At 70.7% G+C, this 112,224-nt stretch carries 106 protein-coding genes and 2 pseudogenes (1 of these 108 only partly in view); 43 read left to right on the top strand and 65 right to left on the bottom strand.

All coding sequences use genetic code 11. The features are described from left to right. Nucleotides 1-249: the 3' portion of an ATP-binding protein gene (locus ACIP6U_RS28450; RefSeq protein WP_401723354.1), read on the top strand. The gene continues 1,827 nt to the left of window position 1, outside the view; the window shows 249 of its 2,076 coding nt (coding positions 1,828-2,076); its start codon lies off the left edge, out of view; the stop codon is at nt 247-249. A 262-nt stretch (nt 250-511) separates the two neighbouring features. On the opposite strand, the gene ACIP6U_RS28445 is transcribed toward ACIP6U_RS28450, so the two are convergent. Next, nucleotides 512-1,243, bottom strand: a complete 732-nt coding sequence (locus ACIP6U_RS28445; RefSeq protein ID WP_401723351.1) for a class I SAM-dependent methyltransferase — start codon at nt 1,241-1,243, stop codon at nt 512-514. A gap of 101 nt (nt 1,244-1,344) precedes the next feature. On the opposite strand from ACIP6U_RS28445, the gene ACIP6U_RS28440 reads away from it, so the two are divergent. Continuing rightward, nucleotides 1,345-1,743 carry a nuclear transport factor 2 family protein gene (locus ACIP6U_RS28440; protein ID WP_401723349.1) on the top strand — a complete coding sequence of 133 codons (399 nt, stop codon included), beginning with the start codon at nt 1,345-1,347 and terminating at the stop codon, nt 1,741-1,743. A 22-nt stretch (nt 1,744-1,765) separates the two neighbouring features. Here ACIP6U_RS28440 and ACIP6U_RS28435 read toward each other — a convergent pair whose 3' ends face one another. The 5 genes from ACIP6U_RS28435 to ACIP6U_RS28415 all read right to left on the bottom strand — a co-directional run bounded on the left by ACIP6U_RS28435 (nt 1,766) and on the right by ACIP6U_RS28415 (nt 7,983). Next, nucleotides 1,766-3,673, bottom strand: coding sequence for a hypothetical protein (locus ACIP6U_RS28435; RefSeq protein WP_401723346.1), 1,908 nt, complete (start codon nt 3,671-3,673; stop codon nt 1,766-1,768). 302 nt (nt 3,674-3,975) lie between these two features. Further along, entirely contained in the window at nt 3,976-4,746 is a 771-nt protein-coding gene (locus ACIP6U_RS28430; protein WP_401723343.1) for an SDR family NAD(P)-dependent oxidoreductase, read from the bottom strand. Continuing rightward, nucleotides 4,743-6,044 (bottom strand): histidinol dehydrogenase, encoded by a 1,302-nt coding sequence (gene hisD, locus ACIP6U_RS28425; RefSeq protein WP_401723341.1) that lies wholly within the window; start codon nt 6,042-6,044, stop codon nt 4,743-4,745. Before hisD ends, ACIP6U_RS28430 begins: the two co-directional genes overlap by 4 nt. Before the next feature lie 29 nt (nt 6,045-6,073). Further along, nucleotides 6,074-7,009, bottom strand: coding sequence for a VOC family protein (locus tag ACIP6U_RS28420; RefSeq protein ID WP_401723338.1), 936 nt, complete (start codon nt 7,007-7,009; stop codon nt 6,074-6,076). Next, nucleotides 7,006-7,983, bottom strand: a complete 978-nt coding sequence (locus ACIP6U_RS28415) for a fumarylacetoacetate hydrolase family protein (RefSeq protein ID WP_401723335.1) — start codon at nt 7,981-7,983, stop codon at nt 7,006-7,008. The genes ACIP6U_RS28420 and ACIP6U_RS28415 overlap by 4 nt, the downstream gene beginning before the upstream one ends. 227 nt (nt 7,984-8,210) lie before the next feature. On the opposite strand from ACIP6U_RS28415, the gene ACIP6U_RS28410 reads away from it, so the two are divergent. The 8 genes and pseudogenes from ACIP6U_RS28410 (at nt 8,211) to ACIP6U_RS28375 (ending at nt 15,973) form a co-directional block, all read left to right on the top strand. Continuing rightward, the gene (locus ACIP6U_RS28410; RefSeq protein ID WP_401723332.1) at nt 8,211-8,516 is read left to right on the top strand and encodes an antibiotic biosynthesis monooxygenase family protein; all 306 of its coding nucleotides are present in this window, start codon (nt 8,211-8,213) and stop codon (nt 8,514-8,516) included. Between the two features lie 28 nt (nt 8,517-8,544). Further along, nucleotides 8,545-9,675: pseudogene (locus ACIP6U_RS28405) on the top strand (FAD-dependent monooxygenase); the annotation flags it as partial. Next, nucleotides 9,672-10,679 (top strand): amidohydrolase family protein, encoded by a 1,008-nt coding sequence (locus ACIP6U_RS28400; RefSeq protein WP_401723329.1) that lies wholly within the window; start codon nt 9,672-9,674, stop codon nt 10,677-10,679. The pseudogene ACIP6U_RS28405 and the gene ACIP6U_RS28400, both read left to right, overlap by 4 nt. After that, nucleotides 10,676-11,644 carry a cyclase family protein gene (locus ACIP6U_RS28395; RefSeq protein ID WP_401723326.1) on the top strand — a complete coding sequence of 323 codons (969 nt, stop codon included), beginning with the start codon at nt 10,676-10,678 and terminating at the stop codon, nt 11,642-11,644. The genes ACIP6U_RS28400 and ACIP6U_RS28395 overlap by 4 nt, the downstream gene beginning before the upstream one ends. A 2-nt stretch (nt 11,645-11,646) precedes the next feature. Beyond that, complete coding sequence (locus ACIP6U_RS28390; RefSeq protein WP_401723324.1) at nt 11,647-13,017, top strand: FAD-binding oxidoreductase; 1,371 nt, start codon at nt 11,647-11,649, stop codon at nt 13,015-13,017. A gap of 4 nt (nt 13,018-13,021) precedes the next feature. Then, nucleotides 13,022-13,978, top strand: a complete 957-nt coding sequence (locus ACIP6U_RS28385) for a fumarylacetoacetate hydrolase family protein (protein WP_401723321.1) — start codon at nt 13,022-13,024, stop codon at nt 13,976-13,978. Nucleotides 13,979-14,120: 142 nt separating this feature from the next. Further along, complete coding sequence (locus tag ACIP6U_RS28380) at nt 14,121-15,152, top strand: LysR family transcriptional regulator (protein WP_401723320.1); 1,032 nt, start codon at nt 14,121-14,123, stop codon at nt 15,150-15,152. 41 nt (nt 15,153-15,193) lie between these two features. Continuing rightward, nucleotides 15,194-15,973 carry an SDR family NAD(P)-dependent oxidoreductase gene (locus tag ACIP6U_RS28375; RefSeq protein WP_401723318.1) on the top strand — a complete coding sequence of 260 codons (780 nt, stop codon included), beginning with the start codon at nt 15,194-15,196 and terminating at the stop codon, nt 15,971-15,973. A 66-nt stretch (nt 15,974-16,039) separates the two neighbouring features. Here the strand turns inward: ACIP6U_RS28375 and ACIP6U_RS28370 are convergent, their stop codons facing one another. From ACIP6U_RS28370 to ACIP6U_RS28360, 3 genes are read right to left on the bottom strand one after another with little or no spacing between them, the layout of a single operon-like run. After that, the gene (locus tag ACIP6U_RS28370; protein WP_401723880.1) at nt 16,040-17,317 is read right to left on the bottom strand and encodes an RNA polymerase sigma factor; all 1,278 of its coding nucleotides are present in this window, start codon (nt 17,315-17,317) and stop codon (nt 16,040-16,042) included. 30 nt (nt 17,318-17,347) lie between these two features. Further along, a complete protein-coding gene (locus ACIP6U_RS28365; RefSeq protein WP_401723315.1) occupies nt 17,348-17,626 on the bottom strand; it encodes a YciI family protein in 279 nt (92 codons plus the stop codon). After that, a complete protein-coding gene (locus ACIP6U_RS28360) occupies nt 17,623-18,351 on the bottom strand; it encodes an SgcJ/EcaC family oxidoreductase (protein ID WP_401723314.1) in 729 nt (242 codons plus the stop codon). The genes ACIP6U_RS28365 and ACIP6U_RS28360 overlap by 4 nt, the downstream gene beginning before the upstream one ends. Nucleotides 18,352-18,600: 249 nt before the next feature. Between ACIP6U_RS28360 and ACIP6U_RS28355 the strand changes: the two genes are divergently transcribed. Next, complete coding sequence (locus ACIP6U_RS28355) at nt 18,601-19,467, top strand: oxidoreductase (protein WP_401723878.1); 867 nt, start codon at nt 18,601-18,603, stop codon at nt 19,465-19,467. 64 nt (nt 19,468-19,531) lie between these two features. On the opposite strand, the gene ACIP6U_RS28350 is transcribed toward ACIP6U_RS28355, so the two are convergent. Then, on the bottom strand, nt 19,532-20,590 hold the full coding sequence (locus ACIP6U_RS28350; RefSeq protein WP_401723312.1) for an LLM class flavin-dependent oxidoreductase: 1,059 nt from the start codon (nt 20,588-20,590) through the stop codon (nt 19,532-19,534). Beyond that, nucleotides 20,590-21,099 (bottom strand): SRPBCC family protein, encoded by a 510-nt coding sequence (locus ACIP6U_RS28345; protein ID WP_401723309.1) that lies wholly within the window; start codon nt 21,097-21,099, stop codon nt 20,590-20,592. The genes ACIP6U_RS28350 and ACIP6U_RS28345 overlap by 1 nt, the downstream gene beginning before the upstream one ends. 273 nt (nt 21,100-21,372) lie before the next feature. Here ACIP6U_RS28345 and ACIP6U_RS28340 point away from each other — a divergent pair, with 273 nt between their 5' ends. Together ACIP6U_RS28340 and ACIP6U_RS28335 are read left to right on the top strand one after the other, a co-directional pair. Continuing rightward, complete coding sequence (locus tag ACIP6U_RS28340; RefSeq protein WP_401723876.1) at nt 21,373-22,434, top strand: glycoside hydrolase family 19 protein; 1,062 nt, start codon at nt 21,373-21,375, stop codon at nt 22,432-22,434. Nucleotides 22,435-22,461: 27 nt separating this feature from the next. Then, on the top strand, nt 22,462-23,229 hold the full coding sequence (locus tag ACIP6U_RS28335; protein WP_401723307.1) for an NPP1 family protein: 768 nt from the start codon (nt 22,462-22,464) through the stop codon (nt 23,227-23,229). Between the two features lie 72 nt (nt 23,230-23,301). Here the strand turns inward: ACIP6U_RS28335 and ACIP6U_RS28330 are convergent, their stop codons facing one another. The 3 genes from ACIP6U_RS28330 to ACIP6U_RS28320 are packed head-to-tail and all read right to left on the bottom strand — an operon-like array spanning nt 23,302 to nt 26,053. Beyond that, entirely contained in the window at nt 23,302-24,834 is a 1,533-nt protein-coding gene (locus ACIP6U_RS28330; RefSeq protein WP_401723304.1) for an MFS transporter, read from the bottom strand. Nucleotides 24,835-24,844: 10 nt separating this feature from the next. After that, a complete protein-coding gene (locus tag ACIP6U_RS28325) occupies nt 24,845-25,276 on the bottom strand; it encodes a VOC family protein (RefSeq protein ID WP_401723301.1) in 432 nt (143 codons plus the stop codon). Nucleotides 25,277-25,282: 6 nt separating this feature from the next. Next, entirely contained in the window at nt 25,283-26,053 is a 771-nt protein-coding gene (locus ACIP6U_RS28320; RefSeq protein ID WP_401723300.1) for an SDR family NAD(P)-dependent oxidoreductase, read from the bottom strand. Nucleotides 26,054-26,211: 158 nt separating this feature from the next. Here ACIP6U_RS28320 and ACIP6U_RS28315 point away from each other — a divergent pair, with 158 nt between their 5' ends. The 3 genes and pseudogenes from ACIP6U_RS28315 to ACIP6U_RS28305 form a co-directional block, all read left to right on the top strand. Beyond that, complete coding sequence (locus ACIP6U_RS28315; protein ID WP_401723298.1) at nt 26,212-27,039, top strand: class I SAM-dependent methyltransferase; 828 nt, start codon at nt 26,212-26,214, stop codon at nt 27,037-27,039. A gap of 277 nt (nt 27,040-27,316) precedes the next feature. Beyond that, entirely contained in the window at nt 27,317-28,456 is a 1,140-nt protein-coding gene (gene rho / locus ACIP6U_RS28310; RefSeq protein WP_401723296.1) for a transcription termination factor Rho, read from the top strand. Nucleotides 28,457-28,581: 125 nt separating this feature from the next. Beyond that, nucleotides 28,582-29,412 (top strand): annotated as a pseudogene (locus ACIP6U_RS28305) (D-alanyl-D-alanine carboxypeptidase family protein); the annotation flags it as partial. An 83-nt stretch (nt 29,413-29,495) separates the two neighbouring features. On the opposite strand, the gene ACIP6U_RS28300 reads toward ACIP6U_RS28305, so the two are convergent. Together ACIP6U_RS28300 and mptB are read right to left on the bottom strand one after the other, a co-directional pair. Beyond that, a complete protein-coding gene (locus tag ACIP6U_RS28300) occupies nt 29,496-30,878 on the bottom strand; it encodes a glycosyltransferase 87 family protein (RefSeq protein ID WP_401723294.1) in 1,383 nt (460 codons plus the stop codon). Next, nucleotides 30,875-32,269: a polyprenol phosphomannose-dependent alpha 1,6 mannosyltransferase MptB gene (gene mptB, locus ACIP6U_RS28295; RefSeq protein ID WP_401723292.1), complete on the bottom strand. Its 1,395-nt coding sequence runs from the start codon at nt 32,267-32,269 to the stop codon at nt 30,875-30,877. The genes ACIP6U_RS28300 and mptB overlap by 4 nt, the downstream gene beginning before the upstream one ends. A 170-nt stretch (nt 32,270-32,439) precedes the next feature. Between mptB and ACIP6U_RS28290 the strand changes: the two genes are divergently transcribed. After that, nucleotides 32,440-33,216, top strand: coding sequence for an alpha/beta fold hydrolase (locus ACIP6U_RS28290; RefSeq protein ID WP_401723289.1), 777 nt, complete (start codon nt 32,440-32,442; stop codon nt 33,214-33,216). 34 nt (nt 33,217-33,250) lie between these two features. Here the strand turns inward: ACIP6U_RS28290 and ACIP6U_RS28285 are convergent, their stop codons facing one another. The 13 genes from ACIP6U_RS28285 to ACIP6U_RS28225 all read right to left on the bottom strand — a co-directional run bounded on the left by ACIP6U_RS28285 (nt 33,251) and on the right by ACIP6U_RS28225 (nt 46,673). Further along, complete coding sequence (locus ACIP6U_RS28285) at nt 33,251-34,183, bottom strand: glutaminase (protein WP_401723287.1); 933 nt, start codon at nt 34,181-34,183, stop codon at nt 33,251-33,253. Between the two features lie 36 nt (nt 34,184-34,219). Next, a complete protein-coding gene (aspA, locus tag ACIP6U_RS28280; protein WP_401723286.1) occupies nt 34,220-35,635 on the bottom strand; it encodes an aspartate ammonia-lyase in 1,416 nt (471 codons plus the stop codon). Between the two features lie 109 nt (nt 35,636-35,744). Beyond that, nucleotides 35,745-36,764 (bottom strand): asparaginase, encoded by a 1,020-nt coding sequence (locus ACIP6U_RS28275; protein WP_401723283.1) that lies wholly within the window; start codon nt 36,762-36,764, stop codon nt 35,745-35,747. A 32-nt stretch (nt 36,765-36,796) separates the two neighbouring features. Next, nucleotides 36,797-38,239, bottom strand: coding sequence for an amino acid permease (locus ACIP6U_RS28270; RefSeq protein ID WP_401723875.1), 1,443 nt, complete (start codon nt 38,237-38,239; stop codon nt 36,797-36,799). An 11-nt stretch (nt 38,240-38,250) separates the two neighbouring features. Further along, entirely contained in the window at nt 38,251-38,928 is a 678-nt protein-coding gene (locus ACIP6U_RS28265) for a FadR/GntR family transcriptional regulator (protein ID WP_401723874.1), read from the bottom strand. A 227-nt stretch (nt 38,929-39,155) separates the two neighbouring features. Next, nucleotides 39,156-39,992 (bottom strand): undecaprenyl-diphosphate phosphatase, encoded by an 837-nt coding sequence (locus ACIP6U_RS28260; RefSeq protein ID WP_401723280.1) that lies wholly within the window; start codon nt 39,990-39,992, stop codon nt 39,156-39,158. A gap of 71 nt (nt 39,993-40,063) precedes the next feature. Further along, nucleotides 40,064-40,438 carry a fluoride efflux transporter CrcB gene (gene crcB, locus ACIP6U_RS28255; protein ID WP_401723278.1) on the bottom strand — a complete coding sequence of 125 codons (375 nt, stop codon included), beginning with the start codon at nt 40,436-40,438 and terminating at the stop codon, nt 40,064-40,066. After that, the gene (locus ACIP6U_RS28250) at nt 40,435-40,815 is read right to left on the bottom strand and encodes a DUF190 domain-containing protein (RefSeq protein WP_401723275.1); all 381 of its coding nucleotides are present in this window, start codon (nt 40,813-40,815) and stop codon (nt 40,435-40,437) included. Before ACIP6U_RS28250 ends, crcB (ACIP6U_RS28255) begins: the two co-directional genes overlap by 4 nt. Next, nucleotides 40,812-41,273, bottom strand: a complete 462-nt coding sequence (gene crcB, locus ACIP6U_RS28245) for a fluoride efflux transporter CrcB (RefSeq protein WP_401723273.1) — start codon at nt 41,271-41,273, stop codon at nt 40,812-40,814. Before crcB (ACIP6U_RS28245) ends, ACIP6U_RS28250 begins: the two co-directional genes overlap by 4 nt. 169 nt (nt 41,274-41,442) lie before the next feature. Further along, complete coding sequence (locus ACIP6U_RS28240; RefSeq protein ID WP_401723270.1) at nt 41,443-42,405, bottom strand: SMP-30/gluconolactonase/LRE family protein; 963 nt, start codon at nt 42,403-42,405, stop codon at nt 41,443-41,445. 69 nt (nt 42,406-42,474) lie between these two features. Then, a complete protein-coding gene (locus ACIP6U_RS28235; protein ID WP_401723268.1) occupies nt 42,475-42,762 on the bottom strand; it encodes an ArsR family transcriptional regulator in 288 nt (95 codons plus the stop codon). Nucleotides 42,763-42,959: 197 nt separating this feature from the next. Continuing rightward, nucleotides 42,960-44,519 carry a glycosyl hydrolase 53 family protein gene (locus ACIP6U_RS28230; protein ID WP_401723266.1) on the bottom strand — a complete coding sequence of 520 codons (1,560 nt, stop codon included), beginning with the start codon at nt 44,517-44,519 and terminating at the stop codon, nt 42,960-42,962. A gap of 132 nt (nt 44,520-44,651) precedes the next feature. Next, complete coding sequence (locus tag ACIP6U_RS28225; protein WP_401723264.1) at nt 44,652-46,673, bottom strand: beta-galactosidase; 2,022 nt, start codon at nt 46,671-46,673, stop codon at nt 44,652-44,654. A 199-nt stretch (nt 46,674-46,872) separates the two neighbouring features. On the opposite strand from ACIP6U_RS28225, the gene ACIP6U_RS28220 reads away from it, so the two are divergent. The 3 genes from ACIP6U_RS28220 (at nt 46,873) to ACIP6U_RS28210 (ending at nt 48,894) form a co-directional block, all read left to right on the top strand. Next, nucleotides 46,873-47,904 carry a LacI family DNA-binding transcriptional regulator gene (locus tag ACIP6U_RS28220; protein WP_401723263.1) on the top strand — a complete coding sequence of 344 codons (1,032 nt, stop codon included), beginning with the start codon at nt 46,873-46,875 and terminating at the stop codon, nt 47,902-47,904. A gap of 149 nt (nt 47,905-48,053) precedes the next feature. After that, nucleotides 48,054-48,404, top strand: a complete 351-nt coding sequence (locus ACIP6U_RS28215) for a VOC family protein (protein WP_401723262.1) — start codon at nt 48,054-48,056, stop codon at nt 48,402-48,404. A gap of 82 nt (nt 48,405-48,486) precedes the next feature. Next, nucleotides 48,487-48,894: a MarR family winged helix-turn-helix transcriptional regulator gene (locus ACIP6U_RS28210; protein WP_401723260.1), complete on the top strand. Its 408-nt coding sequence runs from the start codon at nt 48,487-48,489 to the stop codon at nt 48,892-48,894. Nucleotides 48,895-48,934: 40 nt separating this feature from the next. Here ACIP6U_RS28210 and ACIP6U_RS28205 read toward each other — a convergent pair whose 3' ends face one another. Further along, nucleotides 48,935-49,543: a TetR/AcrR family transcriptional regulator gene (locus ACIP6U_RS28205; protein WP_401723258.1), complete on the bottom strand. Its 609-nt coding sequence runs from the start codon at nt 49,541-49,543 to the stop codon at nt 48,935-48,937. 118 nt (nt 49,544-49,661) lie between these two features. Here ACIP6U_RS28205 and ACIP6U_RS28200 point away from each other — a divergent pair, with 118 nt between their 5' ends. Further along, a complete protein-coding gene (locus ACIP6U_RS28200) occupies nt 49,662-50,579 on the top strand; it encodes an oxidoreductase (protein WP_401723257.1) in 918 nt (305 codons plus the stop codon). Nucleotides 50,580-50,598: 19 nt separating this feature from the next. On the opposite strand, the gene ACIP6U_RS28195 is transcribed toward ACIP6U_RS28200, so the two are convergent. Together ACIP6U_RS28195 and ACIP6U_RS28190 are read right to left on the bottom strand one after the other, a co-directional pair. Beyond that, nucleotides 50,599-51,012, bottom strand: coding sequence for a nitroreductase family deazaflavin-dependent oxidoreductase (locus ACIP6U_RS28195; RefSeq protein WP_401723256.1), 414 nt, complete (start codon nt 51,010-51,012; stop codon nt 50,599-50,601). A gap of 88 nt (nt 51,013-51,100) precedes the next feature. Further along, the gene (locus ACIP6U_RS28190; protein ID WP_401723254.1) at nt 51,101-51,367 is read right to left on the bottom strand and encodes a hypothetical protein; all 267 of its coding nucleotides are present in this window, start codon (nt 51,365-51,367) and stop codon (nt 51,101-51,103) included. Here ACIP6U_RS28190 and ACIP6U_RS28185 point away from each other — a divergent pair. Both ACIP6U_RS28185 and ACIP6U_RS28180 read left to right on the top strand, forming a co-directional pair. After that, the gene (locus tag ACIP6U_RS28185) at nt 51,357-51,869 is read left to right on the top strand and encodes an FAD-linked oxidase C-terminal domain-containing protein (protein WP_401723253.1); all 513 of its coding nucleotides are present in this window, start codon (nt 51,357-51,359) and stop codon (nt 51,867-51,869) included. The genes ACIP6U_RS28190 and ACIP6U_RS28185 overlap by 11 nt on opposite strands. 69 nt (nt 51,870-51,938) lie before the next feature. Continuing rightward, on the top strand, nt 51,939-52,922 hold the full coding sequence (locus ACIP6U_RS28180) for an AraC family transcriptional regulator (RefSeq protein ID WP_401723250.1): 984 nt from the start codon (nt 51,939-51,941) through the stop codon (nt 52,920-52,922). 250 nt (nt 52,923-53,172) lie between these two features. Here the strand turns inward: ACIP6U_RS28180 and ACIP6U_RS28175 are convergent, their stop codons facing one another. The 7 genes from ACIP6U_RS28175 to gndA all read right to left on the bottom strand — a co-directional run bounded on the left by ACIP6U_RS28175 (nt 53,173) and on the right by gndA (nt 59,336). After that, a complete protein-coding gene (locus tag ACIP6U_RS28175; protein WP_401723247.1) occupies nt 53,173-53,574 on the bottom strand; it encodes an SseB family protein in 402 nt (133 codons plus the stop codon). A 108-nt stretch (nt 53,575-53,682) separates the two neighbouring features. Then, entirely contained in the window at nt 53,683-54,399 is a 717-nt protein-coding gene (locus tag ACIP6U_RS28170) for a Type 1 glutamine amidotransferase-like domain-containing protein (RefSeq protein WP_401723245.1), read from the bottom strand. A gap of 48 nt (nt 54,400-54,447) precedes the next feature. After that, entirely contained in the window at nt 54,448-55,155 is a 708-nt protein-coding gene (locus ACIP6U_RS28165) for a GntR family transcriptional regulator (protein WP_401723243.1), read from the bottom strand. Beyond that, nucleotides 55,152-55,709, bottom strand: coding sequence for a cysteine hydrolase family protein (locus ACIP6U_RS28160; RefSeq protein WP_401723242.1), 558 nt, complete (start codon nt 55,707-55,709; stop codon nt 55,152-55,154). Before ACIP6U_RS28160 ends, ACIP6U_RS28165 begins: the two co-directional genes overlap by 4 nt. Then, the gene (locus tag ACIP6U_RS28155; protein WP_401723240.1) at nt 55,706-57,211 is read right to left on the bottom strand and encodes a purine-cytosine permease family protein; all 1,506 of its coding nucleotides are present in this window, start codon (nt 57,209-57,211) and stop codon (nt 55,706-55,708) included. The genes ACIP6U_RS28160 and ACIP6U_RS28155 overlap by 4 nt, the downstream gene beginning before the upstream one ends. A 98-nt stretch (nt 57,212-57,309) precedes the next feature. Then, nucleotides 57,310-57,792: a hypothetical protein gene (locus tag ACIP6U_RS28150; protein WP_401723238.1), complete on the bottom strand. Its 483-nt coding sequence runs from the start codon at nt 57,790-57,792 to the stop codon at nt 57,310-57,312. A gap of 104 nt (nt 57,793-57,896) precedes the next feature. Next, entirely contained in the window at nt 57,897-59,336 is a 1,440-nt protein-coding gene (gndA, locus tag ACIP6U_RS28145) for an NADP-dependent phosphogluconate dehydrogenase (protein ID WP_401723235.1), read from the bottom strand. Nucleotides 59,337-59,507: 171 nt separating this feature from the next. On the opposite strand from gndA, the gene ACIP6U_RS28140 reads away from it, so the two are divergent. Beyond that, complete coding sequence (locus tag ACIP6U_RS28140) at nt 59,508-60,962, top strand: glyceraldehyde-3-phosphate dehydrogenase (RefSeq protein WP_401723233.1); 1,455 nt, start codon at nt 59,508-59,510, stop codon at nt 60,960-60,962. Between the two features lie 114 nt (nt 60,963-61,076). Further along, on the top strand, nt 61,077-62,528 hold the full coding sequence (locus ACIP6U_RS28135; RefSeq protein WP_401723230.1) for a purine-cytosine permease family protein: 1,452 nt from the start codon (nt 61,077-61,079) through the stop codon (nt 62,526-62,528). Nucleotides 62,529-62,531: 3 nt separating this feature from the next. Here the strand turns inward: ACIP6U_RS28135 and ACIP6U_RS28130 are convergent, their stop codons facing one another. Together ACIP6U_RS28130 and ACIP6U_RS28125 are read right to left on the bottom strand one after the other, a co-directional pair. Beyond that, on the bottom strand, nt 62,532-62,855 hold the full coding sequence (locus ACIP6U_RS28130) for an Lrp/AsnC ligand binding domain-containing protein (protein ID WP_401723228.1): 324 nt from the start codon (nt 62,853-62,855) through the stop codon (nt 62,532-62,534). Nucleotides 62,856-62,864: 9 nt separating this feature from the next. Then, nucleotides 62,865-63,605, bottom strand: a complete 741-nt coding sequence (locus ACIP6U_RS28125; RefSeq protein WP_401723227.1) for an AsnC family transcriptional regulator — start codon at nt 63,603-63,605, stop codon at nt 62,865-62,867. A 129-nt stretch (nt 63,606-63,734) separates the two neighbouring features. Between ACIP6U_RS28125 and ACIP6U_RS28120 the strand changes: the two genes are divergently transcribed. The 5 genes from ACIP6U_RS28120 to ACIP6U_RS28100 all read left to right on the top strand — a co-directional run bounded on the left by ACIP6U_RS28120 (nt 63,735) and on the right by ACIP6U_RS28100 (nt 71,471). Continuing rightward, nucleotides 63,735-65,018, top strand: coding sequence for an amidohydrolase family protein (locus ACIP6U_RS28120; protein ID WP_401723226.1), 1,284 nt, complete (start codon nt 63,735-63,737; stop codon nt 65,016-65,018). 5 nt (nt 65,019-65,023) lie between these two features. Beyond that, nucleotides 65,024-66,595, top strand: a complete 1,572-nt coding sequence (locus ACIP6U_RS28115; protein ID WP_401723223.1) for an AbgT family transporter — start codon at nt 65,024-65,026, stop codon at nt 66,593-66,595. Between the two features lie 103 nt (nt 66,596-66,698). Continuing rightward, the gene (locus tag ACIP6U_RS28110; RefSeq protein WP_401723220.1) at nt 66,699-67,589 is read left to right on the top strand and encodes a helix-turn-helix domain-containing protein; all 891 of its coding nucleotides are present in this window, start codon (nt 66,699-66,701) and stop codon (nt 67,587-67,589) included. 124 nt (nt 67,590-67,713) lie between these two features. Beyond that, the gene (locus tag ACIP6U_RS28105) at nt 67,714-69,657 is read left to right on the top strand and encodes a maleylacetate reductase and hydroxyquinol 1,2-dioxygenase domain-containing protein (protein ID WP_401723218.1); all 1,944 of its coding nucleotides are present in this window, start codon (nt 67,714-67,716) and stop codon (nt 69,655-69,657) included. Between the two features lie 50 nt (nt 69,658-69,707). Then, nucleotides 69,708-71,471 carry an FAD-dependent oxidoreductase gene (locus tag ACIP6U_RS28100; RefSeq protein WP_401723216.1) on the top strand — a complete coding sequence of 588 codons (1,764 nt, stop codon included), beginning with the start codon at nt 69,708-69,710 and terminating at the stop codon, nt 71,469-71,471. Between the two features lie 113 nt (nt 71,472-71,584). Here ACIP6U_RS28100 and katG read toward each other — a convergent pair whose 3' ends face one another. Both katG and ACIP6U_RS28090 read right to left on the bottom strand, forming a co-directional pair. Continuing rightward, nucleotides 71,585-73,795, bottom strand: coding sequence for a catalase/peroxidase HPI (katG, locus tag ACIP6U_RS28095; protein WP_401723213.1), 2,211 nt, complete (start codon nt 73,793-73,795; stop codon nt 71,585-71,587). 33 nt (nt 73,796-73,828) lie between these two features. Beyond that, a complete protein-coding gene (locus ACIP6U_RS28090) occupies nt 73,829-74,266 on the bottom strand; it encodes a Fur family transcriptional regulator (protein WP_124001165.1) in 438 nt (145 codons plus the stop codon). Between the two features lie 215 nt (nt 74,267-74,481). Here ACIP6U_RS28090 and ACIP6U_RS28085 point away from each other — a divergent pair, with 215 nt between their 5' ends. Continuing rightward, nucleotides 74,482-75,348, top strand: a complete 867-nt coding sequence (locus ACIP6U_RS28085; RefSeq protein WP_401723210.1) for a LysR family transcriptional regulator — start codon at nt 74,482-74,484, stop codon at nt 75,346-75,348. 44 nt (nt 75,349-75,392) lie between these two features. Here the strand turns inward: ACIP6U_RS28085 and ACIP6U_RS28080 are convergent, their stop codons facing one another. After that, nucleotides 75,393-76,031: an HD domain-containing protein gene (locus ACIP6U_RS28080; protein WP_401723208.1), complete on the bottom strand. Its 639-nt coding sequence runs from the start codon at nt 76,029-76,031 to the stop codon at nt 75,393-75,395. 104 nt (nt 76,032-76,135) lie between these two features. On the opposite strand from ACIP6U_RS28080, the gene ACIP6U_RS28075 reads away from it, so the two are divergent. Beyond that, entirely contained in the window at nt 76,136-77,098 is a 963-nt protein-coding gene (locus tag ACIP6U_RS28075; protein ID WP_401723205.1) for a GlxA family transcriptional regulator, read from the top strand. Nucleotides 77,099-77,130: 32 nt separating this feature from the next. Here ACIP6U_RS28075 and ACIP6U_RS28070 read toward each other — a convergent pair whose 3' ends face one another. Beyond that, nucleotides 77,131-77,610: an NUDIX hydrolase gene (locus ACIP6U_RS28070; protein ID WP_401723202.1), complete on the bottom strand. Its 480-nt coding sequence runs from the start codon at nt 77,608-77,610 to the stop codon at nt 77,131-77,133. Between the two features lie 68 nt (nt 77,611-77,678). Beyond that, nucleotides 77,679-79,289: an apolipoprotein N-acyltransferase gene (lnt, locus tag ACIP6U_RS28065; protein ID WP_401723200.1), complete on the bottom strand. Its 1,611-nt coding sequence runs from the start codon at nt 79,287-79,289 to the stop codon at nt 77,679-77,681. Nucleotides 79,290-79,518: 229 nt separating this feature from the next. Here lnt and ACIP6U_RS28060 point away from each other — a divergent pair, with 229 nt between their 5' ends. Beyond that, entirely contained in the window at nt 79,519-80,589 is a 1,071-nt protein-coding gene (locus ACIP6U_RS28060; RefSeq protein WP_401723198.1) for an O-antigen ligase family protein, read from the top strand. Nucleotides 80,590-80,612: 23 nt separating this feature from the next. On the opposite strand, the gene ACIP6U_RS28055 is transcribed toward ACIP6U_RS28060, so the two are convergent. Together ACIP6U_RS28055 and ACIP6U_RS28050 are read right to left on the bottom strand one after the other, a co-directional pair. After that, nucleotides 80,613-81,149 (bottom strand): hypothetical protein, encoded by a 537-nt coding sequence (locus ACIP6U_RS28055; RefSeq protein WP_401723195.1) that lies wholly within the window; start codon nt 81,147-81,149, stop codon nt 80,613-80,615. Nucleotides 81,150-81,285: 136 nt separating this feature from the next. Next, on the bottom strand, nt 81,286-82,071 hold the full coding sequence (locus ACIP6U_RS28050) for a glutamate racemase (protein WP_401723193.1): 786 nt from the start codon (nt 82,069-82,071) through the stop codon (nt 81,286-81,288). Nucleotides 82,072-82,128: 57 nt separating this feature from the next. Between ACIP6U_RS28050 and ACIP6U_RS28045 the strand changes: the two genes are divergently transcribed. Further along, nucleotides 82,129-83,310 (top strand): glycosyltransferase, encoded by a 1,182-nt coding sequence (locus ACIP6U_RS28045; RefSeq protein ID WP_401723190.1) that lies wholly within the window; start codon nt 82,129-82,131, stop codon nt 83,308-83,310. A gap of 16 nt (nt 83,311-83,326) precedes the next feature. Here ACIP6U_RS28045 and ACIP6U_RS28040 read toward each other — a convergent pair whose 3' ends face one another. Further along, nucleotides 83,327-84,634: a TerD family protein gene (locus ACIP6U_RS28040; protein ID WP_401723871.1), complete on the bottom strand. Its 1,308-nt coding sequence runs from the start codon at nt 84,632-84,634 to the stop codon at nt 83,327-83,329. Between the two features lie 301 nt (nt 84,635-84,935). Here ACIP6U_RS28040 and ACIP6U_RS28035 point away from each other — a divergent pair, with 301 nt between their 5' ends. The 4 genes from ACIP6U_RS28035 (at nt 84,936) to ACIP6U_RS28020 (ending at nt 89,567) form a co-directional block, all read left to right on the top strand. Beyond that, complete coding sequence (locus ACIP6U_RS28035; RefSeq protein ID WP_401723187.1) at nt 84,936-85,364, top strand: DUF6643 family protein; 429 nt, start codon at nt 84,936-84,938, stop codon at nt 85,362-85,364. Between the two features lie 42 nt (nt 85,365-85,406). Then, a complete protein-coding gene (locus ACIP6U_RS28030) occupies nt 85,407-86,231 on the top strand; it encodes an MOSC domain-containing protein (RefSeq protein ID WP_401723186.1) in 825 nt (274 codons plus the stop codon). Nucleotides 86,232-86,429: 198 nt separating this feature from the next. Next, nucleotides 86,430-87,035 carry a hypothetical protein gene (locus tag ACIP6U_RS28025; RefSeq protein ID WP_401723183.1) on the top strand — a complete coding sequence of 202 codons (606 nt, stop codon included), beginning with the start codon at nt 86,430-86,432 and terminating at the stop codon, nt 87,033-87,035. A 108-nt stretch (nt 87,036-87,143) separates the two neighbouring features. Continuing rightward, nucleotides 87,144-89,567 (top strand): right-handed parallel beta-helix repeat-containing protein, encoded by a 2,424-nt coding sequence (locus tag ACIP6U_RS28020; RefSeq protein ID WP_401723181.1) that lies wholly within the window; start codon nt 87,144-87,146, stop codon nt 89,565-89,567. Here the strand turns inward: ACIP6U_RS28020 and ACIP6U_RS28015 are convergent. Further along, on the bottom strand, nt 89,537-91,915 hold the full coding sequence (locus ACIP6U_RS28015; RefSeq protein ID WP_401723179.1) for a hypothetical protein: 2,379 nt from the start codon (nt 91,913-91,915) through the stop codon (nt 89,537-89,539). The two genes, ACIP6U_RS28020 and ACIP6U_RS28015, sit on opposite strands and share 31 nt — an antisense overlap. A 313-nt stretch (nt 91,916-92,228) precedes the next feature. Here ACIP6U_RS28015 and ACIP6U_RS28010 point away from each other — a divergent pair, with 313 nt between their 5' ends. After that, nucleotides 92,229-93,047, top strand: a complete 819-nt coding sequence (locus ACIP6U_RS28010; protein ID WP_124001150.1) for a DeoR/GlpR family DNA-binding transcription regulator — start codon at nt 92,229-92,231, stop codon at nt 93,045-93,047. A gap of 127 nt (nt 93,048-93,174) precedes the next feature. Next, nucleotides 93,175-93,645, top strand: a complete 471-nt coding sequence (locus ACIP6U_RS28005) for an SRPBCC family protein (RefSeq protein ID WP_401723176.1) — start codon at nt 93,175-93,177, stop codon at nt 93,643-93,645. Here the strand turns inward: ACIP6U_RS28005 and ACIP6U_RS28000 are convergent. Beyond that, nucleotides 93,619-94,773 carry a PLP-dependent cysteine synthase family protein gene (locus ACIP6U_RS28000; RefSeq protein WP_401723173.1) on the bottom strand — a complete coding sequence of 385 codons (1,155 nt, stop codon included), beginning with the start codon at nt 94,771-94,773 and terminating at the stop codon, nt 93,619-93,621. The genes ACIP6U_RS28005 and ACIP6U_RS28000 overlap by 27 nt on opposite strands. A 390-nt stretch (nt 94,774-95,163) precedes the next feature. On the opposite strand from ACIP6U_RS28000, the gene ACIP6U_RS27995 reads away from it, so the two are divergent. Both ACIP6U_RS27995 and ACIP6U_RS27990 read left to right on the top strand, forming a co-directional pair. After that, a complete protein-coding gene (locus tag ACIP6U_RS27995) occupies nt 95,164-95,487 on the top strand; it encodes a hypothetical protein (protein WP_280879887.1) in 324 nt (107 codons plus the stop codon). A gap of 226 nt (nt 95,488-95,713) precedes the next feature. Next, on the top strand, nt 95,714-96,244 hold the full coding sequence (locus tag ACIP6U_RS27990; protein ID WP_401723170.1) for an ATP-binding protein: 531 nt from the start codon (nt 95,714-95,716) through the stop codon (nt 96,242-96,244). 138 nt (nt 96,245-96,382) lie between these two features. Here ACIP6U_RS27990 and ACIP6U_RS27985 read toward each other — a convergent pair whose 3' ends face one another. The 3 genes from ACIP6U_RS27985 to ACIP6U_RS27975 are packed head-to-tail and all read right to left on the bottom strand — an operon-like array spanning nt 96,383 to nt 99,986. Continuing rightward, nucleotides 96,383-98,944: an ABC transporter permease gene (locus ACIP6U_RS27985; RefSeq protein WP_401723167.1), complete on the bottom strand. Its 2,562-nt coding sequence runs from the start codon at nt 98,942-98,944 to the stop codon at nt 96,383-96,385. Beyond that, nucleotides 98,941-99,693, bottom strand: coding sequence for an ABC transporter ATP-binding protein (locus ACIP6U_RS27980; RefSeq protein ID WP_401723165.1), 753 nt, complete (start codon nt 99,691-99,693; stop codon nt 98,941-98,943). The genes ACIP6U_RS27985 and ACIP6U_RS27980 overlap by 4 nt, the downstream gene beginning before the upstream one ends. Next, entirely contained in the window at nt 99,690-99,986 is a 297-nt protein-coding gene (locus ACIP6U_RS27975; protein WP_401723163.1) for an SHOCT domain-containing protein, read from the bottom strand. Before ACIP6U_RS27975 ends, ACIP6U_RS27980 begins: the two co-directional genes overlap by 4 nt. Before the next feature lie 214 nt (nt 99,987-100,200). Between ACIP6U_RS27975 and ACIP6U_RS27970 the strand changes: the two genes are divergently transcribed. After that, complete coding sequence (locus ACIP6U_RS27970) at nt 100,201-100,758, top strand: TetR/AcrR family transcriptional regulator (protein WP_401723160.1); 558 nt, start codon at nt 100,201-100,203, stop codon at nt 100,756-100,758. A 524-nt stretch (nt 100,759-101,282) separates the two neighbouring features. On the opposite strand, the gene ACIP6U_RS27965 is transcribed toward ACIP6U_RS27970, so the two are convergent. The 11 genes from ACIP6U_RS27965 to ACIP6U_RS27915 form a co-directional block, all read right to left on the bottom strand. Beyond that, nucleotides 101,283-101,507 (bottom strand): hypothetical protein, encoded by a 225-nt coding sequence (locus ACIP6U_RS27965; protein ID WP_401723157.1) that lies wholly within the window; start codon nt 101,505-101,507, stop codon nt 101,283-101,285. 535 nt (nt 101,508-102,042) lie between these two features. Then, nucleotides 102,043-102,891, bottom strand: coding sequence for a helix-turn-helix domain-containing protein (locus tag ACIP6U_RS27960; RefSeq protein ID WP_401723154.1), 849 nt, complete (start codon nt 102,889-102,891; stop codon nt 102,043-102,045). 13 nt (nt 102,892-102,904) lie between these two features. Further along, nucleotides 102,905-103,429: a DUF6879 family protein gene (locus tag ACIP6U_RS27955; RefSeq protein WP_401723151.1), complete on the bottom strand. Its 525-nt coding sequence runs from the start codon at nt 103,427-103,429 to the stop codon at nt 102,905-102,907. After that, nucleotides 103,401-103,688: a hypothetical protein gene (locus ACIP6U_RS27950; protein ID WP_401723148.1), complete on the bottom strand. Its 288-nt coding sequence runs from the start codon at nt 103,686-103,688 to the stop codon at nt 103,401-103,403. The genes ACIP6U_RS27955 and ACIP6U_RS27950 overlap by 29 nt, the downstream gene beginning before the upstream one ends. A 30-nt stretch (nt 103,689-103,718) precedes the next feature. After that, a complete protein-coding gene (locus tag ACIP6U_RS27945; protein ID WP_401723146.1) occupies nt 103,719-103,883 on the bottom strand; it encodes a hypothetical protein in 165 nt (54 codons plus the stop codon). Between the two features lie 109 nt (nt 103,884-103,992). After that, nucleotides 103,993-104,901 (bottom strand): peptidoglycan DD-metalloendopeptidase family protein, encoded by a 909-nt coding sequence (locus tag ACIP6U_RS27940; protein WP_401723869.1) that lies wholly within the window; start codon nt 104,899-104,901, stop codon nt 103,993-103,995. A 1,252-nt stretch (nt 104,902-106,153) separates the two neighbouring features. Next, nucleotides 106,154-108,538 (bottom strand): hypothetical protein, encoded by a 2,385-nt coding sequence (locus ACIP6U_RS27935; protein WP_401723143.1) that lies wholly within the window; start codon nt 108,536-108,538, stop codon nt 106,154-106,156. Then, nucleotides 108,525-108,791, bottom strand: coding sequence for a hypothetical protein (locus ACIP6U_RS27930; protein ID WP_401723141.1), 267 nt, complete (start codon nt 108,789-108,791; stop codon nt 108,525-108,527). Before ACIP6U_RS27930 ends, ACIP6U_RS27935 begins: the two co-directional genes overlap by 14 nt. A 1,288-nt stretch (nt 108,792-110,079) precedes the next feature. Beyond that, nucleotides 110,080-110,346, bottom strand: a complete 267-nt coding sequence (locus tag ACIP6U_RS27925; protein ID WP_401723138.1) for a hypothetical protein — start codon at nt 110,344-110,346, stop codon at nt 110,080-110,082. 6 nt (nt 110,347-110,352) lie between these two features. Beyond that, nucleotides 110,353-110,724 (bottom strand): hypothetical protein, encoded by a 372-nt coding sequence (locus ACIP6U_RS27920; RefSeq protein WP_401723135.1) that lies wholly within the window; start codon nt 110,722-110,724, stop codon nt 110,353-110,355. Between the two features lie 2 nt (nt 110,725-110,726). Beyond that, on the bottom strand, nt 110,727-111,686 hold the full coding sequence (locus ACIP6U_RS27915) for a hypothetical protein (protein ID WP_401723132.1): 960 nt from the start codon (nt 111,684-111,686) through the stop codon (nt 110,727-110,729). Nucleotides 111,687-112,224 lie beyond the last annotated feature (538 nt).

Genomic DNA, 112,224 nt, shown 5'->3' with positions numbered 1-112,224 from the left:
GCCACGCGGGGCGAGGCGGAACTGGCCGCGCGTCTGCTCGGCGTCAGCCGGCGCCTGTGGGTCACGGCGGGCCTGCCCCAGCTCGGCCGACCCGACCGGACGGTCTTCCACCGCGAGTACGAGCGCCGACTGCGTGCCGCCCTCGGCCATGCCCGGTTCGGCGAAGCGGTGCGCGAGGGCGGGGAGTTGACCCCGGAGGCGGGGGTCGCGCTGGCGCTGGGCGGGGTGCCGGTCGAGCTGGATCTCTGACGGGACTTGGACCGGAGCACCGACCGACCTCGGACCTGGCCCTCGACCGGCCTCCGGCCGGCGCTCCGCCTGGACTCCGGCGAGCGGGACCCCCTGCTGACCCGGACCTGTGACCGGCGCCGGACCTGGCCACTGGCCGGCCTCGGACCGGCATCCCGCCTGGACTCCGGCGCCCTGACCGCCCTGCCGACCGGCACCTCCGACCGGCCCCGGACCTGACCTCCGACCGACGCTCCACCCGGACTCCGGCGGACGGGACGCTCTACGGCAGCTTCCGGGCCGCCACCATCCGTACGCGGGGGCTGCCGTCGCTCCGTTCGCCGAACTCCGGGAGCGCGTGCAGGTCCACGGCGAATCCGGCGCGCTCCAGTTCCCGCCGTACCTCGCCGAGCCGGAAGGCGCGGTAGTACATGACGAACGGCGGGCGCCAGACGGCGTTGCGCACCCGCATCACGCCGTCGAACCCGAGCAGCATCCAGAACACCGGCGAGGTGGGCCGGGGCGGGGCCAGCACGGGGAACGCGAAGCAGCCGCCCGGCCGCAGCGCGGAGTGGACCTGCGCGAACAGACCCGGCAGCTCCGAGGGCAGGAAGTGCCCGAACGCCCCGAAGCTCACCACCACACCGAAGGAGCCGGCACGGAAGGGCAGCGCACGGGCGTCCGCGCGCACCCAGTTCACCTCCGGGACGCCGATGCCGTGCAGGTCCTTGCGCGCCACGTCCAGCATCCCACCGCTGAAGTCGACCCCGGTGATGCTCTGCCGGCACACCGACGCCAGCACCTCCATCCCCGCCCCCGTGCCGCAGCACAGGTCGAGTCCGGTGTCGTAGGAACCTGTCCGCTTCAGTGCCGCCGCGACCGCGTCCAGCACGGAGTCCGGGGTCCGGAACGGCGTGTGGTCGAACTTCGGGGCGAGCAGGTCGTACCCGCGTTCGACGGAGGACAGCGCCTGGACGGCGAGTTCACGGAGGCTGGGTCCCTCGGGGCTGAACATGCGGATCAGCCTAGGTGAACGGGCCGCGCCGGTGGACACCGCAACAACGGCTCATTACTCTCATCCACATCTACTCAACAAATTGACTATGAGGTGATCCGATGCGCGCGTTCCGCGAGGCGGTCGAGGCGGGCGACCTGGACGCCGTCGAGGCACTGCTGGCCGAGGACGTCGTCTTCACCAGCCCGGCGGTCTTCAAGCCGTACCCGGGCAAGGCGATCACCGCGGCGATCCTGCGCGCGGTCAGCCGGGTCTTCGAGGACTTCCGCTACGAGAACGAGCTCGCCGGCGCCGACGGCCGCGACCACGCCCTGGTCTTCGCGGCCCGGGTCGGCGACCGGGAGCTGACCGGCTGCGACTTCATCCACGTCGACGAGAACGGCCTGATCGACGAACTCACGGTCATGGTGCGCCCGTTGTCGGGTGTGCAGGCCCTCGCGGCCGCCATGGGCGCCCAGTTCGAGCAGATCGCCAAGGAGGCGGAGGCGCGGTCCGTCTGAACGGCCGCGCCTCCGCCCGCCCTTACGCGACGGTGAGGGTGATGGCACCGGTGTGGCTCGTGCCGGGGGTGATCGCGGTCGTGGTGCCGTCGACGGTCATCGTCACCGTCTTTCCGCGCGGCGCCCGTACGGTGGCGTCGGCGGCGAGGGTGAGCGCTGTCAGGTACGAGGTGCCGGTGACGGTCCACCGGGAGCCGCTGTTCAGCCGGACGACCGCGCCGTTGTTGACGGCGGCCTGCGCGGTGTTGGTGACGATGCCCAGCTCGTAGAAGGTGGAGGCGTCGATGCTGGAGACGCGGTGCTTGGCCTTCGTCGCCGAGATGACGCCCTCGACGGTGGCGTCCTCGAAGGTGAGGACCATGTTCTTGCCCTTGCGCATGCCGTTGTAGAAGTCGCCCTTGAGCGCGATGGCGGTGAAGGTGGCGGCCCCGTCGGTGGTGTGGACGGCGGTGACGTCGAAGGTGGTGTCCTTCGTCGGGTCGTCGGTGGGCTCGGTGTAGACGCCGATGTTCATCATCTTGCCGTCGACCGGCACCGGGCCCGGGTCGTCCAGCTCGATCATCTGGAGGATGACACCGTCGCGTGGGTTGAGTCGGGCGCCCTTCGAGCCGTCGACCGTGATGGTGGTCTGCTGGCCCTTGTTGAGAAAGGTGGCCCGCTCGGAGTTGACGACCGTGCCGCCGTCCAGGGTGAGCGTGCCCGTGCCGAAGAACATGTAGCCGAAGTGGCCCGAGTTCACGACCGTGCTGCGGACCGGCAGCGCCTTCAACTCCGCATTGGACAGCCCGAGTTCCAGTTCGGTGTTCAGCGCGGCCAATGCCTCACGGGTGCTGTCCCCGTAGTGCACCACCGCCGCCGGGCCCGCGATGATCGTCGCGTAGCTGCCGACGTCGAGGCGGGAGCCGAGGACGCGGACGGTGGCGTCGCCGATGGCGTAGGTGCCGTAGCCGTACTCCCCCGTGTTGCCTACGTGGCTGTTGACCGCGGTGAGCTTGAGGCCACTGCCGCCCTCGACCGACAGGGCGCCCCAGGTCTCCGAGAACACGGTCGAGTTGAGATAGGTGGCGGTGCTGTTCGCGCCGATCAGGTTGGTGGCGCGGACGTTGCCGTCGAGGCCGAGCATCCAGGGCACCGACTCCATGTACGGGGTCTCGACGGTGGCTTGGTAGTCGGCGGGCAGGACGCCGTTGCGGCAGCGGACGGAGGAGTTCTTGACGATGACGTTCGCGCCGTCGTCGGAGATGACGCCGGTGCGGACGACGCCCTTGTTGGTGATACGGGCTCCGTCCAGGACCAGCTTGGTGGCCGAGCCGTCGCCGACCACGGCGGCGCCGTAACCGGCGAAGTCGCTGCGGCCGTTGCCGGTCAGGGAGATCGTCGGCCGGTCCAGCGTGTAGGCCGCGTCCCGCACGTACACGCCGTCGAAGCACTCGCCGGTCGAGGTGATCGACACGCCCCGGGCGAGGGTGTCGGTGAGCCTGCCGCCGAGCACGGCAGCGAGAACGGACTTGTCGCGAACGACCCCGTCCGCGTCGACGTAGACCGCCTGCCGGAAGGGGAAGGTGAGCGTCTCGTACGTCACCTCGTTCGCAGCGGCCACGGTGAGGACGACATCGCCCCGGTAGGTCCCGGTCTGGACGAGGGTGGCGGTGCCGCCGGTCTCGGTGAGCAGTTGGCCGGTCTCGACGCCGTCGACGGTCAGGGACAGACTGTGGCCGTCCGGGGCGACGATCTTCCCGCCCGCGGCGATCGTCAGCCGGCTCACCTGGGTGGTCGCGGCCAGTTCGTACGTCTCTCCGGAGCCGACGGATATCTGCTTGCCGGACGTCTTCGTCGAGGCGGTGGCGGTGGCGGAGTTGACCGGGACCAGGAGCGCGCCGGCCGTGGCGGTGCCTGCGATCAGGACCGAGCGTCGGGTGATCAGCGTCATTGCATGCCTTCCCAGGGATCGAGTGCGCCGTTGCGCAGTGTGACGAACCGGCCGTCCAGTCCACGGCGGCAACGGCTCGGAGCGGGCACCTGAGGTGCGCACGAAGGAGTGAATCAGCCCTGTACGGAAGGGAATAGGCGCTTCGCCGACGCATCCCGGAACCCGATGCCTCGGATCGGGCGGCTCGCTTCATGGCCATCACACAATGTGGTCACAGGACTTGATCGGAGGGCGGATCGGGGGCGGGCATGCCGGTGCGGCGAGCGGCCTGTACGCCGCCCACCTCGCCGTTCCGTCCTCGGTCACGCGGGCGCGATCATCCCCGCCGACAGGTCGATGTCGGCTCCGCACAGCCCGGGCATGCCGAGCATCGCGACCAGTGCACGGGCCACCTCGTCCTCCTCGACGAGCCGGCCGAGGGCGGCGCGGGAGGCGAAGTCGTGTTCGGCCTCCTCGACCGTGCGGCCGGTCAGTTCGGCGGTGAGTCGGAAGTTGCGGTCCATACGGGGCCCGCGAACGGGACCCGGGGAAAGGGAGTTGACCGCGACGCCCTGCGGGCCGACCTCACCGGCGAGCGTCCGGGTGAGGCCGAGCAGCGCCATCTTGGAAGCGGTGTACGGGGTGCGGTTGAGGAGCGGTCGCTTTCCGCTCACCGAGGCGACGTTGACGACGTCACCGCGGCTTGCCGCGATCATCGGCGGCAGAAAGGCCCGGCACATGAGGTAGACGCCACGGACGTTGACCGCGAAGACGCCGTCCCACTCGTCGGGTTCTACGTCGACGAGGGGGCGCACCGGCCCGGCGACGCCCGCGTTGTTGACGAGCAACGACACGTCCTTGTCAGCGAGTTCGGCGGCGAGTCGAGTGACGGCCGCCTCATCGGCGACGTCGCACACCGCCGTACGGGCCTCACCGCCCTCCTTGACCACGCGGGCCGCGGCGTCGGCGAGGTTCTGTTCGCCGCGCCCCACGAGGATGACCCGGGCGCCTTTTTTGACCAGGGCCAGGGCGAACGCCCGTCCCAGCGGTCCGCCTCCGCCGGTGACAAGGGCCGTGCGCCCGCGCAGGGTCATGCGGTGTTCCACGGCAGTTCGTCACCGGCGGCCCGCGCGGCCCGTACGTCGCCGGAGCGCGCGTGTCCCTCGAACAGCTCGACGCGGGCGGCCCGCCCGCAGAGCCGTCCGAGCAGGGCCTGCGATGCGGTGTCGGTGACCTCTTGGTACGTCACCGTCTTGAGGTACTTCCCCACCCAGAGGCCGCCTGTGTAGCGGGCGGCACCCCGGGTCGGCAGCACGTGGTTGGTGCCGATGACCTTGTCCCCGAAGGAGACGCAGGTGCCCTCACCGAGGAACAGGGCGCCGTACTGGGTCATCCGCTCCAGGGCGAGCCGCGGTTCGGCGGTGAGCACCTCCACGTGCTCGAAGGCGAACTCGTCGGCGAGCGTGAACAGTTCGTCGATCGTCTCCACGAGGTGCACCTGGCCGTGGTCGCGCCAGGCCGGTTCCGCGAAGTCGCGGGTCGGCATGCCGGGCAGCAGCCGTTCGACCTCGGCGATGGTCCGCTCGGCGACCTCACGTGAGGTGGTGATCAGCACGGCCGGCGAGTCCGGGCCGTGTTCGGCCTGGGAGAGCAGGTCGACGGCGCAGACGAAGGGGTCCGCGTACTCGTCGGCCAGCACCAGGATCTCGGTCGGCCCGGCGAACAGGTCGATGCCGATCTCGCCGAAGAGCTGCCGCTTCGCCTCGGCGACGTAGGCGTTGCCGGGCCCGGCGATCAGGTTGACGGGCCGCATCGAGCCGGTGCCGACGGCCATCGCCGCGACCGCCTGGACCCCGCCCAACAGCCAGATCTCGTCCGCCCCCGCGAGGTGCATGGCGGCGACGGTGGCGGCCGGGATCTCACCGTGGATGGGCGGCGTACAGGCGACCACGCGCGGTACGCCCGCGACCTTCGCGGTGACGACGGTCATGTGGGCGGAGGCGGTGAGCGGGTACCGCCCGCCGGGGATGTACGCACCGGCAGCCTGCACGGGGATGTGCTTCTGTCCGAGCCGCACACCGGGCAGCGTCTCCACCTCGAACTCCCGCAAGGAGTCCAGCTGATGACCGGCGAAGGCGCGGACCTGCTCCTGCACGAACCTGATGTCGTCGATGACCTGCTGCGGCACCGACGCGACGATCTTCTCGACCTCCTCCTCGCTCAGCCGGAAGGAGTCGGGGCTCCACCGGTCGAACTTCTCGGAGTACGCGCGTACGGCCTCGTCACCGCGCTCGCGGATGTCGGCGATGACACCGGCCACGGTCGAACGCACCTGGTCGAGGGCTGCGGTCACCTCGCCCTTGGGTACGGCGTGCTTCAACACCTCTGCCACAACTACCGCCTCTCCATGATTGCTTCGGGTCAGACCGGCGGCGCTTCGAAGAGCACGTCGGGGTCGTTGAACTGCTCCTTGGCGACCGACTCGCTCATCGGGTCGGCGGTGCCCCACTGGTCCTGGGTGACCGGGTCGTCCACGTCGTGCCGGCCGGGGTGCCACAGGTCCTCCTCGAGGACGGCGAGTTCGGTGGTGTACTCCACCGTGTTGCCGTGCGGGTCGTGGAAGTACGAGAAGGTGTTGTCGCCCGCGAGATGCCGGCCGGGGCCCCAGGTGAGACGTGTCCCCGCGCGCAGCGCCCGTCCCGTGCCGCGCATGTACTCCTCGACGCCGCGCATCTCGAACGAGGCGTGGTGCAGGGAGACATGAGGCCCACGCGCGATGGCGAAGGAGTGGTGGAGGGGGCTGCACCGCAGGAAGTACATGAGGTCGCCCATGTGCGTGGAGTAGAGGGTGTCGGTGAGCCGGAAGCCGAGGTGCTCGACGTAGAAGTCCCGCAGCCCCTCCGGGTCCTGGGAGTTGACCACGCAGTGCGAGAGCCGTACGGGGATGGCCTCGCGCTCCTCGATCCTCCGGTGCGTGCGGGTGGAGACCTCGGCCGACACTTCGACGACACGCCCGTCCGGGTCGAAGAAACGGAGTCCGTAGCCGCCGCCCGGGGTGTCCAACGCCCGTGGTTCGTGAACGAGTTGGATACCGGCCCGCCCGAGCCGTACAGCCAGTTCGTCCACAGCGGCCGGAGAGTCGGCACCGAAGGCCACCAGGTCCATCCGCTTCCGCTCGTCCGCGCGGATCCGCACGATGTACTGCTCAGGGCTGCCCTCGGCGGCAAAGAAGGCGAGCCCACTGTCGTTCGCCACCTCGGTCAGGCCCCAAGTGGTGGCGTAGAAGGCGCGCTGCCGTTCGAAGTCCGGTACGGCCAGGTCGACATGGCGCAGATGGGTGATCGGCTGGTAGCTCATGCGTGACTCCTGACGGTGTTGCGCTGCGAGCCCAGACCGGTGATCTCCGCGTCGAGTACGTCCCCCGGCTTCAGAAAGACGCCCCAGTGGGCGCCGTTGCCGGCCGGGGATCCGGTCAGCAGCAGGTCGCCGGGACGCAGGGTGGTGGTCGTGGACACGTACGCGATCAGGCGCGGGATGTCGAAGATCATGTCCTTGGTGGACTCGTCCTGCCGGACAACTCCGTTGTGGCGCAGGGTGATCCGGAGATCATTCGGGTCCCCGACGAAGGCGGCCGGGACGAGGAACGGGCCGGTCGGCAGAAAGGTGTCCGCGTTCTTGGCGGTGAACCAGTCCGTGCCGATGGCCTTGAGATCGGGCCGGTAGAGGCGGTCGCGGGTGGTGAGGTCGTTCGAGATCGTGTACCCGGCGACGTACTCCAGAGCCTCCGCGGCCGGGATGTTCTTGCCCGACTTCCCTATGACGAGGGCGAGTTCGAGTTCCCAGTCGTGCTGTTCGCCGAACGCGGGGAGCACGATGTCGTCGTAGGGACCGGAGATCGCGCGCGGCGAGCCGAGGAAGACGTACGGCACACCGCTCCGGATCCGCTCGTCCATCATCCGCTCGGCGTCCGCGCGGGCCTCTTCGGGGGTGGCGCCGTGCACGCTCTCCTTCTCGGCGGCGACCAGATCGACCACGTGCTTGCGGTAGTTGGCGCCGCTCTGCAGGATCTGGCCGGGTTCGACGGGAGCGAGGACATGGAGATCGGCCAGTTCGTGCCAGGTGCCTGCGGCGGCTTGGGCGAGTTCGTGCAGCCGGGGCAGCCAGTCGTCCCAGTCCTCGACGAGCGCGCGGACGGACGGCACGTGGTCGGAGAGGTCGCGTACGCGGGAGCCCGTGACGAGCCCGGGGAATCCGTCCCCTTGATCAGCGAGTTGATCGGCGAACGTACCGAGCGCGAAGGGACCGGCATGGGTGGGCAGTGGATCGGACACGGCGCTCTCCTCGTACGGGTAGGGGCTCGCCCTCGACGCTAGGCAGCCCGGGGACCCGGCGGAAATGGCGATCCGCGATGCCTGCCATCACCGGCCGGCCCCGGGCCTGAACTGCGCCTCCATCGCCGTGCGGGATGGATGACGTCCCCCTTGCCGATGCCTCGATCCGTTGACCCCGTACGGACCGCCGATCAGGCTCGGAGCCACCCCGAACCGAGGAGAACGCCGTGGTGGTCGAGCATGCCGAGCTGACGGTCGAGGACGGCCGGGAGACGGAGTTCGAGGAGGTTTTCGGCAAGGCACGCGAGGTGCTCGCCGAGGCCGGCGGCTTCCGCTGGGCGCAGTTGCTGCGCTGCCACGAGCGACCGCGGACCTTCCTGCTGCTGGTCGGCTGGGAGTCCGTCGAGGCGCACACGGACGGCTTCCGGAAGTCCGAGGCCTTCGGACGCTGGCGGGCCCTGGTCGGACCGTTCTTCGCCGAGCCGCCGACCGTCGAGCACTTCCACGAGCTCGGCGCCCGCTTCTCGGGCTGACCCCCACCTCTGTCTACGTTCGCAAGGATCGCCCATGCCCGTACAAAAGGTGCTCGTCGTCGGCGGCGGCATCACCGGAAGCGTGCTGTGCCTCGCGCTCGCCCAGCGGGGCGTCGAGGTGGAGCTCGTCGAGATCTCGCCGCGGTGGCTCGGTGTGGGCCATGGCATCACCATTCAGGGCAATGCGCTCAAGGCGCTGCGTGCGGTCGGGGTGTTGGATCGGGTGCTGGCCCGGGCGGTGCCCTTCGACATCATGCGGCTGCGCCGTGCCGACGGCGGGCTGCTCACCGAGTTGCACACCCCGCACACCGGCGGGCCCGAACTGCCCTCCACGGCGGGCGCGTTGCGCTCGGATCTGCAGGACGCGCTGTGCGACGCGGTGCGCGCGCACGGGGTACGGGTGCGTCTCGGGCTGAGCGTGGAACGGCTCGACCCATCGCCCGACCACGTGGACGTGGTCTTCACGGACGGTTCGAGCGGCCGCTACGACCTCGTCGTGGGCGCCGACGGCATCAACTCGGCGATGCGCGCCCTGATCGGCATCGACGCGAAGCCCCGTCCCGTCGGCATGTCGATCTTCCGGGTCGTCGCCGAGCGCCCCGCCGAGATGGACTGCGCCGAGGTCTACTACGGCGGCCCCCGCTTCAAGGCCGGCTACAGCCCGATCTCCCCCGATCAGTGCTATGCCTACCTCCTCGACGAGAACCTCGACACCTCCCTGATCGGCCCCCGCGCCCCGCTCGACCTGCTGCGCGAACGCGGCGCCGGGTACGGCGGCACCTGGGGGAAGATCCTCGCCTCGCTGCCCGAGGACACGGCGGTCGACTACCGCTGGATCGAGGCGATTCTCGTCGAGGAGCCCTGGCACCGGGGCCGCGCGATGGTCATCGGCGACGCCGCGCACGCCTGTCCGCCGCTGATCGCGCAGGGCGCGGCGATGTGCATGGAGGACGCGGTGCTGCTCGCGGAGCTGGTGACGGCGGACGAGCCGACGGACAGGGCACTGGACCGCTTCATGGACCGGCGGCTGCCCCGGGTGCGGATGGTCCTGGAGAACTCCCTCCAGCTCGCCGACTGGGAGATCTACCCCGGCACGCCCGGCGCCGACCCGGCCCGGATCATGTCGGAGACGCTGGACAACCTGACGGCGGCGGCATGAACAGCTCGCCCGTGGTCGACTTCCACGGCCACCTCGCCGTGCCCGCCGCCGACGCCCTGGTCGCGGGCACCCCGGGTCTCGCCGCCGAACTGACGGCCGAGCAGCGCGCCCACTCCCCCGCGTCCCTGGCCGTCAACCGCGACCAACTCCAGCGACTGGCAACCAGGTTGACGGATGTCTCCACCCGCCTCGCGGACCTCGACGCGATGGGCGTCGACATGCAGGTGGTCGGCCCGATGCCGATGCACCACTACTGGGCGGACGCGGACCTCGCGATCCGGCTCGCCCGGACCGTCAACGCGGCCGTGGCCGCGCACTGCGCCACCGCGCCCGAGCGGCTGTACGGCCTGGGCACGGTCCCGCTCCAACATCCTGACCTGACGGTCGCGTTGCTGGACGAAGCGGTCCACGACCACGGTCTGTACGGCATCAGCGTCTCCACCACGGTCGACGGCCGCGAACTCGCCGACCCCGCGCACGACGTGGTGTGGCAGCGGGCCGAAGAACTGGGCGCGGTCGTCTTCATCCACCCCTGGGGCTGTTCCCTCGGTGAGCGTCTGGCGACCAACTACCTGGGAAACACGGTCGGTCAGCCGGTGGAGACGACGGTCGCGCTCTCGCATCTCATCTTCACCGGTGTCCTCGACCGCTTCCCGCGCCTGAAGGTGGTAGCGGCGCACGGCGGCGGCTATCTGCCGACGTACATCGGCCGTTCGGATCACGCCTGGCAAGTACGCCAGGACGCGCGCGGCTGCGCCGAGTCGCCCAGCTCCTATCTGCGGCGGATGTGGTTCGACGCCCTGGTGTACACGCCGGGCGCGCTGCGCCGGCTCGTGGCAGAGGTGGGTGCGGACCGGGTCGTCCTCGGCACGGACCACCCATTCGACATGGGTGTCGACGACCCGGTGGCCCGGCTGGACGCGGCCGGGCTCGCTCCGGCCGACCGGGCCGCCGTCGCCGGGGGCAACGCCCTCGACCTGCTGCTGAAAGGACGTACCCGATGACCTTGGGCCCGATTGAGGAAGAGCTCGCCAAGGCCCGCTCCGGCTACCGCAATTGGGGCCGCTGGGGCGAGGACGACGTGCTGGGCACGCTCAACTTCATCGACGACGCGATCCGCGCCCACGCGGCCGGGCTGGTCCGGCGCGGGCGGTCCTTCTCCCTGGCCCTGGAGTTCAACGAGTCGGGTCCGCAGCGCGGGTTCCGCGGCCGGATCAACCCGGTGCACTACATGAGGGACACCGGTTCCGACGCGGCGGCCGGCACTCAGGGCTTCCCGCACGGGTTCGGCGGGGCGGACGACCATGTCGTGATGCCGTTGCAGGCCTCCACCCAGTGGGACGGGCTCGGGCACATCTATGACAACAAGCAGGCCTGGAACGGCCGTCCGTGCACGATCGTCGACGGCAATGGCGACTCCGTCACCGGCATCGAGCACATGCGGGACGCCTTCACCGGGCGTGGGGTCCTGCTGGACGTGGGCCGCGCGGTCGGCGACGAGCACGGTGAACTCCCCGACGGTTTCCCGATCCTGGAGGAACACCTGCGCGCCACGATCGACGCACAGGGCGCCACCTCGACGGTCCGCCACGGTGATCTCGTCCTCGTGCGCACCGGACAGCTCGGCCGGGTACGCCGGTTGGGTGAGTGGGGCACCTACGCGGCCGGTGACGCGCCCGGCCTCTCCTTCTCCACGCTCGGCTGGCTGCACCGCACGGAGATCGCGGCGATCGCCTCCGACACGTGGGGACTTGAGGTGCGGCCGTACGAGTTCGCCGAACCCGCGATGTCCCCACTGCACCAGATCGCCATCCCCAACATGGGCCTGCCGCTGGGCGAGATGTGGAACCTGGAGGCGCTCGCCGAGGACTGCGCGGCGGACGGCGTGTACGAGTTCCTGCTGGTCGCCGCCCCTCTGCCGGTGACCGGGGCGGTGGGCGCGCCGGTCAACCCCATCGCGGTGAAGTGAGCGTGGGCATGAACAGGTTCTCCGGCACCCTGCACCTGCCCGGTGACGCCGACTTCGAGGAGGCCTGCGTCGGGCGGGTCTTCAACGCCCGTCGGCCGACGGACCGGTGGCCCGCCGCCGTGCTGCGCGCGGCCTCGGAGGAGGACGTCGTCGAGGGCGTACGCCTGGCCCTGCAGCGCGGCTGGCAGGTCGCCGTCCGCTCCGGCGGGCACAGTTGGGCCGCCTGGTCGGTGCGCCAGGACGCGCTGCTGATCGACCTCGGCGACTTCCGTGAGTTGACGTACGACCCGGACACCGGGATCGTGACGGCCACCCCCAGCGTCAAGGGCGGCGACGAACTCAACCCGTACCTGGGCCAGTTCGGGCGCTTCTTCAACGGCGGGCACTGCCCCTCCGTCGGCATCGGGGGCTTCCTGCTCCAGGGCGGGCAGGGCTGGAACGCGCGCGGATGGGGCTGGGCGGCGGAGCACATCGTGGCGCTCGACGTCGTCACCGCCGCGGGCGAGCTGGTGCGCGCGGACGGGACGACCAACAGCGACCTGTTCTGGGCGGCGCGCGGCGCGGGCCCCGGCTTCTTCGGTGTCGTCACCCGCTTCCACCTGCGCACCCGCCCGCTGCCGAGGCACCTCGGCCACACCGTGCACGCCTACCCGCTCGACCTCTTCGACGAAGTCATGACCTGGCTGCACGGCATGCACCACACGGTCTCCGACCTGGTGGAGATCGTCGCCCTCACCCAGACCCCACCTGACCGCGACGAACCGGTCCTGCTCGTCACCGGCGTCTCGATGACCGACACCCCGGAGCAGGCCGCCGAGGCGCTCGCGCCGCTGCACGCGAATCCGTACGCCGATCGGGCCCTGTTCCGCGTGGAGGCCCAACCGACCATACTCGCCGAGCAGTTGGCCGGTCAGCGCACTGCCAACCCGGAGGGCCACCGATACCTGGTCGACAACGCCTGGCTGACCGGGCCGGCCGAGGAGGTCGTGCCGGCGATCCGCAAGGCGTTCACCGAGCATCCCACCCGGCAGACCTTCACCATCTGGTTCTCCATGGCTCCGCTGCGCGAACTGCCCGACATGGCCTTCTCGTTGCAGTCGGAGATCTACTGCGCCACCTATGTCGTCCACGACGAGCCCGAGCGCGACGGGGAGTTGCGGGCCTGGCTGGACGACGCGATGACGGCGATGCGGCCGGTGACCGTCGGCCAGTACCTCGGCGATTCCGACTTCACCGTCCGGCAGTTGAGGTTCATGGGCGACGAACAGTGGCGGCGGCTGCGGAAGATCCAGGCCGTCCGTGACCCCGAGGGCCTGTTCGCGGGCTATCTGAGCGCCGGGGCCGTCACCAACACCAACCACTGGGAGCAGTGAGGCCATGCGTTTCGCGACATACGAGTACGAGGGTGTGGAGCGCGCCGGCGCGGTCCGGGACGGAGTGGTCCATCCGTTGCCCGAGGGGGTCACGGTCCTCACCCTCCTTGAGCAGGAGATGCTGCACGCGTCCGGCGCCGAAGCCCTGCGTGAGCCCAGTGAGTTGACGGTGGATCAGATACGGCTGCTGCCGCCGCTGAAGCCGCCCGCCATCCGTGACTTCGTCGGCTTCGAGGCGCACATCGAAGGCGTCTCGAAGTCCCTGGACGGCCTGGAGCACGTGCCCGAGGAGTGGTACCGGGCGCCGAACTTCTACTTCACCAACCCGCACGCGGCCTACGGCGCCCACGACGACGTACCCGTCCCGGCGGGCTGCTCGGTGCTCGACTTCGAGCTGGAGGTGGGGGCCGTTATCGGGCGCGCGGGGCGGGACCTCACACCCGAGCGGGCGCGCGAGCACATCGCCGGCTACCTGGTCTTCAACGACTGGTCGGCACGCGATCTGCAGAAGCCCGAGAAGAACCTCGGTCTCGGCTTCTCCAAGGGCAAGGACTTCGCGAACACCCTTGGCCCGTACCTGGTCACCGCCGACGAGGTGGCGGACCGGCGGGACGCCGACGGCTTCCTCGACCTGGAGATGACGGCCACCCTCAACGGGGAGCTGATCGGCCGGGACACCCTGGCCAACATGTCCTGGACCTTCGAGGAGATGGTCGCCTACGCCGCCCGGGACGCCTGGGTACGGCCTGGGGACGTCCTCGGGTCGGGCACGTGCGGCTGGGGTGCGTTGGCGGAGTTCTGGGGCCGGCTCGGGGAGCGCACGCCGCCACCGCTCGCGCCGGGCGACACGGTGACGCTGAGCGTCGAGCGGCTGGGCACCGTATCGAACCGGATCGTGCCGGGGCGCACGGACGCGTATCTCCCCCGGGCCCGCAAACGCGGCCGCACCCCACGGCCGTAGCGGCACTGACCTGGTGATATCCGTCGGCGCGATGGCTCTTATCGGATCGCTGTGAGTTCCGTCCCGGCATCTTCCTCGGCCGGAGTCCGGTCGTTACGCTCCGGTTCCACCGAGCTTCAACGACGCGGCCGGAAGGAACTCCATGGGTCTCGGAGCGATCGACCTGAATCTTCTGGTGGCACTGGAAGCCCTTCTGGAGGAGAAGAACGTCACGCACGCGGGCGTGCGGCTGTCCACCAGCCAGTCCGCGATGAGCGGCTCGCTGGCCCGGCTGCGCAGACACTTCAACGACGAGCTGCTGGTGCGGGTCGGCCGGGAGTACGAGCTGACGCCACTGGCCGAGCGGCTGCTCCCGGTGGTGCAGGCCTCGCTGCACAAGGCCGAGGAGGCGCTCTCGCTGACCCGGCACTTCGACCCGCGGCGCAGCCGGCAGCGCTTCTCGGTGGTGATGTCCGACTACGTGATGACGGTCTTCGTCGAGCCTATGCTGCGCGTCATCGCCCAGGAGGCGCCCGGGGTCCGTATCGACTTCCACCCCATCGTGGACGGGCAGTTGGAGAACGAGACGCATCTGCGCTGTCACGACCTGATGATCGTGCCCCTCGGCTACCAGCTGCCGGGGGTCAGCGAGACCGTGATGCACGACCGGTTCGTCTGTCTGGTCGACCCGGACAACCCCCGGCTGACGGACGGGCGGCTCGCGCTGCGCGACCTGGCGGAGATGCCGCACGCCGCGTGCGCCATCGGCAAACTCACGCCCGCCGAACGCCAGCTGGAGACCCTCGGCATCACTCCGAAGGTGCAGGTCAGCACGCCCGGCTTCAACGTGCTGCCGTTCCTGGTCGGCGGCACGGATCTGGTCGCGCTGGTGCCCGAGCGGCTCGCCCGGCGCTACGAGGGCTTCGCGCGCTGTGCCGTCGTACCGACGCCGTTCCCGGACGTACCGCTGGTGGAGGCCATGTACTGGCACCACAACCGGCACTCCGACCCCGCCCATCGCTGGCTGCGCGAGACCGTGCGCAAGGTCGGCGCCTCGCTCGGGCAGGACGGGACCGCGGCCGCTGACGCCGAGGGCGACCGGATCACGACCGCCGATGCCGACCGCGACGAGATCACGGCCGTGGATGCCAGCCATGCCGAACACGCGTTTCCGGAGCTGTCCGCGGCTTCCTAGCGTGGGCGGGAGACATCCCGCACCCACCCCGTGGAGGAGCCGTGAGCCGTACGCGTCTGGCAGGCCGAACCGTCGTCGTCACCGGAGCCGCGCAGGGCCAAGGCGCCGCGGAGGTGACCGCGGCCGCTCGCGAGGGCGCGTCGGTGGTCGCGACCGACGTCCTGGACGAGCCCGGCGAGAAGCTCGCCGCGGCCCTGCGCGCCGACGGCCTCGATGTGCGCTACCGGCACCTGGACGTGTCGGCGCCGAGGGACTGGACGGCGCTCGCGGCCGACCTCACGGTCGTGCACGGCCTCGTCAACAACGCGGGCATCCCGATGCGGGCCCGTCTCGGCGAGGTCCAACTCGCCGACTGGAACCGGGCGTTCGCGGTCAACACGACGGGCGCCCTGCTCGGCATCCAGGCCCTGACCCCCCTGATGCCGGCCGGCTCCTCCATCGTCAACGTCGGCTCGGTCGCGGGGCTCACGGCCCACCACGCGGTCGCGTACACGGCCAGCAAGTGGGCGCTGCGGGGCCTGTCGAAGGTGGCGGCGCTGGAGCTGGCGCCACGCGGTATCCGTACGAACGTGATCCACCCCGGGTACATCGAGACCCCGCTGATGGCGAGCGCCAACCCGGTCTTCGTGCGGGCCCATCTGGCCATGACACCCCAGGGGCGGGCGGGCACGGTCGACGAGGTGGCCCCGCTGGTCGTCTACCTGCTGTCGGAGGAGGCGTCCTACGTCAACGGCGCGGAGATCACCGTCGACGGGGGCTACGCGGCGCACGGCGGGGTGAAGGCGGTCACGAACGCGCTCGACGGTTCCCGACCGCCGTAGAACTACCGACGACCCGCACTCCCAGGGAGGGCTCCTACGACCCGCGCCCACCCCCGCGTCCCGCTTCTACGCCCCGCACTCCGCGAGCCGCTTCTCCAGGAACCTCCGCTCGGCCTCGTTCTCCACCAGCTCCAGCGCCTGCCGGTACGCCTCGGCCGCCTCCTTCAGGCGGCCGGCGCGGCGCAGCAGATCGGCGCGGGTGGCCGGGAGCAGGTGGTAGTCGGCCAGTTCACCCTCCTGCTCCAGTTCCGAGACCAGGGCGAGGCCCGCCTCCGGGCCCTCGGTCATGCCGACGGCCACCGCGCGGTTGAGGCGGACCACGGCGGAGGGCACGTAGCGGGCCAACTCCCCGTAGAGCGCGGCGATGTCGGCCCAGTCGGTCTCCTCGGCCCTACCGGCGGTGGTGTGGCACGCGGCGATGGCTGCCTGGATCTGGTACGGCCCCGGGTTGCCCCGGCGCAGTGCCGTCTCCACCAGGGCGGCGCCCTCGTCGATCTCGGCGCGGTCCCAGGCACCGCGGTCCTGGTCCTCCAGGGTCATCAGCTCGCCCGTGTCGTCCACGCGCGCGTGCCGGCGGGAATCGTGCAGCAGCAGGAGGGCGAGCAGGCCGAGCACCTCGGGTTCGTCCGGCATGAGCCGGGCCAGGACCCGGGCGAGCCGGATGGCCTCGGCGCACAGGTTCCGCCGGACCAGTTCCGCGCCGGACGAGGCCGTGTAGCCCTCGTTGAAGAGGAGGTAGAGCACACCGAGGACACCCGCCGTGCGCTCAGGCAACAGGTGCGCGGGCGGTACGCGGTAGGGGATGCCGGCGTTGCGGATCTTCCGTTTGGCCCGCACCAGACGCTGCGCCATGGTCGCCTCCGGCACGAGGAAGGCGCGGGCGATCTCGGGGGTGGTCAGCCCCGCGAGGGTGCGCAGGGTCAGGGCGACCCGCGCCTCGATGGGCAGTGCGGGGTGGCAGCAGGTGAAGATCAGCCGCAGCCGGTCGTCCTGCACGCCGCTCGCGTCGTCGTCCTCGTACGGCGATCCGGCCCTGTCTCTGTCGTCGTACGGTTCGTCGCCGGCCAGCACCGCCACCTCCCGCAGTTTGGCCGCCCCGACCGCCTCCCGGCGCAGTACGTCGAGAGCGCGGTTGCGGGCGGTCGTGGTGAGCCAGGCGCCGGGGCGGCGCGGCACGCCGTCGCGCCGCCACCGGTCGAGGGCCTGGGCGAAGGCGTCCTGCGCGCATTCCTCGGCGAGGTCCCAGTCGCCGGTCACCCGGATCAGGGTGGCGAGCACCTGGCCCCACTCCGCGCGGAAGGCGACGGCGACGGCTTCCTCGACGTCCGCTTCGAGCGCCCCCACCTCAGGCAGCTCCTCGTCAGGCACCGTCGGTCACCCCCGCACCGGCCGTACCTCGACCGGTCCGCCTCCGCCGGCCGCGGAGTGCCGCGCGGCGAGCGCGATGGCCTCGTCGAGGTCGGCCGCCTCGACCAGGTCGACGCCGGCGACGTACTCCTCGGTGCGGGCGAACGGCCCGTCGTCCAGCAGGACTTCGTCACCCCGAACGCGCACGGTGGTGGCGTCGGAGGGCGGGCGGAGGTGGGCGGTGACCGCCGTCCGGACGGGTTCCTCGTCGTCCGCCGGTGCGCAGACGAACAGGACGTACTTCACGGTCGTCCCCCGGCCTGGAGCGACACGTGCTCGTGGGTGATCAGCCAGCGCAGACCTGCGTCGCGGTAGCCCGTGGTGACGCGAAGGACATCGTCGAGGGGCTCGCCGTCCGTACGAGTGGCTCGGATCCGTACGAGGGAATGGGCGAAGGCGACGCTCTCGTCCCCGTGGACGCGCAGGTCCAGCACCTCGCGCCTCACCGGGCCGGTCACGCTCCCGAAGAAGTCCTCCACGACCTTCCGGAAGCTGTCCAGACCGTGCAGTTCCCGGCCGTCGGCGAGGTGGAAGGCGGTGACGTCCGGTGCGTAGCAGGCCAGCATCCGCTCGACGTCGTGCTCGCGGGCCGCCTCGGTCAGCTCGGCGTCGAGGCGACGGATCTGCGTCTCGCCGTCCTCCTCGCCCTCCATCGGCCAGAACGGACGTACCTCCATGGCCCCGATCGTCGCCACGGGATGCCGGGCCGCGGCCTGGACCGCCTCCTCCAGGCTGTCGCACTCCAGCACGTCGAATCCGGCGACGTACTCCTTCGTCTCCGCGAACGGCCCGTCGGTGCGCAGCACCTCGCCGCCGCGGACCCGCACGGTGACGGCCTCGGCGGGCTTCGCGAGGCGGTGGCCGTGCAGCCGTACGCGGCGGTCGCCCAGCTCCTCCACCCAGGGTTCGACGGGTGCCATTCCCGAGCCGTCGGCGGTGTCGTCGCCGCAGACGAGCAGCATGTACTTCATGGGGTCCTCCCGGTCGTCTCTTGCTTCCTACACCCCGCCGACGAACGGCACCGACGCGAATCGACACCTCGCCGGAAGAAAATCCGGACGAGATGTCCGCGGCCTCGTTCCTGGCACCGGCTCCTGGCGGCGGTTCCTCGTACCTGCTTCCTGGTACCGGCGCTCCCAGGAAGCAGGAGGTACTGCCAACCCGGCAGCGACCGTAGGAGAGTGGTGATCGCATCGGACGACCACACGAAGGGCGCCACCATGGCCACCTCAGCTCCCGGCGGAACGATCACCCTCGCCCCGGACCTCACCCTCAGCCGTATGGGCTACGGCGCGATGCAGCTGGCGGGGCCGGGCGTGTTCGGACCGCCCAAGGACCGCGACCGGGCGCTGGCGGTGCTGCGGGAGGCGGTCGAGCTGGGCATCACGCACATCGACACCAGCGATTACTACGGCCCCTACGTCGTCAACGAGCTGATCAGGGAAGCGCTGCACCCGTACCCGGCGGATCTGCGGATCGTCACCAAGGTGGGCGCGCGCCGCGACGGCACGGGGTCGTGGTTGCCGGCCCAGGAGCCGCACCAGCTCAAGGCGCAGGTGCACGACAACCTGCGGCGGCTGGGCGTCGACGCCCTCGACGCCGTCAACCTGCGGCTCGGGGCGGTGGAGAGCGACGGGGACGAGTCGATCGCCGAGAGGTTCGGCGCCCTCGCGGAACTCCAACAGGAGGGACTGGTCCGACACTTGGGCCTGAGCGGCGTCTCCGTCGCCCAGCTCACGGAGGCCCAGGCCATCGCCCCGGTCGTGACCGTGCAGAACCTCTACAACCTGGCCAACCGGAAGGACGACGACCTCGTCGAGCGCTGCGCGGCCGACAACATCGCCTACGCCCCCTTCTTCCCGCTCGGCGGCTTCTCCCAGCTCCAGCACGACGCCCTCGACTCGGTCGCCGCCCGCCTCGACGCTTCTTCCCAACAGGTCGCGCTGGCCTGGCTGTTGCAGCACTCGCCCGCGATCGTCCTCATTCCGGGTACGTCCTCGGTCGACCACCTGCGCGAGAACGTGGCGGCGGCCGAGCTGACGCTCCCGGCGGACGCGATCGCGGAACTGGACGCGATCGGAAAGTGATCGGGAGGCGACCGCGATCGGCAAGCCGACCCCCGGGGCACTCTGGTGGGCTACCGATGCCCGATCACGCCCCGTCCCCGACCTCCCGCACCAGCTCGATCGCCCGGCCCAGCGTGGCGAGCCGGGCGTCCAGGGTCTCCCCGGCCGGGTACAGCCGTACCGTGTCCACCCCGGCGTCCCGCCACACCCGCAGCCTGCGTCGCACCATCGCCTCGGTGCCGATCAGCGTGGTGCCCAGGACCATCTCGTCGGTGACGAGGGCCGCCGCGCCGTCCCGGTCGCCGGCCTGCCAGCGCTCGCGCACCTCGGCGGCGACCTCGGCCCAACCCTGGCGGCTGTAGGCCCGGTTGTAGAAGTTGGTGGAGGCGGAGCCCATGCCGCCGAGGCTGAACGCGAGTTCCTTCTTGCGGCCGGCGACCATCGCGCCGAGGGCGTCCTCGTCGGGGGCGAAGGCGACCTCGGCGCCCTGGCAGACGTCGAGGTCGGCCCGCTCGCGCCCACCGCGGGCGAGCCCCTCGTCGAGCGGCGCGAAGTAGGCGTCGGCGGCGCCCTCGGGCACGAAACTGGTGCCGAGCCAGCCGTCGGCGACCTCGCCGGTGAGTCGGAGCATGGCCGGTGACAGGGCGGCGAGGTAGACGGGGACGGCGTGCTCGGCCCGGGTCGACAGGCGCATCGGGACGGCGTCGCCGTCGGGCAGCGGGATACGGAACTCCGTGCCGGCGTACGAGAGTTTGCCGCCGTCGAGGACGCGGCGCACGATCTCCACGGTCTCCCGCATCCGGGCCAGCGGCCGGGCGAAGGGGACGCCGTGCAGTCCCTCCATGACCTGGGGGCCTGACGCCCCGAGGCCCAACAGGAAGCGTCCGCCGGACAGGTTGGAGAGCGTGATCGCGGTCTGCGCGACGGCGACCGGGGTGCGGGTGCCGATCTGGATGACGCCGGAGCCCAGCAGCATCCGCTCGGTGCGGGCGGCGTAGTAGCCGAGGGCGGAGGGGGCGTCGGAACCCCAGGCCTCGGCCACCCAGCAGACGTCGAGTCCGAGTTTCTCGGCCTCCACGACGAAGTCGGTCTGCTCGGACCAGTGCCGGCCGCCGGAAGCCTCCACGGTGGTCGCGGTGCGCATCAGCCCGTCTCCGCCAGCCGCTTGATCCGCTCCAGGGTGGCCGTCATGTTCCGCTCGAACTCCCGCAGCCGTACGAACACGATCTTCTCCTCCTTGTCCGGCATCCGGCCGATGGCCACGGACAGTCCGGAAGGACCGGGCCCCAACTGCACCCACTCCGACAACTCGGTGCCCCCGTCGCCCGCGTGCAGGCGGAAGCGCCAGACGGCGGACGGATCCGCGGGATCCTCCACCGCCCACGCGAAGACGCGGCCCGGTTCGTACTCGATGACGTACGAGGTGGTGGACCAGTCCCCGAGCGCCTCATGCCTGCTGCGGCCGAGGAACCGGGCGCCGACCGCCGGCGTGGTGGCGCCGTCGAGCCATTCCACCGACTGGAGTTCGTCGCTCAGGCCCGGCATCCGTCCGACGTCCGACACGAGCGCCCACACCCGCTCGGGCGGGGCGTCGATCCACGTCCGCACCTCGACGGTGGGTTTGTCGGTGTAGCGCGCACCCGTCCACTTCACGCCCGTCGGCCTCCTCGCCGTCGCAGGACTTTTGCCGCATGCCGACACGATATCCAGTCGTCAACTTCGCGTCTTTCCTTAAGTGTTGACGCACCCATTCCGACCTGCCAAGGTCTGGACCAGTTCGCATCAGTGGTGCCCCCTGGACTCACCCCAAACCCCCCACTCACCGCCAAGGAGCGACATCCGATGCTCTCCCCCGCCTTCGGAATGGTCCAGCCCAGACGCAGATCTCTGGTCTGGCTCGTGCTCACCTTCGTGCTGACCGCCACGATGACAACGTTGTTCTCCGTCATGCCCGCTCACGCGGCGGACGGCCGGATCACCGGCCTGGCCGGCAAGTGCGTCGACGTCGCCGGCGCCAACACCGCCAACGGCACCGCCATCCAGCTCTACGACTGCAACGGCACCGCCGCCCAGACCTGGTCCAACCCCGGCGACGGCACCCTGCGCGCCCTCGGCAAGTGTCTGGACGTGACCAGTGCCGGCACCGCGGACGGCACGACCGTCCAGCTGTACGACTGCAACGGCTCCGCCGCGCAGCAGTGGGTCGTCAGTTCGGCCAACGACATCGTCAACCCGCAGGCCAACAAGTGCCTGGACGTCAGCGGCAACAACTCCGCCAACGGCACCCGCCTGCAGATCTGGACCTGCGGGGGCGGGGCGAACCAGAAGTGGAGCGCGCCCGCCAGTGGCGGTGGCGGTACCAACCCGTCCGGCTTCGTGGTGAGTGAGGCGCAGTTCAACCAGATCTTCCCCGGCCGCAACTCCTTCTACAGCTACAGCGGTCTGACCGCGGCGCTGTCGGCCTACCCCGGCTTCGCGAACACCGGCTCGGACACCACCAAGAAGCAGGAAGCCGCCGCCTTCCTCGCCAACGTCAGCCACGAAACCGGCGGCCTCGTCTACGTCGTTGAGCAGAACACCGCCAACTACCCCCACTACTGCGACGCGGGCCAACCCTACGGCTGCCCCGCCGGACAGGCCGCCTACTACGGACGCGGCCCCATCCAGCTGTCCTGGAACTTCAACTACAAGGCAGCCGGCGACGCCCTGGGCATCGACCTTCTCAACAACCCCTGGCTGGTGCAGAACGACTCGGCCGTGGCCTGGAAGACCGGCCTCTGGTACTGGAACACGCAGACCGGCCCCGGGACCATGACGCCCCACAACGCGATGGTCAACGGCGCCGGCTTCGGCCAGACCATCCGCTCCATCAACGGCTCTCTTGAGTGCGACGGCCGCAACCCCGCCCAGGTCCAGAGCCGCGTGGATGCCTACAACCGCATCACCTCCGTCCTCGGAGTCACCCCCGGCAGCAACCTCTACTGCTGACGCTCGTACGTGCGACAAGGAAGCAACATGAACAAGTTGAGATCTCTCGCCAAGGTCCTCCTCGGCACGGTCGGCGCCATGACACTCGTCGTGGCGATCCCGGCCAGTGCCCACGCAAGCGTCCTGACCCTGCTCCCCCAGAACGCCGACGGCCTGGAGCAGACCTTCTCGCCGGCCTACGACTACGACGGTGACGGCTGCTACGCGACCGCCGCCATCGGCGCCGACGGCACGCTCAACCCGGGCCTGAAGCTCGGCGGCGACGTCAACGGGCACTGCCACGACTACGCCCAACTGGCCAACGCCAACACGTACTCGCGCGAGAAGTGCAACAACGACTGGTGCGCCGTCATGTACGCCAGCTACTTCGAGAAGGACCAGGCCACCCTCGGTCCGGCCGCGATCGGGCACACGCACGACTGGGAACACGTCATCGTGTGGATCAACAACAACCAGGTCCAGTACGTGTCGGCGTCGCAGCACAGCAGCTACGCGACGGCCGCCGCCTCCTCGATCCGGTTCGACGGCACCCACCCGAAGATCGTGTACCACAAGGACGGCGTCTCGACGCACTGCTTCCGCTTCGCCAACAGCAACGACGAGCCGGCGGAGAACGCCACGGGCAACTGGTTCTACCCGCGTCTGGTCGGCTGGAACGGCTACCCGGCCGGCTTCCGCGACAAGCTCATGAGCGCCGACTTCGGCTCGGCGACGCTCAAGATCGACGACGGCGACTTCCAGTACAACCTCAACTACGCGAAGCCGGCGGGGATCCCCTTCGACCCGTACGCGTGAGCCACCCATGGCAGCGGGGCCGGGGTCTGGTACCCCGGCCCCGCTGTCATGCCCGTCCTGCGCGCACGCGCCCTACGCGGAAGCCGCCTGCACCGTGGGCTCCCCCGCGCCCACCTCCGACCGCGCGGTGTTCTTGCGCACCAGCAGCAAGGTGACCAGCGCGCCGACCAGGGAGGCACAGCCGCAGATCACCACGCCCAGCGCCATGCCGTGGCCGAGCGCGGTCTGGGCGGCGGCCCGGGCGCTGTCGCTGCCCGCGTTCACCACGGCGAGCGGTCCCGCGGCCGCCTCCATACCAGCATCCGCGCCGCTGAGCTTGCCCACCAGGACCGAGGAGGCGGCGCTCATCGCGACGGTGCTGATGACCGCCGGGCCGAGCGCCTGCCCGAACTCCCGCACCAGGCTGGTCGCTCCGCTGGCCATGCCGGTCATGTTGATGGGTACGGCGTTCACGGCCGCGGAGGTGAGCGAGGAGACGACGCAGATGAAGCCGACGCCGAGCAGCAGCACCGGGCCGATGAAGGCCGCGAGGGACGTGGTGGTGATGGGCAGCGCGGCGATCCAGAACTGACCGGCGGCCATCGGCAGCAGACCGCCCATCAGCAGCCAGCGCGGCTCGACCCGGGTGAGCATCCTGCTCAGCACCGGGGCCAGCAGGAGCGGGATCAACTGCAGGATCACGAACGGCATTCCGGCCCTGAGCGGGCTCAGGTGCATCACGGCGCCGAGCCGGATGGAGACGCAGTACGCGGTGCCGATGAACCCGAACATGCCGGCCAGGGCGACGACGGCCGCGGCGGCGAACGACGGGATCCGCAGCAGGTCCAGGTTGAACATCGGGGACGCCGCCCGCTTCTCCGCGAGGAAGAAGCCGGCCAGGGCCACGGCGGCGAGGGTGAGCGAGCCGACGATCGCCGCGCTGCCCCAACCGCGGTCGCCGCCCTCGATGATGCCCCACAGCAGGGCGGTGAGGCCGACGGCGATGGTGATCTGGCCGGGCCAGTCCAGCGTGCGGCCCTCGGGCGCCTTGGAGTCCGTGACCAGGTACCAGCAGGTGACGCCGACGGCCAGTCCGAGGACGACGGGTGGGACGAACGCCCAGCGGAAGTCGGCGACGGTGGCGAGCACACCGGAGGACAGTGGGCCGAGTGCCGAGGCCAGGGAGATGCTCAACGCCCAGGTCGAGACCGCCTTCGCGCGATCCTTCTCATCGGGAGTGGCGGCCGCGATCACGGCGAGGGAGCTGGGGAAGAGCGCGGCGGCGCCGACACCGGCGAGAGCCTGGCCGACCCACAGCATGGTGATGTTCTGGGAGGTGGCGTTGAGGAGTTCACCGAGCGCCAGGATGAATCCGCCCAGTACCAGGAGGCGTTTACGGCCGAACAGGTCACCGAGCACGCCGAAATTCAGCTCGAGAATCGCGGTGGGCAGAATGAACGCGGACGTGACCCACGCGACCTGAGAGCCCGATGCACCGAAAGCCGCCTGAATGTTTCCGTTGATCGGCGAGGGCACGGTAATGCACAGCTGTGCCGCGGCCACTGCGAGACAGCACGCTATGAGCGTCCCTTTGTCGAGTCTTTTCAAGGAGATCGATTCCGTCATCGCGGTGCCCTCACTCTGCGTTCTTCGCTACGGGGTCGAATTTCTCTATGAGTTCGATGAGATTTCCCTCGGGGTCACTGACCCAGGCCATGCGCACCCCGGGTTCGGGGGAAGGCCCGGGTTTCATGACCTCACCGGCTCCGTGGGCCACCAAAGCCGCGTAGACCGGGTCGAGTTCGGGGGTGGTGACCGCGAAGTGCCCGTATCCCTCGGTGAGGGCGGCGGTCAGGGGGTCCGGTGCCCGCGGGCCGGGCGTGGACCCGGGGCGGGTGAGCAGTTCGACGCGCCAGCCCCGCGGGTGCTCCAGCACGACGCCGCTGAGGCCGGGTCCTTCGAGGTGGAACTCGAAGACCGGCTCGAGCCCGAAGGCCGCCCGGTACCAGCGGGTCTGGGCGGCGAAGTCGCGCACGTTGAGGCCCACATGGTCGAGTCGGCAGGTCACGGCCGCTCAGCCCGCCATCGCGCTGTCGCCGCCGTCGACCATGAGGTTGGCGCCGTTGACGAAGGCCGCCTCGTCGGAGCAGAGGAAGGCCGCGGCGCGCGCGATGTCCTCGGGCTCGCCGACCCGCCCGACCGGGATCCGTGCCTCCAGGGCGGCCCTCGGCCCGTCCGGGTCGTCGAGGAAGGGCGCGGTGGCGGAGGTGCGGGTCATGCCGGGGGCGATGGTGTTGACCCGGATGTGGTGCGGGGCGCCGGCCGCGCACAGGTGCTTGCTCATCGCCAGCACCCCGCCCTTGGCGGCGCCGTGCGGCACCATCGGCATGAACGGGGCGCCGCGGACGGCGGCCACGGAGGCGACGTTGAGGACGGCGCCGCCGCCGCGCGCGATCAGATGCGGCCAGGCCGCCTGTGTACAGAAGTAGGGAATGTCCAGCTCGTTGCGGAGGGTGAAGTACCAGTCCTCGGCCGGCATCGTCTCGAAGGGGCCGTTCCGCAGCGCGGAGGCGTTGTTGTAGAGGATGTCGAGCCCGCCGAAGACCGCGATGCCGGCCTCCATCCACTCCCGTGCCCCGGCCTGCGTGGACAGGTCGACGGGCTCCAGTGAGCGCATGACTCCGCCGGCCTTCTCGACGAGTTCCACCGTTTCGGCCGCACTGTCCTCGTCGATGTCGCAGCCGAATACGGTGGCGCCCTCAGCGGCGAATACCTGGGCCGCGGCCCGGCCTATTCCGGCCCCCGTTCCACTGATGAAAGCGATTTTCCCGGCCAGTCGACCCATGATTGCCCAAGTCCCTTGTCCAAGCCCGCCGGAGTGCGGTGGTGGCAGCGTAGGTAGGGGGTTGAGCCGGAACAAGAAATAGGTCGGCGAAAGGGCATCGGGGGTTCGTATGGCTGGTATGCGGCGCGGCGCCGACGACGTGCGGTTGGATGGTCGTCATGACCACCGACGAGCAGGCCCGGTTCATGCGGGCCAACCAGGCGAACTGGGACGCCCGCACCCCCGTCCACCTCGCCAGCCGGTTCTACGGCCTCGACCAGGACCTCGACCCGGCCCGGTGGTTCGGGGACTTCGAGTGGGCGGATCTCGGTGAGCTGGCCGGACAGGACGTGCTCCATCTCCAGTGCCACCTCGGCACGGAGACGATCGCCTTCGCGCAGCGCGGCGCACGGGCCACCGGGCTCGACTTCTCGGCCGCGTCGGTGGCGGCCGCCCGTGACATCGCGGCGAAGGCCGGGCTGGACGTCGAGTACGTGCAGGCGAACGTGTATGACGCCGTGGAGGCCCTGGACGGGCGGCAGTTCGACGTCGTGTACACCGGCAAGGGCGCGCTGTGCTACCTGCCGGACCTGACACGCTGGGCGGGTGTGATGGCCCAACTCCTGCGCCCGGGCGGGCGGTTGTACATCTGCGAGTTCCACCCGCTGCTCAACTCGCTCGGCCCGAAGCCGGGTCCGGGCGAGGGCCCCGAGCTGCTGCTGCGCCACGACTACCTCGGCGGCGCGGGCGCGGTGCACCGCGACGGCACGCACACGTACACCGACGGCCCGGCGCTCGAGGAGGCCACCGACAGTTACGAGTGGATGCACGGAATAAGCGAGGTCATCAACGCGTTGACGGAGGCAGGACTGAAGATCCAGCGTCTGACGGAGAGCGACGAGCTGCCGTGGCCGCGCTGGCCGCACATGGTCCGCACCGCCTCCGGCTGGTGGCGGCTCCCTGAGCCCAGGATTCCGCTCCTGTACGGCCTCCTCGCCACCCGCTGACGGCTCACACCGCCGAGGACCGTGTGCTACGGTCCTCCTAGCACTTGTGTACGCCCCCTTCCGGGCGCCGGTGCCAGTTCACCTTCAGTTCGCCGAACCGCCCGCCGTTTCCAGGCCGGCGCACCGGCTTTCCAGCACCACTTCGTGACCGGCACAGCTGTGCCGTACCCGAGGTGCTGTTTCTCTCGCTGCCGAAGGCGCACGTCCGCCTTCCCTCTCGCGGCATCCCCTTCCTTCGCATGTCACATGCCAGCCGTCCTCGAAAGGACACACCATCATGACCACCACGCTCGAACACCCCCCGGTCAAGCAAGAACCCACGACTCAGGTCGCCCTCGGTGTCCTCGACATCGACACCAACGGGAAGGGGTATCTGCGCGCCGAGAGCCTGCAGCCCTCCCCGTCCGACCCCACGGTCTCCCCCGCCCTGATCCGCCGTCACGGCCTGCGCAAGGGCGACCTCCTCGAAGGCGTACGCGACCGCCGCGCCCTCACCGAGGTCGTACGGATCGACGGGCGCACACCCACCGAACTGCGCGGTCGCCGCAGCTTCCGCGACCTCACCCCCCTGCACCCGCAGGAGCGGCTCCGCCTCGAACACCCGGCGTCCGGCCTCACCGGTCGGGTCGCCGACCTGATCGCCCCCGTCGGCAAGGGCCAGCGCGGGCTGATCGTGGCCCCGCCCAAGACCGGCAAGACCGTGCTGCTCCAGCAGATCGCGGCCGCCGTCGCCGGCAACCACCCCGAGGCCCGGCTGATGGTCGTGCTGCTCGACGAACGCCCCGAGGAAGTCACCGACATGCGGCGCTCCGTGCGCGGCGAGGTGTACGCCTCGACCTTCGACCGGCCCGCCAAGCAGCACATCGCGCTCGCCGAGCTGGTGATCGAACGGGCCAAGCGGCTCGTCGAGGCCGGCGAGGACGTCGTCATCCTGCTCGACTCCCTGACCCGGCTGTGCCGGGCGCACAACAACGCGGCCGCCTCCGGTGGCCGTACCCTCAGCGGCGGTGTCGACGCGACCGCGCTGCTCGGCCCCAAGCGGTTCTTCGGCGCCGCCCGGCTGGCCGAGGAGGGTGGTTCACTCACGATCCTCGCCACCGCGCTGGTGGAGACCGGCTCCCGTGCCGACGACTACTTCTTCGAGGAGCTCAAGAGCACCGGCAACATGGAGCTGCGGCTGAGCCGCGAGCTCGCTTCCCGGCGCGTCTTCCCGGCCGTCGACATCAACCCGTCCGGCACCCGCCGCGAGGAACTCCTCCTGTCCCCGGCCGAGTTGAACACCATGTACGGACTGCGCCGCGCGCTCCAGACGCGGGACGGCCAGGGCAGCCTGGAGACCCTGCTGGAGCGGCTGCGGGACACCCCGGACAACGCGACCTTCCTGCGTCGCATCCAGCCGACACTGCCCACCGGCTGACACAACGGCTGTCCTTGGACCAGCTCGGCATCGCCGGCCGTGACGTGCGGCATCCGGGTTGCACGCAGGTGCTCATCGGCCGGGGCAGCACGGCGGACGGAGAGTCCGTTCCTACGGTGGCCGGTATGACTATCGGATTCTCTTCCCGGGCCGGGGTCACGACCTGCGCGCTCTGTGTGGCGGGCGTCCTGGCGTTCGCGCCCCTCGCGTCAGCCGCGGGCCCGGCACCCACGCCACCCGGTGGCCCCGGCCCGACGGCCGTACAGCCCTCCCTGCTCTACCGCCCCGGCATCCAGGCCAGGCCCCACCGTGGCACCCCCGGTCCCCCTGACCTCTCCGCGCTCTCGTGGCTGGTGGCCGACGCCGGCACCGGCGAGGTGCTCGCCGCGCACGACGCGCACCGCAGGCTGCCGCCCGCCAGCACCCTCAAGACCCTCTTCGCGCTCACCGTGCTGCCCGCCCTGCCCGGCGGCATCCAGCACAGGGTCAAGGAGGAGGAACTGGCGGGCATCGGCGCGGGCAGCAGCCTGGTCGGCGTCGCCGAGGGCCGTACGTACCGGATCGCCGACCTGTGGCGCGGGGTCTTCCTCAACTCCGGGAACGACGCCGTGCACGTCCTCGCCGCGCTCAACGGCGGCTGGCGTACGACGGCCGTGCGGATGCAGGCCAAGGCTCGTGCCCTCGGCGCCCGGGACACCCACGTCCGCTCGCCCGACGGCTACGACACCCCGGGCCAGGTGTCGTCGGCGTACGACCTGGCCGTCTTCGGGCGGGCGGGGCTGCGCAACGCGGACTTCGCGCGGTACTGCGGCACGGCCGAGGCGCGGTTCCCGGGCGGGGGCGGCTGGTCGTACGGGATCCGGAACACCAACCGGCTGCTGACCGGCGCCGACGGCGTGGAGGCGTATCCGGGGCTGATCGGCGTCAAGAACGGCTACACCAGCAACGCGGGCAACACCCTCGTCGCGGCGGCCCGGCACGGCGGGCGCACGCTGGTCGCCACGGTGATGAACCCCCAGTCGGGCGGTGGTTTCGCGGTCTACGAAGAGGCCCGCGAACTGCTCGACTGGGGGTTCGCCGCGGCCGGGCGGGTGGATCCGGTGGGTTCACTGGACGCGCTGCGCGTCCGGCCGAGGCCGGGGCCCGAGGCCCAGCCGGTGGCGGCCGCGGTCGCGCCGGACGACGGGCCCGGCTGGGCCGAGACCTGGGCCGTCTCCGGAGCCGCCGCCCTGGGCGCGGTCGCGGTGGCGCTCGTACTGCGCGCCAAGGGCGGCCAGATCAGGGGCGGCCGGGTCAAGGGCGTGCGGTCGGGGCGGAGCTGACCGGCCGGCAGCCACAGGAGCAGGCCGAGGGTGATCCAGGTGTAGGTGTTGCTGCCGAGGAATCCGTCGATGCCGGACGCGTCGTGGAACCACAGCCACACCACACTGGTGCACAGCACGGCGTACAGGGCGCCCGCGATCCGCGGGTGCCCTGTACGGATGAGTACGGCGAAGGACGGCAGCAGCCACACCAGGTGGTGCACCCAGGTGATCGGGCTGACCAGACAGGCGGCCAGGCCGGTGAGCGCGAACGCGGCCGTCCAGTCGCCGGCCGCGACCGCCCGCCGCGTGCGCACCGCCCAGACGCCGAGGACCAACAGGACCGCCAGCGCCCAGACCGGACGGCCCTCGATGCCGAGGCGGGCGAGGATGCCTTGCAGCGACTGGTTGGAGACGTAGTCGAGGCGGCCCACCCGGCTGGTGTCCCACAGCGCCACGGTCCAGTAGAACCATGAGGCACCCGGGTCCACCCAGGCGGCGAGCGCGGTGGCCGCGCCCGCGACCGCCGTGGCGACGGCGGCAGCGCGCCAGCGCCGGGCGAGCAGGAGCAGGCCGATGAAGAGCGCGGGCGTCAGCTTGATCGCGGCGGCGAGGCCGATGCCGACGCCGGCCCGGTTGCCCCGCCCGGTGCGCAGCAGCCACGCGTCCCAGAGGACGAGCCCCAGCAGCAGGAGATTGACCTGCCCGAAGCTGAAGGTGTCCCGGATCGGCTCGAACAGCGCCAGCAGACAGGCGCCCAGGGCACAGCCGTACCACCCGTAGCGCCGCCACGCGCCCTCGGTCACGATGTGCACGACCAGCGCCAGGGCGGCCAGGTTGAGCAGCAGCGAGAGCAGGATCGCGGTGCGCAGGCCGACGAGGGCCATGGGGAGCATGCCGACGGCGGCGAACGGCGGGTAGGTGAAGCCGTAGTCCGTGCCGGGCACCCGGTAGTCGTAGATCCGTCCGCCGTGGTGCACCCAGCCGTTGACGGCGCCGTAGTAGACCCGCAGGTCGAACCAGTCGCGCAGCAGCGGGACGGTCGCGGTGAAGGCCGCGACCGCGGCGGCGAGGACGAGGACCAGCAGCACCCGGCCGCGGTCGGTGCGGGGTGGTCTCATGCCGTACGTCCCACGGCCGGGGCCTGTGCCGCCTGGTGGGCCTGCCACAGGACGACGACCGCCAGCACTCCGCCGGAGACGGCGAGGACCAGCTGCCCGGTGTCGGCGGCGCTGCCGCTGGGCAGGGTGGCGAGCGCGAGCACTCCGGTGACGGCGGCCACGCGGTGCCGTACGGAGGTGGTGGGCGCGGCGGCGGCTATCAGGAACAGGCCCCAGAGCGCGTACCAGGGACGGATCGCGGGACCGAAGGCCGCGACCGTGGCGAGGCTGAGGCCGAGCGCGTACACCGGACGCGGGCGCAGCCGCCACCATATGGCCGCGATCAGGAAGCCGGTGATCGCGAGGCCGAGCAGGTGCCAGGCGGGCACGGCGAGCGGTGCCAGGTCGCTCCCGAGGTGTTCCAGGAGGGCGCGGGTGGCGCGGCCCAGGAGGCTGGTGAGGGCCCAGTTGTGCGAGGAGACCGGTGTGTCGAGGGCGCCTATCCAGCCGTATCCGGTGCCCGCCGCGGCCGTCATGGCGACCGTGGTGGCCGCGGCGGCCAGGACCGTCGTCAGGGTGGCCTTCGCAGGGCTGTGTCCGGCCCGTATCTGGAGCAGGACGACCGCGGCGAGACCGAGCGCGGCGGGCGCCTTCACCAGCGCGGCGAGTGTCACGAACACGGCGCCCAGCACGGGCCAGCGGCCTAGCGCGGCGACCAGGCCGACGCCGAGGAGGCCGAGCATGATGGCGTCGTTGTGGGCGCCCGCGATCAGGTGCAGCAGCACGAGCGGGTTGAGGCAGCCGAGCCACAGGGCGGCGGACGGGTCGGCGCCGCTGTGCCGGGCGAGGCGAGGCAGCGCGGCGGCCATCAGGGCCACGCCGAGCAGGGCCACGAGCCGCATCCCGAAGAGGCCCGCGGGGATCTCGCCGCGGGTCAGCCCGGACAGCACGGAGGCGAGGCCGAGGAAGACCGGGCCGTAGGGGGCGCCGGTCTGCTGCCACAGCGGGGCGACCTCGTCGGCGAGCGGGCCGCCGAGCTGGGCGGGTCCGTGCGCGTACACGTCCATGTGGGCGTCGACCATGGCGCCCTGGGCGAGGTAGCTGTACACGTCACGGCTGAACAGCGGCGGCGCGAGCAGCAGCGGGGCCGCCCAGACCGCCAGGACGAGCAACAGGGCGCGCGGGGACGGCGGTTCGGCACTGCGGACCAGCCGACCGAGCAGCACCCAGGCGGCTATCAGCAGGACGACGCCGAAATAGACGCCCACCAGGCCGATCGCGACACGGACATTGGCGGGGGTCAGCAGTTCCTGGACCGGCAGGGCACCGGCCGTCTCGCCTCCCAGCGCGAGGAAGGCGGTTCCGGCCAGGCCGAGGACCTGGCAGCGACGGAGATCGACGGGGAAAGCCATGGCCAACACTCGGAAAGCGTGTCAATGCCGCATGGCCGGAAGGCGACACGCCGCTCTCCTGGCGGGGGCCTGTGTGTGTCCGGCGTGTGATCCGGCTCCGGAACCGATGAGTTCCGTGGGCCCGACCGGTCTCACTGGTATCCGACACTCGCAGAACGGACGTGACGACAATGCCCAGCAGCTCCGCATACGCCAAGGTCAACGGCCTGGAGATGTACTACGAGACCCATGGCGACGACGACGGCACGCGCCGCCCGCTGGTGCTGCTGCACGGCGGCATCCTCACCGTCGACCTGTCCTTCGGCGCCCTGCTGCCCACGCTCGCCGAGGGGCGCCGGATCGTGGCCCCCGAGCTCCAGGGACACGGCCACACGGCGGACACGGACCGGCCGATCACGCTGCCGAGCCTGGCCTCCGACGTCGTGGCACTCCTCGACGAACTCGGCATCGCCCAGGCCGACTTCGTGGGCTTCAGCCTCGGCGGCCTGACCGCGCTGCAACTCGCCGTCGACCACCCCGAGCGCGTCGGCCGGCTCGTCCTGGCCGCCACCCACTTCGCCCAGGACGGCTACTACGAGGACGTCCGCACCCCCGACTACAGCTCGCCGCGGCTGCCCAGCGAGGCGGACTTCCAGGAGATGGCCGACGCGTACGCCGCTGTCGCGCCGCACCCCGAGCACTTCCAGGACTTCCTCGCCAAGACCTCGATCGCGGCACATGCCCCGCTGCCCTGGACCGCCGACGACCTGCGCACGGTGACAGCGCCGACGCTCCTCGTCATCGGGGACACCGATTTCGTCCGGGTCGAGCACGCGGCGGAGATGCAACGCCTGATCCCCCGGGCGGATCTGGCCGTCCTCCCGTCCACCACGCACATGAGCCTGATGCGCCAAGCGCCCCTGCTGCTGCCGATGTTGGACGCGTTCCTCGACGGGGACGTCGAGTAGCACGAAGGCGGCCCTCGCCTGCCGCTCCGAACGGTCAGAACACGGAAACCCCGGTCAGCGTCGTGAAGCGGTCCAGGGCCGCCACGCCCGCCACCGAGTTTCCGCGCTCGTCGAGCCCCGGACTCCACACGCACAACGTGCACCGCCCCGGCACGATGGCGATGATGCCGCCGCCGACACCGCTCTTGCCGGGCAGTCCGACGCGGTAGGCGAACTCGCCCGCCGCGTCGTACGTCCCGCAGGTCAGCATCACCGCGTTGACCTGCTTGGCCTGGGTGAGGGTGAGCAGCCGGGTGCCGTCGGCGCGGCTGCCGTGCCGGGCCAGGAAGCCGGCGGCGAGGGCGAGGTCGGCGCACGAGGCCCGCACCGAGCACTGCCGGAAGTACTCCTCCAGCAGGACCGGCACGGGGTTGTCGATGTTGCCGTACGACGCCATGAAGTGGGCGAGCGCGGCGTTGCGGTCCCCGTTCGCGGACTCGGAGGCGGCGACCTCCAGGTCGAAGTCGAGGTCCGGGTTGCCGCTCTCGGTGCGCAGGAAGGTCAGCAGTTCACCCGACGCGTCGCCGGTACGGGTCTGGAGGCGGTCGGTGACGACGAGCGCGCCCGCGTTGATGAACGGGTTGCGCGGAATGCCGTTCTCGTACTCCAGCTGGATCAGGGAGTTGAAGGGGTTGCCGGAGGGCTCGCGGCCCACGTGCTCCCAGACTTCGTCGCCCTCCCGGGCCAGGTCGAGGGCGAGGGTGAAGACCTTGGTGATGGACTGCGTGGAGAACGGCTCGCGCCAGTCCCCCACGCCGTAGACCGTGCCGTCCAGCTCCGCGACCGCCATGCCGAAGCGGCGCGGGTCGCAGGCCGCGAGCGCCGGGATGTAGTCGGCGGGCCGGCCGCGGCCGGGCGTCCGCTCCATCTCCTCGGCGATGCGCTCCAGGACCGGCGCGAAGGTCAGCGACGACGTCATGATCACCATTGTGCCTCCGTACCGGTCGGGGCGCGCATCCGCAGGTCAGGCCTGAGAGGAACCGCTGCCGCTGCCCGCGACGACCTCGGGCCGCAGCAGATCGGCGAGGGTCTCGGCGGGCAACAGCCCCTTCTCCAGGACCAGTTCGGCGACTCCCCGGCCGGTGGCGAGGGCCTCCTTGGCGATGTCGGTGGCGGCCGTGTACCCGATGTGCGGGTTGAGAGCGGTCACCAGCCCGATCGAGTTCTCCACGCTCGCCCGCAGCGCCTCGGTGTTCGCCGTGATCCCGTCGACGCACCGCTCGGCCAGCGTCAGGCAGGCGGCCCGCAGATGCGTGATGCTCTCCGACAGCGAGTGCAGGATGATCGGTTCGAAGGCGTTGAGCTGGAGCTGTCCGGCCTCGGCGGCCATGGTGATGGTGACGTCGTTGCCGATCACCTCGAAGGCGACCTGGTTGACGACCTCGGGGATCACCGGGTTCACCTTGCCGGGCATGATGCTCGAACCGGCCTGCACCGGCGGCAGGTTGATCTCCCCGAGCCCGGCACGCGGCCCGGACGACAGCAACCGCAGGTCGTTGCAGCTCTTCGAAAGCTTGACGGCGACCCGCTTCAGCACGCCCGACATCTGCACGAACGCACCGCAGTCCTGCGTGGCTTCGACGAGGTTGGCCGCGGTGACGAGCGGCAGCCCGGTGATCTCGGCGAGATGCCGACGCGCGGACTCCGCGTATCCGGCGGGAGCGTTGAGCCCGGTCCCGATGGCCGTGGCACCCAGGTTGATCTCATGGATCAACTGGACGGCCTCGTCAAGACGTTGACGATCCTCGTCAATCATGACGGCATACGCCGAGAACTCTTGACCGAGCGTCATGGGCACCGCGTCCTGCAACTGTGTACGGCCCATCTTGAGCACGTCACGGAACTCGACGGCCTTACGGGCGAAGGAGTCCTGCAGTACAGACATGGACTGGAGCAGTCCATGCACCGCGAAGACCGTGGCTATCTTGACCGCGGTCGGATACACGTCATTGGTCGACTGACCGAGGTTGACGTCCTCGTTGGGGTGCAGGTGCCGATACTCGCCCTTGGCATGACCCAACAACTCCAACGCCCGGTTCGCGACCACCTCATTGGCGTTCATGTTGGTCGAGGTCCCGGCCCCACCCTGCACGACGTCCACGACGAACTGCTCATGCAGCTTCCCGTCCCGGATCTCCCGACAGGCGGCGACGATGGCGGCGGCCTTCGCGGGCGCCAACAGCCCGAGCTCCTCATTGGCGAGAGCGGCGGCTTCCTTGACGGCGGCGAGGGCGTCGATGAGATGGGGGTAGGCGGAGATGGGCGTGCCGGTGATAGGGAAATTCTCCGTCGCACGCAGGGTATGAACCCCCCAGTACGCATCGAGGGGAACGTCCCGATCCCCGAGCAGATCGTGTTCGCGACGGGTGACGACGTTCATGGGCGTGCGGGCCCTCCTTCTGACGAGGTGAGTGTGAGCGCCCCTGTCTTCAGGGGCGCGGGGAACTGCGCGACCAGCCACAACGAACCCGCAGATCCCCAGAACCGATCTAGGCACACGCGGACAACGGCGACACCGGGTCCATGGAACGCACGACCCGCACGCACCCCACCGGCTCCCCGCCCCCGAGCAACGGCTCCCCCGCGAACTCGGTGAGCAGCGCCGGATCAACCCCGGCCAGGGAAAGTGCCGCCGCCGCGACAGGAACCCGTGCCCGATTCGCCCCGTCCGCGATCTTCACCGCAACGGCCCGCCCATCCGGAAGCGCGGCAACCTGAACGCCCTCGAACCCGTCCTTGGCGACAAGCCCCGGCACGGCCCGCATCAACCGAGCCACGTCCCGCCCCTCCCCGGACACCATCTCGGCGTGCGAGCGCATCGCATCCGCGACCCGCGCCTCGGGCGTACCCGGCACCGCCGTGGTGATCCGGGCGACCGCACGGGCGAGCCCGTGCAGCGAGACGGAGAAGAGCGGCGCACCGCACCCGTCAACGGTCACCCGAGCGATCCGCTGCCCGGTGAGGTCCTCGACGATCTCGGCGATCGCCTGCTGAAGCGGATGCCCGGGATCGAGATAGTCGTCCAGGGACCAGCCATTGAGCCGGCAGGTGTAGAGCATGGCCGCGTGCTTGCCGGAGCAGTTCTGGGCGAGCCGGGAGGCCGGCCGACCCTCACGGATCCAGGCGTCCCGGACCGCGGGGTCGTAGGGCAGATCCGGCACGTTGCGCAGGTGATCCTCGGTGAGCCCGGCGAGTTCGAGGATCCGCCGGGCACCGTCGAGATGCCGTTCCTCGCCGGAGTGGCTCGCCGCGGTGAGCGCGAGGAGGTCGCCGTCGAGCGGCAGCCCGGCCCGGACCAGGGCGACCGCCTGGACGGGCTTGAGCGCCGAACGCGGATAGCAGGCGGCCTCGATGTCGCCGAGCTGGAACTGGACCTTGCCGTCGGTGTCGAGGACGACGACGGAGCCGTAGTGGATGCCCTCCACGATCCCGCCGCGTATGAGGTGGGCGACGGGTGCGTGGAGGGGTTCACGGAGAAGGGGTGGGTCCGCGAGGGAACTGCTGTACATGACTGCCTGTCGGGGTTCGGACGGCGTGGGTCTCACGCGTCGGGTGCGGTGGTGGACATGCGCGCGAGGCGACGGCGGACGGCGAACCATCCGGCGACCAGCGCGGCAGCGATCAGCGGCAGGCACAGCACGGTGGTGCGGCCCACGCCTCCGTCGGCGTACATGAGGACCAGGACGGAGGCGAGGAAGGCCAGCGTCACGAGTTCGGTCCAGGGGGAGCCCGGGAGTCGGTAGTCGGGGCGGGTCAGTTCGCCCTTCTCGGTCTTCTGCCAGAAGAGCAGGTGACAGAGCATGATCATGCCCCAGGTGGAGAGGATGCCGATCGCCGCGAAGTTGAGCACGATCTCGAACGCGTCGGCGGGGACCACGAAGTTGAGGGCCACACCGAGGACGCACATACCGCTGGTCAGCAGGATTCCGCCGTACGGGACCTGGGTTCGGCTCATCCGGGCGGTGAACTTGGGCGCGGAGCCGTTGACCGCCATGGAGCGCAGGATGCGACCGGTGGAGTACAGGCCGGAGTTGAGCGAGGACATAGCCGCGGTGAGGACGACGAGGTTCATCACGCCGCCGGCCGCCGGGACGCCGATGTTGGAGAGCACGGTCACGAAGGGGCTCTGGCCGGCGCTGTACTTGTTCCACGGCAGCAGCATCGAGAGCAGGACGACCGAGCCGACGTAGAAGAGGCCGACGCGCCACATGATCGAGTTGATCGCCTTCGGCATGATCTCCTCGGGGTTCTCGGTCTCGCCCGCGGCGACGCCGACCAGTTCCACGGAGGCGTAGGCGAAGACGACGCCCTGGATGACCAGGAGCATCGGCAGGACGCCGGACGGGAAGACACCGCCGTTGTCGGTGATCAGCGACGGGCCCGGGCTGTGGCCGTCGACCTGGTGCTGGGTGACCAGCAGGAAGATGCCGATCAACATGAACGCCACGAGCGCGCCCACCTTGACGATGGCGAACCAGAACTCCATCTCGCCGAACATCCGCACCGAGACGAGGTTCACGGTAAGGACGACGGCGAGCGCGATCAGTGCGATCACCCACTGCGGGATGTCGGAGAACATGCCCCAGTAGTGGGTGTAGACGGCGACCGCGGTGATGTCGGCGATGCCGGTGGTGGCCCAGTTCAGGAAGTACATCCAGCCGGCGACGTAGGCGCCCTTCTCGCCGAGGAACTCCCGGGCGTACGACACGAAGGCGCCGGACGACGGGCGGTACAGGACGAGTTCGCCCAGTGCGCGTACGACCAGGAAGGCGAAGAGGCCGCACACCGCGTAGGCGACGAACAGGGAGGGGCCCGCGTCGGCGAGGCGGCCGCCGGCGCCGAGGAAGAGGCCGGTGCCGATCGCGCCGCCGATGGCGATCATGTTGATGTGCCGTGACTTGAGGGTCTTGCTGTAGCCCTCGTCTCCGGCGTCGACATGGCCGGAACGTTTCTGCGTGCCGTCGTGCAGGGACTGCTCGCTCAAGGACTGCTCGCTCACGCCTCGGGTCCGCCTTCCGTGGGGGTGTCCGCGCGCGTGGCGCGCACGATGTCGGTGAGGGTCGTCTCGACGCGGTCCAGGTGGTGGGCCATGGCCTCCACGGCGTCGAGTTCGGAACCGTCGACCAGCGCCTCGACGATGGCCCGGTGCTCGCGGTTGGACTGCTCGCGGCGCCCGCCCAGCTCGTTCAGGAAGGCCGACTGACGGGCCAGCGCGTCCCGGATCTCCTCGATCACCCGGCGGAAGACCGGGTTCTGGGCGGCCTGGGCGACGGCGAGGTGGAAGAGCGTGTCGAGGGCGACCCACGAGGTGGTGTCGGTCTCCCGCTCCATCCGCTCCAGCAGGTGCGCGAGGTGGTCGAGGTCCTCGTGCGTGCGGCGCCTGGCCGCGTAGCCCGCGACCGGGATCTCGACGTGCCGGCGCACCTCCAGCAGATCGCTGGCCGCGTAGTCGCCGAAGGTGGGGTCCTCGACCGTGCTGGCGACGACGAAGGTGCCCTTGCCCGTCTTGGAGACGGTCAGGCCCATCGTCTGCAGGGCCCGCAGGGCCTCGCGCAGCACGGGCCTGCTGACCTCCAGGGTGCGGCACAGTTCCGCCTCGGAGGGCAGCTTGTCCCCCACCCCGTACTCGCCGCGCTCGATGGCCGCGCGCAGGTGTCCGAGCACCGCCTCCATGGCGCTGATGCGCCGGGGGCCGCCCTGACTGGCTGTCTGGCTGTCTGACAGGTTCACGGGTGTGATCCTGCGGGTGACGGGGGCGAGCTGTCAAGGGAAGCGGGACGTGACATGTGCGGGACGTGACATGCACTGGGCGTGACGCCTTGAAGCTGCGTCACGCCCGGTGGCGACCGAACGACCGCTCAACTGCGGCCGGTCAACTGTTGAGGGTCAACCCTCCCGGATCAACTGTTGATCGCGCCCGCGCTCAGCAGCCCCAGCAGCAGGACGCCGACGATGATCCGGTAGATCACGAAGGCGTTGAAGGAGTGCTTGGCGACGAACTTGAGCAGCCAGGCGATGGACCCGTAGGCGACGACGAAGGAGACGACCGTGCCGACGATCAGCGGCGCGGCGCCCACTCCCGCGCCCAGGGCGTCCTTGAGCTCGTAGATGCCGGCGCCGGTCAGGGCGGGGATGCCGAGGAAGAAGGAGAGCCGGGTGGCGGCGACGCGGTCCAGGTCGAGGATCAGGGCCGTGGACATGGTGGCGCCGGAGCGGGAGAAGCCGGGGAAGAGCAGGGCGAGGATCTGCGAACCGCCCACCAGCATCGCGTCCTTGAACGTGACGTCGTCCTCACCGCGCTTGTGCCGGCCCATCTGGTCCGCCGCCCACATCACGCCACTGCCGACGATCAGCGAGCCCGCGACCACCCACAGGGAGGCGAGCGGCCCCTCGATCAGCGGCTTCGCGGCGAGACCCACGATCACGATCGGGATGGTCGCGGCGATGACCCACCACGCGAACTTGTAGTCGTGGTGGTACCGCTCCTCCTTGTTGACCAGTCCACGGCCCCACGCGGAGACGATCCGCACGATGTCCTTGAAGAAGTACACGAGCACGGCGGCGATCGCGCCGACCTGGATGACGGCCGAGAACCCGACGACGGCGTCGTCGTCCACGGGGATGTTCATCAGCCCCTCGGTGATCTTCAGATGCCCGGTCGAGGAGACGGGGAGGAACTCGGTCACCCCCTCGACCACTCCGAGGACGACGGCCTGACCGACATTGATGACGCTCATGGAATCCAGTTCTGAGGTGTTGGTCGACAGTGCTGTAGACAGTCTTACTACGCCCGAGTGAGGCCGGTGACCTAACCCCAGAGGGCCTGAGCGACCGAAACCCCGACAAATGCCGCGCCGAGGCCTGCCATCACACTGCCCACGACGTTGGCGGCAGCGTAGAGCCCCGCACCGGTCTCGGTGAGCCTCAGGGTCTCGTAGGAGAAGGTCGAGTACGTCGTCAGGGCCCCGCACAGCCCGGTGCCGAGGAGCAGTTGGAGGTGGGCGCCCGCTGCCCCGGCGGTCGCCGCGCCGGTGAGCGTGCCGAGGACCAGGCAGCCGCACACGTTCACCGCGAAGGTGCCCCAGGGGAAGACCGAGTCGTGCCGGGTCTGCACCGCGCGGTCGGTGAGATAGCGCAGGGGCGCGCCGACCACGGCTCCGAGCACGACGAGCAGCCAGTTCACAACGACTTCTTACCCTTCGTGTCCGATTCGCCGGGCCCGCGGTCGCGGCCGACGTACCTGATGACCTCGCAGTCGTCGAGGATGACGAGCCCTTCGTCGACGAGTTCGTCGAGCTGCGGCAGGAAGGCCCGTACCCGCTCCTCGGTATCGACCACGATGATCGCGACGGGCAGGTCCTCGCTCAGGGACAGCAGCCGCGAGGTGTGGATCCGGGACGAGGCGCCGAAGCCCTCGACACCGCGAAAGACGCTGGCACCGGCGAGGCCGGCCGCGTGCGCGCGGTGCACGATCTCCGAGTAGAGGGGCTTGCGGTGCCAGGTGTCGTTCTCTCCGACGAAGACGGTCAGGCGCAGGGCGCCGCCGGTCAGCCTCGTCATCGGTGCCTCCACTTCAGGGCGCGGCGGGCCGCCGTCGCGGCGAGCCACACCGCCGTGAGCGCCGCGAGCAGGGTCGCGGCGAGGTAGGCCAGACCCGTGCGGGGGTGGCCGGCGTCGACGAGTTTCTGGATGTCGACGGTGTACGTCGAGAAGGTGGTGAAGCCGCCGAGCACGCCGGTCCCGAAGAACGGGCGGAGCAGGCGACGGGTGGTCCAGACCTCGGTGACGAGCACCATGAACACGCCTATGACGGCGCAGCCGACGACGTTCGTCCAGAAGGTCGCCCAGGGGAAGCCGCCGGGCTGGGCGGGCCACCACAGGGCCAGTGCGTAGCGGGCCGTGGCACCGATCGCGCCGCCGAGGGCGACCATCGCGACGATCGGGGTCTGGCCCCGCCAGTCGGCCCGGCGACGGGTCTCGGGGCGGGTGCGGAGGCTCTCGGCTTCGGGGGCTGTCACGGTCGTACGTCTCCTACTCGCCTGGGCCCGGGCCTGCGGGCACCGCTCGTTCGCAAGTAGGGACCGTTGGCGGCAGCGCTGCCGCGGTTCGGGTACGGCGGGCCCCACCGCCGCGCCGCGGGACGTGCCCGCGACCGGGCATCAGGTTAACGCCCGGGCGGGACCGGGGTCACTTCGGGACCGGCGGCTCGCACACCGCGACACCGCGCTCCCAGAGGCTGCCCAGGACCAGGAACCCGGCGGCCTCGCACACGCTGGTCACCATGCGGAAGCCGGAGTGGCGGCGGGCCAGGTGGTGGACGGTGGCGCCGGTGTCGTCGACCGCGAGGGCGCCGATCGTGCCGGTGGGGCGGAACGGGGCGCGGACGGCGATGCGGGCGGCGCGGGAACGGACGGCGGGGGCCGCGCGGTGCAGGAGGTCGAGGGGCGGGATGCGGGGGCCGGCCAGGGACACCCAGATCGGGCCGTCCGGTCCGCCGCGCCAGAGGTTGTCGGGCATGCCCGGGAGGTTCTCGACGAACGGTTCGGCGTGTCCCGCCTTCGCGCCGGTGAGCCAGTAGCGGGTCAGCCGGCAGTCGCCGGTCTCGGCGACGACCAGGAAGGACTCGTCGGCGCTCAGTGCGAGGCCGTTGGCGAACTGCAGCCCCTCCAGCAGCACTTCGGGTGTCTCGGTGCCCGGCGCCAGGCGCAACAGGCGGCCGGTTCCGGTGTGTTCGACGAGGTCGCCGATCCACTGGTCGAGGGGGTAGCGCCGGCTGGAGACGGTGAAGCAGACGCTCCCGTCGGACAGCGCGACAACGTTGCTGCAGAACCGCAGCGGCTCCCCCAGCACCGAGTCGGCGAGGATCCGCACGACCCCGTCCGTCAGGTCGACACGCAGCAGACCGAGTTCGGCGTCGCACACCAACAGCGCGCCGTCCGGCAGGAGTTCGAGGCCGAGCGGTCTGCCGCCGGTCTCCGCGAGGACCTCGACGCGGGCGTCGGCGGAGTCGGCCAGGCCGTCGACGCGCAGAATACGGCCGTCCTCGACGCCCGTGATGACACGGCCGCGGGAGTCGGCGACCACGTCCTCGGGGCCCCGGCCGCCGATGTCGACGTAGCGGAGCGGGACGAGTGGCGTGGGACGGTCCATGTGCGTCTGCCCTTCGGAGAGTTCGCCGGCTGGCTCGCGAACGGCCTCCGCCTTCGCGTCCGTTCGCGGCTACCAGCCTTTCTCAAACATGCGCGCGACCTCGGCGATCCGCATCTCGTCGCGCCGGTAGTAGGTGCGCCGGCGGATTCTGCGGGTGCGCACCAGGCCGAGGGCCGCGAGCAGGCCGAGGTGGGTGTCGGCGACCTTGCGGGGCACGCCGAGCTTCGCGGCGACGGCCTGTGCGGTCACGCCGTCCTCGGCGCGGTCGCCGTGCGGCTGCGGCGGGAAGTTGGCGACCGGGTCCTTCAGCCACTCCAGGATGCCCAGACGCTGCTCACTGACCGGAGTCCTCAACATCTCGTCCTCCTCCCGGACGGACCGCCGCATACCGCGCGTCTTCCCACTCTCCCGCAGTCGGGGCCGCCGTGTCCGGGACTCGGCGAGCCTTGTCCGGGACCGGGCGGCCCCGAGCGCCCGGAGCCGTCCACCGGCGGCCCCGGAAAAGCGGGCGGGGGCCCGGCCGCTCCCCTGCGACCGGACCCCCTCCTCGTGGTTCAGCGGTGGCTGAACCACGCCATCGCCGGGAGCGCCCTGTCGTCGTAGCCGAACAGGGCCTGGTTCTCCCAGCCGTTGCCCGAGGTGGAGTCGGCCGGGTCCCAGCCGTTGCCGGTGACCGCGGTCCAGGTCGCCTCCCAGTAGAAGACGCCGAGGCCACGGCCGTTCGGGACCGCCTCCACGATGTTGGCCACCGCGTTCATCCACGCCGACTGGCCTGCCGTGGTGGCCGGGTAGCCGGTGACCAGTTCACCGGTGGTGTCGATCTGGTTGGCGAGCGAGTCGTCGTTGTCGAGCCGGAAGGGGTAGGCCGTCTCGGCGACGAACACCGGCTTGGCGTAGCGGGACGCCACGTCGTCGAGGGTGGTCTGCGCGGCGGCGAGCGAGCCGTGCCAGTACCCGTAGTAGGACAGCCCGATCACGTCGTAGTTGACGCCGTACGTCTTGGCGCTGTCGAACCACCAGCGCACGGTCGCGTCGTCGCCCGCGTTGGCGAGATGCAGTGCGACCTGTGTGCTCGACGAGACCGCCTTGACCGCGCTGTAGCCGGAGTTGATCAGCCCGGCGAGCTGCGACCAGTTGCCGGTGGACCCGTCGGACCACAGCATGCCGCCGTTGATCTCGTTGCCGACCTGCACCATGTCCGCCGTGGTGCCCTGCGCCTTCAGGGCGTTGAGCACGTCGTAGGTGTGGTTGTAGACGTCGGTCTTCAACTGGCTGTACGAGTGCGACGCCCAGGCGGCCGGCTTGGTCTGCTTGCCCGGGTCGGCCCAGGTGTCCGAGTAGTGGAAGTCGACCAGCAGTTTCATGCCGGCCGCCTTGACGCGCTTGGCGACGGCGAGCACGTGGGCCTTGTCGTTGTAGCCGTCGGCCGGGTTGACCCACACCTTGAGGCGCGCGTAGTTCATGCCGGCGTTCTTGAGGATGGTGACCGCGTCGCCGCTGGTGCCCGAACTGGTCTTGTAGACGCCGCCCTTGGCCTCGCTCTTGGCGAGGGAGGAGATGTCGGATCCCTTGATCGACAGTCCGGTCGAACCGGACGCGAAGGTCAGGTCGTCAACATTGATCCAGTTGCCCGCGTTCCCGTCACTGTTGATGCTGATGGTGCACTGGTTGTTCGTCACGTTGATCGACGTGACGATCCGGACCCAACTGCTGGTGGACACCGGCAGATCGGTGCGCTGGTCCGCACTGCCGCAGCTCTTCAGGGCTATGTAGGCGGAGTTCTGCCCGCCGCCGGAGCGGACCCAGGCGGTGAGCGTGTAGCTGCCGTTGGTCAGGCCCGAGAGGTACTGGTAGGTCTCCACCTTGTAGGCGGCCGCCGAGTACTGGGACAGGCGGTAACTCCCGCCGTGGCCGCCGGACTCGGTGTAGGAGGCTCCGGTGTCGCCGTACTCCGACCAGCCGGTCGGCGCGGCCGTGGCCGCCCCGTCGGACTCGAACCCGCCGTTGGTCAGCGTGCTCGCCGCCGTCGCGGTCTGGGCGGGCAGGGCGGTGAGGGCAAGCCCGGCCACGAGCGGCAGCAGCAGGGCCCTGAGAGTGCGTCTGGGATGGAACATCGTCGTCCGTCGTCCCTTCGACATGCATGGGGATGGGGGTGCCCGCACGCCCGGCCCGGGTTCGGGGAGGAACCGGTGTGCGAGATCCCCTCCGCCCGCGGCGCGCGGCTCGCGCGGGCGGAGGGAGTCGGCTCAGCCGTCGAGTCGTACGACCCGGACGGCTCCCGCGGGGACCGCGAGGCGGCCCGCGGCACGTTCACCGGTCAGCAGCTCGGTGCCGGACGCGTCCAGCGGCACCTTGGCGTCCGACGCGGTGTGGTTGATCGCGAACACGAAGCGGCCCGACTCGCCCGTGCGGCGCACCACTTCGACGTCCGGCGGCAGATCGGCGGGCGGGGCGAGGCGCGCGTCCTCGCTCGCCCAGCCGAGCAGCGCGTCCAGACCCTCGGCGCCGAGCCGGGTGGAGACGTACCAGGCGGTGCCCTCGCCGAGCCGGTGCCGGGTGACGGCCGGGTGGTCCGCGGCCGGTCCGTCGGCGTACGTCCAGACCGTGTCGGCGCCGCGCGGGACGACGAACTCGGTCCACACGTCGCCGCTGAGTTCGGAGCCGTCCGGGCCGGTGATCCGCGTCGACTCGCCCGCCGGCAGCGGCGCGAACTCCTCGACGGTGAGGCCGAGCACGTCCCTGAGCGCGCCCGGGACGGGGCCCTCGTGGACGGCGTCGTGCTCGTCGACGATGCCGGAGAAGTACGAGACGACGAGGGTGCCGCCGTGCTCGACGTACTCCTTGAGGTTGTTCCCGGCCGCCTCCGTCATCAGGTACAGCGCGGGCACGACGACAAGGGGATACCTCGACAGGTCGGCTTCCGGGTGGATGAAGTCGACGGTGAGGTGCCGGTCGTAGAGGGCCGCGTAGAAGGCGTCGGCACGCTCGCGTGCGTCGTGGTCCTCACTGGGCCGCCACTGGAGTTTCTGCGCCCACCAGGAGTGCCAGTCCCACAGGACGGCCACGTCGGCCTCGGTGCGGGTGCCGCGGACCGGGGTCAACGAGTCGACGGCGGCGCCGAGTTCGACGACCTCGCGCCAGACGCGGGTCTTGGTGCCGCCGTGCGGCAGCATCGCCGAGTGGAACTTCTCGGCGCCGCGCCGGGACTGGCGCCACTGGAAGAACATGGCGCCGTCGGAGCCGCGGGCCACGTGGGCGAGGGAGTTGCAGGCCATCTGGCCGGGGGCCTTGGCGGGGTTGCGCGGCTGCCAGTTGACGCCCGAGGTGGAGTGCTCCAGCAGGAGCCAGGGGGCGCCGCCGGCGACCGAGCGGGTGAGGTCAGCGGCCATCGCGAGGTTGACGTGGGTGCGGCGGCCGTCGGTGATCAGGTAGTGGTCGTTGGTGACGAGGTCGACCTCGCGGCCCCAGGCCCAGTAGTCGACGGAGTCGCACTGGCTGAGGGCGGTCATGAAGTTGGTCGTCACCGGGACGCCCGGCGAGAGGCGGTGGAGGATGTCCCGCTCCATGACGAAGTTCTCGCGCATGGTGGCGTCGGCGAAGCGCTTGTAGTCGAGCGCCTGGCCGGGGTTGCCGACGGTCGGGGTGGCGCGCGGTGGGTTGATCTGGTCGAAGCCGGCGTAGCGCTGGCCCCAGAAGGCGGTGCCCCAGGCCTCGTTGAGGGCCTCGACCGTCCCGTACGTCGTCGCCAGCCAGCGGCGGAAGTGGGCCGCGCAGGAGTCGCAGTAGCAGGCCGAGACGGGGACGCCGTACTCGTTGTGCACGTGCCACAGCGCGAGGGCCGGGTGGGCGGCGTAGCGCTCGGCGAGTCGGGTGGTGACGGTCGCGGCGGCGGTGCGGTAGTCGGCGTTGCTGTGGCAGATGGCGCCGCGCGAGCCGAACTCCAGGCGCACGCCCTCCGGGGTGACCGGCAGCGCCTCGGGGTGGGCGCGGTAGAACCAGGCGGGCGGGGCCACGGTCGGGGTGCCGAGGTCGACGCGTATGCCGTTGTCGTGCAGCAGGTCGAGCAGGCGGTCCAGCCAGCCGAAGTCGTACTCCCCCGGCGCGGGTTCGAGCAGCGCCCAGGAGAAGATCCCGACGCTCACCATCGTCACGCCGGCCTCCCGCATCAGCCGCACGTCCTCCGGCCAGACGCGCTCCGGCCACTGCTCGGGGTTGTAGTCCCCGCCGAAGGCCAGCCTGGTGAGGCCCTTGGGGGTGGTCTCCGGCATGGGGCTCTCCTGATGGGTCAAGAATTTGGGAACGTGCACACAGAGGGGCGGCGGTGCGAGCACACAATAACCGCACCACCTCGACCACTGACAAGGGTCAGGAGCGGTTCGGTTCTGTGCACGTTCCCAGCCACAGGACGCAGGCCTCACCGATCCAGCGGTTCCGGCATCTCGATCCGCGCCCCGGGGCCGTAAAGTCATGACCATGAGCAACACGGGGGGCCGACGCAGACCGCCGACGATCCATGACGTGGCCCGCGAGGCGGGGGTCTCGCGCGGGACCGTGTCACGGGTGCTCAACGGCGGGCACTACGTCAGCCCGGCCGCCCAGGAGGCGGTCAACGCCGCGATCCGCAGGACCGGGTACGTCGTGAACCGGCACGCGCGATCGCTGATCACCGGGCGTTCGGACTCGGTGGGCTTTCTGCTGACGGAGCCTCAGGAGCGGTTCTTCGAGGACCCGAACTTCAACGTCCTACTGCGCGGCTGCACCCAGGCGCTGGCCGCGCACGACATCCCGCTGCTGCTGATGCTGGCGGGCACCGAGGACGAACGGCGGCGCATCACGCGGTACATCACGGCGGGCCATGTCGACGGAGTGCTGCTGGTCTCCAGCCACTTCGGGGACCCGGTCGCCGAGGAACTCCGCGAGGCGGGCGTGCCGTTGGTCGCCTGCGGGAAGCCGATAGGGCTCGGCTCGAAGGTGAGTTACGTGGCCGCCGACGACCGGGACGGCGCCCGGGACATGGTCCGCCACCTGATCTCCCTGGGCCGGCGCCGGGTGGGCGTGGTCACCGGCCCGCTCGACACCCCCGGTGGCGTGGAGCGCCTCGCCGGCTACAAGGAGGTGCTCGCCGAGGCGGGCGTCGAGTTCGACGAACGGCTCGTCGTGTCCGGGGACTACAGCCGGGCCAGCGGCGAGGCGGGCGCCGAGCGGCTGCTCGCCCGAGTACCGGACCTGGACGCGGTCTTCGTCGCGTCCGACCTGATGGCCCAGGGCGTCCTGACGGCGCTGGAGCACGCGGGCCGGCGGGTGCCGCAGGACGTCTCGGTCGGCGGCTTCGACGACTCCCCCGCCGCGGCGGCCGCCCGGCCGGAACTCACCACCATCCGTCAGCCCTGGGACCGCATCAGCGCCGAGATGGTCCGGGTGCTCCTCGCCCAGATCGGCGGCGAGGACCCGGCGGCGGTGATCCTGCCGACGGAGCTGATCCGGCGCGAGTCGACCTGACGGACGTACCGCGGTCGTGTTCGTACGGGGTGTGGGCACCGGCTCCGTGCGGCAACCGGTCAGTTTCCGAGAAGCCGGCCGGCCCTCCCCCGCCCTAGCGTGAAACCACCGGCGAAAACCGTCGGAGCATCCACGCGAAGGAGTACGCCATGACTGCCGGCGCGCAGACGATCATCTACCCCGTCAAGGACATCGCCCGGGCGAAGGCCCTGTTCAGCGCCCTGCTCGAAGTGGAGCCGTACGCCGACGAGCCCTACTACGTCGGCTTCAAGGACGGCGGGCAGGACATCGGGCTCGACCCCAACGGCCACGCGAAGGGCATGACCGGACCGGTGCCGTACTGGCACGTCTCCGACATCCGGGGGCGGCTCGCGGCGCTCGTGGAGGCGGGCGCCGAGGTGCTGCAGGACGCCCAGGACGTGGGCAACGGCCGGCTGATCGCCTTCGTGAAGGACGCGGACGGCAACCTCGTCGGACTGCTCCAGGACCCGGCCGCCTGAGGTCCGCAGCCGGGCCGATACTGCATGCACCCGCACTAGTTGCACACTCAATGAATGGCCGATTCGGTGTTACCGTGCGGGTATGGCAGCGAACACCGTCGACACCCGGCTCGAAGAGAGATGGCGGGACATCCTGTCCGTGCACGCCCGCACGATGTGCGAGATCGACCGGGTCCTGCACCCGCACGGCCTGGGCGCGAGCGACTTCGAGGTGCTCGACATCCTCGCGTCCGAAGCGCCCCGCGAGGGCGACCAGTGCCGGGTGCAGAACCTCGTCGGCCGGGTCCATCTCAGCCAGAGCGCACTGTCCCGGCTCATCGGCCGGCTGGAGAAGGACGGTCTGCTGGAGCGTTCCGTCTGCGCGGAGGACCGGCGCGGGGTGTTCGTCACCCTGACCGGCAAGGGTCGCGATCTGCACGCACAGGTGCTGCCGGTCCAACGGGCCGCGCTGGCCCGCATGTTGGACGAGGGGTCCCCGGCGCGGGACTGAGTCCGGGCGGACCGCCCGGCATTGCGCCGCCGACGTCCGTTCAGGCGCGCCCGTCCGGCGCGCAGCCCCGCAGCATGAACGCGATCACCTCGTCCAGCCCGTGCTCCGTGATCTCGGGGGCGAGCATGCCGTTCGCCGCCAGGTCGGCGTAGCCGTGCAGGGTCGCGAAGATCGGGATGCCGACGCGCTCGACGGATCCCTCCCGCACCTCACCGTCGCGCTGCCCGTCGACCACCAGCCGCTCGATGATCTCGGACCATTTCCGAGTCGCCTCCCGCAGGGCGGCGGACGCCTCCGGGTCGTGCTTGATCGAGTACATCAGGTCGAGCAGCACGGCGTTGTCCAGGCAGAAGCCCACGTACGTGCGGACCATCGCGTCCAGCTGTTTGGGGAAGGTCCCCCCGGCGTCGGCCTGTGACTCCGCCATCGCCGAGGTCATCCGCTCGTAGCCGACCAGCGCGAGCGCGTCCAGGAGCGCCTGCTTGTCCTTGAAGTGGCGGCTCGGCGCGGCATGACTGACACCGATGTCCCGGGCCAGCTCGCGCAGCGACAGCGCGGCGGTCCCCTTCTCCCGGAGGGTCTCTTCGGCGCGCGCCAGCAGGGCGGCGCGCAGGTCTCCGTGGTGGTAACGGCGAGGACTGGTCTGCATGAGCGCCAGTGTATCGACCACGTACGCACTGCCTACATTGTTGCCAGTGCCATCATTGTTGGCGCCGTCACCATTGTTGTCGTTGACAGCATTGTTGGCGGCGCCTACATTGGCTGGCATGACTACTGCACCCAGCAAGTGGAACGTCACCGACATCCCCGACCAGACCGGCCGCACGGCCGTCGTCACCGGGGCCAACAGCGGTCTCGGCATCGCCACCGTCACGGCGCTGGCCGAAGCGGGCGCCCACGTGGTGCTCGCGGTACGGGACCCGAAGCGCGGCGAGGCCGCCGCCGCGGGCCTGCGCGGCAGCGTGGAGGTGCGCCGGCTCGACCTGGCAGACCTCTCCTCCGTACGCGAGTTCGCCGCCGGCTGGCAGGGCGACCTGGATCTGCTCGTCAACAACGCCGGCGTCATGAACGTCCCGGAGTCCCGCACCAAGGACGGCTTCGAGACGCAGTTCGGCACCAATCACCTGGGCCACTTCGCCCTGACGAACCTGCTGCTGCCGCACATCACCGACCGCGTGGTGACGGTGGCGTCCGGCGCGCACCGGATGCCGGGCAGCCCGTACATCCACTTCGACAACCTGGACCTCACCGGCGAGTACGCGCCGATGAAGGCCTACAGCCAGTCCAAGCTGGCCAACCTGCTGTTCACCCTCGAACTCCAGCGCCGCCTCACCGAGTCGGGCTCGTCCGTACGCGCCCTGAGCGCACATCCCGGGTGGGCCGCCACCAACCTCCAGAGCCATGACGGCAGTGTGCTGCGCCGCGCCTTCATGCGGATCGGGAACCGCTTCGTGGCCCAGGACAACAAGGCCGGCGCGCTGCCGACCCTGTACGCCGCCACGCAGGACCTGCCCGGCGCGAGTTACCTGGGCCCGGACGGGCTCGCCGAGATGCGCGGCGCCCCGGCCCTGGTCGGCCGCTCCTCCGCCGCCAGCGACCCGGCGACGGCCCGGCGTCTGTGGACCGCTTCCGAGGAGCTGACCGGCGTCACGTTCCCGCAGCCGGCCGCGACCGCCACGGTGTGACGGCACCGCATCCCGTGGGTCAGGCCCGCGCCCGCAGCCGGAACACCGGATGGTCCGCCGGGTCGGGCAGCGCCGTGAGCACCTGGGAGACCGTCGGCATGCTGCCGTACTTCTCCCGGTAGGCCACCATCAGCGGCGGCCGCTCCGCCTCCGGCACCTCCTCGGCGACGAGCTCCTCGGTCCGGCCGCGCGAGGTCACCCGGCACTCGGGCGCGGCCCGCAGGTTCAGCGCCCAGTCGCTGAGGCCCCGGTACGACACGAGGTAGCGCTCCCCCTCGTGCTCCAGCACGGCGACCGGCACCGTCAGCCACCGCCCGCTCTTCCGCCCGCGCACCGACAGCCTGGACACCATCGAGCGCCCGAACAGCGGCGCCAGCCGGTTGCCCACGTGTCGCTGCATCCACGGCGGCTTGAGATACGTACGGTCCGTCATCGGTCTCCCCTTCGCATGATGTGCAGGGTCCCGAGGACGATCCTCCTCCGTGAACGGGCGGTTCAGCAGGTCCTGGTGGCTCCGAACGTCACTCCGGACGCAGCAGATCCCGTACGGCCGCGAAGGCCGCCTCCGTCGTCGCCGGGTCCGCGCCGGGGCGGGCCAGGGCACTCATCGGGATGGGGGTGACCGCCGGCAGGCCCTCGTACGGGGTGAGCCCGTCGGGGGCTGGTCCCACGGCGGCGAGCAGGGCCACGCCCTCGCCGGTGCGGGCGATGTCGAGGACGCCCGCGAGATATCCGGCGTCACCGACGACCGTGGCCGGCACTCCGTGCGCGGCGAGGGTGGCGGCCATCGAGGCGGCAGTCGTCGAGCGGGTCCTGGCGCCGCTGGCCTCGGCGGTCGAGGCCACGGAGGATCCGGTCGAGGCCGAGCGTTTGCTGGCCGCCCGGCGGCTCGCGCTGCCCGCCCTTGAGCGCCTTGGCCGGCCACTGATCGAGGACATCGCGGTGCCGCGGTCCCGGCTCGCCGAGGCGGCCCGGGAGATCCGGGACATCTCGGCCCGGCACGGCGTCCCCGTCTTCACCATCGCACACGCGGCGGACGGCAACCTGCACCCGATCATCGTGGTCGACCCGTCCCTCGACCGGCTGCCCGACGCGGCCTGGGAGGCGGCGGGCGAGATCTTCGCGCTGGCCCTGCGGCTCGGCGGCACGCTCACCGGCGAGCACGGGGTGGGGGTGCTGAAGCGGCAGTGGGTCGCCGACGAACTCGGGCCCGCGGCCCACGCGTTGCAGCGACGGCTGAAGGAGGTGTTCGACCCGCGCGGGATCCTCAACCCCGGCAAGAGCCTCTGAGGCATATCCGGCCGCCACTGGTGCCATGCTCATCTGGGACGTGTAGGAGGGCACCGGGGAGAGGCCACGTTGACCGAGACAGCGCACCGGGCGGCGGAGTTCAGCAGATACGCGACGCGCTCCGTGGAGGAGACGCACGACTCCATCGCGGCCCACTACTACGACGCGCGGCTCGTGGTGATGGGCGAACGGGCCGACTTCTCCAACCGCTTGGACGTGGCCGACCTCGGCGCGCTCACCGTAGGCCGGATCACCTTCGGCACTGAGATGCGGTTCGGTTTCGGCGAACCGGGCTGTTACCACGTGATCGTGCCGCTGGAGGGCGTGTGCAGCGTGCAGCAGGGCGGCGGGGCCATCGGGTACGCCACGGAGCAACGAGCCCTGTTCTTCGACCCGGAGTACCACATACGGATGGACACCTGGTCGAGCGACTGCGACGCGCTGACCGTGAAGGTCGACAAACTCGCCCTGCACCGCAGTCTGGAGACCCTGCTCGGCACCCCGCTGCGGCGCCCGCCGAAGTTCGCGCCCGCCCTCGACGTCACGCGGGGGCCCGCCCGCAGCTGGGCGGCGCTGGCCCGCTGGACCCTGCTCGAAGCGGACGTCGCCCAGGGCCTGCTGTCGAACCCGCTGATCCGGGACCGCTTCGAACAGACGCTGCTGGAAGGCCTGTTGCTGGCCGCGGACCACGACTACCGCGATCACCTCGCGTACCCGCCGCCGATGCGGCCCGCAGCGGTCAGACGGGTGATGGACGTCGTACAGGAACTGCCCGCCGAGCCCTACGACGCGGCCGGGCTCGCGGCGATCGCCCAGGTGGGTCTGCGCACCCTCCAGGACGCCTTCCGCAAGCACGTGGGCATGTCCCCCATGGCGTACGTCACCGAGGTACGCCTCCAGCGCGTGCGTGACCAGTTACGGGCCTCCGCGCCGGGCACGACCACCGTGGCGGAGGTCGCCTATCGGTGGGGGTTCACCCATCTGGGCCGCTTCGCGCAGCGCTACCGGCGCCGTTTCGGGGAGCCGCCCTCGCAGACACTGCGGACCATGTGAGGCCGGCCTCGCGCGAAAGGACACGAAACCCGCGCGAGACGGACAGGCCCCGCGTTTTCCGGAGCGACCGCGCCGCTACGGCCGCATATCGTCCGTACGGCGACCGTGACGGCGGCGGGATGAACGGTGTCGGCGCGGTTCATCCCCGCTGTGCGCGTGAGCCGGGGCGTGGGGGCGGGAGACTGCCCGCGCCCGTCCCAGGGGCCCGGCCGCTCCCCCTCCGAACGGTGGCCGGGCCCGAACACCACCCCTAGGGCCGGGCCAGCAGGGTCCGTACGCCCTCGGAGGTGAGCGTCAGCGGGTGCGCGGAACCGGCGTCGATGCTGAGCGAGAGATCTTCGGCGGGCCACTGCGAGGCGAGTGCGGCCAGCGGCACCAGACGGTAGCGCGAGACGTACGGCAACAGCTCGGCCAACTCCCCTTCCGAGGTGAACACGGGCACCACCGGTGCTCCGTCGGGCTGCTCCAGCACGGGCAGCGCCACGGCCGCCGGATCGGCGGCCGCCTCCTGTTGCGCGTCGTCGGGCACCGGCACGAGCACCTCACTGTTCGCGAGCGCGGCCAGCGCCGCCGTGTCCTCGGTGTTGACGGACAACGCGTCCAGCGCCCTGCGGGCGGGTGTCTCGGCGTGGTCGTGGGCGGGTGTCTCCATGGCTGATCCCCTGATAGCGGGCGTGCGAACGGCCTGCCCGGGACAAGATCGCCCGGGGCAGGGTCCTGGACGCGTACCCGACCGCGACCACCTCAATCCCCACGCGCCTCAGCGAACCACTCGACACTCCAACGCGCGCTCCCGCACGCCTCCGCGCCCGTCCGGCTCCACCCGGTACACGCGCGCACTCTCCACCCGGGTCACCGCCTCCGTCGGACGACCCTCCGTGAACAGGACTCCCGTCCCGTCGTCGAGGGCCCATCCGGCGGGCAGCTCCTGGCCGGCGACGGCGGCCCGGTAGGAGGGGCGACGGCCCGGTTCGCCGTCGTAGTGGGGGCAGACCGAACCCTGGAGCAGACCGAGTCCGTCCGTCAGCGCGGCGAGGGGGCCGAAGGAGTCGGTGTGGGAGGCCTCGGCCCAGCAGTTGGCGCCGGCGCTGATGCCGGACAGCAGGGTGCCGCGGTCGTAGGCCTCGCGCAGGAGCCGGTCCACGCCGTGCACGCGCCACACCGCGAGCATGTTCGCCGTGTTGCCGCCGCCCACGTACACGACGTCCTGGGCGAGCACGAAGGTGCGCAGTGCCTCGTCGTCCAACTCCCTCCCGAACAGCGGCAGTACCGACGGCTCGCAGTCGTGGCGTGTCCGGAACACCTGGAGGAACCGCGCCGAGTAGCCCGGGGAGTCTCCGCTCGCGGTGGGCAGGAAACACACCTTGGGGTGCGGACCGCGGGCATGCCCGAGCAGCCAGTCGTCCAGCAGTCCGTCCTCGTCGAGCGTGAAGCCCCCGCCGAGCAGGGCGATGCGGTGCGGCGGAACGGTTGCCACGAAGGCGCCTCCTGAGCGGAAGAGGTGTCGGGCATCGCAGGGCGGTGCTCAGCCGAACTCGACGGTCAGCCTGAAGTGTTCGGGATCCAGCAGGCTGACCACATGTTCCACGAAGGAGTCGTCCGCCGCCCTGCTCGTGCGGCGCGCGTCCAGGAACCAGTCGCCCGGAGTCCGGCGCAGCAGCTCCGCCTCGCGGGCGTCTATCCGCCGCCCGCCCAGCCGCTGCTCCCCGTGGTCGGGACGCAGCCCCGCCCGCCCCATCACCTCGGTGAGCGTCTCCCCCGCCAGACCCCGCTCCGGCAGTTCCCTGATCCCGGGCACGGGCGGCAGAAAGCTGCGTTCGTACGACACCACCACGGCATCGGCGGCCAGCTCACGCGTCCGCTCCACGCACACGAACTCCGGTTCGGGCAAGCCTAGTTCGGCGGCGAGCGGCTCCTCGCGCACGCCCCGCACCGCCACCGTCCGCACCCGCGTGTCGATGCCCTGGGTGGCGAGGGCGCGGGCCCAGCCGAGCCGGTCGTCCAGCGGGCGGTCGTCGAAGAGGACGTAGGAGCCCTTGCCGGTGCGGGTGGCGATCAGTCCGGCCTCGCTGAGTTCGGCGAGGGCCGCGCGGATCGTCGTACGGCTGACCCCGAACCGCTGGGCCAGGGCGTGCTCACCGGGCAGTTGCTCCCCGGGCGGGCGGCGGCCGCTGCGGATCTCCTTGGCCAGGACCTCGGTGATCCGCTGGTGCTTGAGGCGGACTTCGCTCATGGGGCCGCCGCCTCAAGGAGTTCGGCGACGGTCGTCACCCGGATCAGCGGTCGGTAGAGGTCCATCACGTACAGGGCCTTGGCGTGCGAGTCGTCGTCCACGCCCGCGCAGGCGTCGGCGGCGACCAGCACCTCGATACCGGCGTCGGCCGCGGCGAGGGCGGTGGACAGGACGCAGCAGTCGGTGCTGACACCGGCCAGGACCAGACGGCCGTCCTGCCCTACGTGCTGGGCGAGTTCGGGACCCCACTTGCCGAAGGTGGTGGCGGTGACGACGTGGCCCGGACGGTCGGCGAAGTCGTCGGTCAGGTCCCACAGGCGCGCGTCCGGCGGCTGGCGGGCGAAGGGCCACTGCTCGTAGTACGGGCGCCAGGAGCCCTCGGGTTTCGCGGGGGCCACGAAGCGGGTGAAGGCCACGCGGTCGCCGAACGCCGGCAGCAGACGCCGTACGCCCGCCGCGGCCTCGGCGTAACGCGGGGTGGCCCAGGGGCTGTCGGGCTCGGCGAAGACGCGCTGCATGTCGATGACGGTGAGCAGGCCGTCCACGGCAGTCATGCGATCGGCACCCCTTCCCCCGTCGCCGGGCTCGGTGCCAGCGCCTCCTGTGCGTGGACGCGGGCGCGGCCAAGGGCCAGGGTGCCGAGGAAGCCGACGGCGAGGGCGACGAGGACCCCGAGGTTGGCGTACGCCCAGGCGCCGGACTTGCCGCCGAGGCCGAACGGGTCGAGCAGGTAGCCCTGCCAGTCCAGCCAGCTCGCGGCGGCGTTGGTGACCAGACCCCAGCCGACCGTCGTGGCGACCAGCGTGAGCAGCAGCGCGGTGAGGGACACGTCGCCGTAGCGGCCGCCCGGGCGGTAGAGGTCGCCCTCGTCGTAGTCGCGGCGGCGCAGGAGCAGGTCGGCGAGCATGATCCCGCACCAGGCGGCGATGGGCACGCCCAGCGTCGTCAGGAAGCCCATGAACTGGCCGAGGAAGTCGTCGGCGACGAAGACGATGTAGATCGAGCCCGCGATCATCAGGACGCCGTCGACCAGCGCGGCCAGATAGCGGGGGATGCGCAGGCCCGCGGAGAGCAGGGCGAGACCGGAGGAGTAGATGTCGAGGACGGCGCCGCCGACCAGGCCGAGCACGGCGACCACGGCGAAGGGGACCAGGAACCAGGTGGGCAGGATCGTGGTGAGGGCGCCGATCGGGTCGGCGGCGACGGCCGCGTTGAGCTTGGTCGAGGAGCCGGCCAGCAGCAGGCCGAAGACCAGCAGGAACAGGGGCGCCACCGAGGCGCCGAAGGTGGTCCAGCCGATGACGCCCCGGCTCGACGAACTCCTCGGCAGATAGCGGGAGTAGTCGGCGGCGGCGTTGACCCAGCCGAGCCCGAAGCCGGTCATCATGAAGACGAGCGCGCCGATGAACTCCTGGGCGGAGCCCGCCGGGAGGGCGTTGACCGTGTGCCAGTGGATGTGGTCGGCGACCAGCGCGATGTAGACGACGGTGAGCACACCCGTGACGACGGTGATCACGGTCTGCAACCGCATGATGAGGTCGAAGCCCATCACACCGCCGATGACGGTGAGCGCGCCGACCACGATCAGGGCGACGACCTTGGTCCCGGTGCCGCCGCCCCAGCCGAGCCGGTCGAAGACGGTGGCGGTGGCCATGGTGGCCAGCGAGCACAGGACGGTTTCCCAACCGACGGTGAGCACCCAGGAGATGACCGACGGCAGCCGGTTGCCCCGTACGCCGTAGGCGGCGCGGCTGAGCACCATGGTCGGCGCGGAGCCGCGCTTGCCCGAGACGGCGATGAACCCGCAGAGCAGGAAGGAGAAGACGATGCCGATCACGCCCGCGATCAGCGCCTGCCAGAAGGAGATCCCGAAGCCGAGCGCGAAGGCCCCGTAACTCAATCCGAGAATGGAGACATTTGCTCCGAACCAGGGCCAGAACAGCGTCCTCGGGGTGCCTTTGCGCTCGGCGTCCCCGATCACGTCGAGCCCGTGGGTTTCCACCTGGAGCTGTCGGCCGGAGGATCTGTTGTCGGTGGAGTCCAGCGAATCGGCCATCATCGACCTACCTGTCTAGACGTGTTGAGTCGAGGCTAGGTCGGCCGAATGGGGGCGTCAAGACGGGAGCGAGCGCCGGAACGCCCGCTCGCGGGACGTCAGCGCGCCCAGAAGGGCAGCGGCGGGCACACGTTGGCGCAGGTGTAGGAGCCGGGCATGAGCAACCCCGCGTCGTCCTCGTTGTTGTCGCCGCCCGCGAAGTAGACCTCGGGCACCCAGCCCCAACGGCCGTTGTCCGCCATGGTGCTGCCCCACCAGTAGTTCTCGGCGGACCCGTCCCGGAAGGTCTGGCCCTTCATCTCGGTGACGAACCAGTTGGCCGCGCCGCCCTGTTCGAGGTAGCCGACCACGGCGGAACCCGGCGAGCGCGTCGCGTACACGGGCACGTGGCCCCGGGTGAGGTTGCAGTAGCGGACCTCGGTGTTCGGCCAAGTACGGCCGCTGGAGGGGTCGGTGAGGGTGCGCTTGGTGGGGCTGTGACAGGGGACGTTGTCGGTGGCGTGGGCGGCGGGGGCGGTCAGGACCGCGAGGCCGGCGAGCGCGAGGGCGGCGGTGAGGAGTCCGCGCTTGAAGTGGATCATGCAAGCGAGAACGACCGGTTCCGGGCGATGGTCACGCCCGGAACCGGGACGGCTGGCAGGCCGACTCCGACCGAATCAGGTCTGATCAGGTCGAATCCGTTCGCTCAGGCCGTGGTCTCGGGGCGGCCGGGCGTGGCCCACTGGGTGTGGAAGGCGCCGGGGCGGTCGGTACGGCCGTAGGTGTGGGCGCCGAAGTAGTCGCGCTGTCCCTGGAGCAGGGCGGCGGGCAGACGGTCGGCGCGCAGGGTGTCGTAGTGGGCGAGCGCGGCGGAGAAGGCCGGGACCGGGACCCCGCGCCGGGCGGCCGAGGCGACGGTCTCCCGCCAGGGCACCTGCGCGTCGGTGATCTCCATCGCGAACTCCATCTCGCCCAGCAGGCTGACCAGGTCGCGGTCGGCGGCGTACGCGGCCCGGATGCGGTCGAGGAAGGAGGCGCGGATGATGCAGCCGCCGCGCCAGATCCGGGCGACCGTGCCGAGGTCGATCTTCCAGCCGTACTCGGCGGCGGCGTCCTGGATCATCTTCCAGCCCTGGTCGTAGGCGATGACCTTCGACGCGTACAGGGCGTGCTCGACCTGGGAGGCGAAGCGCTCGGCCTCGGTGCGGCTGAGCTTGGGACGGGTGCCGCCGGGCAGGCCCGCGTAGGCGGCACGCAGCTCGCTCTGCCCGGAGGCGGCGCGCGCGAAGGTGGCCTGGGCGATGGCGGTGACCGGTGAGGCCAGGTCGAGGGCGGTCTGCACGGTCCAGCGGCCGGTGCCCTTCTGCCCGGCGGCGTCGGCGACCACGTCGACGAAGGGGGCGCCGGTCTCCTCGTCCACGTGCGCGAGCACTTCGGCGGTGATCTCGACCAGGTACGAGCCGAGTCGGCCCTCGTTCCAGCGCCGGAAGACGTCCGCGATCTCGCGCGGGGTGTACCCGGCGACCTGGCGCAGCAGATCGTAGGCCTCGGCGATGAGCTGCATGTCGGCGTACTCGATGCCGTTGTGGACCATCTTCACGAAGTGCCCGGCGCCGTCGCTGCCGATGTAGGCGGCGCACGGCTCGCCGTCGACGTACGCGCTGATCTTCTCGAACATCGGGCCGAGGACGGCGTACGACTCCGCCGAGCCGCCGACCATGATCGACGGTCCGTGCAGCGCGCCCTCCTCGCCGCCGGAGACGCCGGTGCCGACGAAGTGCAGGCCGCGTTCGCGCAGGGCGGCCTCGCGGCGGCGGGTGTCGGCGAAGTGGGCGTTGCCGGCGTCGATGATCATGTCGCCGGCCTCCAGCAGCGGGGCGAACTCGTCAATGACCGCGTCGGTGGCGGCGCCCGCCTGCACCATGATCACCAGTCGCCGGGGACGCTCCAGGGCGGCCACGAACTCCTCGGCCGTCTCGGCGGGGACGAAGGCGCCCTCGTGGCCGAACTCCTCCATGAGCGCGCGCGTGCGGCCCGCGGACCGGTTGTGGACGGCGACGGTGTAGCCGTTGCGGGCGAAGTTCCGGGCCAGGTTGCGGCCCATCACACCGAGGCCGGTCACGCCGATGGCTGCGCTTGCGTTCATGCTCTGTGTCCCTTGGATCGGTCCGGTGACGGTCTCGGGGCGGGCGGCCCCGTCCCCCGCAGGTACGCAGCGGCGGCCGGATCGTCTCGATTCCGGCCGGAACCCCCGCCTGAACGACTGGACGACCAGGGGTTTAGCATATGAGCGCCACCTAGCTCGAAAGAGAAGCCTGTGACTGTCAACGACGACTCGTTCACCAACTGGAAGACCCGCGAGGAGACCGCGGAGTCGATGATCCCGATCATCGGGAAGCTGCACCGCGAGCGGGACGTCACCGTGCTGCTGCACAGCCGCTCCCTGGTGAACAAGTCGGTGGTGAGCATCCTCAAGACCCACCGCTTCGCCCGGCAGATCGCCGGCGCGGAGCTCTCGGTCACCGAGACGCTGCCCTTCCTGCGCGCCCTGACCACGCTCGACCTCGGCCCCTCGCAGATCGACATCGGCATGCTCGCCGCGACCTACCGGGGCGACGAACGCGCCCTGAGCGTCGAGGAGTTCACGGCCGAGGCCGTCGCGGGTGCCACGGGCGCCAACAAGATCGAGCGCGGCGAGGGGCGTGACGTCGTCCTCTACGGCTTCGGCCGCATCGGCCGCCTGGTCGCCCGGCTGCTGATCGAGAAGGCCGGCTCCGGCAACGGTCTGCGGCTGCGCGCGATCGTGGTGCGCGGCAGTGGCGGAGGCGCCGGCGAGGATCTCGTCAAGCGGGCCTCGCTGCTGCGCCGGGACTCGATCCACGGCCAGTTCCAGGGCACGATCACGGTCGACGAGGCGAGCGGCACGATCTTCGCCAACGGCAACGCGATCAAGGTGATCCACGCCGACGACCCGTCCGAGGTCGACTACACGACGTACGGGATCAGCAACGCGATCCTCATCGACAACACCGGCAAGTGGCGTGACCGGGAAGGGCTTTCGCAGCATCTGCGCCCCGGCATCGACAAGGTCGTCCTGACCGCGCCCGGCAAGGGCGACGTCCCGAACATCGTGCACGGCGTCAACCACGACACCGTCAAGCCCGACGAGCGGATCCTGTCCTGCGCGTCCTGCACCACCAACGCGATCGTGCCGCCACTGAAGGCGATGGACGACGAGTTCGGCGTGGAGCGCGGGCACGTGGAGACCGTGCACTCCTTCACCAACGACCAGAACCTGCTGGACAATTACCACAAGGCCGACCGCCGGGGCCGCTCCGCGCCGCTCAACATGGTCATCACCGAGACCGGCGCCGCCTCCGCCGTGACCAAGGCGCTGCCCGACCTCAAGGCACGGATCACCGGCAGCTCGATCCGGGTCCCGGTGCCGGACGTCTCGATCGCGATCCTGAATCTCCAGCTCTCCCGCGAGACGTCCCGCGAGGAGGTCCTCGACCACCTCCGCGAGGTCTCGCTGACCTCCCCGCTCAAGCGCCAGATCGACTTCACCACGGCCCCCGACGCGGTCTCCAGCGACTTCATCGGCTCGCGCCACGCCTCGATCGTCGACGCGGGCGCCACCAAGGTCGAGGGCGACAACGCGATCCTCTACCTCTGGTACGACAACGAGTTCGGCTACTCGTGCCAGGTCGTCCGGGTGGTCCAGCACGTCTCCGGCGTGGAGTACCCGACGTTCCCGAGCCCGGCGGTCTGACCTCGGCGTCTGCCCTCGGCTCTCGTCCGGTCAAGGGTCGGTAATGACCGCTTGACCGGACATGGGCGGGGCATGAATGTGGCCTCAGGGGCGGATCCACACGCTGGAGGCGTGATGACCACATCAGCAGAGCCCAGGGTGTCGGGCCTGGAGACCCGCTCCATCGACTACGTCCCGCTCGACGAACGTCACGGCAAGCTGTGGCACCTGGGCCCGCTGTGGTTCATGTCGAACGCGCAGATCGCCACCCTCGCCGTCGGCCTGATCAGCATCACCGAGGGCGGCAACCTGATCTGGTCGCTCATCGCGATCGTCGCGGGCACCGTGATCGGCACCTTCTTCATGGCCTTCCACTCGGCCCAGGGCCCCCAACTGGGCCTGCCGCAGATGATCCAGTCGCGGCCCCAATTCGGTTACGTGGGCGCGCTGTTGGTGTGGCTGTTCGCCTATGTCCAGTACGCGGGCTTCAACGTCTTCAACACGATCCTGGCGGGCGAGGCCCTGCACACCACGGTGCACGGCGGCGTGAAGCCGTGGGTGGCCGTGGTCACCGTCGTCGCCCTGGTCGTCGCGCTGGTCGGCTACGACGTCATCCACAAGGCCGAGCAGTTCCTGACGTACACCTTCCTCGTCGTCTTCGGCGTCTTCACCGTCGGCGTCCTGGTCACGCTCCACTACCCGGCGGGCTCCTTCGACCTCGGCGGCTTCCAGTGGACGCCGTTCCTGGCCCAGTTCGGCGTGGTCGCCGGCTACCAGATCAGCTGGGCGATCTACGTGTCCGACTACTCGCGCTACCTCCCGCCGGGTGTGACGGTCCGAAAGACCTTCTACTGGACCTACTTCGGCTCGGCCCTGGGCGGCATCTGGCTTATGGTCCTGGGCACCCTGCTCGCGGCCTGGGCGGGCAAGGACTTCGACACGGTCGCCTCGATCAACGCGGCCGGCGACAAGGTGTTCAGCGGCTTCGGCGCGATCGTGCTGCTGTTCGCGGCCCTCGGCCTGATCTCCGTCACCGCGCTCAACATGTACGGCGGTTCGCTGACCCTGATCAGCGCCATCGACTCCTTCAAGCGGGTCCGCCCCACCGTCGGCGTCCGCCTGCTCACCATCGGCCTCACCGCGGCCCTCTCGCTGATCGGAGCCATGGCCGCGACCAGCGACTTCCTGACCAACTTCAACAACTTCCTGCTGCTGGTCCTCTACCTCTTCATCCCCTGGACCGCGGTGAACCTCATGGACTACTACATCGTGCGGCGCGGCCACTACGCCATCGCCGAGATCTTCAACCCCCGCGGGATCTACGGGCGTTGGGGCTGGCACGGGATCATCTCGTACCTGGTGGGCTTCGTGGTCATGATCCCGTTCTTCTCCGTGGGCACGCTCTACACCGGGCCGATCGCCGACGCGCTCGACGGCGCCGACATCTCCCTGTTCGTCGGACTGCCGGTGTCCGCCGTCCTGTACTGGTTCCTGACCCGGTCGATCGACGTGGCCGCCGAGACCCGGCTGGCGGAGGCGGAGGCCGAGGAACTGGAGCGGTCCGCGCACGAGCACCGCGAGCCCTGAGGGCTACAGCGCCGGGATCCTCTCCTCCCCGGCGGCGACCGCCCGGGGTCCCTGCGGGTGCCGCAGCGGTACGACGCCCACGCAGCGGCCGTCCTCGTCCAGCAGCCGCCCCATGTGCTTGACCGTGCGCAGCACCACCGACCGGTCGTCGACCGCGAGGCGGGGAATCCGGCGCGCCAGATGGGCCTCGAAGGAGTGCACGTCCCGCAGGTCGCGCAGCCAGACGTCGATCACCAGGTTGTGCGGCCCGGCGGTGATCGCGCACGCCCGCACCTCCCGCATCCCGGCCAGGACCCGGCAGGTCTCCTCCACGTGCTGCCCGGGCACCGAGGCGAATTACACGGCGGACAGCGGCCATCCCGACAGCGGCCGGGCCAGGTCGCAGCGCAGGGACAGCCGGGCCGCGAGCAGCGACTGCACCCTGCGGCGCACGGTGGTGATGCTCGTGTCGGCCGCCGCCGACAGGTCGCGCAGCGACATCCGCCCGTCCTGACTGAGCAACCCCAGCAGCTGCGCGTCCAGGTCGTCCCAGCGCGCCTCGGCGGCCGGTGTGGGGACGACGGCCGGCGGGATCGCCGCCTCCAGGCGCGCGCACTGCACGCCGTCCAGGCTCCGCAGCCGCCATCGGCTTCCCTCGGCGGGCAGTCCGGTCGACACGTTCGTACGGCTCGCCCGTACCCCCGGCGTGCTCCGGAACAGCCGCGTGGTCAGCCGGGCCAGCTCGGTCAGGCCCGTGGTCTGCACGGACAGGACGAGATCGCGTCCGCCGGCCGTGAGCTTGATGTTCGCCACCGCGGGCTCGCGGGCGAGGATGCCTGCCACGTCCTCGGCGCGCCCCGGCTCGGTGTCCACCTCGACCACCGCGGTCACGACGAACCGCGCGTCGGAGAGCCGGGGGTACGCGGTCACCCAGGCCAGACCCGCCTCCCGCAGCCGCTGCCAGCGCCGGGCCACCGTCACCGAGTTCACCCCGAGCACCTCACCGACCAGCGTCCACGGCGCCCGGGGGTGGATCTGCAACGCGTGCACGACGGCGCGGTCGAGTTCGTCCAGCTCGAACGCGGCACGATCCTGCATGTCCAGGGGCGGCACTTCTCTGCACGCGTCGCACGGATCCGGCGCGAATTCTGCATGGTGACATCCGGTTGACCCGTGCACTCCACACTCCGTTCCCTGTCCACGACCACGGAGGAGTGACCGCGCCCCATGACCCACCCCACCATTCGGGAAGCCCGGACCGCTCTGCGGATACACGGCGCCAGGCTCGTCGACGGGACCGGTTCGCCGCCGGTCGACGACGCCGTCATCACCGTCGATGCCCAGGGCACGATCACCTACGCCGGCCCCGCCGCGACCGAGCCTACGACGGCCGACCGACCTGCGGACGCGCGTGTGATCGACGCCGCCGGCCGGACCGTCCTGCCCGGCTTCTTCGACTGCCACGTGCACCTCGCCTACGCGCACGGCTCGGCGCCCGGCCGCCGGGCCGAACTCGATCCCGTCCTGGTCACCCTGGACACCGTCACCCGGCTGCAGCAGACCCTGGACGCCGGCGTCACCAGCGCCCGCGACCTGGGCGGTCTGTCGGCGGGATTCCGCACGGCCGTGGAGAGCGGCCGGGTGGTGGGACCGCACCTGCACACAGCGGTACGGATCATCAGCCACACCGGCGGACACGCCGACGTACGCCTGCCCGACGGCACCGACCTCAGCGCCGGGATGTCGGAGATCGCCGACACCGCCGACGAGGCCCGGCTCGCCGTGCGCCGGGTGCTGCGCGAGGGCGCGGACCTGGTGAAGATCTGCGCCACCGGCGGCATGGGCAGCCCCTACGACCAGCCCGACGACGAGGGCCTCCTGGAGGAGGAGATCCGGGCCGTGGTCGACGAGGCCCGACGCCACGGCGGCAAGCCCGTCGCCGCGCACGCCCAGGGCAACGCCGGCATCCTCAACGCCCTGCGCGGCGGGGTCACCAGCATCGAGCACGGCTACGGGCTCGACGAGCGGGCTCTCGACCTGGCGGGCGAGCGGGAGGTGTTCGTCGTCCCGACGCTGTCCACCGTGTACGCGGGGATCGACAAGGACACGATGCCCGACTTCCACTACCAGAAGAAGACCCGCTGGTCGGGCATCACGAAGGAGAACATCGCCCGGGCCATCGAGTACGGTGCCCGGATCGCGCTCGGCACCGACGCCGCCGTCGGCCCGCACGGCGTGAACCTGATGGAACTCAGTTACCTCGTCGATCTCGGCATGGATCCGATGGCGGCCGTCGTCGCCGGGACCCGCACCTCCGCCGAGCTCCTCGGTGTCGCCGACCGGTTGGGCACCCTGACCGCCGGCCGCACCGCCGACCTGATCCTCTGCGACGGCGACCCCTTGCGGGACATCGGCGTCCTGGGCGATCCGGCGAACGTGGTCTGCGTCGTCCAGGACGGCGTCGTACGCAAAGATCTGCTGCCCGCCGCGGGCACCACCGGAAGGCGGTAGCGCCGATGTCCTCACTGACCGAACTGCCCACTCCGGACAGCAAGTCCCCGGAGACCGAAGGCCGACGCGGCATCGACCGGGTGCTGGGGCTGATCGAGCGGGTCGGCAACGCGCTGCCCAACCCGATCGTCCTGTTCACCTGTCTCTTCCTGGTCCTGGCCCTCGTCTCGACCGCCCTCTCGCTGGCGGACGTCACCGTCACGGTCCCCGGCACCGACGAGACCAAGCCGGTCACCGGGCTGTTCACCGGCGCGGGGATCAGCTGGCTGACGCAGAACCTGGTCATCAACTTCGCCACCTTCCCGCCGGTCGGGGCCGTGCTCATCATGATCATGGCGGTGGGCCTCGCGGAGCGGACCGGGCTCCTGGAGACGGTCATGCGGGCCACGCTGGCCCGCGCCCCGCGGAAGGTGCTGCCGTACCTGGTGGCGCTGGTCGCCTGTCAGGCGCACATGATGAGCGACGTGGCCGCGATCGTGCTCCCGCCGCTGGCGGCCGTGGTCTTCAAGGCCGCCGGACGCCATCCCGTGGCCGGCCTGATCGGCGGCTTCGCCTGTGTCGGCGCGGGCTACGCGGCCGGGTTCACCATCGGTTCGCTGGACGCCCTGTACATCGGCATCACCCAGCAGGCCGCCTCGGTCCTGCCCGCGGCCCAGGGCCTGGACCTGAACATCCTGGTCAACTACTACTTCACCGCGTCCAGCAGCATCGTCCTCGGCCTGCTCGGCGGCTTCCTCATCAGCCGTGTCCTGGAACCGCGGCTGCCGGCCTACGTGCCCGGGGACGACGAGCCCGAGGAGCAGGACCTGACCCTCACCCCGGTCCAGCGCCGCGGCCTGCTGGTGACCGGCCTGGTCGTGGTCGTGTACGCGGGTGCCGTGCTGTCCCTGTGGCTACCGGCGGGAGCACCGCTGCGCGGCGAGGGCGGGGCGCTGGTGCCCTCGCCGCTGCTCACCGGCATCGTCCCGGTACTGTTCGGCGCGTTCCTGCTGGCCGGACTCACCTACGGCTTCACCGTGAAGACGGTGTCGGGCGCGGAGGGTGTGGTCACCGCCATGTCCGAGTCGGTGAGGAACATGTCGGGCTACATCGTCCTGATGTTCGTCGCCGCTCAGGTCATCGCCCTGTTCAACTGGTCCAACCTGGGCGTGCTGCTCGCCGTGAAGGCCGCGGCCGGGCTGAACTCCATCGGCCTGACCGGCTTCTGGGTCCTGGTGGCCTTCGTACTCCTGGCGTCCTGCCTCAACCTCTTCATCGTCTCCGGCTCGGCCCTGTGGTCACTGGTCGGACCGGTCTTCGTGCCCGCGTTCATGCTGCTCGGCATGAGCCCGGCGCTCTCCCAGGCCGCGTTCCGCATCGGCGACTCCGCCACCGGCATCATCACGCCGATGAACCCGTACGTCTTCCTGCTCCTGGCCCTGCTGCGCCGCTACGAACCGGACGCCCGCCTCGGCACGCTCATCGCCCGCCTGTCGGTGTTCGTCGTGCCGTTCCTCGCGGTCTGGCTGGTGATCCTGGGCATCTTCTACGGTTTCGACCTGCCGCTGGGACCGGGGGCGCACATCGGTCTGAAGTGACCGCCTCCCGCCTCACGCTTTCTCCGGCCGCCCGCCTGCGCCACCATTGACGTACCGGTCCGCTCCAGGCGGCGGATCCGAGGGGCAGGTGGGAGCGGCCTTGATGCCGATGCGGGAACTGGGCGTGGACGACACCCTGGGCATCCTCGGACTGCCGTGGGTGCGTCCGCGACGGACCAGCGCGGGGCTCGGCTGGCAGGGGCTGTACCTCTCCGCCCAGGACGAGCTCCCCTACCGCAAGGCCTTCGACGGGGCGCCCAGCCACCTGCTGATCCTGCACCTGGACGGCCCCGTCACGGTCCGCCGCGGGCGCCGCGGCCTCACCGAGGTCAGCCGCGTCCCGCCGGGCGGCCTGTTCCTCCACCCCGCCGAGACCACCCTGGACGTCGAACTCGGCGGCCCGCTCAAGACCGTCCACGTGTACGTCGCGGACGACATCCTGCGCGCGGCCGTCGGCGACGACCACGTCCCCGTGCGCCTCAACGAGGAACTCGGCGTCACCGACCCGCTGTTGGAGCAGCTGGTCCTGGCCCTGGACGGCGTGGTCCGCGAGGGTGCCCCGGCCGGCCGCACGTACGCGGACCAGCTGGTCCTCACGCTCGCCGGTCAACTCGCCTGGCGACACAGCAACGTACGCCGTGCGGGAAGTGAACCACTGGACAGGGCAACGGGATTGACTGACCGTCAGTTCACTGCCGTACGCGACCTGATGGAGGCGCGGCTCGGGGAGCCGCTGCCGCTCACGGAGCTGGCCGCGGCGGCCGGGCTTGGCGTCAGCCGGTTCGCGCGTGCTTTCAAGGACCGGGCAGGACGGCCGCCGCACCGCTATCTGATGCGGCTGCGCGTCGAGCGGGCCGCCCGGCTGCTGCGCACCGGGACCCAGCCCATCGCCGAGATCGCGGCCGTCTGCGGCTTCTCCCACCAGGAGCACCTCACCCGGGTGCTGCGCGCCCAGCTGGGCACCACTCCGGCGGCCCTGCGCCGAGAAGGCTGACGGTCGGCGCGTCTTTCGTGCAGCGCCCGGCACGTTTCGTGCAGGCGCGCCCGGCGCCGCGTGGCCATACTCCTGAACAGGGGTGCAGCGCCGCACCCCGGAGCCACGCACATCGGAGAGCCGCATGCGGGAGTTCGTCCACTCCGGCCATTTGGTGAAGGTCGTCTTCGGGACCGGAACCCTGGGACGACTGCGCGAGGAGGTCGAGGCCCTGGGCCGCACCCGGGCCCTGATCCTGACCACGCCGACGCGCACGGACCTGGTCGAACGGGCGAGGCGGGCCCTCGGCTCCCTGTCCGCCGGGGAGTTCACCGAGGCCAGGATGCACACGCCGGTGGACGTCACCGAGCGCGCCCTGGAAGCCGTACGGGAGACGGGCGCCGACTGCCTGGTGGCCCTCGGCGGCGGATCGGCCGTCGGCCTCTCCAAGGCCCTCGCAGTCCGCACGGGACTCCCCCAGGTGGTCGTACCGACCACGTACGCGGGCTCCGAGGCCACCCCGGTCCTGGGCGAGACACGCGACGGCGTCAAGACCACCCGCTCCGCCCCCGAGATCCGCCCACGGACGATCCTCTACGACGTCTCCCTCACCCTCGGCCTGCCCGTCCGCACCTCGGTGACCAGCGGCGTCAACGCCATGGCGCACGCCGTGGAGGCGCTGTACGCCCCGCAGCCGGACCCGGTCACGGACGAGCTGGCGCTGCGGGCGATCCGGCTGCTCTCCTCGGCGCTGCCCCGGATCGCCGCCGATCCCGCCGACAGCGAGGCGCGCGCCGACGCGCTGGAGGCGGCCTGGCTGGCCGGCACCTGCCTGGGCACCGTCGGCATGGGCCTGCACCACAAGCTGTGCCACACGCTCGGCGGCTCCTTCGGCCTGCCGCACGCCGACACGCACACCGTGGTACTGCCGCACGCGATGGCGTACAACGCGCCCGCGGCCGGGGACGCGATGCGCCGGATCGCCCGCGCGCTGTCAGGGCCGGGCGCCGGTCCGGCGCCGGACGCGCCCACCGCCGTGTACGACCTCGTCACCGCGCTGAACGGTCCCCGCTCCCTGCGCGACCTGGGCATGGCGGCCGAGGATCTCCCGCGCGCGGTCGAACTCGCCACCGCCACCCCGTACCTCAACCCGCGCCCGGTGACCGCGGACGGGATCGCCGCCCTCCTCCAGGACGCCTGGTCCGGTCACCGCCCGCCGCCCGGCGACCCGCTCGCCGCCCAACTGCGCACCCTGCTCGACGAGGTCACCACCAGCTTCGACCGCGCGCCCGACGCCCGCACCCGGAAGCTGCTCACCGACCTGGTCCGCCACCTGCACGGCTTCGCCGCCGACAACGACCTGACCCAGGCCGAGTGGAACCTGGCGATCGAATTCCTCACCCGCACCGGCCAGTTGAGCAGCCCCACCCGGCAGGAGTTCATCCTGCTCTCCGACACCCTCGGCGTGTCCAGCGCGGTGGACGTGCTCACCAACTCCCGTACCGCCGAGGCCACTCCGTCCGCCGTGCTCGGCCCGTTCTACGTCGAGGGCCCGCCGCCGCGGGCGCACGGGGACGACATCGCCGCGGGCCTCGACGGAGCGCCGCTGTACGTGGACGTGCGGGTCACGGACATCGAGGGCGCGCCGATCGCGGACGCGGTCGTGGACGTCTGGCAGGCCAACGCCGACGGTTTCTACGACGTCCAACTCCCGGACCAGGACGGGCCGGTGCTGCGCGCCCGGTTCCACACCGACGCCGACGGCCGGCTCGTCTTCTGGTCGCTCGTGCCGGTGCCGTACCCCATCCCCGACGACGGTCCGGTGGGTCAGCTCCTGGACGCCACGGCCCGGCACCCCTTCCGCGCACCGCACGTCCACTTCATGATCGGCGCCCCCGGCCGCAAGGCCCTGATCACCCAACTGTTCGTCGCGGGCGGCCGGTACATCGACGACGACACGGTCTTCGGCGTGAAGGACGCGCTCGTCGTGGACTACCCCGAGCAGAAGGGCCCGACCCCCGACGGCCGTACCGTGGACGGCCCTTGGCACCGCCTCACCTACACCTTCCGCCTGGCCCCGGGCGCGTGAGCCCCGTATCGACCCCGCAGGACTCGACCTCGCAGGAGACGACAGACACCATGAGCCGCGCAACCAGCTACGACACCGACGTCCTGGTCGTCGGCAGCGGCCCGGCCGGCGGGACGGCCGCGCTGCTGCTCGCCAGTTACGGCATACGCGTCACGATGATCAACAAGTACGGGTGGGTGGCCAACACCCCCCGCGCCCACATCACCAACCAGCGCACCCTGGAGGTGCTGCGCGACCAGGGGGTCGAGGAGGAGGCGCTGGCCGCCGGAACTCCCCAGCACCTCATGGGCGACACGGTCTTCTGCACCTCGATCGCGGGCGAGGAGATCGCCCGGATCCGCACCTGGGGCACCGGCGACGACCGGCTCAGCGAGTACACGGCCGCCAGCCCCTCCCCCATGATCGACCTGCCGCAGACCTACATGGAGCCGCTGCTGGTCTCGAACGCGGCGGCGCGCGGCGCCAAGGCCCGCTTCGACACCGAGTTCCTGCGCCTGGAGCAGGACGACGACGGCGTCACCGCGTATCTGCGCGACCGCGTGCGTGGCGACGAGTTCACCCTGCGGGCCCGCTATCTGATCGGCGCGGACGGCGGCCGCAGTCTCGTCGCCGAGCAGATCGGGCTGCCGATCGCCGGCCAGGAGGGCAAGGCCGGCAGCATGAACATCCTGTTCCGCGCCGACCTCTCGGCCCATGTCGCGCACCGCCCCAGCGTTCTGTACTGGGTGATGCAGCCCGGCGCCGAGACCGGCGGCATCGGCATGGGCCTGGTGCGCATGGTCCGCCCGTGGGACGAGTGGCTGCTGGTGTGGGGGTACGACATCGAGCAGCCGCCGCCGCAGGTGGACGAGGCCGAGGCCCGCCGGATCGTGCGCGACCTCGTGGGCGCCCCCGATCTGGACGTGGAGATCACGTCGACGTCCCTGTGGACGGTCAACCACAGCTATGCCACCGCCTATTCGGCCGGCCGGGTCTTCTGCGCCGGGGACGCCGTGCACCGGCATCCGCCGTCCAACGGCCTCGGCTCCAACACCTCGATCCAGGACTCCTTCAACCTGGCCTGGAAGCTCGCCATGGTGATCCGCGGCGAGGCAGGACCCGCGCTGCTGGACACCTACAGCGCGGAACGGGCCCCGATCGGCAAGCAGATCGTCGACCGCGCCAACCTGAGCCGCGACCAGTTCGGGCCGATCTTCGAGGCGCTGGGCATCGGCGGCGGCAGCGACGCCGACGGCATCGAGCGCGCGCTGGAGGCCTGCCGCACCCAGGACACGGCGGGCGCGAAGCGGCGACGCGAGCTGGAGCGGGCGGTGGAACTCAAGAACTACGAGTTCAACGCGCACGGCGTCGAACTCAACCAGCGCTACTCCTCCACCGCCGTCCTGGACGACGGAGGCCCTGACGAACTCTGGCCGCACGACCGGGAGTTGTACCACCGGCCCACCACCCGCCCCGGGGCGAAGATCCCGCACTGCTGGCTGATCGACGCCGCCGGCCACCGCGTCTCCACTCTCGACCTGGTCGGCAAGGGCGCCTTCTCCCTGGTCACCGGAGTCTCCGGCGGCATCTGGCAGGACGCCGTGCGCAGGGCCGTGGCCGAACTGGGCGTACCGCTGCGCCTGGTCCGCATCGGCGCCGAGGGCGCCCGGGACGCGTACGGCGACTGGTACCGGCTCGGCGAGATCGAGGAGGACGGCTGTCTGCTGGTGCGCCCGGACGGATACATCGCGTGGCGGCGAACGTCCCCGCCGGCGGACGCGGCCGACGCGGGCGCGGAGTTGACCCGGGCGCTGAAGTCCGTCCTGGACCGCTGACGGCGTAGGACGCCCTCCGTCGGAACCTCCGCAACGCGAACGTCCGGGCCGGCTCACGGGAGCCGACCCGGACGTCGTTCGTCATGACCGCCGCAGCGATCGGACGCGATTGATCAGACGAGGTCGAACCGGTCCAGGTCCGAGACCTTGGCCCAGGCGGCGACGAAGTCCTTCACGAACTTCTCCTTCGCGTCGTCGCTCGCGTAGACCTCGGCGAGCGCGCGGAGTTCGGAGTTCGAGCCGAAGACCAGGTCGGCACGGGTGCCGGTCCACTTGACGGCACCGGAGGCGTCGCGGCCCTCGAAGGTCTGCTGGTCCGAGGAGGTCGACGACCACGTGGTGCCCAGGTCGAGCAGGTTGACGAAGAAGTCGTTCGTCAGCGTGCCGACCCTGTCGGTGAGGACACCGTGCGTGGACTGGCCCTGGTTGGCGCCCAGGACACGCAGGCCGCCGACGAGGACGGTCAGCTCGGGGGCGGTCAGCGTGAGCAGGTTCGCCCGGTCCAGCAGCAGGTACTCGGCGGGGAGGCGGTTGCCCTTGCCGAGGTAGTTGCGGAAGCCGTCGGAGGTCGGCTCAAGGGCGGCGAACGACTCGACGTCCGTGTGCTCCTCGGTCGCGTCGACACGGCCCGGCGTGAAGGGGACCTCCACGTCGACGCCGCCGTCCTTGGCGGCCTTCTCGACCGCGGCGGCACCGCCGAGGACGATCAGGTCGGCCAGGGAGACCTTCTTGGCGCCGGAGTTGAACTCCTGCTGGATGCCCTCGAGGACCCGCAGCACCTGGGCGAGCTGGTCGGGGTCGTTGGCCTCCCAGCCGCGCTGCGGCTCCAGGCGGATGCGGGCACCGTTGGCGCCGCCGCGCTTGTCGCTGCCCCGGTGGGTGGAGGCGGACGCCCACGCGGTGGACACCAGCTGCGAGACAGTCAGGCCGGAGGCGAGGAGCTTCGCCTTGAGGGCCGTGACGTCGGCCGCGTCGATGGTCTCGCCCTCGGCCTGCGGCAGCGGGTCCTGCCACAGCAGGGTCTCGGCCGGGACCTCCGGGCCGAGGTACAGGGACTTCGGGCCCAGGTCGCGGTGGGTCAGCTTGTACCAGGCGCGGGCGAAGGCGTCCGCGAACTCGGCCGGGTTCTCGTGGAAGCGCTTGGAGATCTCACCGTAGATCGGGTCGAAGCGCAGCGAGAGGTCGGTGGTGAGCATCGTGGGGAGCTTCTTGGCGTCGCTGTGGGCGTCCGGGATGATCGCCTGAGCGTCCTTGGCCACCCACTGGTTGGCGCCGGCGGGGCTCTGGGTCAGCTCCCACTCGTAGCCGAAGAGGATGTCGAAGAAGTCGTTGCTCCACTGGGTGGGCTTGGTGGTCCAGGTGACCTCGAGACCGGAGGTGATGGCGTCGCCGCCCTTGCCGGTGCCGTAGGTGGACTTCCAGCCCAGGCCCTGCTGCTCGATGGACGCGGCCTCGGGGTCGTCGCCGACCGACTCGGCCGGGCCCGCGCCGTGGGTCTTGCCGAAGGTGTGACCACCGGCGATGAGGGCGACGGTCTCCTCGTCGTTCATCGCCATGCGGCGGAAGGTCTCACGGATGTCGCGGGCCGCGGCCAGCGGGTCCGGGTTGCCGTTGGGGCCCTCGGGGTTGACGTAGATGAGGCCCATCTGGACGGCGCCGAGCGGGTTCTCCAGCTCGCGGTCGCCGGTGTAGCGCTGGTCGTCGAGCCAAGTGGTCTCGGGACCCCAGTACACGTCCTCGTCGGCCTCCCAGACGTCGGCGCGGCCGCCGCCGAAGCCGAAGGTCTCGAAGCCCATCGTCTCCAGCGCCACGTTGCCCGTGAGGATCAGCAGGTCGGCCCAGGAGATGGACTGGCCGTACTTCTTCTTGACCGGCCACAGCAGCCGGCGAGCCTTGTCGAGGTTGCCGTTGTCCGGCCAGCTGTTCAGCGGCGCGAAGCGCTGCTGACCGCGGCCGCCACCGCCACGGCCGTCGCTGATGCGGTAGGTGCCGGCGCTGTGCCAGGCCATCCGGATCATCAGCGGGCCGTAGTTGCCGAAGTCCGCCGGCCACCAGTCCTGCGAGGTGGTCAGTACCTCGGCGATGTCCTGTTTGACGGCCGCGAGGTCGAGACCCTGGAACGCCTCGGCGTAGTCGAACTCCGCACCGAGCGGGTTCGCGACCACCGGGTCCTTGGCAAGGATCTTCAGGTTGAGCCGCTCCGGCCACCACTGACGGTTTCCGCCGCCCTGGGTCGGGTGCGGGGCGCGCCCGTGCGCGACGGGGCAGCCCCCGGCGTCCTCCGACTTCGCGTCCGTGACGATTGCGTCGTGGTTCTCAGACATGGGAATCCTTCCGAACTGGGTGAATCACGTTGCTCAGGAGCTGGGGGCGTTGCTACAGGCGGGGCACAGGCCCCAGTAGATGACCTCGGCCTCGTCGATCGAGAAGCCGTGGTCGTCGGAGGCGGTCAGGCAGGGGGCGTCGCCGACGGCGCAGTCGACATCGGCGACGGCGCCGCAGGACCGGCACAGCACGTGGTGGTGGTTGTCTCCCACGCGTCCCTCGAACCGGGCGGGGCTGCCGGCCGGTTCGATACGGCGTATGAGTCCCGCCGAGGTGAGCGCGTGGAGTGCGTCGTACACGGCTTGTACGGAAATGTGGCCCACGCGCTCGCGCACCCCGGACGCGATCGCCTCGACCCCGAGGTGATCACCGCCCCGGACGGTCTCGAGCAGCGCGACGCGAGCGGCCGTCACCCGCAGGCCGGCACCGCGCAGCTCGTCTGCGGTGGTCGGAGGCTGGGATGCGGTCATGGCGCCAACCTACCGGCACAAACACTAATGATTCAAGAAAACGAATCACCCAAGTTTGGTGTCGCGCAGGTCAACGGTCAGGACTGTGCCACGCGGACCGGGACGTTGCACGCATGGAGCACCGGGCGCGGCGGGCTCGATTCCGGCGCAGATGATTCAAGCTGGTGGTCATCTGCGTATGAGATGGCCAGAGCGCGACAGCCGAGGAGGAGACCATGGACCTTCGTCAGATGGAGGTCGTCGTCGCGGTCGCCGAGGAGGGCGGGTTCAGCGCCGCGGCCCGGCGGCTGCATGTCGTGCAGTCCGCGGTCTCCAGCACGGTCCGGGCCCTGGAGCGTGAACTGGGCGCGGCGCTGTTCCAGCGCACCACCCACCGGGTGTCGCTGACCCCCGCGGGGCACGCTTTCCTACCGGCGGCCCGCGCCACCCTGCGCGCCGCCGAGGAGGCCAGGACCGCGGTCGACCTCACCCAGGGAGAACTGCGCGGTGAGCTGACGATCGGCGTCATGCAGGGCCTGTACGGCGGTGCCGAGGCACTGGCCGGCTTCCATCGGGAACACCCGGGCGTGGTGGTGCGGCTGCGTCAGGCGCCGGCCGAGGAGATCCCGCGGGCCCTGCGCGACGGGACCGTCGACCTGGCCGTGGCCGCGCTCGACGCGCCGTCTCAGCGCGGTCTGACGACCCGATTGCTGGCGCGGGAGGAGATGGTCCTGGTGACCGCCCCGGCGGCGGACGGCCTGCCGCGTGAGGGCCCGGTGACGCTCGCCGAGGCGGCCCGGCTGCCGCTGGTGGACTTCTCCCCGGGCTGGGCGGTCCGGCACGCGGTCGACAGGGCCTTCCGCAGGGCGTCCCTGGAGCGCACGGTCACCTTCGAGGTGAACGACCTGCTGGCGGCCACCGATCTCGTCCGGCACCGCCTCGGGGTGTGCATCATGCCGCCGTCCCTCGCGGCCCGGTTCCCCGACCTCCCGGTACGCCCCTTCACCGGGCACGCACCCGCGTGGTCGGTACGCGTGGTCCATCCGCGCGGGGAGCTGCCGCCGGCCGTGACGGCGCTCCTGCGCCACATCACGCAGCGATGATCGTCGCGGGCCGGCAGCAGGACCGGCCCGCGTCGCTCCCCCGGCTACTCGGCCCAGTCGGAGCCCTTGATGACCTCGACGAAGTCGCCGCGCACGAACCCGGGCGAGAAGTGGGCCAGCACGTCCGCCTTGACGTTGCCGAAGGTGGTGTCGGGACGGGCCTCGATGCCCTCGGTGAAGGCCGCGAGGATGCGGTTCTTGAAGTCCGGGCGGGGGTGGGCCGCGACGACGGCGGCACGCTGCTCGTCGGACACGGCGTGGTAGCCGATGCCCAGGACGTCCAGTTCCACCCCGCGGGTGACCAGGGCCACCTCGGGCGCCATGTGCAGCGGGATCTCGGGGGTGGTGTGCAGAGCGATGGCCGTCCAGACCCGGTCGGCCGGCTCGCCGTCGATGCCGTGCGCGCGCAGGAAGCGGCGGGCCTCGTCGGCGCCGTCGATCTCGAACCGCTGGTCGGTACGGCGGAACCGCTCGGTCAGTCCCAGGTCGTGGAACATCGCGCCCACGTAGAGCAGTTCGGGGTCGAAGGACAGCCCCTGCTCCCGGCCGCGCAGCGATCCGAACAGGAACACCCGCCGGGAGTGGTCGAACAGCAGCGGTGAGGCGGCGTCCCGCACCAGTTCGGTCGCCTCCCGTGCCAGTGCGCTGTCCGGGATCCGTACGTCCGCGATCGTTTCGCTCATGATGCTGCCTTCCTCGTTCCGTCGGTCGGTGACCTCCTTCAGGCTCGCGCGGTGACCTATCCTGGCGCCGTGTCCTCACTGCCGTACAACCCACAGATTCAGACATGACGCATCGGGTCGCCTTCCTCGTGTTCGACGGCGTGACCCTGCTGGACGTCAGCGGTCCGCTGGAGGTGCTGATCAAGGCCGGACGACCTGATCCCCGCTACGAGCCCGTACTCGTCTCCCCGCGCGGGGGTGATGTCACGACGGCCTCGGGCGTGGTGCTGGCGCGGACGCTGGCAGCCGCGGAGGCGGGCCCGGTGGACACGCTGGTGGTCGCCGGAGCCGACCGGCTCGCGGTGCCGCCCGTCGAGGAGGAGCTGCTGGCGGCCGCCGCCGTCCTCGCCGAGCGGGCGTCGCGCGTCGCCTCGGTGTGCACCGGCGCCTTCGTCCTCGCCGAGCTGGGCCTGCTGGACGGACGCAGGGCGACCACCCACTGGCGGCAGGCCGAGGCGCTGGCCCGGCGCCATCCGCGGGTGCGGGTCGAGCCGGACGCCCTCCATGTCCGGGACGGCCGCTACCTCACCTCCGCGGGAATCAGCGCGGGCATCGATCTGGCCCTCGCGCTGGTCGAGGACGACCACGGCGCGGACGCGGCCCGGGAGGCGGCCCGCGAGCTGGTCGTCTTCATGCAACGCCCGGGCGGACAGTCGCAGTTCTCCACGGCGCTGATGACCCCGCCGGCCCGCAGCGACCTGCTGCGCACCCTGACCACGGCGGTGCTGGCCGACCCGGGTGCCAACCACAGCCTGCCCGCCATGGCCGCGTCCGTCGCCGTGAGCACCCGGCATCTGACCCGGCTGTTCCAGACCGAGCTGGACACCACGCCCGCGCGCTGGGTCGAGCGCGTCCGGCTCGACCGCGCGCGCCAACTCCTCCTCGACGGGCACAGCGTGACCTCGGCCGCGCAGCGCAGCGGGCTGGGCAGCGACGAGACTCTCCGTCGCGCCTTCGCCCGCCACCTGGGCACCACCCCGACCGAGTACCGCAGGCGCTTCGCCACCACGCACCCGCAGCCGTCATAGCCCGCGGCCGTCTTGGGGGCACCGCCCTCACGTCACTCGGAACCCGCGGGCTCGAACCAGGTGGGTTCGTCGGACAGCGCCTGCTTGATCCGGAAGTGGTGGTAGTCGGTCAGCTCGGGCAGGTCGTCCAGCGCGAACCAGCCGACCGCCAGGGACTCGTCGTCGTTCACCCGGGCCTCGCCGTCGAGTGCCCGGCAGCGGAAGCAGAGATCCATGAACTGGCAGATGTCCCCGTTGGGGAACGTGACCTGCTTCCCGGACCGCACGGTGATCAGCCGCTCGACCTCGACCCGGACGCCCGTCTCCTCCTGCACCTCCCGCGCGATGGCGACCGCGGGCTGCTCGCCCGGGTCGGGGATGCCGGAGATCAGCGCCCACCTGTGGTTGTCGGCACGCTGCCCGAGCAGGACCCTGCCCTCGTCGTCGAGGACGACGGCGCTGACGCCGGGAAGCCACAGCAACTGGTGACCGGCCGAGGCACGGATCTCACGGATGAAGTCAGGAGTAGCCATGTCCCCGACCCTAACCGGGAGTTCGGGCCCCTCCGGCGTCCAACAGGGAGCGTGTGTCCGGCGTACGGCTACGCGTCACCGGCGCGTCGCCCGCGCACTCCGGACGCGATCGCCCAGCCCAGTCCGCCCGCGGCGACGAGCACCAGCGCGATCTCGGGAAGGATGCCGAGCCGGGTGGCCGGGGTCTCGGACGAGCGCAGCGGCACCTTCTGCACGAGATGGTCGGCGACGAACATGCCCGTCTTCTGCGTGATCTTCCCGTCCGGCATGATGATCGCGCTGACGCCGCTGGTGACCGGCACGGTGACGGTCCGACTGTGCTCGACCGCCCGCACCCGGGACATCGCGAGCTGCTGGTAGGTCATCTCGCTGCGGTCGAAGGTGGCGTTGTTGCTCGGTACGGAGATGATCTGGGCGCCGTCGGTGACCTCGGAGCGCACGGCCCAGTCGAAGGCGGCCTCGTAGCAGGTGACCAGGCCGACCTTGGTGCCGGCCATGTCGAACACGCCCGGCTTGGTGCCCCGGCTGAAGTCCTGGCGGACCATCGAGGTCCAGTTGCTGTTGATGGCACCGATGAGCGAGCGCAGCGGCAGGTACTCGCCGAAGGGCTGGATCTGCCGCTTGTCGTAGGTGTCGGTGGGTCCCTTGGTCGGGTCCCACAGAATCTGCTCGTTCCAGAGCTTGCCGTCGCGCTCGACGACGCCGCCGACCGAGATGGGGACGCCGATCGCCCTCGCCGCCTTGTCGATGACGGCCCGCGCGTCGGCGTTGGCGAACGGGTCGACGTCGGAGGAGTTCTCCGGCCACAGCACGAAGTCCGGCTTGGCGATCTTGCCGGCCTTGACCTCGGCGGCCAGCCGTTCCGTCTCGCGCGCGTGGTAGTCGAGCACGGCCCGCCGCTGGGCGTTGAACTCGAGCCCCGCGCGGGGCACATTGCCCTGGATGACCGCGACGGTCGCGTAGCCGTCCTCGGCCTTGTCGCTGACCAGCGTGCGGGCCGCGAGCGCGCCGACCACCGGGACGGCCACGCTCAGCAGGGCCACGACCGCGGCGGACCGCCGCACGGTGCGGGTGCGCCGGCCGTCGATGCCGAGCCGGACCGCCTCGTAGAGGCCGAAGCCGCACAGGACGACCGCGAAGCTGAGCACCGGGGTGCCGCCGACCGCGGCGAGCGGCAGGAACACACCGTCGGCCTGGCCGAAGGCGATCTTGCCCCAGGGAAAGCCGTGGAAGGGCACACGCGCGCGTGCCGCCTCGCCCGCGATCCACAGGGCGGCCGCCCACAGCGGCCAGCCGGGCAGCTTCGACACGGCGGCGACGCCCACGCCGACCAGCCCGATGAAGACCGCCTCCGCCGCGACCAGCGCGAGCCACGGTCCGGGGCCGACCTCCACGCCGGTCCACACCAGCAGCGGCAGCAGGAAACCCAGGCCGAAGAGGTAGCCGAGACCGAACGCTGCCTTCAGGCCGCGCCCGCGCAGCACCCAGGCGAACCCCGCGAACGCCGGCAGGGCCAGCCACCACAGGGTGCGTGGCGGGAAGCTGACGTAGAGCAGCACTCCGGAGAGCGCGGCGACGAGGGCCGGGACGAGGCGTACGAGCCGTGCCACGCCGGACGCGGGCGAGGCCTCGGGCCCCGCCGTGTCCGACTCGTCCACGGAGGTTGCGGTGACGGTCACTCCGGGAGTGTACGGCGGGTGACCTTGGCGCCGACAGCGCGGTCCGGATGGCGGCACCGGGCGCCACCAGGCGCGACCGCCGCATCGTTCGTGCACATCTCTGCCCAACTCATCCACAAAACGTCCATCAGCGGTTACGGTGTGCCGGAGCCTCCGTCAACCGCCGGATGACGGGCCGAGCGAGGTCCGGGGGCGCTGACCGGGTGGGGGCTGGGTGGGTTCCACTGGGATGACATCTGTCGCTGGTCCTGGGGAGGACGGCGAGAGACGAAACGTTTCGGACGCGGCGGGCGTGGTGGTGCTCGGGGCCTGTGCCTCGTGGTCACTGATCACGGCGGGCGCCCATGACGGCCGCCCCGAGGGCGTGCTGCTGGCGATCCTGGCCGTGGCCGCCGGCTATGCCGTGGGGAGGATCTGCGGAGCGCTGGTGCCGGTCGCCGCGCCGTGGGCGGGAGCACTGGCCGGGGTGGTCCTGTTGGTGGCCGTGCCTCATCTCGCCCCGGGGCCACAGATCTACGCCCCGCTGGGGCACGCCGGTGCCACCGCCGCCCTGCTGACCCTGTGCACCGGTGCCGCGTGCTGCGCCGCCTGGGCGGCCGAGGCCCCGGCCCTGCGGTTCGCTCTGGGCGCGCTCGGCGCCGGGATCACGGTGACGGCGGCCGTCGTCGGCTCGACCACCGGGCTCATCACCTGCACCGGCGTCCTGCTCTGCTCGCTGGCCGCGGGGCGGATGCCCGGCCGGGGGCTCGGCATCGCGGGACTGGCCCTGGCCGCGGCGTTGGTGACCGGTCTGGTCTGGGCGCTCGCCGGGAACGCGGTGCCCGAGGGCCTGGACGAGTCGCTGGCGGGCCAGTTGACCGGGCATCGGATCGAGCTGTGGCACGACGCGTTGGAGCTGGCCCGTCACAACGCGGGGCTGGGCGTCGGACCGGGCCGTTTCGGCGAGTTGAGCACGACGGCGACCCGGACGCTGCTCTCGGACGGCAAGCCGCACTCGGCACCGCTGCAACTGGCGGCCGAGGAAGGCGTGGTGGGCGTCGCCCTCCTGGGGGCGGCCTTCTGCTGGGTGCTGTACGCGCTGTGGCGCTCACCGCGCCCCACACCGGTCGTGCTCACGGCGGGCGCGGCCCTGACCGGTCTCGCGGCGATCGCCTCCATCGGCAACGCCCTGAGCTTCACCGCCGTGTCGGTCGGCGCCGGGCTGCTGGCCGGCCTGGCCACCGCGAGACCTCTCGCCGACGACTCACCGCACCGGGAGACGCAGGTGCGCCGACACCGTGACCGACTGACGCCCGACTGACCTCCGTCCTCAGCCCTTCGCGCTCAGTGCGTCGAGCCGGGCCGCAGGCTGTCCTTGATGGCCCGTACGGCCGCCTCCGCGTTGTCCACGGTGATCGTGAACGTGTGACCGTCCCACAGGCTCAGGACGACGCCCTCACCCCGGCGTACGACGACGGCGGTGCCCTTCTCGGGCCGCCAGCGGTAGCCCCAGCCGCCCCACTGACGCGGGGTGACGTGCGCGTCGAACTCGGCGCCCGACACGTGCGAGAGCGGGATGCGGCGGCGCGGCACACCGATGTGGCCGCAGCGCACTTCGAGGGACTCCTTGTCGAGCTTCAGGTCGACGTGCACGAAGGCGAGGGTGCCGAAGATGACCAGCAGTCCGGCCGCGATGCAGCCGACGACGGCCATGGCGAGCGGGGCGACGCCGGACTTCCAGGCGGAGTCGACGGCGAGCTCGATGCCGAGCGCCAGGCAGGCCGCGCCGCCGAGTGCCAGCAGCCACTGGACCCGGTTGGTGGCGCGTCCGGTCCAGAGGTCGGGGTGCTGGGTCTTCTCGGGGTGGGGGTGGTCCCTCATGCCTACGAGATTACTCAGGTTTCGCGGCGCGGGTACCGGGTCGCGGGGAGTTGCTCCGCCGACCGGGCGGTTGTCGGACCCGAGCCGTCCGTTTCGTGCCTGTAGCCCGTAGCCCATAGGTCACGTAGCCCTTAGGTCACCGTGCGGGACTGACCGTCCGGAGCAGTCGGCCTTCGGCGTAGGCGAGGGCGGGCTCGGGCAGCGCGCCCTCGCGTCCGCTCAGCAGCACCGTGAGCGTGCCGGTGGCCGGGGCTTCAGGAGCGGCCTGCTCGCCGATGCGGCGCAGCGCCTGGGCGGCGACGGCGTCCGCGGAACCGTGCAGGACGAGCGACGGGCGGCCGGGGCGCTGGACGGCGGCGCGGATGCGCTCGCCGACGAGTTCGTAGTGGGTGCAGCCCAGGACGACGGTCGTTACCTCGTCCGGGGTGAGAGCGGCAGCGGCGGCGACGGCGGCGTCGATCGCCGACTCGTCCGCGTGCTCCACGGCCTCGGCGAGCCCGTGGCAGGGCACCTCGGTGACCGGCACGCCGTCGGCGAAGTCCGCGATGAGATTGCGCTGATAGGGGCTGCCGGTGGTGGCGGGGGTGGCCCAGATCGCGAAGGGTCCGCCGCCGACCGCGGCCGGCTTGATCGCCGGGACGGTGCCGATCACGGGGATCCCGGGTTCGAGGCGGGCGCGGAGGGCGGGCAGGGCGTGCACGGTCGCGGTGTTGCAGCCGACGATCAGGGCGGCGGGCCGGTGCGCGGCGGCGGCCTCGGCGACGGCCAGGGCGCGCTCGGTGAGGTCTTCGGGGGTCCTGGGTCCCCAGGGCATGCCGTCGGGGTCCAGCGAGAGCACGAGATCGGCGTCGGGTCGCAGCCGCCGTACCGCGGCGGTTGCCGCCAGCAGACCGATTCCGGAGTCCATCAGCGCGATCTTCACCCGGCCACGATAGACGATGAGCCCTTTCCGGCCGGTGGGGTGGGGCAGACTGCGCGGGTGAGCGCCCTCGCGTGGACCGCCGTCGTATCACTCGCCGCCTGGCTCTGGCTGCTGCTCTGTCAGGGCTTCTTCTGGCGCACGGACATCAGGCTGCCGCGCCGCGAGGAGCCGGACGCATGGCCGTCGGTGTGCGTGGTGGTCCCCGCGCGCGACGAGGCGGCCGTACTGCCCGAGAGCCTGCCGTCGCTCCTCGCGCAGGACTATCCCGGGCGGGCGGAGATCTTCCTCGTCGACGACGGCAGTTCGGACGGCACCGGCGACCTGGCCCGCGAGCTGGCCCGCGCGCACGGCGGGCTGCCGCTGACCGTTGACTCGCCCGGCGAACCCCCGACCGGCTGGACCGGCAAGCTGTGGGCCCTGCGCCACGGCATCGGCCTGGCACACGCGCGTGGACCCGAGTACCTGCTGCTGACGGACGCGGACATCGCGCACGCGCCCGACAGTCTGCGGGAGTTGGTCGCCGCCGCCCGCACCGGCGGCTTCGACGTCGTCTCCCAGATGGCGCGGCTGCGGGTGGAGAGCGTGTGGGAGCGGCTGGTGGTGCCGGCCTTCGTCTACTTCTTCGCGCAGCTGTATCCGTTCCGCCGCATCGGCGGCGCACGCACGCGTACGGCGGCCGCGGCGGGCGGCTGTGTGCTGCTGCGCGCCGACACCGCCGAGCGGGCGCGGATCCCCGACGCCATCCGGCACGCAGTCATCGACGACGTCGCGCTCGCGCGGGCGGTCAAGGGCGGAGGCGGTCGGATCTGGCTCGGCCTGGCCGAGCGGGTCGACAGCGTGCGGCCCTACCCGCGCCTGCACGACCTGTGGCGGATGGTCTCGCGCAGCGCCTACGCGCAGTTGCGGCACAACCCGCTGCTGCTCCTCGGCACGGTCCTCGGTCTGGCGCTGGTCTATCTGGTACCGCCGGTGACACTGATCGCGGGCTCGGCCGGCGGGGGAACGACGGCCGCTCTCGCCGGCGGTCTGGCGTGGCTGGTGATGACGGGCACGTATGTCCCGATGCTCCGCTACTACGGTCAACCGCTCTGGCTCGCGCCCCTGTTGCCGTTCACCGCGTTCCTCTACCTCCTGATGACGGTGGATTCCGCGGTGCAGCACTACCGGGGGCGCGGTGCGGCCTGGAAGGGCCGCACCTACGCGCGTCCGGACACCGTCCCCGACGAGCACGCCCTTTAGCGAGCCCCGGAAGGCGTCACTTCCGGCCGGGAGTCCAGTTCATGCCCCACCCGTAGGCGTAGTCGATGGTCCGCTGCGGGCTCACCCCGCGCTCGGGCACCAGGTAACGGGCCTCGCGCTGGACGACCAGGTCGTTGCCGGTGTTGGTGATCAGGGCGAGCGCGCACACCGTGGAGGGAACAGTGCACTCGTCGAGCGAGAAGTCGATCGGGGCGCCGTACTGGGGCTGCAAGGTGACCGTGGCGTGCAGATCGGCGAAGGAGCGCGCGCCCTCGTAGATCGTCACGAACACGAGGATGCGCCGGAAGTCCTGCTTGTGGTCGAGGTTGATGGTGAGGTTCTCTCCGCTCTCGACGGCTCCGCTGCGGTCGTCCCCGTCGAGGTGCAGGTAAGGAGGACGGTGCAGGGACCCGAAGGCGTTGCCGAGGGCCTGTACGACGCCCTTGCTGCCGTCGGTGAGTTCGTACAGTGCGCACAGGTCGAGGTCGAGGTCCGAGTGGTTGGCGACGGCCCGGCCCCGCTTGCTGCCCCAGCCCGAGAACTGCTTGCGCGTCTGCCAGTTGAGGTTGACCCGCATGGCGCCCGAGGTGCCGCCCTGCTTGGTCAGCGAGACCGAGGGGGCGGACTTGGTGAGCGTCACCTTGGTGAGGCGTACGGGCGCGGCGGGCGGCGCTGTCGGGGGCGCGGGCGGCGGCGGCATCGTCACGGGCGGTGCGACGGGCGGGTACGCGGTCACCGGCGGGGCGACGGGCGCGGGCGGAGTAGGCGTGACGAGCGTCGGAGTCGGGGTGGGCGCGGCCTGCTGCGGCTCGTCCACCGTGATGCCGAAGTCCCTGGCGAGCCCTTCGAGTCCGCTGCTGTAGCCCTGGCCGACGGCGCGGAACTTCCAGGCGCCCTGGCGGCGGTAGAACTCGCCGAGCACGAAGGCGGTCTCGACGCTCGCGCCGGTGCTGTCGAAGCGGGCGGCCACGGTGTTCTGGGCGGCGTCGCGCACCTCGATGTAGAGGTCCGGGACCTGTCCGAACGTGCCGCCGTCGGCGGACGCCACGAGGACGACGGTCTCGATCGCGGGCTCCACGCGCGCGAGGTCGACGACGAGCGTGTCGGTGATGCTGCCGCCGCCGTCCCGTTTGCCCTCGTGCCGGACGGCGCCCGACGCGTGTGCGGGCTGGTTGTAGAAGACGAAGTCGCCGTCCGACCTCACCTTGCCGCCCACCAGGAGAAGGGCCGAGGCGTCGGCGTCCGGTACGCCCGGACCTGAACGCCAGCCCAATTCGACGCGCAGGGCCGTCGTCGGCACCGGCACATTCGATCCTTTCGGCATTGACATGACCGCCCCCATCACGTGTCATCGCGCCAGGTCCATGTCCCGGCAGCCCTGTTCGGCTTCTCTACCCGACCAACCTATTCCCCGGGACAGCGAACTCCCATGAGGGGCACAGGATCACTCGTGGTCAACCCCTGGTAACCGGCTCGGAACTCGACCTTTACAGGATCCGAACGCAGGTCGGCGCCCTATTTTGGCGAGTTCGCTCGCATTGGGGGTCCCGCGTCACTGCCGACACGGAAAACAACCCTCTTATCGGTCTCCCCAACCAGCACATCGTGGGCTTAACTTATGTGCCATGACCTCCCCCCGCTCCACTTATGGCGGCGGTTACTACTCCGCCTTCCCGGACACTCCGATCTACGACAGGCTCGTCGCCGAGCGGGGCACCCCGCAGATCGCCCCGATCCGGGTTCCCGCCGCCTACGACGCACCCGGCAGTCACCTGCCCGCGTTGCCGTCGGCACTCCCCGCCCTCCCGGCGGGTCCCTCCCAGTACGGCTACCCGCAGGCCGCCCAGCCGTCCCCGCTCCAGCAGGCTCCCGCGGCGTACATCCCGCCGCAGTCGACCGCCCCGCGCGGTTACCCCGGCCCTCAGCAGCCGCAGCAACAGCGCCCGATGGCACCCGGCACGGGTTACGAGGCCATGCGCCCCGCGGCCCCGCGTCCCGGCCAGTACCAGGACCCGTACAACAACCAGCAGCAATACCGCGGCGGCGGCTACTAGAGCGTCCTCCCCGACGGCCGTCCGCCCTGGCACGATGGCTTCATGGGGAGCGCGCGACTGCAGTCGATTCACGTCCATCCGGTCAAGGCGTTCCGGGGCCTCGCGCCCCGGCAGGCCGGCGTGGAGCCCTGGGGTCTGGCCGGAGACCGGCGCTGGGTCCTGATCGACGACGGGGGAAGGGTCGTCACCCAGCGTCAGCAGCCGCGCCTCGCACTGGCCGCCGCCGAGCTCGTGCTCGGCGGCGTTCGCCTGTCCGCACCCGGCATGGAGCCGCTGACCGTGTCCGTGCCGCGGCCGGTCGGCACGGTGCCGGTGGAGATCTTCCGCGACAAGGTCGAGGGCGTCCTCGCCGATGACGAGGCCGCGCACGCGTGGTGCAGCGCCTACCTCGGTGCCGATGTCCGGCTGGTGCACATGGACGACCCGGCCACCCGCCGGCCCGTCGACCCGGAGTACGCCCGCCCGGGCGAGACCGTGTCCTTCGCCGACGGCTACCCGCTGCTGGCGACCACGGCCGCCTCCCTCGACGCCCTCAACTCCCTTATCGCGCAAGGCGATCACCCGGCCGAGGGCCCCTTGCCGATGAACCGCTTCCGGCCGAACGTGGTCCTGTCCGGGACCGCCGCCTGGGCCGAGGACGACTGGTCCCGCATCGTGATCGGCGAGGTCCCCTTCCGCGCCGCGAAGAACTGCGGACGCTGCGTCGTGACCACCACCGACCAGCGCACCGCCGACCGGGGCCGGGAGCCGCTGCACACGCTGGGGCGGCACCGCCGCATCGGCGGAAAGCTGGTCTTCGGCCAGAATCTCGTGCCCCTCTCGCGCGGCACGATCCGGGTCGGCGACCCGGTCACGATCGTCGAATAGCCGCCCTTCGGCGCCGTCGGCGGAAAGATCCGGACAAGGGCCGGTGTGCGGGAACCGGGGCCGGGGCCCGGCGCGTTGAGGATGCGTAAGAAGTTCATGAGAGGTCCCGGTCGCAGGTGATTTCGCTCTCTCTTTGACCAGGCCCTCGCGTGAACGGCGGTCGGCGGAGTTATCACGGAAGGGGAAGGGGGTGCGGACGTGCGGACACTCGGTGGGCTCTGGCGCTGGCGGCGCAATCCGCTGCGCCGCACGACCGATCTGGTCGAGGCCTGGCTGGCCCTGGCGGCCCTGCTGCTGATCCTCTTCGTCGCGCCCGTGGTCGGCGCCCTCGCCGGCGGTGCCGCCCAGGACGCCTTGCAGCAGGCGGTGCGGGACCAGCGCAAGGCCCGGCACCTGGTCACGGCCACCGTGGTCCGCAAACTGGACAGCTCCCCGATGGACAGCGACCCCGAGACCTCCTCGTCGCGCGCGGTGCGCAGCCGGGTCATCGCCGACTGGACCGGCCCGGACGGCACCGCCCAGCACGGCGCGGCCCTGGCGAACCTCAAAGTCCCGCACCGCGGCGACCACTTCGGGATATGGACCGACGCGCACGGCCGTCCGACGGCCCGCCCGCTGGACTCCGCGACGGCGACGACCCACGCGGTCCTCGCCGGGTTCGGCGCCGCCATGTTCACCGCGGGTCTGGTCGAGGCCGCCCGGCGGCTGGTCGTGTGGCGCATGGTCCGCCGCCGGTACGCCCGTTGGGACCAGGCCTGGGACCGGGCGGGTCCGGACTGGGGCCGGACCGGCACCGGCAGTTGACGGCATTCCGGCACTGGTCAACCCACCGGCCGCACGCACGCTACGGTGGACCGGCCGAAGGTTGTCGGCATCAACCCGCGTACCACGAGGTGGGGGCACAGCAACGCCATGGCACAGGGCACGGTCCAGGTGACGCACACCGGTACATCGAGGTGGCGGCGCCGCACGGGTGAGTACGCGTCGCTCGCCGCCGCCCTGGAGGCCGCGGCCGACGGGGACGTGCTCACCGTCGCCCCCGGCACCTACCGGGAGAACCTCGTCGTCCAGCGGGCGGTGACCCTGCGCGGCCCCGAGGGCTCCCCCGGCTCGGTACGGATCGCCCCGCTGGACGGGGTGCCGCTGACCGTGCGGGCCTCCGCCGTGGTGCAGGACCTGCACGTGGAGGGCCAGGACGCGGCCGCTCCCGCCCTGCTCGTCGAGGAGGGCACGCCCGAGCTGACGGACGTACGGATCGTCACGCGCTCCGCGGCCGGCATCGAGGTGCGCGGCGGCGCCCGGCCCACCGTGCGGCGCTGCACGGTCGACAACCCGGCCGGTGTCGGTATCGCCGTACTCGACGGCGGGGGCGGGGTGTTCGAGGAGTGCGAGGTCGTCTCCGCCGGCCAGTCGGGCGTCTCGGTCCGCGGCGGCGGGCATCCGCGCCTGGAGCGCTGCCGGATCCACCACGCCTCGGGCTCGGGCCTGGCGGCGACCGGGGAGAACTCCGCGCTGGAAGCGGTGGGTTGTGAGATCTACGAGGTCCGGGGCAGCGGCGTCCAGGTCACCGGCCGCGCCACCGCGCACCTCACGGACTGCGATGTGCACCGCACCACCGGGGACGGCGTCACGCTCGACACGGACGCGGTGCTGACCCTGGCCGACTGCCGCATCCACGACATCCCGGAGAACGCGGTCGACCTGCGCTCCCGCTCGGTGCTCACGCTGACCCGCACGACGGTCCGTCAGTTCGGGCGCAACGGCCTGTCGGTGTGGGACCCGGGCACGCGCGTGGACGCCAACCAGTGCGAGATCTTCGACAGCACCGGCGACTACCCGGCCGTCTGGGTCAGCGACGGCGCCACCGCCGTACTGGACTCCTGCCGGGTGCACGACGTGCCGGACGCGCTGTTCGTGCTGGACCGCGGCTCGCGCGCGGACGTCGTCGACAGTGACATCTCGCAGGTGCGCAACACGGCCGTGTCGGTGAGCGACGGCGCCACCGCGCAGCTCGACGACTGCCGGATCCGGGACGCGGCGACGGGTGCCTGGTTCCGTGACCACGGCAGCGGCGGCACGCTCAACAACTGCACGGTGGACGGCACGCAGACCGGCGTGATCGTCACCAAGGGCGCCGACCCCACCATCGAACGCTGCACGGTCGACTCGCCGGCCGAGGCGGGCTTCTACGTGTCCGCGGGCGGGCGCGGCAGCTTCCTCAACTGCCGGGTGACGGGCAGCGGCGGCTACGGCTTCCACGTGATAGACGGCTGTCGGGCGACGCTCCGCAAGTGCCGCACGGAGCGCTGCGCGCGCGGTGGGTACGAGTTCGCGGACGCGGGCCCTGACGCCGGCGCCGGCACGGGTCCCGTCGTGGAGGACTGCACCAGCGACGAGAGCGCGAGCCTGCGGGAGACGGCCGTGGAGGGCGCGGGTCAGTCCGCCGGGCTGCTCGGCGCGATCCCCGGGCAGCGGGCCGCCGAGCAGGAGCCCCTGGTCACCGCCACCGAGCCGGAGCAGCCGGCGCGGACTTCGCAGTCCGTGATGGGTGAACTGGACGCGCTGGTGGGCCTGGAGAGCGTCAAGCGCGAGGTGCGGGCGCTCACCGACATGATCGAGGTCGGCCGGCGCCGCCAGCAGGCGGGCCTCAAGGCGGCCTCGGTCAAGCGCCACCTGGTCTTCACCGGCTCCCCCGGCACCGGCAAGACGACGGTCGCCCGGCTGTACGGCGAGATCCTGGCCTCCCTCGGTGTGCTGGAGAAGGGGCATCTGGTCGAGGTGTCCCGCGTCGACCTGGTCGGCGAGCACATCGGCTCGACGGCGATCCGCACCCAGGAGGCCTTCGACCGGGCGCGCGGCGGTGTGCTGTTCATCGACGAGGCCTACGCGCTGTCTCCGGAGGACTCGGGCCGGGACTTCGGCCGGGAGGCCATCGACACGCTGGTGAAGCTGATGGAGGACCACCGGGACGCCGTCGTGGTGATCGTCGCGGGCTACACGGCGGAGATGGAGCGGTTCCTCTCGGTCAACCCCGGTGTGGCGTCGCGCTTCTCCCGGACCATCACCTTCGGCGACTACGGGCCCGAGGAGCTGCTGCGGATCGTGGAGCAGCAGACCGAGGAGCACGAGTACCGGCTGGCACCGGGCGCCTCGGACGCGCTCCTGAAGTACTTCACGGACATCCCGAAGGGCCCGGCGTTCGGCAACGGCCGTACCGCCCGCCAGACCTTCGAGGGCATGGTCGAGCGGCACGCGAGCCGGGTCGCCCAGTTCGCCGAGCCCAGCACGGACGACCTGACCCTCCTCTACGCCGAGGACCTGCCCGAGTCGGCCTGAGCCGGCGCCCCGGCCTCGGGGCGCGGGGTCGGCAGGTCGGGCCTGAGCCGGGCCAGCAGCCGCTCCCGCTCCTCGGCGAAGGCCGGGTCGGCCTGGTAGTCGGAGTGGCCCAGGACGGGCGCGGGCAGCGGGTGCAGCGCGGTGCGGCCGTAGCCGAGCGGGTCCTTGAGCGGGCCGCGGTCCACCGCGGGGCCGCAGTCGCCGGGCAGTCCGACCGGGCCGCCGATGGGGTCGGTGAGCCGGTAGAGGTTGCGCCAGCAGTCGACGTCCCGGTGCAGGGAGCCGAGCGCGGCCGGCCCGAAGTGGGCCGGGAACCAGCGGCCGTAGAGGCGCTCCAGCGGTGAGCCGTACGTCAGCAGGGCGACCCGCTTGCGGACGGCGGGCTTGAGCTGCCAGGCCGCCGCGGCGGCGAGCACGCTGCCCTGCGAGTGCCCGGACAGGACGAGCCGGCCGCCGGTGGCGCGGGTCCAGGTCGCCATCCGCCAGGTCAGGTCGGGCACCGCGCGCTCCGCGTAGCAGGGCGGGGCGAAGGGGTGGGCGGCGCGCGGCCAGAAGGTGCCGACGTCCCACAGGATGCCGATGGTGCGCCGCGCGGAGGCGTCCTTGTAGGCGCGCCGGCCCCAGGTGACGAAGAGTATGAAGCCGAGTCCGATCAGCCAGGAGCCGAGTGCCTGGGCGGTCTGCGCGGCGCCGTGCACGAACGCGTGCGCGGGCAGTGCGGCCTGGGCCGGTGCCTTGTCGGTGGTGAACGCGCCGACCAGGGCGCCCGCGCCGAGGAGCAGGGTCGTGGTGGAGACGACGGCCACGAGCAGGGGGCCGCGGTCGGTGAGCGTGGCCATCGCGCGCGTGGTGGCGATCTTGCGGGTGCGCGCGGTGTCCTTGGGCTCCCCCGCGTAGTCGAGTTCGATGGTGCCCATCGCGGCGCGGCGCAGCAGCCAGGCCCGCCGGCCGAGGCCGCCGCAGAGCACCAGCAGGACGAGGATCAGTACGGGGATCGCGGACGCCTGCCAGGTCAGCAGGACCGGCGGTCCCGCGATGGAGGTGCCGGTGCCGTCCAGCCAGTCGGAGACCCGCTGGGAGACCCCGCCGGACATCACGCCGCCGAGGGCGCAGGCGAGCATCGCGACGGCGGGTCCGCCCAGGCCGCGCATGGCGGCGCGCGGGTCGGGGCGCGTGCGGTGCAGCACGCGTGCGACGACGGCCAGCGCTATCACCAGCCCGCCCTGGACCAGCGTGATGGTGCCGAAGGTGGTGTCCCCGGGCAGGCGGCCGGCGGAGGCCCATCCGGGGCGCTCCCAGCCGGCGTAGACGGCGGAGAGCACGAGCAGGGCGAGCGCGCCGAGCGGCAGGCGCCGTACCAAGTGCTTGTCGAGGCGCCGGTCGATGAAGTTCTCGCTGCGGCCGCGGCGGCAGACCACCCACACCACGCCGACGGCGGTGGCCAGGATCGCGGCGACGAGGAAGCGGCCCAGCGTGTCGAGGAGCGTGGAGCCGCCGGGCTCACGGTCGAAGCGGGCTGCGGTCGTGGCGAGCGCGGCGGCGACGGTCAGCAGCCCGGCCGCGGTGTGCGCGGCGCGGAGCCGGGCCACCAGGCGGCGGCCGTACCAGAAGCCGGGCCGGCCCAGGGCCGTGCCGTCGGTGTCCTCCTCGGGCTCGGCCTTGCGGGAGATCGGCTGCTGGGACTCGTAGGCGCTCCAGGTTCGCCGGGAGAGGTACCAGAGCAGGCAGGTGAGCGCGGCGGGGACGACGGCCGCGAGGGCGAGGCGGCGGCCGGGGTCGCTCCACCAGCCGTGGTGCGAGGCCGCGGGCGACAGGAAGCCCAGCCAGGAATGGCGCTCGGCGCACGCGTGCGTGCCCGCGCACTGCCAGGCGGCGAGGTCGAGCGCGACCTCACAGGCCGCGGCGACCAGCAGGACCGTCAGGGTCAGTCCGATCAGCCGCACGAGCAGCCCGTACAGGCGTACCGCCCGTCGGTGGCCCTGCGCGCCGGGGCGCATCCAGTGCGCGAGGTTGACGACCATGAACGGCAGTAACAGGAGCCACAGGGCGCGGGCGCTGTTGCCCGAGGTGAGGTTGCACCAGACGTAGGCCTCCGGCACCGGCTGGCCGCGCCGGTCGTCGGGGCGGTTCTCCGCGTCGACGTCCTCGGCGCGCCGGAAGACGGCCGCCGTGTCGTCACCGCTGATCCGTACCGTGCGCGGATCGTCGAGCATCTTCTCGGGCGTGGTGCCGCCCACGCCGTGGACCAGGAGTTCCAGGGCCGTGCCGGTTTCCTCCGGCTGTGCGCCGGGGCGCTCGGGCCCACCGGTCGCAGGGCGTTCCTGTACGCGTTCCTCTGCACGTTGCACTGTTCGCACTTCCCCCGTGACGCGCCATCTGCTGTTGTCCGTGCGGGCCATAAGGATGGCCGTTTTCGGCCTCCCCTACACCTCCTGTCACTGAATCTCCCCGATTCCTGTCACTGAATCTCCCCGATCCGTGCGACAAGGGAGGAACTCGTGGGCCGCCAGTGACATGTGCGCGACGGGCGACCGGTGGCGCCGGTGACCGCGACCCGTGCGAGGATGGGACGCCCACGCACCGGGGCCGGGGAGAACGTCGTGGTCGGAGCGGGTGCGCGGGGCGTGTCGGACGGCTTGAGGCGAAAGGACCGGAGCGTACGTGAGTGAGAATCAGAACCTCCTCGCGGAGCAGCGGCGCGCCCTGATCCTGGACGAGGTTCGGCGTCGGGGCGGGGTTCGGGTCAACGAGCTGACGCGGAAGCTCGGCGTGTCGGACATGACGGTCCGCCGCGATCTCGACGCGCTCGCCCGCCAAGGTGTGCTGGAGAAGGTGCACGGCGGCGCGGTGCCCGTCGTGGAGGCGAGTACGCACGAGCCCGGTTTCGAGGCCAAGTCCGGCCTGGAGCTGTCGGCCAAGGAGGACATCGCGCGCTCGGCGGCCCAGCTGGTGGCGCCGGGTACGGCGATAGCGCTGTCGGGCGGTACGACGACGTACGCGCTGGCGCATCAGCTGCTGGACGTGCCGGACCTCACCGTGGTCACCAACTCGGTGCGGGTCGCCGATGTCTTCCATGCGGCGCAGCGCACCTCGGGCCCCCGGCAGGGTGCGGCCACGGTGGTGCTGACCGGCGGAGTGCGCACGCCCTCCGACTCGTTGGTGGGTCCGGTCGCCGACCAGGCGATCGCGGCGCTCCACTTCGACGTGCTGTTCCTCGGTGTGCACGGGATATCGGTCGAGGCCGGTCTGTCGACGCCGAACCTCGCGGAGGCGGAGACCAACCGGCGGCTCGTGCAGTCGGCACGGCGGGTCGTGGTGGTCGCCGACCACACCAAGTGGGGCGTGGTGGGCCTGAGTTCGTTCGCCGCGCTGGAGCAGGTCGACACGCTGGTGACGGACGCCGGGCTGCCGGGCTCCGCGCGCGCGGAGATCTCCGAGCATCTGCGGCGGCTGATGGTGGCGGGCGAGCCGGAGGACTGATCCGGCCGGGGCCCATGCCGGCGGGCTCCGCCGGGCGGGTCCCGGGCGGTGCAGACATCTGACGGACCGCCAGCTATCGTGACGCTGCCCGGTCAACCACCCTGCGCCGCCAAGGGGGTTCTCGTCCATGGCTCGTCAACTGCGCCCCGAGGGGCTCGACTTCGTCGAGACCGCGCCCGTACGTCTCGTCTTCGCCCGGGAGATGTCCGCCTCCCCCGAGGCGGTGCACCGCGCCCTCGCCGAGGACGTGCCGGGGTGGGCGGAGTGGTTCCCGGGTGTGAAACGGGCCCGGCTGCTCGGCGACGGCACCCGGCGCGAGGTGTGGCTCACCGGCGGCGGGCACTTCGAGGAGACGATCCTCGCGTCCAAGGAGCCGGACGTGTACGCCTACCGCGTCGACGCGGGCAACGCGCCGGGCCTGCGGGCGCTCGTCGAGGAGTGGCGGCTGCTGCCGTCCGGTACCGGCACGCGCGCGCAGTGGACTTTCGCCGCGGACGGGTCTGCTCCACTGCGGCTGGTCATGAAGGGATCGCGGGCGGCGCTCGGGCGCGCTTTCCGGGGCGCGGTCACCTCACTGGACCGACGGCTCTCCGCCTAGGCCCTCGGCGGACCAGACACCCGTCTCCAGGAGCGAGTCGATCGCCGTCGTGTACGGCTCGATGTCCATGCCCTGCTGGGCCAGCCACGCGTCCGAGTAGTACTTGTCCAGGTAGCGGTCGCCCGGGTCGCACAACAGCGTCACCACGCTCCCCTGGCGGCCCTCGGCCACCATCTCGGCGACGATCTTCAGCGCGCTCCACAGACCGGTGCCGGTCGAGCCGCCCGCCTTGCGGCCGATGGCCCGCTCCAGGGCGCGCACGGCGGCGACGCTGGCCGCGTCCGGGACCTTCATCATCCGGTCGATCGCGCCGGGCACGAAGCTCGGTTCCATCCTGGGGCGGCCGATGCCCTCGATACGGGAGCCGCAGTCGCAGGTGACGTCCGGATCGCCGGTGGTCCAGCCCTCGAAGAAACAGGAGTTCTCCGGGTCGGCCACGCAGATGCGCGTATCGCGCTGGGTGTAGTGGACGTAGCGCGCGATGGTCGCGGAGGTGCCGCCCGTGCCGGCCGTGGCCACGATCCAAGCGGGCTCCGGGAACCGCTCCCACTCCAGCTGGCGGAACATGGATTCGGCGATGTTGTTGTTGCCACGCCAGTCCGTGGCCCGTTCCGCGTAGGTGAACTGGTCCATGTAGTGGCCGCCGCTCTCGGCCGCGAGGCGGGCGGATTCCTCGTACATTTTGCGCGAGTCGTCCACGAAGTGGCACTGCCCGCCGTGGAATTCGATGAGACGGCACTTCTCGGCGCTCGTCGTGCGGGGCATGACGGCGATGAAGGGGACGCCGATCAGCCCCGCGAAGTACGCCTCGGAGACGGCCGTGGAGCCACTGGACGCCTCGATCACCGGGCGGCCCGGCCGGATCCAGCCGTTGCACAGCCCGTACAGGAAGAGCGAGCGGGCGAGGCGGTGCTTGAGGCTGCCGGTGATGTGGGTCGACTCGTCCTTCAGGTACAGGTCGATGCCCCACTTCTCGGGCAGCGGGAAGCGGAGCAGGTGGGTGTCGGCCGAGCGGTTGGCATCCGCCTGGACCTTGCGTACGGCCTCTTTCAGCCAGGCGCGGTAGGCGGCGTCGCTGTGGTCGACGTCGAGGGTCACGCCGGTCCGGGTCTGCTGTGGGGTGGTCACGGCGGGGCTCCTTCTGCTTCGCGCCGGCGACGCCTCGCGTGGCCGGCACATCGATCATATGCACCTTCCACACGCTTCTCACCTGCATAAACACTCCTTTGGGCAGCCCAAAGGCAGCCCTGGGGCGGGACGGCACCCATCGAGGCACCCGCCACGGGGCGCATTCGCGCGAGTGCTCCGGGTGCCGGGCTCGGGGTGTCCAGGCGTACTGGTGCTCGACGCCGGGCGCGGGCAGACTTCACCGGAGGGGGCGCACACTGGATCACGAGACGAGCTGGATCACGAGACGAGCTGGATCACGAGACGAGCTGGATCACGAGACCGGCCGGATCAAGAGCCGCGCAGGTTCACGGTCCGGCGCATCGGACGCACACGAGGGGGCGGAGCGGCATGGCGGAGCCCGAGTTCACGGCCAAGGGCGTGGGGATAGGGAAACGGCTGCGCTCGCTCACCCGGGCCGGACAGGTCCGGATCAGCGACGGCCGGCTGGAGTTGCTCACCAGCTACGGCAGCGAGATCGACAGCGCGCCGGTGCAGGCGGTTCGCGCCTCCAAGCCGTGGTTCGCGCCGGACGGCCGGGCGCTCGCGGATCTGAACGGCAAGCGGTACCTGCTGACCCTCGGCGACCACGACCCCGCCCCCGGGGAGCCGGGGCCGCCCGCGGCCCGCCGGTTCATCGAGGCCGTGCGCAAGGCCGCGCGGCGCGGCGGCTGACCGGTTCGACGGACAGCCGGCCGACCTCCGTAGAGCGGGTGGCCCATCGCGAGTTGCGGTACCGCACCCCCTGCGTCACGCTGGTCTCACGTCACTCTGGGTTTACCGGCGATAACGCTGCGAACCAGCCCGCCGGACACGCCAGCAGGCGGCCGTTTTTGCCGGGGCCCCTGCTGGATCCGAACTCCGTGTTCTTCCGGACCATCTCAGTCGGGGAGTCGCAGCCGTGATCAGTCACCCAAGCAGGCACTGCACGGTGGAGCTCCATGCCCTGCCGTCGCGGATCGGCCAGGTCCGCAGAATCGTATCGGCGCAGTTGCGCTACTGGCATCTGGATCCCTTGATAGACCACGCCGCGCTCGGCGTGACGGAGTTGTTGACCAACGTCCACCGGCACGCGCAGCCCGACAAGCTGTGCACGGTGGAGATCGAGCTGCTGCTCGACCGGCTCACGGTCTCCGTGCACGATCACGATCCCCGCCTTCCCGAGGTACGGGACGTGGACCCCTCCTCCACCAGCGGGCGCGGGCTCGCCATGGTGGCCGCGGTGAGCGAGAGCTGGGGGGTGCGGGCGGACGGCGAGTCGGGCAAGGTCGTCTGGTTCACCCTGCCCGCCGCGCAGCCGCCGCCCGCCACGCCCGCGCGTATGCCGCGGCGGGTGAGCGAGAAGCCGGCCCAACGCTTCGCGGACGTCGAACACGGGGTCGATGTCCGGCGGGCGGCGCATGCCGCCGCCCGGTCCGCCGTGGCGGGGTGAGCGGAGGAGCCGGTCGCTCCTCCGCTCACCCCGTGGGTCCCCCGGGCTCCTGCGCTCACTCGGCAGGCTCTCCCGGGCTCCCCCGTTCACTCGGGCTCCCCGCTCGCCCGGCTGGCTCTCCCGGGCTGCCCCGCTCGGTCACTCCGTTGCGATCGCCCGCAGTACGTCCAGGCGGGCCGCCCGTCGGGCCGGGCGCCAGCCTGCCAGGGCACCGGCCGCCAGGCCCACCAGGGCCACGATCAGCAGCTGCACGGGCGGGATCGCGAAGGCGAAGGCGCTGTCGCTCGCGCCGTCCGAGGCCTCGACCAGGACCCAGCCGAGGAAGCCGCCGAGGGCGAGGCCGCCGACCGTGCCGAAGGCCGCCACGAGGACCGACTCCCAGCGGACCATGGCCCGCAGTTGGGACCGGGTCTGGCCGACGGCGCGCAACAGGCCCAGTTCTCGGGTGCGTTCGTGGATCGCCAGGGTCAGTGTGTTGGCGATGCCCAGGAGCGCGATGAGGACCGCGAGGGCCAGCAGGGCGTAGACCAGGGTGAGCATCATGTCGATGCCGCCTGCCGAGGACTGCGCGTACTCGGCGCGGGTCTGCACCTCCGGGTTGCCGTAGGCATCCGCGACCTTCTGCACGGCCGCCTTGCCCGCGTCCGTGCTCACGCCGTCCTTGAAGGAGACCGCGACCAGGGTGTCGGAGTCCTGGGTACGGTGCGGGGCCCAGGCGGCGCGGGTGATGACGTAGTCGCCGGCGAGTTCCGACCGGCCGTAGACCGCGCGGACCGTGAAGGTCTCCTTCTTGCCGTCGGTGAAGGTGAGTCGGGCCTTGTCGCCGGTGGTGAGGTGCTGCTTCTCGGCCTCGCTCCTGGTGATGGCGATGCCGTCGGTACCGAGGGCGCTCATCGAGCCGTCCACCCTGCCGAGGTCGAAGGTGCGTTGCAAGGCGGTCGGGTCGGCGACCGTCAACGCCCTGCCCTTGCCGTCGACTTCGGCGACTCCGCGGCCCAGGCCCACGGCCGTGTCGACCTCGGGCAGTCGCTGGACCGCTCCCGCCAGGCGCGGGCTGAGTCCGCTGCCACCGGCGCCGAACGACGGTGTGCTCACGGCCACGTCGCCCGCGAAGGAACGGGACACGGTCTGGTCCATGGTGGCCTTCAGCGAGGCCCCGAAGACGGTGAACAGGGCGACCACCGCCACGCCGATCATCAGGGCACTCGCGGTCGCGGCCGTCCGCTTGGGGCTGCGCAGCGCGTTGCGCCGGGCGAGTCCGCCGGTGACCCCGCGCAGCCTGTCCAGGGGGCTGCCCAGGACGCGTACGGCCGTCGAGGAGGCGACCGGGCCGAGGACCACGAAGGCGACCAGGGCGAGTACGGCGCCAAGTCCCGCCAGCCACAAGGACGGTGAGACCAGGACGCCGGTCAGCGTCACGGCGATCGCCAGGGCGGCCAGGCCCGCGCCGACGACGGCCCGCGTGCGGGAGGCGCCGGAGGAGTCGACGGCCGTCTCGCGCAGGGCCGCCAGCGGGGCGGTGCGTCCGGCGCGGGCGGCGGGCAGGAGCGCGGAGCCCAGGCAGACCACGATGCCCACGGCGAGCGGCAGCGCCATGGACAGCGCGCTGATCACCAAGTCGCCCTTGGGGAACGGGAATCCGATCGCCGGGAACAGTGCCTGAAGTCCGGCCGCGATACCGATGCCGCCCGCAAGCCCGGCGAGCGAGGCGGTCACGGCCACGACGGTCGCCTCGACCAGGGTGGCCGCGGTGACCTGGCGGCGCGAGGCGCCGAGGGCCCGCAACAGGGCGTTCTCGCGGGTGCGTTGGGCGACGACGATCGCGAAGGTGTTGTGGATGGAGAAGGTCGCGACGAGCAGGGCGATGCCGGAGAACACCAGCAGGAAGGTGGTGAAGATGGTCAGGAACTGGCTGGAGATCATGTCGGTGTTCTCCTGCGCCGACTCCTGGCCGGTGATGGCTTCAACTCCCTTGGGCAGTACGGGCGTCAGCCGGTCGACAAGTTCCTTCTCGCTCACTCCGGGGCCGGCCCGCACCTGGATGCTCGACGCCTCGCCGGGCCTGGCCGTGAGGTACTTCTCGGCGTCGGCGCGGGTCATGCCGGTGAACGTCACCTGGGCCATGCCGTCCTCGCCGCCGAAGGTCGCGAGCCCGACGATCCGCACCTGGACCGGGTCCGGGGTACGCAGGGTGGTCGTGTCGCCGATCTTCAGGTCGCCCTTGTCGGCGGCACCGCGGTTGACGACGACCTCGCCGGACTTCGACGGGGCGCGGCCTTCGGCGAGTTGGTACGGGTTGAGCTTCGGGTCGGTGATCCAGTTGCCGGCGAGGGTGGGCGGGCCCTGGCCGCCGATGGGCTTGCCGTTCTTGCCGACGAGCTGGCCGGCGCCCTGGATCTCGGGCTCTGCGGAGGCGACACCGGGCACCTTCGCGAGGCTGTCGGCGAGGTCCGTGGCGACCGGCTGGCGTACGCCCTGGCTCTCTCCCGATGTGGTGATGGCGTCGGCGCTGCGGACGACGGCGTCCGTGCCGCTGGTCGCGTTGCCGAACATGGTGTCGAAGCTGGCGCGCAGGGTGTCGCCCATGACGAGGGTGCCGGCCAGGAAGGCGACGCCGAGGAACACGGCGAGGAAGGTGCCGGCGAAGCGCCGCTTGTGGGCACGCAGCGAGGACACGCTCAGGCGGACCGAGGCGTTCATGACGGCACCTCGAAGGCTTTCATACGGTCCAGGACCTTGTCGGCGGTCGGGGCTTCCATCCGGTCCACCAGGCGCCCGTCGGCGAGGAAGACGACCTCGTCGGCGTGGGCGGCGGCGACCGGGTCGTGGGTGACCATGACGACCGCGCGGGAGGTCTGGCGCGCGGTGCGGCCGAGCAGGCCCAGGACCTCGCCGCCCGCGCGGGAGTCGAGATTGCCGGTCGGCTCGTCGGCGAAGACGACATCGGGCCGGCCGGCGAACGCCCGTGCCACGGCGACGCGTTGCTGCTGGCCGCCGGAGAGTTCGGAGGGCCGGTGGTGGAGGCGGTCGCGCAGGCCGACGACGTCGATCAGCGCGTCGAGCCACTCCGTGTCGCCCTTGCCGGCGCCCGCGAGGTCGAGGGGCAGTCTGATGTTCTCCTCGACGGTGAGCGTGGGCACCAGGTTGAAGGCCTGGAACACGAAGCCGACGCGGTCGCGGCGCAGGAGGGTGAGGCGGCGGTCGTCCAGCGTGCCCAGGTCGGTGTCGCCGATCCAGGCGGCGCCGGAGGTGAGCGTGTCGAGGCCGGCCGCGCAGTGCATGAGCGTGGACTTGCCGGAGCCCGAGGGCCCCATGATCGCGGTGAAGCGGCCGACCGGGAAGTCGACGCTCACCCCGTCCAGGGCCCTCACCTCGGTGTCGCCGCGGCCGTACACCTTCACGGCCTCGACGACCCGGGCGGCCGTCCGCGTGGCGGTCGCGGTGGTCATGCGGCACCGCCCTTGCCCGCCGTGCGGCCGAACTGCTCGTCCAGGACGGACAGCCGGCGCCAGTACTCGTCCTCGCCGATCTCACCGGACGCGAAGCGCCGGCCCAGCACGGCGAGGGGCGAGTCGCCCGAGGGGCGCGCATCCTCGAACGCGCGCCACGGTCCGCGCCGGCCACGCCAGACGGTCCGGCGCAGCAGGGTGACGACGCCGACCACGACGGCCGCCCAGATCAGCGGGAAGAACAGGATCCACGGGCCGGGACCGCCGCCGTTCCAGTTCGCGAGAGTCTGCATGTCGATTCATCTCCTTGGAGAGTCTTGGAAAGCCTCAGCGAGGTTCGTTGTCCCAAAGGGGCTTCCGGTGATGAATCGAGACTGGCCGCGAGGAGGGGTCCGGGTCGTCGTACGGCCAGCGGCAGTGCGCGTACCTCCCGGGGAGTACGCGGGTTCGTTCCAGCTGCTCCCACAACCCTGGAATTCTGTAACTACTAGTATGTACAGTGCCTGTATGAGCACCCCGGAACGACTGATCGAGTCCACCCGCGAGCTGCTGTGGGAGCGCGGTTACGTGGGCACCAGTCCCAAGGCGATCCTGGAGCGCGCGGGCGCCGGGCAGGGCAGCATGTACCACCACTTCAAGGGGAAGCCGGATCTCGCCCTGGCGGCGATCCGGCGGACGGCCGAGGAGTTGCTGGCTGCCGCCGAGGGAGTACTCGACGGCCCGGGGACGCCGTACGAGCGGATCGAGGAGTATCTGCGCCGCGAGCGCGATGTGTTGCGCGGCTGCCCGGTCGGGCGCCTCACGATGGACCCGGACATCATCGCCAACGACGAGCTGCGCGCGCCGGTGGACGAGACGCTCGACCGGATCCGGGAGCGGCTCGCCGGGATCGTCGAAGAGGGCAAGGAACAAGGGCAGTTCGCACCCTCCCTGGACGGCGAGGAGATCGCCGCGACCGTCCTCGCGACCGTGCAGGGCGGTTACGTCCTCGCCCGCGCCGCCGGGAACCCCGCCGCCTTCGACACCGCCGTCCGGGGCCTGCTCTCCCTGCTCGCACCGCGATAGGAAGGCACCGAATGCACGCCATGCAGTACGAGTTGACCCTCACTGCATGGACACCCTTGCATATAGATTAACAGCCTGTCTGCCTGCGGAAACATATAGAAGCCCCACCCACCGCCACGGGGGAGGCAGTTGGGTGGGGCTCCTGTACCGCCCCGGGCAGTCCCTTGCAGAGCGGGACCCCTCGCGACGGGCAGTGCCCCGCCCCCAGTTACCCGGGGGCGGGAAGTTCGGTGGTGTCGCCCGCCGGCTAGCCCCTGGGGGAGGCTTCGCTGGCGAGCGACACCACGCCCGCAGGAAGGTGCGAAGAACCGCGGGCTTCCCCCTCCCCGCCGTTTCAGAGCACACGGGGAGGGAGGTTCTGGACTCCGCCCCCGGGCGGGTGAGGTGATGCCCAGGGGCGGAGCTTCGGGACGCTGACGGGGGAGGCTGTAGCCGTCGAAAGGGCCGACCTCACCGGCTCTCGACGAACCTTCCCCCGCCACGCCCCACCACGCGCCGGCGAACGGCAACACCGGCACGCGGGCTCAGGAGAACTCGGGGATCCACCCCGGGCCCCACACGCTGACGGCCTTCAGCTTTCCGTCGACGACAACCGGACCGACGTGCACGGCGTCCGGCCCCTCGTGGGGCTGCTCCGTGCAGACCACGGTGACGCCCGCCCAGGTCGGAGGAAGGACAAGCTCCTTCAACCGTTCCGGGTCGTCGGGGAACGTCTTCGTCGCGCCGCAGACGCCGTCGTCGTCCGTCATTGCGCCACGGCAGTCGGGACGACGCGATAGTCCGTCATCGAGACGATTCGGTACCTGACGTGTGAGTTGTGGGTTCGCTGGTGGTCCAACGCCCACTCGTCCGGGTTGTCTTCGCCGTCAAGGACCTTGTGCTCTATGCACCTGACGCACTCGATGAACCTGCGGGTGGCTGTGGAGGCCAGTTCTACGCGGGCGCGTATTTCAGGGGTGGCGTGGCTCGACATCACTCCGTCCCCGTCTTCCAGTCGTGCGGGTGCCGACGGATCTCGACCGCCAGATCCACCCCACGCGACGGGTCGTGGTTAGGGCTTCCGGCGTCCGTCGCCTGCCTCCACTGACTGAGCAGTGCACCGCACACGTCACAGCCGGGGGCGGGTTCCGGCGGACCAGAATCGAGCGGGTCAGTCAGCTGGATCGGTTCTCTGAGCGTTGTCTCAAGTGCCATCCCTACACCTCCGCCGCGGGCCGTCTGAGCTTCGACGCTACGGAGTGGGAAGGTGGCGGCTCTAGGAAGTTCTACAGAGTTCCACGGGAATCACCCGAGAGCGTCAATGGCGGCAGTGATTCGCGCGCGAGCACCGGCTCCGTAGACAGCCAGCTTGGAGAACTCACCGAAGGCTTTGAGGTATTGAGCCACCTCTGAGGGAGCGGTGACGTTCACCTGAGCCGTCAGTAGTTCGACCTGTGCTTGCCCCTCGTCGTACACGCTGAACGTCTCCAGCATCCACATGCGTCGGTCCGCAGAGAAGGGAACGACACCGAGTGAGACGGACGGCAGAGCCATGATGGAGAGGAGGTACCCGAGTTGGCCGGCCATGACCGCAGCGCCCCCCACACGGTGCCGCAACACCGCCTCTTCAACGAGCAGCGCGAACCGGTGCCCACCCTCCCGGATGACTCGCGATCGCTCAATTCGGGCTGCGACGGCATCCGTCACGTCGTCGGGCGTCTCCCTGAACGCTGCGATGGAACCGAGCAGCGCAGCCGCGTACTCGTCCGTCTGCAACAGCCCAGGGACGACGTTGGAGCAGTAGACGCGGAAGACCTGCGTACGGTCGAAAAGGGGTACGTACGACTCCTGGAGTCGCCGCAACCCAGTCCGTTGCAGGCGCCTCCACTCCACGTACATCGAGTCGGCTGAGCGGGAGGCCGCGATCAGGTCCGCAGCCAACCCGTCAGCGTCACAAGCCCTGCACCACGCACGTACGTCCTCGTCGGACGGGGGCGTTACGGCGTTCTCCAGCCTGGAGACCTTAGACCGGTACCAACCTGTGCGCTCCGCAACGTCCTTACCCGACAGGCCAGCGTCCCGGCGGATCTCCCGTAGTTGGGCAGCCACGGCCCGACGGGCATCCTGAACACTCGATGACGGCGACGTAGGCATGTGCTGAGACTCGTCAGATCCTGTACTTCTGGTGGGGTGTCGCCCTGCTCCAGACGCCCTCAAAGGCGTCGACGCAGAGCTTCACCACGGCGGGTTCGTCGGTGACATCGTCCCCGAGGTAGGTGCCCTCCCCCGAGAAGTAGCCGAAGCGGACTAGGCGGTCGTCGAAGACCCAGAAGTCGTTGCCCGGCAACGCCAGGTCCGACGCCTCGCGACGCGGGAGCCATCGAATCTGCTCGCCGGCCGAAACGTTGGTGAACGTCCCGTCGTACAGGTAGCGCGTGTACTCACTGACGGGCTCCGAGACGATCCGGGCACGGCGGATGTCGACGCCCCGTGCGACCGTCTCCGCCACCATGTCGAGCCACGGACGCCACCACGTGGCCCGGTCGTCCGGGTCTGGCCGATAGCCGGACTTCCACGCCTCAACGCGGGGAGCCTCGTCAGGGTCGTCGTAGTGGTCGCGCATCTCCAGATGTACGGCCGACTTCTGACAACCCGCTAGCAGCTCACCGAACGGTGGAGCGCTCCGCCACATCACACGCCTCCCGGATAGCAGCGACCATCCGCATGGGAAGCCGCACGACCTCTTCACTCTCGGGGATCGGTCCGACCGTCAAGCAGTCGTCCCGAGTGCCCTCGTCGACCTTCCACCCCTGCATGACGATCTCTTGCCGTTCCACGTCGACCCACACCGTCGGGCAGTTCGCGCCGTCCGTGTTGGGGTCCTTCGCGATAAACCGTAGCGTCATTGCAGCTCCAACCCTCTTGTCGGTTCTACAGATGTCTACGACCATCACGCCGACGGACGCGATCGTCAAGAGCGCCTAGAGCCAACCCGCGTGGCGCATGCGACGTCGCCACAGCCGGCCGTGAGCCTGCGTGCAGTACCGGCGCACCCGTCCCGCGCCTTGCGTCTGTGTCAGCTCCACACCGCAGTGCAGGCAGCCCGCGGTGTGCTGCTCCTTGACGGTCTTCGTGCAGTCGAACATGTCTCACTCCTCCTGAACGTCGAAAGCCCCGCGTCCATGTCGGCCGCGGGGCGTGAAGAGGGCCGCCCGCCATGGCGACGGACGGCCCAAGTGTGCGTGCGGTGTGCGGTCAGATCCGCCTTCCGTTGTAGAGGTCAGTTGCCACCTCTGAGTCGTAGGTGTTGATCTCCGTGCGGACGATGTCCGTGATCTCGCGATCGCCGACGAAGACCCGAACGTCGGCGTGAATCGTCGACGCACCTCCGCCGCTCTTCGCGGCGCGGATGTCGGACCACTGGGACCCGGTGAACACGGGCTCCGGGGATCCGGTGCCGTTGGCCACGAGGGAGAGACCCGGAGGGATGTAACCGCCGTCGTCGTACCAATGAGGCGAGCGGGCAAGCCACTTGGAGTACGCAGCGGAGGGAGACCCGTAGTCGGGACGGTCGTGGATGTAGCCGAGACCCCAACGGATCTGCGTCGCCGCGTTGGTCCGCCAGTCAGCGCCCGCGGACGCCATCTTCGAACCGGGAAGAGACTGCGGGATGCCGTAGGCTCCGCTGCTCTTGTTCTCCGCGTTCCAACGCCAACCGGACTCACCGGTCCACAGCTTCTCCAGGGCGGGGAACTCGCTCGGTCCCCATCCGTACTGACCGAGCATCCCCTTCGCGTAGGCCTTCGCCGACGCGATCGACTTGGAGATCTTCGTCCCTGCTCCGCCACCCGTCAGGTACGGCATGGGGTCGACCGGACGCCCGTTGACCCGCGCCTCCAGGTGGAGGTGAGGTCCCGTGACGTTGCCCGTCGCACCGACCTTGCCGACCGTCTGACCCTGCGCCACGACCTGATTCAGGCCGACGAGGATCTTCGACATGTGGGCGTAGAGGGAGCTGAGTCCGCCTCCGTGGCTGATCTCTATGTGGTTGCCGTACGGTCCGCCGGTCCCGACGCTCGACACCGATCCGCCGGCCACCGCGTGGACGGGGGTTCCGACGGGAGCGGGGAAGTCGAGGCCGGTGTGACGGCCGGACGACCACATGGAGCCAGCGACGCCGAACTTTGTCCCGTACGGGACGTTGACGGGCTTCGCCCACTGACCGACTCCTCCCCCACCGGAGAACATCCCGGCGACGGAGTTGACGATCATGTCCTTCAGGCTGGACACGATCTTGACCGGGTACTTCGCGATCGCCTCGCCCATGGACGCGGATCCGACGCCGGCACCGACCTTCGACAGGATCGGCTTCGTCAGCGTCGACCACACCTTGCCGGGGTGGACGAGAAGGTCAGCGCCCGTCTTCGCCCAGTCGATCCCCTTGCCGATGACGTCGGACACGGTGTCCTTCGTCCAGTCCCACACTCCGCCGAGGATGCCACCGGATTCCAGGAGCTGAGATCCTGCCGCCTGATGGAGAGCGAGCGCGCGGCCCCGGTACTTCGGATCCGTCGGGATGACGTATTCCGGGTATCGCGGGTTTCCCTCACCGACGATTGCCGTCGGCTTGTTCGTCCGCATCGGGACTGCCGGACCCCAGCCGTTTCCGACTGTTCCGCCCGCCTCCAGGAGCTTAGGAGCGGCAGGCAGTTTACCCAGTCCGACGAACGAAGCCACACGATCCCAAACGGCCTTAATACCGTTTGTGTAGACCCACTTGATTATGAAGTTGACGGGCTTCTTCGTGATGTCTACGACCTTGCCCCACGCCTTACCGATGGCGTCACGGGCGGTACCGAATGCGTCGCTGACGAGCTTCAGTGCGTCGCGGATGTTGTCGAACGCAGGCTTTATGCCCTTGTCGTAAACCCACTTGGACTTGTCCGCGATCCAGTCGAAGACAATCTTGACGCTGTGGTCGTACAGCCACTTGAACTTGTCGCCGAGCCAACCCAACCCGTCCCAAATGGCATGGAGTACGGGGCTGAGAGCCTTGCTCCAAACCCACTTGGACTTTTCTGCGATCCATCCGCATACCGGGGCTATTGCGTGGTCGTAGAGCCAGACGAACTTATCGCCCACCCACTTCAGCGCGCCCCAGAATCCTTGGAAGAACGGCCAAAGGTAGTTCTTCCACGTCGCCACCGCCAGAGCACCGATCAACGTCAGGCCCGGCTTGAACACGTCTTCCCACAGCCACCCTATCCACAGCCCAAGGAGCTGAACTGCGATGACGATCGGGGCTATGACCAGCGTGATGAGCACTGCTGCGAGGATCTTGCCCACGAGGGCGATGGCTGAGAACGCTGGACCGATCGCGTTCTTCCACAGCCACACGGCGACCTTGCCGACGCCCTCAAGCGCCGTCGATATGGACTCGAACACGGGCTTCAGAACGTTTTCCCACGCCCACAATGCGGCAGTCTGGATTGCCGCCCACACCATCTGAACGGTCTCGCGGAACCAATCCCAGTGCTTGTAGGCGTAGATGACTGCCGCGACGAGCGCGACGAGCAGCAAGCCGATTCGCACGAGGGGGGTTTTGGGACATCACGAAGTTGAACGCCGCTAGCGCAATCGTCCAGATCTTGGTGACGACATACGCGGCGTACATCCCTTGGACGAGCCACGGAAGCGTATTCGCTACTGAGGCAATCCCACTCGCCACACTGCCGATGAACGTCAGGAGAGGACCGGATAGCGGCGACAAGGCCGAACCGACCGCGAGGAATGCTCCGGCGATGCTGCCAACCGTCTGCGCAACGAGGGGGCCGTGTTTGTCGGCGTACTTCAGGAATCGTTCGAACTCCGGAGAACCCTTGAGACTCGTCCCCCAACTGGCGAACTTCCCGGAGGACTTCACCATGCGGTCCGCGATGGAGTCGATGTGAGGGAGGAAGGCGTCAATGATGCCCGCAGCGCCCTTCAGCACATTACCGAAGGTCTTTCCGAGGCCTACGACAGCGGGCTTCACAGCGCCGTTGATGTCCCTCGCGAACCCCGCCCAGAATGGCTTCTTCACCTCCCGCGACGCTGCGTCCTGGAGTTCGCCCACCCCGTCCGCGGCACCCCTGACTACGGGCGTCAGGCCAGGGAGAGCGTTCTTCGCTGCGTTCACGCCACGGGTGAAGAGCGGCAGTACGTCAGGCTGTAGCGACGTCGACCAGGCCTTGAAAGCGGGCGTCAGACCCTTGGAGCCGGCAAGCGCGTCGTAGAGGCCACGCTGTTCGGGAGTCAGGGCCGCGAGCGCCTTGCGGTACGAGTCGGTCGCAGTGACCGTCTTCGCCGTGGTGTCGACGCCGGAAAGGCACGCGGCCTGGAGGCCACGCTCCGCAGACGCGACAGCTTCCGCGCCCTGGATCTCGGCGTCACGCACCTTCGCGCGGGAATCGGCTAGTGCGCGCTCCTGGTCAGCAATCTTGCCGTTCGCGTCGGCGAGGCGCTCCTTCGCGTCCTGCACTTGCTTACTGCCGTCGACGCCTGCCTTGTTGGCATCCTCGGCGGACTTCTTCAGCTCTGCGTTCTTCTGCTTCTGCTTGTCCGCGTTGCGTACAGCCTCGTCGTAGCTGAGCTGAGCACGCTCGCGCTGGAGGTCAGTTGCCTTCGGGTCGGCAAGCGTCGCGTCGAGGTCAGCCTTCGCCTCCTGCACACGGAGCGTTGCCTCACGCTGGTCAAGCAGGCCGTCTAGGAGTTGGTCGTTCAGGTCGCGGAGGCTCTGTGCGGCGTCCTCCCGCGCCTGCGTGAGATCTTCCTCAGCCTGCCGCGCGGAACGCTTGGCGTCGCTCAGTGCCCGTTCGGAGTCCTGCACCTGACGGTTCGCCTGCGCCACGGCCGACGCTGCCTGACGGTGTGTGCTCGTCAATGAAGCCTGCGCGCCGGCGAGTTGGAGCGCTGTCTGAGAGGCCTTGACGTTCGACGCCGCGGAATTGTCCGTGGCCGTGGACGCCTGATTCTCCGCGGCCGACTTCGCCTGAATCGCCGACGTCACGCCCTTGATTGCCGGAATGGCAGCGAGCGCAAGCGCTCCTACTCCCGCGCCGGCCACCACAGCCGCGGAGGTGATCGCGCCAATTCCCGCGGCGGCAACTGGGATTACCGGGATCGCAGCGACACCGACAATGGCGATCCCGAGTGCGCGTAGCGCGGACATGGCTCCGGCGGTATCCGCCTTGACGCGAATATTGACGTCGTCTCGGTCGACGTCGTTAATCTGGCGTTGGACTGCCGCCAACGCCGCGCGTGCGGATTCCGTGTCCGTTCGGACCTGAACGCTCGGGTTTTCAGCAGCCAACCGAGCCAACGCCGCGTCAATCTCAGTGATTTCCGCGAGAGCTGCGCCGGCGTCAATGTCGATGCCGATCGTCTTCCCGGACAACGTCGCCAAACGCGCCCGCAAGCGGTCTAGCTCCGCATTGAGACCTGTGTCACCGAGTCGCACGTCAGCGCGCGGGAGGCTTCGGAATGCCTCTTCCAGCTTGAGTTTGACGGAGCGGCCGAAGGCGCCACCGACTTGCCCGCCCTGGCGAGTTGCAGTTACACGCGCTGCCTGGCCACCGTGGTTGATCGCATTGGGGATACTGACCACGATGTTCCGTGAGATCGCATCGCCCATACGGCGGCCAGCCTCCTCCCCTACTCTGTCGGCCGCAGGGAGGACGATCGCCTTCAGCTTGGTGTGGAAGTTCGGAGCGATCGGGACGACGTCGACCGCTGCTCCACCGACAATGTCAAGATCGGTCATAGAGCGAATCCAGGAGAGGGCCCACGGCAAACGGGTCAGTACGGCCATTCAGGAGTCGTTCGAGGGCGTTGAGCGACTGAATGGAAGCGGCCAACTCGGGCGAAGGTTCCATGCCTTCCAAGGCGCGTCGGAGCCAATCAAAATCCGCGCACGCATCGCCGCAGTGAACGGCCGGCATCGGCGTGTCGCCGATCATCACCAGCTCAACATGGAAGTTGCAGCCGTCCCGCGCGCATATGTCTTCTGAATTCACGAGGTCCCTTTCCGGGCATGACAAAGGCCCGTAGCGGAATCCGCTACGGGCCTTGTGTGGACTGTGCATCTTGTACCGTCAGACGCCCCTATTGACGGTGTTACGCTTTAAAGCCTGCTGAGCAGCGAGTTTGTATTGACTAGTTGAGGGTCCCGCGCCTATGACTTGATCGTCTGACGCACACGATCCGCCTCGTCCGTCGCGCGCCAGGGGCCCCAACGGGGCGTCAGAGGGCTGTGAAGGAGCCTTCACAAGCGTGACAGTTCAGATCCCCAGACCCGTACAGACAGCGAGGCCCAGCACCTTTACGGTCTTCATATCGGCCGGCTGGGGGTCACCCCCCTGGGGTGGGGCTAGTCGTGGTAGATTCCGACCAGCACCACTTGCAGTCCGTGGCACTCGGACCACTGCCCAGAGTGAACCTGGGACGCTGCCCACGCGATGTTGGGATCGTTGCCAAGACGAGCCACTTGGTCGCTACCCAGAGCGAGCCCGCTGGGACGCCTCCAGGCAGGAGGCCGCCGGACAGCAACCTGTCCGTCAGTGGGCTCACACGTTCCCGTAGGACTCCACTCGACGGCATTACGCCTCGTGGAGGCTCGACCATGTGGCCCGCGCTCAACCCCTTCGCTGCACTCGCCTACTGCGTCACGGTGCTCTGTGTCACTGCCCTTGCACTGGTGTGTGTCGCCCTCCGCGGCACGGATCCTGCGGACAGGCCGTCAATCCTGCGGAGCCTGGCTCACGTTGTACGCGCGTGGGCTGAGGCACTGAGGTTTTGACGCCGGCGCTGACCTACCGTTGAACTGCCCCCAACTCCTAGCGTGTTGCGCTAGCCTGTGGTTGGCAGGGCCTTTCCGCACCCGACGCGCGCTTCAACAGGCGACTTGAGGGACCCGTTGGAGTTGGCTCGGCCTCACCCGGCTGCGGCCGGTCCCGCGTTAAAGCACGAGCTTCATCATGGTCTTAACGGACCTCAACGTACCGTCATGAGACGGGCGCAACGGACGCGGGCGTTGCGTGTATGACAGGCAGTCGTCTGTCAGCGTTGAGGTTCGCTGACAGACAGCATTCCTCCACGCAGACAGCTCTATCGTCGTGGAGGATAAATCGTGTGGGGCCCGCTCACAGAGATCGTTGCCGCTTCACCGTGGCTCGTGCTCGCTGTCCTACTTCTGCTGGCACTGACCTATCTCGCATCACTTGTAGTCGGCCTGCGCGGCTCAGAGGCCCGCGAGCGGGCAGAAATCATTCGTGCGCTTGCGGAGTTCTGGAGGCGTCGGTGACGTCAGCCCTGGCCAAGTGAACTGACGTGGTCGAGCCTGATCTTGTGGACCTTCGTCGACACGGTAAGGGTCAACGCGTTGGGCCACTGGCTACCGCCCGCAGGCCAGCCCGTGAGGGTCTCGGTGATGTACGTCAGCGTGCCGGCGAGAGTCTGCCCACCGATCAGGCCGACGCTCACGGTCGTCCCGTTCAGCGCGATGGCCTGGTCTCGGATTGTCGAGAGGTACTCGTCAAAGGCCGAGGTCACTGAGTGGTAGGTGGCAGTCATCAGTTCTTACCGTCCATTCATGTCGTAGGTGCGGGTGACGAACGGGTTCCGCCCGTCCGTCACGGTGGAGTGCGTCTCGGGGTGTCGGCCGTTGTCGTCCAGGCCGTGACGGTCGCGGTACAGCGCCGCGCCAGCCGCTATGCCTGTCGCCGTAGCGACGTCAGGACCCTGGTTCCCACCCGAACGAGGTTCTGACGACGCGGAGTTGGCCGCTCCCAGCTCCGTGGCAAAGGCTGTTGCGTCCGCTGCCAGTTCCTCCGCCGTGGCGCCTTGGAGGCGCGCGGACTGCTCGGGCGTCAGACCTGCCGTAAGGCCTGCGCGGAGTCGGGCAAGTTCGAGTTCCGCAGGGTGCGGCTGCTCGGGGTTCTGCTCGGGCATGGTTACTCCTGGAAGTGTTCGAGGGTGGTCGCCTCACGGTCCCGTGGGACCGTGGTGGGCTTGGGCGGGGCCGGGCGGGGCTTGGTGTCATCGATCGCTGGCGTCTTGGAGTGCGGAGGCACCTGCGACAGAACGTGCGCGAGCGCTGGGGTGACATACGGGCTCATGTCCGACCAGTCAGCGCCCGCGAAGGCGTCAGGGAGGCTTCCCGCGCTGACGTCGTCCTGAAGCTCCTCGAACGTCGTCGGCACCTTCGCTGTGCCGGCACTCGCGAGCCACAGCAGAACGTCTTCGGAATACCGGCCGGAGCGCGTTGCCTCTCGGACGGATTCGGGAACGTCGTCCAGGGGCCCACCGACTTCACCGAACCCCTCGCTCTTCCAGCCGCGCAGCGCTCGCCGGTTCTCGTCGAAGTTGCCCGCCGGATCCCCCGGACGAAGGCGCGGGAGAAGGAGGTCCCATTGCGCTGCACGGATGTTCGTCAGGTCGTCGACGAGCCCCTGAAGGCGGCCCCACGCCTCCACGACGGCGCCTCCCGCCCTGACGGCGGCACCTGCGGTCCGTACGTCACCGAGCGTCTCCGCGTTCCTCCTGGCGTCGCTCAGGACGTCGTTCAGACGCGTGCCCAAGTGCTCCAGCGCGTCAGCGGAGAACCCCTGTCGAGTGTCGTAAGCAAGCAGCTCCGTCGACGTCTTCGCGCGATCCCTCGCGATCCGTTCCGCCTCCCACTCCATCGCGGCCGTGTACGCCTTCGCGGCACGCTTGCCGAGATCCGACGGCCATGTCCCGTCCCGCTGGAAGTTGGCAACGGCACCGTCGATGACCTCGTTGCGCGCGACGTCAGGCACAGAGCCCCGTGGATGGTCGCGGAGACGCTTCTTCGCCTCCTCCAACAGGGCTTCGGTACGCGCGATTTGGGGGACCACGGCAAGGGCCGCGGAGAGTTCGGGGTTGTCGGTCATGAGTGCCTCTCTGGGGATGCAAGAAAGGCGACTGGCCCGAGTTGGTCAGTCGCCCGGTGACGTGGCGTCGCAGTCCACTGCGGGGAGTCTCGGAACAGCTCCGTGCGCTCCGCCCGTCGTTCCTTCACGCGCTTGCGTATGGCCTCAGACGAGTCCGCGTAGCGTCGACGTTCCGCGGCGTTGATGCAGTCGCGGCAACGCCGCTTCAGCCCTTGCGCACACATCGCGTCGCGGGCGTAGTACGTGCTGTTCCTGGGGAGTTGACGCCGGCACACCGGGCACGGCTTCTCTACTGTCGGTCGAGACGGGACGTCGCACGTCGGCATAACGTCCTCCGTTCCTATCTACCTGTCTAAAGAGGGGTAAATGAAAGAGGCGCCGCCCACAGGCAGCGCCACAGAGATCGTTTAGGGGTCCGGCGACGGAGCTTCAGGCGCGGCGAGGAGCAATGCTCAAGACCTGTGGATCGGACTCGGGAGGGGTGCCTCGTGGAACGTGGAGGGCGTACCTTCCCGAATGATCGACTTCTGGTCATCGA

Source organism: Streptomyces sp. NPDC088794, from assembly GCF_044750545.1.
In the GTDB taxonomy this organism is placed as follows: Bacteria; Actinomycetota; Actinomycetes; order Streptomycetales; family Streptomycetaceae; genus Streptomyces.
This window is presented reverse-complemented; position numbering and strand designations above follow the sequence as displayed.

Coding starts and splice junctions, on each gene's coding strand:
- ACIP6U_RS28445 (WP_401723351.1), bottom strand. CDS start 1,243: ATGTTCAGCCCCGAGGGACCCAGCCTCCGTGAACTCGCCGTCCAGGCG.
- ACIP6U_RS28440 (WP_401723349.1), top strand. CDS start 1,345: ATGCGCGCGTTCCGCGAGGCGGTCGAGGCGGGCGACCTGGACGCCGTC.
- ACIP6U_RS28435 (WP_401723346.1), bottom strand. CDS start 3,673: ATGACGCTGATCACCCGACGCTCGGTCCTGATCGCAGGCACCGCCACG.
- ACIP6U_RS28430 (WP_401723343.1), bottom strand. CDS start 4,746: ATGACCCTGCGCGGGCGCACGGCCCTTGTCACCGGCGGAGGCGGACCG.
- ACIP6U_RS28420 (WP_401723338.1), bottom strand. CDS start 7,009: ATGAGCTACCAGCCGATCACCCATCTGCGCCATGTCGACCTGGCCGTA.
- ACIP6U_RS28400 (WP_401723329.1), top strand. CDS start 9,672: ATGAACAGCTCGCCCGTGGTCGACTTCCACGGCCACCTCGCCGTGCCC.
- ACIP6U_RS28395 (WP_401723326.1), top strand. CDS start 10,676: ATGACCTTGGGCCCGATTGAGGAAGAGCTCGCCAAGGCCCGCTCCGGC.
- ACIP6U_RS28385 (WP_401723321.1), top strand. CDS start 13,022: ATGCGTTTCGCGACATACGAGTACGAGGGTGTGGAGCGCGCCGGCGCG.
- ACIP6U_RS28380 (WP_401723320.1), top strand. CDS start 14,121: ATGGGTCTCGGAGCGATCGACCTGAATCTTCTGGTGGCACTGGAAGCC.
- ACIP6U_RS28360 (WP_401723314.1), bottom strand. CDS start 18,351: ATGAAGTACATGCTGCTCGTCTGCGGCGACGACACCGCCGACGGCTCG.
- ACIP6U_RS28355 (WP_401723878.1), top strand. CDS start 18,601: ATGGCCACCTCAGCTCCCGGCGGAACGATCACCCTCGCCCCGGACCTC.
- ACIP6U_RS28350 (WP_401723312.1), bottom strand. CDS start 20,590: ATGCGCACCGCGACCACCGTGGAGGCTTCCGGCGGCCGGCACTGGTCC.
- ACIP6U_RS28340 (WP_401723876.1), top strand. CDS start 21,373: ATGACAACGTTGTTCTCCGTCATGCCCGCTCACGCGGCGGACGGCCGG.
- ACIP6U_RS28335 (WP_401723307.1), top strand. CDS start 22,462: ATGAACAAGTTGAGATCTCTCGCCAAGGTCCTCCTCGGCACGGTCGGC.
- ACIP6U_RS28330 (WP_401723304.1), bottom strand. CDS start 24,834: ATGACGGAATCGATCTCCTTGAAAAGACTCGACAAAGGGACGCTCATA.
- ACIP6U_RS28320 (WP_401723300.1), bottom strand. CDS start 26,053: ATGGGTCGACTGGCCGGGAAAATCGCTTTCATCAGTGGAACGGGGGCC.
- ACIP6U_RS28315 (WP_401723298.1), top strand. CDS start 26,212: ATGACCACCGACGAGCAGGCCCGGTTCATGCGGGCCAACCAGGCGAAC.
- rho (WP_401723296.1), top strand. CDS start 27,317: ATGACCACCACGCTCGAACACCCCCCGGTCAAGCAAGAACCCACGACT.
- ACIP6U_RS28300 (WP_401723294.1), bottom strand. CDS start 30,878: ATGAGACCACCCCGCACCGACCGCGGCCGGGTGCTGCTGGTCCTCGTC.
- mptB (WP_401723292.1), bottom strand. CDS start 32,269: ATGGCTTTCCCCGTCGATCTCCGTCGCTGCCAGGTCCTCGGCCTGGCC.
- ACIP6U_RS28290 (WP_401723289.1), top strand. CDS start 32,440: ATGCCCAGCAGCTCCGCATACGCCAAGGTCAACGGCCTGGAGATGTAC.
- ACIP6U_RS28285 (WP_401723287.1), bottom strand. CDS start 34,183: ATGGTGATCATGACGTCGTCGCTGACCTTCGCGCCGGTCCTGGAGCGC.
- aspA (WP_401723286.1), bottom strand. CDS start 35,635: ATGAACGTCGTCACCCGTCGCGAACACGATCTGCTCGGGGATCGGGAC.
- ACIP6U_RS28275 (WP_401723283.1), bottom strand. CDS start 36,764: ATGTACAGCAGTTCCCTCGCGGACCCACCCCTTCTCCGTGAACCCCTC.
- ACIP6U_RS28265 (WP_401723874.1), bottom strand. CDS start 38,928: ATGGAGGCGGTGCTCGGACACCTGCGCGCGGCCATCGAGCGCGGCGAG.
- ACIP6U_RS28260 (WP_401723280.1), bottom strand. CDS start 39,992: ATGAGCGTCATCAATGTCGGTCAGGCCGTCGTCCTCGGAGTGGTCGAG.
- ACIP6U_RS28250 (WP_401723275.1), bottom strand. CDS start 40,815: ATGACGAGGCTGACCGGCGGCGCCCTGCGCCTGACCGTCTTCGTCGGA.
- ACIP6U_RS28240 (WP_401723270.1), bottom strand. CDS start 42,405: ATGGACCGTCCCACGCCACTCGTCCCGCTCCGCTACGTCGACATCGGC.
- ACIP6U_RS28235 (WP_401723268.1), bottom strand. CDS start 42,762: ATGTTGAGGACTCCGGTCAGTGAGCAGCGTCTGGGCATCCTGGAGTGG.
- ACIP6U_RS28230 (WP_401723266.1), bottom strand. CDS start 44,519: ATGTTCCATCCCAGACGCACTCTCAGGGCCCTGCTGCTGCCGCTCGTG.
- ACIP6U_RS28225 (WP_401723264.1), bottom strand. CDS start 46,673: ATGCCGGAGACCACCCCCAAGGGCCTCACCAGGCTGGCCTTCGGCGGG.
- ACIP6U_RS28220 (WP_401723263.1), top strand. CDS start 46,873: ATGACCATGAGCAACACGGGGGGCCGACGCAGACCGCCGACGATCCAT.
- ACIP6U_RS28215 (WP_401723262.1), top strand. CDS start 48,054: ATGACTGCCGGCGCGCAGACGATCATCTACCCCGTCAAGGACATCGCC.
- ACIP6U_RS28210 (WP_401723260.1), top strand. CDS start 48,487: ATGGCAGCGAACACCGTCGACACCCGGCTCGAAGAGAGATGGCGGGAC.
- ACIP6U_RS28205 (WP_401723258.1), bottom strand. CDS start 49,543: ATGCAGACCAGTCCTCGCCGTTACCACCACGGAGACCTGCGCGCCGCC.
- ACIP6U_RS28200 (WP_401723257.1), top strand. CDS start 49,662: ATGACTACTGCACCCAGCAAGTGGAACGTCACCGACATCCCCGACCAG.
- ACIP6U_RS28195 (WP_401723256.1), bottom strand. CDS start 51,012: ATGACGGACCGTACGTATCTCAAGCCGCCGTGGATGCAGCGACACGTG.
- ACIP6U_RS28190 (WP_401723254.1), bottom strand. CDS start 51,367: ATGGCCGCCACCCTCGCCGCGCACGGAGTGCCGGCCACGGTCGTCGGT.
- ACIP6U_RS28175 (WP_401723247.1), bottom strand. CDS start 53,574: ATGGAGACACCCGCCCACGACCACGCCGAGACACCCGCCCGCAGGGCG.
- ACIP6U_RS28165 (WP_401723243.1), bottom strand. CDS start 55,155: ATGAGCGAAGTCCGCCTCAAGCACCAGCGGATCACCGAGGTCCTGGCC.
- ACIP6U_RS28160 (WP_401723242.1), bottom strand. CDS start 55,709: ATGACTGCCGTGGACGGCCTGCTCACCGTCATCGACATGCAGCGCGTC.
- ACIP6U_RS28155 (WP_401723240.1), bottom strand. CDS start 57,211: ATGGCCGATTCGCTGGACTCCACCGACAACAGATCCTCCGGCCGACAG.
- ACIP6U_RS28150 (WP_401723238.1), bottom strand. CDS start 57,792: ATGATCCACTTCAAGCGCGGACTCCTCACCGCCGCCCTCGCGCTCGCC.
- gndA (WP_401723235.1), bottom strand. CDS start 59,336: ATGAACGCAAGCGCAGCCATCGGCGTGACCGGCCTCGGTGTGATGGGC.
- ACIP6U_RS28135 (WP_401723230.1), top strand. CDS start 61,077: ATGACCACATCAGCAGAGCCCAGGGTGTCGGGCCTGGAGACCCGCTCC.
- ACIP6U_RS28125 (WP_401723227.1), bottom strand. CDS start 63,605: ATGCAGGATCGTGCCGCGTTCGAGCTGGACGAACTCGACCGCGCCGTC.
- ACIP6U_RS28120 (WP_401723226.1), top strand. CDS start 63,735: ATGACCCACCCCACCATTCGGGAAGCCCGGACCGCTCTGCGGATACAC.
- ACIP6U_RS28115 (WP_401723223.1), top strand. CDS start 65,024: ATGTCCTCACTGACCGAACTGCCCACTCCGGACAGCAAGTCCCCGGAG.
- ACIP6U_RS28110 (WP_401723220.1), top strand. CDS start 66,699: ATGCCGATGCGGGAACTGGGCGTGGACGACACCCTGGGCATCCTCGGA.
- ACIP6U_RS28105 (WP_401723218.1), top strand. CDS start 67,714: ATGCGGGAGTTCGTCCACTCCGGCCATTTGGTGAAGGTCGTCTTCGGG.
- ACIP6U_RS28100 (WP_401723216.1), top strand. CDS start 69,708: ATGAGCCGCGCAACCAGCTACGACACCGACGTCCTGGTCGTCGGCAGC.
- katG (WP_401723213.1), bottom strand. CDS start 73,795: ATGTCTGAGAACCACGACGCAATCGTCACGGACGCGAAGTCGGAGGAC.
- ACIP6U_RS28090 (WP_124001165.1), bottom strand. CDS start 74,266: ATGACCGCATCCCAGCCTCCGACCACCGCAGACGAGCTGCGCGGTGCC.
- ACIP6U_RS28085 (WP_401723210.1), top strand. CDS start 74,482: ATGGACCTTCGTCAGATGGAGGTCGTCGTCGCGGTCGCCGAGGAGGGC.
- ACIP6U_RS28080 (WP_401723208.1), bottom strand. CDS start 76,031: ATGAGCGAAACGATCGCGGACGTACGGATCCCGGACAGCGCACTGGCA.
- ACIP6U_RS28075 (WP_401723205.1), top strand. CDS start 76,136: ATGACGCATCGGGTCGCCTTCCTCGTGTTCGACGGCGTGACCCTGCTG.
- ACIP6U_RS28070 (WP_401723202.1), bottom strand. CDS start 77,610: ATGGCTACTCCTGACTTCATCCGTGAGATCCGTGCCTCGGCCGGTCAC.
- ACIP6U_RS28060 (WP_401723198.1), top strand. CDS start 79,519: ATGACATCTGTCGCTGGTCCTGGGGAGGACGGCGAGAGACGAAACGTT.
- ACIP6U_RS28055 (WP_401723195.1), bottom strand. CDS start 81,149: ATGAGGGACCACCCCCACCCCGAGAAGACCCAGCACCCCGACCTCTGG.
- ACIP6U_RS28040 (WP_401723871.1), bottom strand. CDS start 84,634: ATGCCGAAAGGATCGAATGTGCCGGTGCCGACGACGGCCCTGCGCGTC.
- ACIP6U_RS28035 (WP_401723187.1), top strand. CDS start 84,936: ATGACCTCCCCCCGCTCCACTTATGGCGGCGGTTACTACTCCGCCTTC.
- ACIP6U_RS28030 (WP_401723186.1), top strand. CDS start 85,407: ATGGGGAGCGCGCGACTGCAGTCGATTCACGTCCATCCGGTCAAGGCG.
- ACIP6U_RS28020 (WP_401723181.1), top strand. CDS start 87,144: ATGGCACAGGGCACGGTCCAGGTGACGCACACCGGTACATCGAGGTGG.
- ACIP6U_RS28005 (WP_401723176.1), top strand. CDS start 93,175: ATGGCTCGTCAACTGCGCCCCGAGGGGCTCGACTTCGTCGAGACCGCG.
- ACIP6U_RS27995 (WP_280879887.1), top strand. CDS start 95,164: ATGGCGGAGCCCGAGTTCACGGCCAAGGGCGTGGGGATAGGGAAACGG.
- ACIP6U_RS27985 (WP_401723167.1), bottom strand. CDS start 98,944: ATGAACGCCTCGGTCCGCCTGAGCGTGTCCTCGCTGCGTGCCCACAAG.
- ACIP6U_RS27980 (WP_401723165.1), bottom strand. CDS start 99,693: ATGACCACCGCGACCGCCACGCGGACGGCCGCCCGGGTCGTCGAGGCC.
- ACIP6U_RS27975 (WP_401723163.1), bottom strand. CDS start 99,986: ATGCAGACTCTCGCGAACTGGAACGGCGGCGGTCCCGGCCCGTGGATC.
- ACIP6U_RS27970 (WP_401723160.1), top strand. CDS start 100,201: ATGAGCACCCCGGAACGACTGATCGAGTCCACCCGCGAGCTGCTGTGG.
- ACIP6U_RS27965 (WP_401723157.1), bottom strand. CDS start 101,507: ATGACGGACGACGACGGCGTCTGCGGCGCGACGAAGACGTTCCCCGAC.
- ACIP6U_RS27960 (WP_401723154.1), bottom strand. CDS start 102,891: ATGCCTACGTCGCCGTCATCGAGTGTTCAGGATGCCCGTCGGGCCGTG.
- ACIP6U_RS27955 (WP_401723151.1), bottom strand. CDS start 103,429: ATGTGGCGGAGCGCTCCACCGTTCGGTGAGCTGCTAGCGGGTTGTCAG.
- ACIP6U_RS27950 (WP_401723148.1), bottom strand. CDS start 103,688: ATGGTCGTAGACATCTGTAGAACCGACAAGAGGGTTGGAGCTGCAATG.
- ACIP6U_RS27945 (WP_401723146.1), bottom strand. CDS start 103,883: ATGTTCGACTGCACGAAGACCGTCAAGGAGCAGCACACCGCGGGCTGC.
- ACIP6U_RS27940 (WP_401723869.1), bottom strand. CDS start 104,901: ATGTGGTCGTCCGGCCGTCACACCGGCCTCGACTTCCCCGCTCCCGTC.
- ACIP6U_RS27935 (WP_401723143.1), bottom strand. CDS start 108,538: ATGACCGATCTTGACATTGTCGGTGGAGCAGCGGTCGACGTCGTCCCG.
- ACIP6U_RS27925 (WP_401723138.1), bottom strand. CDS start 110,346: ATGACTGCCACCTACCACTCAGTGACCTCGGCCTTTGACGAGTACCTC.
- ACIP6U_RS27920 (WP_401723135.1), bottom strand. CDS start 110,724: ATGCCCGAGCAGAACCCCGAGCAGCCGCACCCTGCGGAACTCGAACTT.
- ACIP6U_RS27915 (WP_401723132.1), bottom strand. CDS start 111,686: ATGACCGACAACCCCGAACTCTCCGCGGCCCTTGCCGTGGTCCCCCAA.